The sequence below is a fragment of the Enterobacter sp. BNK-16 genome (assembly GCF_048684955.1).
Taxonomy (GTDB): Bacteria; Pseudomonadota; Gammaproteobacteria; order Enterobacterales; family Enterobacteriaceae; genus Enterobacter; species Enterobacter bugandensis.
Map to the genome: position 1 here is coordinate 458313 of NZ_JBLQTQ010000001.1, position 114208 is coordinate 572520.

Annotated in this window: 111 protein-coding genes, 2 tRNA genes, 1 other RNA gene and 1 pseudogene (1 of these 115 running past the window's edge); 55 read left to right on the plus strand and 60 right to left on the minus strand. The window is 55.5% G+C overall.

Going from position 1 to position 114208, the window contains the following annotated elements; translation table 11 throughout:
* Nucleotides 1-320 precede the first annotated feature (320 nt).
* From ACMGGH_RS02190 to ACMGGH_RS02220, 7 genes are all read left to right on the plus strand, one after another.
* Nucleotides 321-863 (plus strand): fimbrial protein BcfA, encoded by a 543-nt coding sequence (locus ACMGGH_RS02190; RefSeq protein ID WP_028014482.1) that lies wholly within the window; start codon nt 321-323, stop codon nt 861-863.
* 153 nt (nt 864-1016) lie between these two features.
* Entirely contained in the window at nt 1017-1724 is a 708-nt protein-coding gene (locus ACMGGH_RS02195) for a fimbria/pilus periplasmic chaperone (protein ID WP_028014483.1), read from the plus strand.
* Nucleotides 1725-1773: 49 nt separating this feature from the next.
* Nucleotides 1774-4392 carry a fimbrial biogenesis usher protein gene (locus tag ACMGGH_RS02200; protein WP_193066173.1) on the plus strand — a complete coding sequence of 873 codons (2619 nt, stop codon included), beginning with the start codon at nt 1774-1776 and terminating at the stop codon, nt 4390-4392.
* Complete coding sequence (locus tag ACMGGH_RS02205) at nt 4393-5409, plus strand: fimbrial protein (RefSeq protein WP_192971912.1); 1017 nt, start codon at nt 4393-4395, stop codon at nt 5407-5409.
* 9 nt (nt 5410-5418) lie between these two features.
* Complete coding sequence (locus ACMGGH_RS02210) at nt 5419-5961, plus strand: fimbrial protein (protein WP_049000026.1); 543 nt, start codon at nt 5419-5421, stop codon at nt 5959-5961.
* A gap of 9 nt (nt 5962-5970) precedes the next feature.
* Nucleotides 5971-6501, plus strand: a complete 531-nt coding sequence (locus ACMGGH_RS02215; protein ID WP_028014487.1) for a fimbrial protein — start codon at nt 5971-5973, stop codon at nt 6499-6501.
* Nucleotides 6467-7858: a fimbria/pilus periplasmic chaperone gene (locus ACMGGH_RS02220; RefSeq protein ID WP_420299058.1), complete on the plus strand. Its 1392-nt coding sequence runs from the start codon at nt 6467-6469 to the stop codon at nt 7856-7858. Before ACMGGH_RS02215 ends, ACMGGH_RS02220 begins: the two co-directional genes overlap by 35 nt.
* Nucleotides 7859-7904: 46 nt before the next feature.
* Here ACMGGH_RS02220 and lsrG read toward each other — a convergent pair whose 3' ends face one another.
* From lsrG to lsrA, 6 genes are read right to left on the minus strand one after another with little or no spacing between them, the layout of a single operon-like run.
* Entirely contained in the window at nt 7905-8198 is a 294-nt protein-coding gene (lsrG, locus tag ACMGGH_RS02225) for a (4S)-4-hydroxy-5-phosphonooxypentane-2,3-dione isomerase (protein ID WP_044597614.1), read from the minus strand.
* Nucleotides 8195-9082 (minus strand): 3-hydroxy-5-phosphonooxypentane-2,4-dione thiolase, encoded by an 888-nt coding sequence (lsrF, locus tag ACMGGH_RS02230; protein ID WP_028014491.1) that lies wholly within the window; start codon nt 9080-9082, stop codon nt 8195-8197. The genes lsrG and lsrF overlap by 4 nt, the downstream gene beginning before the upstream one ends.
* Before the next feature lie 11 nt (nt 9083-9093).
* Complete coding sequence (gene lsrB / locus ACMGGH_RS02235; RefSeq protein WP_420299059.1) at nt 9094-10095, minus strand: autoinducer 2 ABC transporter substrate-binding protein LsrB; 1002 nt, start codon at nt 10093-10095, stop codon at nt 9094-9096.
* 1 nt (nt 10096) lies between these two features.
* A complete protein-coding gene (lsrD, locus tag ACMGGH_RS02240) occupies nt 10097-11074 on the minus strand; it encodes an autoinducer 2 ABC transporter permease LsrD (RefSeq protein ID WP_047367088.1) in 978 nt (325 codons plus the stop codon).
* A complete protein-coding gene (lsrC, locus tag ACMGGH_RS02245) occupies nt 11075-12106 on the minus strand; it encodes an autoinducer 2 ABC transporter permease LsrC (protein WP_048958740.1) in 1032 nt (343 codons plus the stop codon).
* Nucleotides 12103-13590, minus strand: coding sequence for an autoinducer 2 ABC transporter ATP-binding protein LsrA (gene lsrA / locus ACMGGH_RS02250; protein WP_232948998.1), 1488 nt, complete (start codon nt 13588-13590; stop codon nt 12103-12105). Before lsrA ends, lsrC begins: the two co-directional genes overlap by 4 nt.
* Before the next feature lie 215 nt (nt 13591-13805).
* Here lsrA and lsrR point away from each other — a divergent pair, with 215 nt between their 5' ends.
* The 3 genes from lsrR to ACMGGH_RS02265 all read left to right on the plus strand — a co-directional run bounded on the left by lsrR (nt 13806) and on the right by ACMGGH_RS02265 (nt 18597).
* Nucleotides 13806-14777 carry a transcriptional regulator LsrR gene (lsrR, locus tag ACMGGH_RS02255; protein ID WP_045260116.1) on the plus strand — a complete coding sequence of 324 codons (972 nt, stop codon included), beginning with the start codon at nt 13806-13808 and terminating at the stop codon, nt 14775-14777.
* Nucleotides 14778-14809: 32 nt separating this feature from the next.
* Nucleotides 14810-16390: an autoinducer-2 kinase gene (gene lsrK, locus ACMGGH_RS02260; protein WP_420299060.1), complete on the plus strand. Its 1581-nt coding sequence runs from the start codon at nt 14810-14812 to the stop codon at nt 16388-16390.
* Nucleotides 16391-16575: 185 nt separating this feature from the next.
* Nucleotides 16576-18597, plus strand: a complete 2022-nt coding sequence (locus tag ACMGGH_RS02265; RefSeq protein ID WP_045260114.1) for an NADPH-dependent 2,4-dienoyl-CoA reductase — start codon at nt 16576-16578, stop codon at nt 18595-18597.
* On the opposite strand, the gene rlmG is transcribed toward ACMGGH_RS02265, so the two are convergent.
* On the minus strand, nt 18594-19730 hold the full coding sequence (gene rlmG / locus ACMGGH_RS02270) for a 23S rRNA (guanine(1835)-N(2))-methyltransferase RlmG (RefSeq protein WP_028014499.1): 1137 nt from the start codon (nt 19728-19730) through the stop codon (nt 18594-18596). The genes ACMGGH_RS02265 and rlmG overlap by 4 nt on opposite strands.
* Before the next feature lie 83 nt (nt 19731-19813).
* Here rlmG and ACMGGH_RS02275 point away from each other — a divergent pair, with 83 nt between their 5' ends.
* The 4 genes from ACMGGH_RS02275 to sstT all read left to right on the plus strand — a co-directional run bounded on the left by ACMGGH_RS02275 (nt 19814) and on the right by sstT (nt 24055).
* Nucleotides 19814-20317, plus strand: a complete 504-nt coding sequence (locus tag ACMGGH_RS02275) for a YgjP-like metallopeptidase domain-containing protein (RefSeq protein WP_023333531.1) — start codon at nt 19814-19816, stop codon at nt 20315-20317.
* A gap of 70 nt (nt 20318-20387) precedes the next feature.
* Nucleotides 20388-21386, plus strand: coding sequence for a Gfo/Idh/MocA family protein (locus tag ACMGGH_RS02280; RefSeq protein ID WP_028014500.1), 999 nt, complete (start codon nt 20388-20390; stop codon nt 21384-21386).
* Nucleotides 21387-21636: 250 nt separating this feature from the next.
* A complete protein-coding gene (locus ACMGGH_RS02285; RefSeq protein ID WP_126300141.1) occupies nt 21637-22602 on the plus strand; it encodes a TerC family protein in 966 nt (321 codons plus the stop codon).
* 211 nt (nt 22603-22813) lie between these two features.
* A complete protein-coding gene (gene sstT / locus ACMGGH_RS02290) occupies nt 22814-24055 on the plus strand; it encodes a serine/threonine transporter SstT (RefSeq protein WP_028014502.1) in 1242 nt (413 codons plus the stop codon).
* A gap of 140 nt (nt 24056-24195) precedes the next feature.
* Here the strand turns inward: sstT and ACMGGH_RS02295 are convergent, their stop codons facing one another.
* Together ACMGGH_RS02295 and uxaC are read right to left on the minus strand one after the other, a co-directional pair.
* Nucleotides 24196-25683 carry a UxaA family hydrolase gene (locus ACMGGH_RS02295; RefSeq protein WP_192987517.1) on the minus strand — a complete coding sequence of 496 codons (1488 nt, stop codon included), beginning with the start codon at nt 25681-25683 and terminating at the stop codon, nt 24196-24198.
* A 17-nt stretch (nt 25684-25700) separates the two neighbouring features.
* Entirely contained in the window at nt 25701-27113 is a 1413-nt protein-coding gene (gene uxaC, locus ACMGGH_RS02300) for a glucuronate isomerase (protein ID WP_048999508.1), read from the minus strand.
* A 476-nt stretch (nt 27114-27589) separates the two neighbouring features.
* Between uxaC and ACMGGH_RS02305 the strand changes: the two genes are divergently transcribed.
* The 11 genes from ACMGGH_RS02305 to ACMGGH_RS02355 all read left to right on the plus strand — a co-directional run bounded on the left by ACMGGH_RS02305 (nt 27590) and on the right by ACMGGH_RS02355 (nt 34874).
* Nucleotides 27590-28888 carry an MFS transporter gene (locus tag ACMGGH_RS02305; RefSeq protein ID WP_028014505.1) on the plus strand — a complete coding sequence of 433 codons (1299 nt, stop codon included), beginning with the start codon at nt 27590-27592 and terminating at the stop codon, nt 28886-28888.
* A gap of 115 nt (nt 28889-29003) precedes the next feature.
* Complete coding sequence (gene exuR / locus ACMGGH_RS02310) at nt 29004-29780, plus strand: transcriptional regulator ExuR (protein ID WP_028014506.1); 777 nt, start codon at nt 29004-29006, stop codon at nt 29778-29780.
* Between the two features lie 342 nt (nt 29781-30122).
* Nucleotides 30123-30785, plus strand: a complete 663-nt coding sequence (gene yqjA, locus ACMGGH_RS02315) for a DedA family general envelope maintenance protein YqjA (protein WP_008503144.1) — start codon at nt 30123-30125, stop codon at nt 30783-30785.
* Nucleotides 30786-30787: 2 nt separating this feature from the next.
* Complete coding sequence (mzrA, locus tag ACMGGH_RS02320; RefSeq protein WP_150145179.1) at nt 30788-31171, plus strand: EnvZ/OmpR regulon moderator MzrA; 384 nt, start codon at nt 30788-30790, stop codon at nt 31169-31171.
* A 143-nt stretch (nt 31172-31314) separates the two neighbouring features.
* Complete coding sequence (locus ACMGGH_RS02325; RefSeq protein ID WP_028014508.1) at nt 31315-31683, plus strand: DUF1090 domain-containing protein; 369 nt, start codon at nt 31315-31317, stop codon at nt 31681-31683.
* A 29-nt stretch (nt 31684-31712) separates the two neighbouring features.
* The gene (locus tag ACMGGH_RS02330; RefSeq protein ID WP_008503141.1) at nt 31713-32018 is read left to right on the plus strand and encodes a DUF883 family protein; all 306 of its coding nucleotides are present in this window, start codon (nt 31713-31715) and stop codon (nt 32016-32018) included.
* A gap of 1 nt (nt 32019) precedes the next feature.
* Nucleotides 32020-32418: a phage holin family protein gene (locus tag ACMGGH_RS02335; RefSeq protein ID WP_041907961.1), complete on the plus strand. Its 399-nt coding sequence runs from the start codon at nt 32020-32022 to the stop codon at nt 32416-32418.
* On the plus strand, nt 32415-32711 hold the full coding sequence (locus tag ACMGGH_RS02340; RefSeq protein WP_014885330.1) for a YqjK-like family protein: 297 nt from the start codon (nt 32415-32417) through the stop codon (nt 32709-32711). The genes ACMGGH_RS02335 and ACMGGH_RS02340 overlap by 4 nt, the downstream gene beginning before the upstream one ends.
* A gap of 240 nt (nt 32712-32951) precedes the next feature.
* Complete coding sequence (locus tag ACMGGH_RS02345; protein WP_014833394.1) at nt 32952-33344, plus strand: DoxX family protein; 393 nt, start codon at nt 32952-32954, stop codon at nt 33342-33344.
* A gap of 72 nt (nt 33345-33416) precedes the next feature.
* Nucleotides 33417-34403, plus strand: coding sequence for a glutathione S-transferase family protein (locus ACMGGH_RS02350; RefSeq protein WP_193050533.1), 987 nt, complete (start codon nt 33417-33419; stop codon nt 34401-34403).
* A 105-nt stretch (nt 34404-34508) separates the two neighbouring features.
* Entirely contained in the window at nt 34509-34874 is a 366-nt protein-coding gene (locus ACMGGH_RS02355) for a DUF805 domain-containing protein (RefSeq protein WP_028014511.1), read from the plus strand.
* Between the two features lie 41 nt (nt 34875-34915).
* Here ACMGGH_RS02355 and yhaJ read toward each other — a convergent pair whose 3' ends face one another.
* Nucleotides 34916-35818, minus strand: coding sequence for a DNA-binding transcriptional regulator YhaJ (gene yhaJ, locus ACMGGH_RS02360; protein WP_003862655.1), 903 nt, complete (start codon nt 35816-35818; stop codon nt 34916-34918).
* A gap of 104 nt (nt 35819-35922) precedes the next feature.
* Between yhaJ and ACMGGH_RS02365 the strand changes: the two genes are divergently transcribed.
* Nucleotides 35923-36624 carry a pirin family protein gene (locus ACMGGH_RS02365; RefSeq protein ID WP_022649481.1) on the plus strand — a complete coding sequence of 234 codons (702 nt, stop codon included), beginning with the start codon at nt 35923-35925 and terminating at the stop codon, nt 36622-36624.
* A 47-nt stretch (nt 36625-36671) separates the two neighbouring features.
* On the opposite strand, the gene ACMGGH_RS02370 is transcribed toward ACMGGH_RS02365, so the two are convergent.
* From ACMGGH_RS02370 to ACMGGH_RS02415, 10 genes are all read right to left on the minus strand, one after another.
* Nucleotides 36672-37973 carry a serine dehydratase subunit alpha family protein gene (locus ACMGGH_RS02370; RefSeq protein ID WP_232948982.1) on the minus strand — a complete coding sequence of 434 codons (1302 nt, stop codon included), beginning with the start codon at nt 37971-37973 and terminating at the stop codon, nt 36672-36674.
* 20 nt (nt 37974-37993) lie between these two features.
* On the minus strand, nt 37994-39325 hold the full coding sequence (locus ACMGGH_RS02375) for an amino acid permease (protein WP_041907950.1): 1332 nt from the start codon (nt 39323-39325) through the stop codon (nt 37994-37996).
* Between the two features lie 273 nt (nt 39326-39598).
* Complete coding sequence (gene pflB, locus ACMGGH_RS02380) at nt 39599-41893, minus strand: formate C-acetyltransferase (protein ID WP_232948983.1); 2295 nt, start codon at nt 41891-41893, stop codon at nt 39599-39601.
* Nucleotides 41894-41908: 15 nt separating this feature from the next.
* A complete protein-coding gene (tdcD, locus tag ACMGGH_RS02385; RefSeq protein ID WP_232948984.1) occupies nt 41909-43117 on the minus strand; it encodes a propionate kinase in 1209 nt (402 codons plus the stop codon).
* 29 nt (nt 43118-43146) lie between these two features.
* Complete coding sequence (gene tdcC / locus ACMGGH_RS02390; protein ID WP_232948985.1) at nt 43147-44478, minus strand: threonine/serine transporter TdcC; 1332 nt, start codon at nt 44476-44478, stop codon at nt 43147-43149.
* Nucleotides 44479-44487: 9 nt separating this feature from the next.
* Entirely contained in the window at nt 44488-45477 is a 990-nt protein-coding gene (gene tdcB / locus ACMGGH_RS02395; protein WP_232948986.1) for a bifunctional threonine ammonia-lyase/L-serine ammonia-lyase TdcB, read from the minus strand.
* A gap of 96 nt (nt 45478-45573) precedes the next feature.
* Complete coding sequence (gene tdcA / locus ACMGGH_RS02400) at nt 45574-46494, minus strand: transcriptional regulator TdcA (protein WP_028014518.1); 921 nt, start codon at nt 46492-46494, stop codon at nt 45574-45576.
* An 868-nt stretch (nt 46495-47362) separates the two neighbouring features.
* Nucleotides 47363-47560 carry a CPCC family cysteine-rich protein gene (locus ACMGGH_RS02405; protein WP_232948987.1) on the minus strand — a complete coding sequence of 66 codons (198 nt, stop codon included), beginning with the start codon at nt 47558-47560 and terminating at the stop codon, nt 47363-47365.
* A 1-nt stretch (nt 47561) separates the two neighbouring features.
* Entirely contained in the window at nt 47562-47816 is a 255-nt protein-coding gene (locus tag ACMGGH_RS02410; RefSeq protein WP_232948988.1) for a DUF7683 domain-containing protein, read from the minus strand.
* A complete protein-coding gene (locus ACMGGH_RS02415; RefSeq protein WP_232948989.1) occupies nt 47813-49339 on the minus strand; it encodes an S-type pyocin domain-containing protein in 1527 nt (508 codons plus the stop codon). The genes ACMGGH_RS02410 and ACMGGH_RS02415 overlap by 4 nt, the downstream gene beginning before the upstream one ends.
* Nucleotides 49340-49479: 140 nt before the next feature.
* Between ACMGGH_RS02415 and ACMGGH_RS02420 the strand changes: the two are divergent.
* Nucleotides 49480-50625: pseudogene (locus ACMGGH_RS02420) on the plus strand (IS3 family transposase).
* Between the two features lie 647 nt (nt 50626-51272).
* Here ACMGGH_RS02420 and rnpB read toward each other — a convergent pair.
* The 3 genes from rnpB to garL all read right to left on the minus strand — a co-directional run bounded on the left by rnpB (nt 51273) and on the right by garL (nt 53391).
* An RNA gene (rnpB, locus tag ACMGGH_RS02425) (RNase P RNA component class A) lies at nt 51273-51649 on the minus strand.
* A 59-nt stretch (nt 51650-51708) separates the two neighbouring features.
* Nucleotides 51709-52599: a 2-hydroxy-3-oxopropionate reductase gene (gene garR / locus ACMGGH_RS02430; RefSeq protein WP_232948990.1), complete on the minus strand. Its 891-nt coding sequence runs from the start codon at nt 52597-52599 to the stop codon at nt 51709-51711.
* Between the two features lie 21 nt (nt 52600-52620).
* The gene (garL, locus tag ACMGGH_RS02435) at nt 52621-53391 is read right to left on the minus strand and encodes a 2-dehydro-3-deoxyglucarate aldolase (protein WP_192978559.1); all 771 of its coding nucleotides are present in this window, start codon (nt 53389-53391) and stop codon (nt 52621-52623) included.
* A 358-nt stretch (nt 53392-53749) separates the two neighbouring features.
* Here garL and garD point away from each other — a divergent pair, with 358 nt between their 5' ends.
* The gene (gene garD / locus ACMGGH_RS02440) at nt 53750-55321 is read left to right on the plus strand and encodes a galactarate dehydratase (RefSeq protein ID WP_232948991.1); all 1572 of its coding nucleotides are present in this window, start codon (nt 53750-53752) and stop codon (nt 55319-55321) included.
* 47 nt (nt 55322-55368) lie between these two features.
* Here the strand turns inward: garD and ACMGGH_RS02445 are convergent, their stop codons facing one another.
* Entirely contained in the window at nt 55369-56172 is an 804-nt protein-coding gene (locus ACMGGH_RS02445) for a DeoR family transcriptional regulator (RefSeq protein ID WP_126300132.1), read from the minus strand.
* A gap of 239 nt (nt 56173-56411) precedes the next feature.
* Here ACMGGH_RS02445 and kbaZ point away from each other — a divergent pair, with 239 nt between their 5' ends.
* The 8 genes from kbaZ (at nt 56412) to ACMGGH_RS02485 (ending at nt 64537) form a co-directional block, all read left to right on the plus strand.
* Nucleotides 56412-57719 carry a tagatose-bisphosphate aldolase subunit KbaZ gene (gene kbaZ / locus ACMGGH_RS02450; RefSeq protein WP_232948992.1) on the plus strand — a complete coding sequence of 436 codons (1308 nt, stop codon included), beginning with the start codon at nt 56412-56414 and terminating at the stop codon, nt 57717-57719.
* A 19-nt stretch (nt 57720-57738) separates the two neighbouring features.
* Complete coding sequence (gene agaV / locus ACMGGH_RS02455; RefSeq protein WP_061096976.1) at nt 57739-58212, plus strand: PTS N-acetylgalactosamine transporter subunit IIB; 474 nt, start codon at nt 57739-57741, stop codon at nt 58210-58212.
* 10 nt (nt 58213-58222) lie between these two features.
* Nucleotides 58223-59002, plus strand: coding sequence for a PTS N-acetylgalactosamine transporter subunit IIC (gene agaW, locus ACMGGH_RS02460; protein ID WP_028014525.1), 780 nt, complete (start codon nt 58223-58225; stop codon nt 59000-59002).
* On the plus strand, nt 58992-59870 hold the full coding sequence (gene agaE / locus ACMGGH_RS02465; RefSeq protein ID WP_047367066.1) for a PTS N-acetylgalactosamine transporter subunit IID: 879 nt from the start codon (nt 58992-58994) through the stop codon (nt 59868-59870). Before agaW ends, agaE begins: the two co-directional genes overlap by 11 nt.
* A gap of 16 nt (nt 59871-59886) precedes the next feature.
* Nucleotides 59887-60321: a PTS galactosamine/N-acetylgalactosamine transporter subunit IIA gene (agaF, locus tag ACMGGH_RS02470; protein WP_047367065.1), complete on the plus strand. Its 435-nt coding sequence runs from the start codon at nt 59887-59889 to the stop codon at nt 60319-60321.
* 276 nt (nt 60322-60597) lie between these two features.
* Nucleotides 60598-61743, plus strand: a complete 1146-nt coding sequence (locus ACMGGH_RS02475) for an SIS domain-containing protein (protein WP_232948993.1) — start codon at nt 60598-60600, stop codon at nt 61741-61743.
* A 12-nt stretch (nt 61744-61755) separates the two neighbouring features.
* Nucleotides 61756-62628, plus strand: a complete 873-nt coding sequence (gene kbaY / locus ACMGGH_RS02480) for a tagatose-bisphosphate aldolase subunit KbaY (protein ID WP_063155282.1) — start codon at nt 61756-61758, stop codon at nt 62626-62628.
* Nucleotides 62629-62647: 19 nt separating this feature from the next.
* A complete protein-coding gene (locus ACMGGH_RS02485) occupies nt 62648-64537 on the plus strand; it encodes an enterotoxin (RefSeq protein ID WP_232948994.1) in 1890 nt (629 codons plus the stop codon).
* 64 nt (nt 64538-64601) lie between these two features.
* On the opposite strand, the gene rsmI is transcribed toward ACMGGH_RS02485, so the two are convergent.
* A complete protein-coding gene (gene rsmI / locus ACMGGH_RS02490) occupies nt 64602-65465 on the minus strand; it encodes a 16S rRNA (cytidine(1402)-2'-O)-methyltransferase (protein WP_047364705.1) in 864 nt (287 codons plus the stop codon).
* A gap of 61 nt (nt 65466-65526) precedes the next feature.
* Here rsmI and ACMGGH_RS02495 point away from each other — a divergent pair, with 61 nt between their 5' ends.
* The 5 genes from ACMGGH_RS02495 to ACMGGH_RS02515 all read left to right on the plus strand — a co-directional run bounded on the left by ACMGGH_RS02495 (nt 65527) and on the right by ACMGGH_RS02515 (nt 70496).
* Nucleotides 65527-67674: a penicillin-binding protein activator gene (locus ACMGGH_RS02495; RefSeq protein ID WP_232948995.1), complete on the plus strand. Its 2148-nt coding sequence runs from the start codon at nt 65527-65529 to the stop codon at nt 67672-67674.
* Complete coding sequence (locus ACMGGH_RS02500; protein ID WP_028014533.1) at nt 67632-68027, plus strand: YraN family protein; 396 nt, start codon at nt 67632-67634, stop codon at nt 68025-68027. Before ACMGGH_RS02495 ends, ACMGGH_RS02500 begins: the two co-directional genes overlap by 43 nt.
* A gap of 20 nt (nt 68028-68047) precedes the next feature.
* Nucleotides 68048-68638 (plus strand): DnaA initiator-associating protein DiaA, encoded by a 591-nt coding sequence (gene diaA / locus ACMGGH_RS02505; RefSeq protein WP_003861754.1) that lies wholly within the window; start codon nt 68048-68050, stop codon nt 68636-68638.
* A 9-nt stretch (nt 68639-68647) separates the two neighbouring features.
* Entirely contained in the window at nt 68648-69223 is a 576-nt protein-coding gene (gene dolP, locus ACMGGH_RS02510) for a division/outer membrane stress-associated lipid-binding lipoprotein (protein ID WP_047367060.1), read from the plus strand.
* Between the two features lie 115 nt (nt 69224-69338).
* Entirely contained in the window at nt 69339-70496 is a 1158-nt protein-coding gene (locus tag ACMGGH_RS02515; RefSeq protein WP_420299061.1) for a DDE-type integrase/transposase/recombinase, read from the plus strand.
* A gap of 73 nt (nt 70497-70569) precedes the next feature.
* On the opposite strand, the gene ACMGGH_RS02520 is transcribed toward ACMGGH_RS02515, so the two are convergent.
* Together ACMGGH_RS02520 and ACMGGH_RS02525 are read right to left on the minus strand one after the other, a co-directional pair.
* Nucleotides 70570-71607: a permease gene (locus ACMGGH_RS02520; protein ID WP_232949063.1), complete on the minus strand. Its 1038-nt coding sequence runs from the start codon at nt 71605-71607 to the stop codon at nt 70570-70572.
* Between the two features lie 40 nt (nt 71608-71647).
* Nucleotides 71648-72292: an NAD(P)H-binding protein gene (locus tag ACMGGH_RS02525; protein ID WP_232949062.1), complete on the minus strand. Its 645-nt coding sequence runs from the start codon at nt 72290-72292 to the stop codon at nt 71648-71650.
* 128 nt (nt 72293-72420) lie between these two features.
* On the opposite strand from ACMGGH_RS02525, the gene ACMGGH_RS02530 reads away from it, so the two are divergent.
* Nucleotides 72421-72939, plus strand: coding sequence for a type 1 glutamine amidotransferase domain-containing protein (locus tag ACMGGH_RS02530; RefSeq protein ID WP_028014537.1), 519 nt, complete (start codon nt 72421-72423; stop codon nt 72937-72939).
* Here ACMGGH_RS02530 and ACMGGH_RS02535 read toward each other — a convergent pair.
* Nucleotides 72919-73353, minus strand: coding sequence for a YhbP family protein (locus ACMGGH_RS02535; RefSeq protein ID WP_063155276.1), 435 nt, complete (start codon nt 73351-73353; stop codon nt 72919-72921). The genes ACMGGH_RS02530 and ACMGGH_RS02535 overlap by 21 nt on opposite strands.
* 14 nt (nt 73354-73367) lie before the next feature.
* On the opposite strand from ACMGGH_RS02535, the gene ACMGGH_RS02540 reads away from it, so the two are divergent.
* Nucleotides 73368-73697, plus strand: a complete 330-nt coding sequence (locus ACMGGH_RS02540; protein ID WP_045260079.1) for a GIY-YIG nuclease family protein — start codon at nt 73368-73370, stop codon at nt 73695-73697.
* On the opposite strand, the gene ACMGGH_RS02545 is transcribed toward ACMGGH_RS02540, so the two are convergent.
* Both ACMGGH_RS02545 and ubiT read right to left on the minus strand, forming a co-directional pair.
* Nucleotides 73684-74187 carry a GNAT family N-acetyltransferase gene (locus tag ACMGGH_RS02545; protein WP_028014540.1) on the minus strand — a complete coding sequence of 168 codons (504 nt, stop codon included), beginning with the start codon at nt 74185-74187 and terminating at the stop codon, nt 73684-73686. The genes ACMGGH_RS02540 and ACMGGH_RS02545 overlap by 14 nt on opposite strands.
* Nucleotides 74181-74705, minus strand: coding sequence for a ubiquinone anaerobic biosynthesis accessory factor UbiT (ubiT, locus tag ACMGGH_RS02550; RefSeq protein ID WP_232949061.1), 525 nt, complete (start codon nt 74703-74705; stop codon nt 74181-74183). The genes ACMGGH_RS02545 and ubiT overlap by 7 nt, the downstream gene beginning before the upstream one ends.
* 211 nt (nt 74706-74916) lie before the next feature.
* Between ubiT and ubiU the strand changes: the two genes are divergently transcribed.
* The 3 genes from ubiU to ACMGGH_RS02565 all read left to right on the plus strand — a co-directional run bounded on the left by ubiU (nt 74917) and on the right by ACMGGH_RS02565 (nt 77884).
* The gene (gene ubiU, locus ACMGGH_RS02555; RefSeq protein ID WP_014885366.1) at nt 74917-75912 is read left to right on the plus strand and encodes a ubiquinone anaerobic biosynthesis protein UbiU; all 996 of its coding nucleotides are present in this window, start codon (nt 74917-74919) and stop codon (nt 75910-75912) included.
* 7 nt (nt 75913-75919) lie between these two features.
* The gene (locus ACMGGH_RS02560) at nt 75920-76798 is read left to right on the plus strand and encodes a U32 family peptidase (RefSeq protein WP_041907896.1); all 879 of its coding nucleotides are present in this window, start codon (nt 75920-75922) and stop codon (nt 76796-76798) included.
* 78 nt (nt 76799-76876) lie between these two features.
* Nucleotides 76877-77884 carry a luciferase-like monooxygenase gene (locus ACMGGH_RS02565; RefSeq protein ID WP_232949060.1) on the plus strand — a complete coding sequence of 336 codons (1008 nt, stop codon included), beginning with the start codon at nt 76877-76879 and terminating at the stop codon, nt 77882-77884.
* 84 nt (nt 77885-77968) lie between these two features.
* Here ACMGGH_RS02565 and mtr read toward each other — a convergent pair whose 3' ends face one another.
* From mtr to ACMGGH_RS02625, 12 genes are all read right to left on the minus strand, one after another.
* Complete coding sequence (mtr, locus tag ACMGGH_RS02570; RefSeq protein ID WP_047367119.1) at nt 77969-79213, minus strand: tryptophan permease; 1245 nt, start codon at nt 79211-79213, stop codon at nt 77969-77971.
* 142 nt (nt 79214-79355) lie between these two features.
* Complete coding sequence (locus ACMGGH_RS02575; RefSeq protein WP_041907893.1) at nt 79356-81251, minus strand: DEAD/DEAH family ATP-dependent RNA helicase; 1896 nt, start codon at nt 81249-81251, stop codon at nt 79356-79358.
* Nucleotides 81244-81324 carry a protein YrbN gene (gene yrbN, locus ACMGGH_RS02580; protein ID WP_100122156.1) on the minus strand — a complete coding sequence of 27 codons (81 nt, stop codon included), beginning with the start codon at nt 81322-81324 and terminating at the stop codon, nt 81244-81246. The genes ACMGGH_RS02575 and yrbN overlap by 8 nt, the downstream gene beginning before the upstream one ends.
* Before the next feature lie 107 nt (nt 81325-81431).
* A complete protein-coding gene (gene nlpI, locus ACMGGH_RS02585) occupies nt 81432-82316 on the minus strand; it encodes a lipoprotein NlpI (protein WP_028014546.1) in 885 nt (294 codons plus the stop codon).
* 108 nt (nt 82317-82424) lie between these two features.
* A complete protein-coding gene (pnp, locus tag ACMGGH_RS02590; protein ID WP_028014547.1) occupies nt 82425-84563 on the minus strand; it encodes a polyribonucleotide nucleotidyltransferase in 2139 nt (712 codons plus the stop codon).
* Between the two features lie 242 nt (nt 84564-84805).
* Nucleotides 84806-85075: a 30S ribosomal protein S15 gene (gene rpsO / locus ACMGGH_RS02595; protein ID WP_003861789.1), complete on the minus strand. Its 270-nt coding sequence runs from the start codon at nt 85073-85075 to the stop codon at nt 84806-84808.
* Between the two features lie 154 nt (nt 85076-85229).
* Entirely contained in the window at nt 85230-86180 is a 951-nt protein-coding gene (gene truB / locus ACMGGH_RS02600) for a tRNA pseudouridine(55) synthase TruB (RefSeq protein ID WP_045260076.1), read from the minus strand.
* The gene (gene rbfA / locus ACMGGH_RS02605; protein WP_232949059.1) at nt 86180-86584 is read right to left on the minus strand and encodes a 30S ribosome-binding factor RbfA; all 405 of its coding nucleotides are present in this window, start codon (nt 86582-86584) and stop codon (nt 86180-86182) included. The genes truB and rbfA overlap by 1 nt, the downstream gene beginning before the upstream one ends.
* A gap of 101 nt (nt 86585-86685) precedes the next feature.
* On the minus strand, nt 86686-89373 hold the full coding sequence (gene infB / locus ACMGGH_RS02610; protein ID WP_041907885.1) for a translation initiation factor IF-2: 2688 nt from the start codon (nt 89371-89373) through the stop codon (nt 86686-86688).
* Nucleotides 89374-89397: 24 nt separating this feature from the next.
* A complete protein-coding gene (nusA, locus tag ACMGGH_RS02615; RefSeq protein ID WP_014885374.1) occupies nt 89398-90900 on the minus strand; it encodes a transcription termination factor NusA in 1503 nt (500 codons plus the stop codon).
* Nucleotides 90901-90928: 28 nt separating this feature from the next.
* Entirely contained in the window at nt 90929-91381 is a 453-nt protein-coding gene (gene rimP / locus ACMGGH_RS02620) for a ribosome maturation factor RimP (protein WP_014833432.1), read from the minus strand.
* Nucleotides 91382-91588: 207 nt separating this feature from the next.
* A tRNA-Met gene (locus ACMGGH_RS02625) sits at nt 91589-91665 on the minus strand.
* Between the two features lie 287 nt (nt 91666-91952).
* Between ACMGGH_RS02625 and argG the strand changes: the two genes are divergently transcribed.
* Nucleotides 91953-93299 (plus strand): argininosuccinate synthase, encoded by a 1347-nt coding sequence (argG, locus tag ACMGGH_RS02630; protein ID WP_028014551.1) that lies wholly within the window; start codon nt 91953-91955, stop codon nt 93297-93299.
* A gap of 179 nt (nt 93300-93478) precedes the next feature.
* Here the strand turns inward: argG and ACMGGH_RS02635 are convergent.
* The 6 genes from ACMGGH_RS02635 to rlmE all read right to left on the minus strand — a co-directional run bounded on the left by ACMGGH_RS02635 (nt 93479) and on the right by rlmE (nt 99071).
* Nucleotides 93479-93565 (minus strand) — tRNA-Leu (locus ACMGGH_RS02635).
* Between the two features lie 9 nt (nt 93566-93574).
* Nucleotides 93575-93907 carry a preprotein translocase subunit SecG gene (gene secG, locus ACMGGH_RS02640; RefSeq protein WP_021242256.1) on the minus strand — a complete coding sequence of 111 codons (333 nt, stop codon included), beginning with the start codon at nt 93905-93907 and terminating at the stop codon, nt 93575-93577.
* Nucleotides 93908-94130: 223 nt separating this feature from the next.
* Nucleotides 94131-95468 (minus strand): phosphoglucosamine mutase, encoded by a 1338-nt coding sequence (gene glmM, locus ACMGGH_RS02645; protein WP_232949058.1) that lies wholly within the window; start codon nt 95466-95468, stop codon nt 94131-94133.
* A complete protein-coding gene (folP, locus tag ACMGGH_RS02650) occupies nt 95461-96309 on the minus strand; it encodes a dihydropteroate synthase (RefSeq protein WP_014885377.1) in 849 nt (282 codons plus the stop codon). Before folP ends, glmM begins: the two co-directional genes overlap by 8 nt.
* A gap of 98 nt (nt 96310-96407) precedes the next feature.
* Entirely contained in the window at nt 96408-98342 is a 1935-nt protein-coding gene (ftsH, locus tag ACMGGH_RS02655; protein WP_013098921.1) for an ATP-dependent zinc metalloprotease FtsH, read from the minus strand.
* Nucleotides 98343-98444: 102 nt separating this feature from the next.
* Nucleotides 98445-99071, minus strand: coding sequence for a 23S rRNA (uridine(2552)-2'-O)-methyltransferase RlmE (rlmE, locus tag ACMGGH_RS02660; protein ID WP_003861812.1), 627 nt, complete (start codon nt 99069-99071; stop codon nt 98445-98447).
* A gap of 127 nt (nt 99072-99198) precedes the next feature.
* Between rlmE and yhbY the strand changes: the two genes are divergently transcribed.
* The gene (gene yhbY, locus ACMGGH_RS02665) at nt 99199-99492 is read left to right on the plus strand and encodes a ribosome assembly RNA-binding protein YhbY (protein ID WP_003861814.1); all 294 of its coding nucleotides are present in this window, start codon (nt 99199-99201) and stop codon (nt 99490-99492) included.
* A gap of 152 nt (nt 99493-99644) precedes the next feature.
* On the opposite strand, the gene greA is transcribed toward yhbY, so the two are convergent.
* Nucleotides 99645-100121, minus strand: a complete 477-nt coding sequence (greA, locus tag ACMGGH_RS02670) for a transcription elongation factor GreA (RefSeq protein WP_006812122.1) — start codon at nt 100119-100121, stop codon at nt 99645-99647.
* 228 nt (nt 100122-100349) lie between these two features.
* Between greA and dacB the strand changes: the two genes are divergently transcribed.
* From dacB to pmrB, 3 genes are read left to right on the plus strand one after another with little or no spacing between them, the layout of a single operon-like run.
* The gene (gene dacB, locus ACMGGH_RS02675; protein ID WP_028014554.1) at nt 100350-101783 is read left to right on the plus strand and encodes a serine-type D-Ala-D-Ala carboxypeptidase; all 1434 of its coding nucleotides are present in this window, start codon (nt 100350-100352) and stop codon (nt 101781-101783) included.
* 2 nt (nt 101784-101785) lie between these two features.
* Nucleotides 101786-102448: a two-component system response regulator PmrA gene (pmrA, locus tag ACMGGH_RS02680; protein WP_028014555.1), complete on the plus strand. Its 663-nt coding sequence runs from the start codon at nt 101786-101788 to the stop codon at nt 102446-102448.
* The gene (gene pmrB / locus ACMGGH_RS02685; protein WP_041907874.1) at nt 102445-103488 is read left to right on the plus strand and encodes a two-component system sensor histidine kinase PmrB; all 1044 of its coding nucleotides are present in this window, start codon (nt 102445-102447) and stop codon (nt 103486-103488) included. The genes pmrA and pmrB overlap by 4 nt, the downstream gene beginning before the upstream one ends.
* 33 nt (nt 103489-103521) lie before the next feature.
* Here the strand turns inward: pmrB and cgtA are convergent, their stop codons facing one another.
* The 4 genes from cgtA to rplU all read right to left on the minus strand — a co-directional run bounded on the left by cgtA (nt 103522) and on the right by rplU (nt 106359).
* Nucleotides 103522-104694, minus strand: coding sequence for an Obg family GTPase CgtA (gene cgtA / locus ACMGGH_RS02690; protein ID WP_227441820.1), 1173 nt, complete (start codon nt 104692-104694; stop codon nt 103522-103524).
* A gap of 15 nt (nt 104695-104709) precedes the next feature.
* Nucleotides 104710-105675, minus strand: coding sequence for a DMT family transporter (locus ACMGGH_RS02695; RefSeq protein ID WP_192971984.1), 966 nt, complete (start codon nt 105673-105675; stop codon nt 104710-104712).
* Nucleotides 105676-105770: 95 nt separating this feature from the next.
* Nucleotides 105771-106028, minus strand: a complete 258-nt coding sequence (gene rpmA / locus ACMGGH_RS02700; RefSeq protein WP_004385076.1) for a 50S ribosomal protein L27 — start codon at nt 106026-106028, stop codon at nt 105771-105773.
* A 19-nt stretch (nt 106029-106047) separates the two neighbouring features.
* Nucleotides 106048-106359, minus strand: coding sequence for a 50S ribosomal protein L21 (gene rplU / locus ACMGGH_RS02705; RefSeq protein ID WP_003025032.1), 312 nt, complete (start codon nt 106357-106359; stop codon nt 106048-106050).
* 257 nt (nt 106360-106616) lie between these two features.
* Between rplU and ispB the strand changes: the two genes are divergently transcribed.
* Nucleotides 106617-107588 carry an octaprenyl diphosphate synthase gene (gene ispB / locus ACMGGH_RS02710; protein WP_045260467.1) on the plus strand — a complete coding sequence of 324 codons (972 nt, stop codon included), beginning with the start codon at nt 106617-106619 and terminating at the stop codon, nt 107586-107588.
* Between the two features lie 230 nt (nt 107589-107818).
* Complete coding sequence (gene sfsB, locus ACMGGH_RS02715; RefSeq protein ID WP_028014559.1) at nt 107819-108106, plus strand: DNA-binding transcriptional regulator SfsB; 288 nt, start codon at nt 107819-107821, stop codon at nt 108104-108106.
* 61 nt (nt 108107-108167) lie between these two features.
* Here the strand turns inward: sfsB and murA are convergent, their stop codons facing one another.
* The 7 genes from murA to mlaF form a co-directional block, all read right to left on the minus strand.
* Nucleotides 108168-109427: a UDP-N-acetylglucosamine 1-carboxyvinyltransferase gene (gene murA, locus ACMGGH_RS02720; protein WP_028014560.1), complete on the minus strand. Its 1260-nt coding sequence runs from the start codon at nt 109425-109427 to the stop codon at nt 108168-108170.
* A 50-nt stretch (nt 109428-109477) separates the two neighbouring features.
* Nucleotides 109478-109732 (minus strand): BolA family iron metabolism protein IbaG, encoded by a 255-nt coding sequence (gene ibaG, locus ACMGGH_RS02725; protein ID WP_008501458.1) that lies wholly within the window; start codon nt 109730-109732, stop codon nt 109478-109480.
* A 126-nt stretch (nt 109733-109858) separates the two neighbouring features.
* Nucleotides 109859-110152 (minus strand): lipid asymmetry maintenance protein MlaB, encoded by a 294-nt coding sequence (gene mlaB, locus ACMGGH_RS02730; protein WP_088204348.1) that lies wholly within the window; start codon nt 110150-110152, stop codon nt 109859-109861.
* Nucleotides 110152-110787: a phospholipid-binding protein MlaC gene (mlaC, locus tag ACMGGH_RS02735; RefSeq protein ID WP_047367051.1), complete on the minus strand. Its 636-nt coding sequence runs from the start codon at nt 110785-110787 to the stop codon at nt 110152-110154. The genes mlaB and mlaC overlap by 1 nt, the downstream gene beginning before the upstream one ends.
* A 17-nt stretch (nt 110788-110804) precedes the next feature.
* The gene (mlaD, locus tag ACMGGH_RS02740; RefSeq protein WP_028014563.1) at nt 110805-111353 is read right to left on the minus strand and encodes an outer membrane lipid asymmetry maintenance protein MlaD; all 549 of its coding nucleotides are present in this window, start codon (nt 111351-111353) and stop codon (nt 110805-110807) included.
* A gap of 4 nt (nt 111354-111357) precedes the next feature.
* A complete protein-coding gene (mlaE, locus tag ACMGGH_RS02745) occupies nt 111358-112140 on the minus strand; it encodes a lipid asymmetry maintenance ABC transporter permease subunit MlaE (RefSeq protein ID WP_028014564.1) in 783 nt (260 codons plus the stop codon).
* A 7-nt stretch (nt 112141-112147) separates the two neighbouring features.
* Complete coding sequence (gene mlaF / locus ACMGGH_RS02750) at nt 112148-112960, minus strand: phospholipid ABC transporter ATP-binding protein MlaF (protein WP_028014565.1); 813 nt, start codon at nt 112958-112960, stop codon at nt 112148-112150.
* Nucleotides 112961-113187: 227 nt separating this feature from the next.
* Here mlaF and ACMGGH_RS02755 point away from each other — a divergent pair, with 227 nt between their 5' ends.
* Complete coding sequence (locus tag ACMGGH_RS02755; RefSeq protein ID WP_028014566.1) at nt 113188-114165, plus strand: calcium/sodium antiporter; 978 nt, start codon at nt 113188-113190, stop codon at nt 114163-114165.
* Nucleotides 114166-114178: 13 nt separating this feature from the next.
* A protein-coding gene (gene kdsD, locus ACMGGH_RS02760) for an arabinose-5-phosphate isomerase KdsD (RefSeq protein WP_028014567.1) crosses the window boundary here: on the plus strand, nt 114179-114208 show its 5' portion. It continues 957 nt past the right edge of the window; the window shows 30 of its 987 coding nt (coding positions 1-30); the start codon lies at nt 114179-114181; its stop codon lies beyond the right edge, outside the window.

Below are 114208 nucleotides of genomic sequence, written 5' to 3' on the forward strand. Positions count from 1 at the left end.
TGCAGAAATATCACTCTCGGCGATTGCACCTTACTGAATCAGGCTAAATAGCGCATCAAACATACCCTCCCATTCTAAAAACTAATAAATTTTTAATTAAAACCCATTTAAGAATTTCTAAGCGAAAATCAACCAGCAATAGATTGATATAATATGTCTCGCCTCATAAAATACGCTTTCGGAACATCACGAGAATGTGCAAAACACAGCGTACTGTATGATTCTGTATATTCATGATTTTTAATCTGAATAGTCTTGTATTAAGTCACCTTTAATTTTGTTTCAACTTGACAGAAAACTGTTTATTTAAAAGGATTTGTATGAAAAAGCATGTTTTAGCAATGGTTGTTGCTGCATCTATGGCAAGCGGCGTGATGATGAACGCACAGGCAGACACCACCACAGTAAGCGGCGGTACCGTTAATTTCGTCGGTCAGGTTGTTAACGCTGCCTGTTCAGTTGCTGCCGATTCTGTTGACCAGACCGTTATCCTGAGCCAGGTTCGTACCGTGAAGCTGACTCAAAGCGGAATGCTGGCGAATCAGAAAGAAGATTTCAACATTAAACTGGAAGATTGCGACACCACTGTCAGCCAGAACGCAGCGGTTATTTTCAACGCGCAGCAGGATGCAACTCAGCCGGGCGCTATGGCGAATACCGCGGGTGCAGGTTCCGCACAGAACGTGGCTCTGCAGCTGTTTGGACCGGACGGTAAAAACCTGGATCTGGGTACCACCTCTTCTGCAATCGGCCTGATCAACGGTGAAAACATTATCCCACTGAGCGTTGACTACATCGCTACAGGCGCAGCAACACCAGGTAACGTAGCATCCACCGCTACCTTCCAGATGGTTTATTCCTAATCGAATTAGGATGCTGTCATCCCTCCTTCGTACGCCTGTACGAAGGAGGGATTTTTAATATAACCGACCGTTTTATATAGATTAAATACATAGGCTTAAACGGCATGTTTTATTCTATGTATTTGATTATGTATTCAATGAAGTGATATATAAATGAAACGAATTAATACTGTATCTTTGATAACGAAGCTGATTACGCATTCTTTTTTATTCGCAGCTACGGTGCTGACTACGGCTCACGCTGGGGGGATAGGCCTGGGCGCAACGCGTATTATTTACCCTCAGGGTGATAAACAGATTTCGTTACCTATTACGAACTCGTCTCAAAGCAATGCTTTCCTGGTGCAATCGTGGGTTGCGAACGCCGATCAATCGAAGTCCACAGACTTTATTGTCACGCCTCCACTTTTTGTTATGCATCCTAAAAAAGAAAACACCATCAGGATTATGTACGCTGGCCCAGATTTGCCGAAAGACAGAGAAAGCGTTTTTTATTTCAACAGCAAAGCTATCCCGGCCGTGGATAAAAGTAAGTTGCAGGGAAATACGTTGCAGATTGCGACGCAGAGCGTCATTAAGCTTTTTATTCGCCCAAAAAAATTGCCCACCCCGTCAATTGACGCGCCAAAGGCGCTGCGCTGCACGGTCAGTAACGGCAAGTTGACCATCAAAAACGCGTCGCCTTATTACGTGTCGCTGGTGCAATTCAAAGCGGGAAACGCAAAGTTAACCAATAACATGGTTCCGCCAATGAACAGCCTGGTCGTTGATCTACCTGCCGGTAGCGGGAGCCAGGTGACGTTCCAGACCGTTAACGATTTCGGTGCTACCACCCCTGTTCAGACATGCCCTGGAGCATAATTTTCCCGGAAAAATACCGAACATAGCGCGTTGAAGCAGGCAGAGAAAAATGAAGTTTCGCAAGTATCAGACAAGGATAGTCAATCATCGTTTGGCCCCTCTCACGCTGGCCATGCTCGGCGCATTCGCATCCGTTAATGCGGATGCGGGCTATTATTTCAACCCTGCCTTTCTTTCAAGCGATCCTGCGGCGGTTGCTGATTTATCACGTTTTAGTAATGCTGGTCAGGCGCCAGGGGTCTATCGCGTGGACGTATGGCTGAATGACAATTTTTTAGCCACGCGCGACGTGACGTTTAACGTGCGCAAAAATTCAACACCTACGGATGACGATACGGGGCTGACGCCCTGCCTCTCGCGTAAGTCACTTGATGCGATGGGGGTAAATGTCGATGTCTTACCCGGTCTTAAGGACGAAAAAGCGGGCAACTGTGTCGATTTGCCGGCAGCCATTCCCGCTGCCACCACATTTTTTGATTTTGAACACCAGCGCCTGAATATCAGTATTCCGCAAGCGGCGCTGCGTAATAACGCGCGCGGGTACATTCCCCCTGAGCAATGGGACGAAGGCATTAACGCCCTGATGCTGAATTATGACTTTTCGGGTTCGCATAGTCACAATAGCGGTGATTACGGTTCAACGACAGACAACTATTTTCTGGGACTTAACAGTGGATTAAACCTGGGGCCGTGGCGGCTGCGGGATTTCTCTACATGGAGCTACAACAGCAGCGGCTCAGAGACCTACACCAACTGGGAACACATTAAAACCTATGTTGAACGTGCCGTTATCCCGCTAAAAAGCAAGCTAACAATCGGCGAGAACTATACCACTTCGGATGTCTTCGACAGCCTGCCATTCCGCGGGGTGCAGATCAATTCTGATGACAACATGCTGCCTGATAGTATGAAAGGTTTTGCGCCAACCATTCATGGGATCGCTAAATCCAACGCCCAGGTCACCATCAAACAAAACGGTTACACCATTTATCAAAGCTATGTGCCGCCCGGGGCATTTGCCATTAACGATCTGTACCCCACCTCCTCAAGCGGTGACCTGAATGTAGAGGTCAAAGAATCTGACGGAACGATCAGCAGCTACTCTGTGCCCTATTCCGCGGTTCCGGTTTTGCAGCGTGAAGGCACCGTAAAATATGCCGCCACCGCGGCCCGCTATCGCAGTAACAGCGACCAGCAGGAGGACACAAACTTTGTCCAGGGAACGCTTATCTGGGGGTTACCAAAAGGATTTACCGTCTACGGTGGTACGCAGCTGACAGAAAAATACTCTGCCTTTGCGTTAGGTACTGGGGTGAACCTGGGGAATTTTGGCGCCGTATCGGCCGATCTCACCTCCGCACAAAGCGAACTGAGCGACGGTAGCTCACATAACGGGCAGTCAATACGTTTCTTATATGCAAAATCGTTGAATGGCATGGGCACCAATTTCCAGCTGTTAGGCTATCGCTATTCAACATCCGGTTTTTATACCCTGGATGAAACCACCTATAAGCAAATGAAGGGTTATGTCGGCCAGGACGATCCCAACGACCACACCGACGACAATCAGCCCGTGTGGACCGATTATTACAATCTGTACTACACCAAACGCGGCAAGCTGCAGGCCAATATTTCCCAACAGCTGGGCACTGCCGGGTCGATTTTCCTCAACGGCAGCCAGCAAACGTACTGGCATACCGATGAAAAAAATACGCTTATTCAGCTGGGTTATAGCGGAACGGTTGCGGGCGTAACCTATAACCTGACCTACAACTACAATAAATCCCCTGGCATGAGTGAAAGCGATCGTATTTATTCTTTAACGCTCTCCTTCCCGCTCAATCTGTGGCTTCATCCAGGTGGAGATGTGACCAAACGTTTAAACAGCATTTACGCCACATACGGCATGAGCACCGATAACGACGGCAGGGTCAATAATACTGCCGGCATCAACGGAACGCTGCTTGAAGACAATAACCTCAGCTACAGCGTTCAGCAGGGATACCAGAACCAACATACCGGTGCCAGTGGAAGCATCAGCACGGAATATGATAGCGCCTACGGTAATGCGAGCCTGGGTTACAACTACAGCAACAATGGCGATTATCAGCAGATCAACTACGGCCTCAGCGGCGGTATCGTCGCGCATCGCAACGGCATCACCTTAAGCCAGCCGTTGGGGGATACCAATGTCCTGATCGCCGCGCCGGGCGCAAGCAACGTTAAGGTCGAAGACGGACCCGGGATCCATACCGACTGGCGTGGTTATGCGGTTGTGCCGTATGCCAGCGCATACCACCGTAACCGCATGGCGCTGAACACCAACTCACTCAGCGACGATCTAGACATTGACGAGGCCGTAACCCACGTAGTTCCAACCCAGGGCGCCCTGGTTCGCGCCACCTTTAAGGCGCGCTCCGGAACGCGCGCGATGATTGCACTCATGCATAACGGGCGCCCTGTGCCCTTTGGCGCGGTTGTTACGCGCAGCGATGAAGGTGGGGACACCATCGTAGGCGATAACGGCGAAGCGTATCTGTCTGGGCTGGGCGAGACAGGGAGTCTGACAGCGCAATGGGGCGACACAGATGATAAAAAATGTGTTGCCGTTTACAAGCTAAGTGAAACAAAGCAGTCCCTCGTGCATTTAAAAGCGGAGTGCCGATAAGTGAAAGTACGCATTATTTTTTTATTACTCAGCCTTACGGCTTCTACGCAAAGTCTGGCAGCGGTCTGCCATAACTTTACACACAGCATTACTAATGTTAATTACGATCTGACGGCCTCGCTGACAAAAGAACAAAACCAGCTGGGGCAGGCAGTTGAACTGGTTAAATCACAGGATGTGGGCGTCAACGCCATATGTGACTATCATCCGGACGGCGATTCTCGTACCTATCGCTCATACAGGAATACCTACCCGGTGATTTTCACGGAAGACCAGTGGCAGTATATGAATCTTGACCCGATCTATATTGCAGGGGCGATGCGGATAACCGATTCCGAAATTGGTGAATATTTTCCGCCTGGAGACTATATCCATATGGGTAAAGATTACAGGGTGGATAAAGAGGATATGAACATACCTTTCCCGGTATATGACTCCAACCTGGTATTCCGGTTAAAAATTATCAAACCTTTTATCGGCACGGTCATTATCCCCAGTAAAGTGATGTTTAATGTTTATATCACCACCGAAAATACCGACCCGTTGAATGATATTGTTTATCAAATAACATACAGCGGCGCGGTCACGGTGCCGCAAAACTGCATCATTAATGCGGGGCAAATCATTACGGTTGACCTGGGAAAACTCAACAGTTCTTCATTCACGAAAGCGGGTGAGAAACCTTCTAATGCGCCGGTAAAAACCTTTAATGTTCCCATCGAGTGTAATGCGGACGTGATTTCGCCTGCGCATCTTACGCTTCGACTGGTCGCCAACGCAGACAGCAACGTCGGCCAGGCGATCGCTACGGATAATAAAGATGTCGGCGTGGTGGTAACCAACGAAAATGGCACCGTCATGATACCTAACGACGCCTCCAGCACCGCTGATTTTGTTACTGATAGTTCGGGCCATGCTGATGTCACGTTAAAAACCTACCCCATCAGCACGACAGGGAAGGCCCCGGCAGAAGGTCTGTTTACTGCGTTGGCCTGTTTACGTATCGATTTTGCGTAAGGGTGAAAAATGAGAGTCTTGTATTTTGTCGCCCTGGCGACGCTATTCTCTGGCATAGCAACAACGTACGCCGATGAGGGTTTTACAGTTAACCTCCAGATATACGGCACAATTATCGGCGAATCGTGTGAAGTTGAGGTGAACAGTAAAGAACAAACGGTTGATTTAGGCGCATTCGATATATCTGAATTTCCCGCAACCGGAACAACGACGCCGGAAAAAGCGTTCACGATCGATCTTAAAAATTGTTCACGCGCCATTCAGGGGACAAAAATCTGGTTCAGCGGTATGCCGGATACCAATAACTCGGACCTGCTGGCGCTCAGCGACACGGGTAAAGGAACGGCTGGCGAAATGGCGACGGGCATTGGCGTGGAGCTTCTCAATGCCGGAATGAATCCGATTAAAATAAATAATACGGAATCCGAAATTTATCCCTTAAAGCAGGGAGATAATAGCCTGACGTTTAATTTACGGTACAAATCGACCCTGCCCGAGGTTACGACAGGGAATGCTACGGCCATCATGTATTTTGATCTGCTCTATCAGTAGGATGCGGAAATGAAAAAGTTTTTCACAATAATATTCACCGCGCTTTTTCTGGTGCCATTTTTTTCAGCGCGTACACTGGCGCACGACGGTACAATTTATATCACTGGCGTGATCCATAAAAAGACGTGCAGTATCGCGCCTGATTCTCAGAACCTGACCGTCACAATGGACAGCGTGCAAAGTAAATATTTCACCCAGTCAGGTATGGGCGCTGATTATCATCCGTTTGCTATTAATGTGGAAAACTGTGCCGGAACAGAAGGCTCAGTCAGTATTACCTTTGACGGCACACCCGATACAGCAAACCCGGATTTACTGACGCTCATCGGCGGTGAAGGCTACGCAACCGGTATCGGCGTAGGAATTTACAACCAGGACAAGTCGCTCATCTCTATGGGAAGTAAAAGCCAGAAGACGATGATTATTCCTAATCAAAGCGACGCGACTCTCCAGTTTTACGCCCGCTATGTTGCCACCGCAAACAAGGTCACCACGGGAACGGCAAATGCGACGACAACCTTTATTCTCAATTATGCGTAAGTGTGTTTATCCGGCGAAGATCCTGCTTCTCTTTTTTCTCTCCACCATCATGCTTCAGGCGCAAGCTGGCGTGGTGATCGGCGGAACGCGGTTTGTCTATCCGGAACGTGAGAAATCGATCAGCTTTTCCGTGCGTAACCCTTCTGACGAATCGTATCTGATCTACACCAAAGTCGAGCCGGGTGGCCTGTGGACTGGGGCGGATGCCCCACTCGGGGTTCAATCCGCATTTGTGGCCACGCCGCAACTGTTCTCATTGCGTCCGCAACGCGAAAACACGATTAGGCTGATATTTACGGGAGGAAAGTTACCCGAGAACCGGGAAACGCTGTTCACGTTAAACGTTGCGGCGATCCCTTCCGCTAACCCGCACACCACGGGTGTGCAAACGGCGGTACGTTCACGCTTTAAACTTTTTTATCGGCCCACCGGGCTCACCGGCAATCCTGATGATGCTTATCAGGCCTTACGCTGGTCACGAAACAAAAAAAACGTCGTTGTGAATAATCCGACGCCTTACTACATCACGCTTTATCAGCTCAGCCTCGGCGGTAAGCACATCGCTGATAGCGGCCTTGTCGCCCCTTTTAGCGAGCGCTCGAGGGTTGTCCAGACCCAGGGGTATGCCAGGTACGCTGGCAAGCGATTAATGACTATGGACGCATTATGCCTGTTCGTACACAGGCACTGGCGTCCTAGTCCCGTCTCTCTCTTTTACGGAATAACATCAATGGAATTTTCAACCTCTCTTCGTCGCCTTTCGCTTCTGCTGGCCGCGACCCTGACTTTCTCAGCCGCAGCGCAGGCAGAGCAAGCAACGCCACAGCAGATTGAACAAACAGGAAAAGCCGCCGAAGCGTATTTCGCCGCCCATCCTGAAAAAATGGGTGAAATTGTCTCTACCTATCTCGCTGAACATCCTGAATTTTTAGTTGCGGCAGGGGAAAGCCTTCGCCAGCGTCAGGAGATAGCGCAGCAACAGGCCATGGTGCAAAATGTCATCCTCCATCGCGAGCAGCTGCTTGCTGGCGGCGATCCTATTGTCGGGCCCGCCAACGCAAAAGTCGCCGTGGTGTCTTTTGTGGATGAGCAATGCGTGAATTGCAACGTCACAGAAACGCTTATCCATGCCAACCCGGATATCCGTTTTATCTTTAAAAAATTGCCTTCGGCCGGGTCGGCAAACAAAGTGTTACAGGACAATGTGAAGCTCGTGAAGCAGATCGGTTTTGCCAACGCGCCGGCGTTTGTGGTTTTACCTCAGGAAAAAGATCCGGTCATTCAGCGCATTAGCGTGATGTCAGGAAACGTCTCTTCCGATGCATTAATCATGGCGATCCAGAAAGCCAAAGGATAAGCCAGGATGCCCGATGACGCGCATGAGTGCGTCATCGGGCATCGAATTACTCCGGCAACAGCCCCACAAAACTGCGTTTTTTGCGCGGCTCTGACATCAGCTCCTCAAGCTTATCCACGCACGCCAGATAGTGCGGCGTTTGCTTATGCGCCAGCACCGCCTCTTCGTCTTTGTAGGCCTCGTAGATAAAGAACCGGGTTTTCACCCTCGGGTCCTGCAACACGTCAAAGCGCAGGTTTCCCGGCTCCCTGATGGCCCCCTCATGGTTGGCGCGAAACACCTCAAGAAACTCGTCCACCCGCTCGGGCTTGATGTTAATCTCAACCAGCGTCACGTTCATTTTGCTTCTCCCTGTTTCTCTTCCTGCCAGAACTGGAACGCCTCCCGGGCGCTCACGTTCTCGTGAACCACTTTTTTCACCGCTTTCAGCATGGCGAGCGGCGCGCTGGACTGGAAGATATTGCGCCCCATGTCCACGCCGGACGCCCCCTGATCAATCGCCCGCCAGCACATCTCCAGCGCCTCGAGCTCCGGCAGCTTTTTGCCCCCGGCGATCACAATCGGCACCGGGCAGCTGGCGGTCACTTTTTCAAAGCCCTCGTCCACGTAGTAGGTTTTGACGAACTGCGCCCCCATCTCGGCGGCGATGCGGCTGGCGAGCGAGAAGTAGCGCGCGTCACGCGCCATCTCCTTGCCGACGCCCGTTACCGCCAGCGTTGGCATGCCGTAGCGCGCCCCTGCATCGACAAGCTTGATGATGTTGTTGATAGACTGATGCTCAAACTCGCTTCCGATGTACACCTGCGCCGCCACCGCGCAGACGTTCAGGCGCAGGGCATCCTCCATCGCCACCGCCACGCACTCGTTCGACAGCTCGCCTAGAATCGAGTTACCGCCGGAAGCGCGCAGCACCACCGGTTTGTTTGTCGCGGCGGGCACCTGGCTTCGCAGAATGCCACGGGTACACATCAGCACGTCGGTTTCGCCAAACAGCGGGGCGATGGAGAGATCAATACGCTCAAGGCCGGTGGTCGGCCCCTGAAAGTAGCCGTGGTCAAAGGCCAGCATCACCGTGCGGTTGCTCTGCGGGTTAAAGATGCGCGCCAGGCGGGACTGCATGCCCCAGTCCAGCGAGCCGCAGCCCTTCAGCGTGAACGGCACATTCTGCTGCGGCGTGCCGATGCCAAAATCCTTGCCGTCTTTGATGTCGTCTAAATCAGCCATTTGCTCCCCCGTCAGAAATCGTATTTGCTGATGTTCTCTTTGGTGAACACCACCCGCTCCGGCAGCAGCACGATGCCGTTGCCCTTCGCCTCATACTGATAGCCCTGCACGCTGTTCGGCTCCACCTTCAGCGCGCCGATACCTTTTACGTCCACGCTGTCGCCAGGGTTAAGATCGCCTTTTTTCAGCAGACGATCGGCGACATTGACCGCAATTTTGCCCTGTTGTACGACATCCCACAGGCCGAAGGCTTTCACCGTCCCGCGCTCAACGTACGGACGCATGACATTCGGCGTGCTGAAGCCGACAATCGCCACCCCTTCCCGCTTCAGGTTTTCCGCCGCCTGCGCCGCCGCCGGCAGGGCGTTGGCGTCCGGCGCGATGATCGCGTCCAGATCCGGATACGCTTTTAAGATCCCCTCGGCGGTCTGCAGAGATTTGGTGGCGTCGTTATAGCCAAACTGGGTGGTCACGATCTGCCACTGGGGGTGATGTTTCTCGATTTTGGCCTTCGCCTCTTTCACCCACTGGTTTTGGTCGGTAACGGTTGGGCTGGAGTAGAAGAACGCCACTTTGGCATTCGGCTTGGTGACCTGTTTGCCCGCCATCTCCACCAGCAGGCCGCCGAGCTGTTCCGGCGTCCCCTGGTTGATATAAATGCTGCGGCACTCCGGTTTGGTGTCGGAATCCCAGGTCAGCACCTTCACGCCGCGCTGCATCGCGCGCTTCAGCGCCGGGCAGAGGCCGTCCGGCGACACGGCGGAGACGATAATGGCGTTATAGCCCTGGTTGACGAAGTTGTTGATGAGCTGCACCTGGCCGGAAACGCTCGGCTCTGTCGGGCCGTCGTAGGTCACGTCCACGCCAAGATCTTTCCCCGCCTCTTTCGCGCCGTTGCCGCCGCTGGTGAAGAAACCCACGCCCACCAGCTTGGGGATAAAGGCAATGCGGTCCGCCGCTTGCGCCGAAGCGAAGCTGAGGGCCATTGCCAGGACGAGCAGTTTTGTTTTCATCTTACGCTCCGGATAGTTTTCTGAAGAGAGATCGCACCCATTCGCGGTGCAGACTTAGCGAACGTCCCATCACCACCACAACCAGCAGCGCCCCCGACAGCGCGCTCGACACCTGGTTGGGGATGCCGACCATCTGTAATCCCTGCTGGAGATAACCCACCAGCAGCGCCGCCAGCGCCGTACCCAGCACCGACCCTGAACCGCCGTAAATATTTGCCCCGCCGAGTACGGCGGCGGTGAGCGCGGGCATCAGCAAATCGCGCCCCAGATCCGAACGCGCAGAGCCGAAATAGGAGACCATCACCAGCGCGGCCACCGCCGACGCCACGCCCACCAGACCGTACAGCGCGTAGGGCATGCCGTTCACCGACAGCGCCGCATAGCGCGCCGCGCGCGGATTCTGGCCGATTAAAAACAGATGGCGGCCAAAGCGCCCGCGATGGGTAATCAGCCAGAAAAAGGCGGTAATCACCGCGAACAGCACCAGCGGGATCGGCAGCCCCAGCACCGTGAGGTTAGCGAACGCGGTAAAACCGTCCGGGAAGCCGCCGATGCCCTCGTAGCCCGTCGCCCCCGCCATGCCGGAGAGCAGTAACGCGCCGCCGCCGTAGAGGTAGAGCGTGCCGAGGGTAATGACTAAAGGGCTGATGCCGGTGTAGTGGATCAGCGCCGCATTCACCAGCCCACACAGCAGGCCAAGAAGCAGCGTCAGCGGAACGGCGATCGTCATGGGCCACCCCGCCTGCATCATCACCCCCAGCGCGATGGCGCACAGGCCGATGGTGGAGCCCAGCGAAATGTCGATCCCGCCGCTGATAATCACCAGCGTCAGCGGCAGCGCCACGATGCCGATGCAGATGAAATCGCTGGTGCTGAACAGCAGCATGTTAACGTCGAGCATGCGCGGGTTAATGGCGCCGAAGAGCAGGATCTCCAGCACCAGCAATATCAGCAGCGCGCTTTCCCAGTTGAGCCTCATTTACGCCACCTCTTTGTTGCGTTTGGGAAAGGGGGTGACGTGCTTTCCCCCTCTGTTGCCAGGCTGGAACCGGCCGTACTTCAGCGCCCGCTGATGGCGTGACAGCGCCTGGCGCAGCCGCCCGTCGAGCACCAACACGCCCAGCAGCACCAGCCCAGCGATGAAGTCGTTCCACCACGCCGGTAGCCTGAACAGCACCAGCACGGTGTCGATTTGAGTAAGGAAAAACGCGCCGAGGAACGCACCGACCAGCGTGCCGGTGCCGCCCAGCAGCGAAATGCCGCCGAGCACGCAGGCGGCAATGGCTTTCATTTCCAGCCCGCTGCCGGTCTGGTTGGGCACAAAGCCGATCTGGGCGGCAAAAACAATCCCGGCGCAGGCTGCCAGCATGCCGTTGAGGGTGAAGGCGATCATGCGCGTGCGGTTCACCGCCACGCCCAGCTGGCGCGCGGCGGCGAGGTTATCCCCCACCGCGTAAAAATCACGCCCGAACGCGGTGCGCGATAGCCCCCACGCGCCAACGACCACGAGAATCAACACTCCCACGCCGAGCGGTGAAATGCCGATGGCGGCAGGCTCGGAGAGAGATTTCAGCCCCGGCGGCAGCCCTTCAATCCACTTTCCGCCCGTCCAGAGCAGCATCGCTCCGCGGTACAGCCCCAGCGTGCCGAGGGTGGCGACAATCGCCGGAATGCGCAGCCCCACCACCAGAAAACCGTTGAACGCCCCCGCCAGCGCGCCAATCGACAGCGCAAAAAGTATCGATACCGGCAGGCTGTAGCCACCGTTGAGCGCCACGCCGACGGCAATGGCGGACAGCCCGACGGTCGAGCCCACGGAGACGTCGATATTGCGGGTCAGCATCACCAGCGCCGCACCGATGGCCAGCAGGATCAGGATCTGCGCGCTGGCGAAGATCATCCCCAGCGTTTGCAGGCTGAAGTAGGACGGATTCAGCGCCACCAGCACGGCGAACAGCGCCAGAATGGCAAGAAACGCGCTCAGCTCGCGGTTTTTGAGTAAGATCTTCATGATTGTCCTCCAAACGCCAGCGCCATCATCCGATCGAGACTGACGGCGTGGCGCGGCAGCTCGCCGCTGAGTACGCCCTGATGCATCACCAGCACGCGGTCCGCGAGGCCGGGAAATTCATCGAGATCGCTTGAGATCATCAGCACCGCAACATTCTGCGCCGCCACGCTTTTAATGAGCTGGTAGATATCGGCGCGCGCCGACACGTCCACGCCGCGCGTCGGCTCATCGACGATCAGCAATAAAGGATTGGCCTCCAGACAGCGCGCCAGCAGCACCTTCTGCTGGTTGCCGCCGGAGAGCGTGCGCACGGTTTGATCCGCATGATTGAGCTTGATCCCCAGCGCCCGGTGATAGCGCTCCACCACCGCAGACTCCCGCTTTCGCTGCTGCCAGAGCGACGGCTCGTTCAGCGCCACCGTGTTCCAGCGGACAGGCGCGTCGAGAAACAGGCCGGACACCTGCCTGTCTTCCGGCAGATAAACCAGCCCTTTTTCCAGACGTGAACCCACCGGATCGGAGGTGATCTCCCGGCTCTCCAGCCACACCCGCCCGCCGCGTACGGGACGCAGGCCGTAGAGCGTTTCGGCAAACTCGGTGCGCCCGGATCCGACCAGTCCGGCAAGGCCGACGATCTCCCCGGCGTAAATCTCCAGGCTGAGATCGATAAAGCCCTCTCCGGTGAGATCTTCCACGCGCAGCACCGGAAAATCCTGCGGCTGGGTGCGGCGATTGCCCGGCAGCGCCAGCCACAGCTTTTGCGCATCGCTTAAGCCTTTCTCGCGGCTGACCGGCGTCATGGCGGCGATCAGGGCGCTGTCGTCAAACTGGGCGGTTTCGCCGCTGAGCACCACCGCGCCGTCGCGCATCACCGAAACGCGGCTCGACAGCGTGCGGATTTCCGGCAGCTTATGCGAGATAAAGACAATCCCGACGCCGAGCGCCTGTAAGGCGCGGATCTGGCGAAACAGCCGTTCGGTTTCACCGGGCGTCAGCGAGGCCGTGGGCTCGTCGAGGATCAGAATTCTGGCGTTGCGCATCAGCCCGCGAAGGATCTCAACCATCTGCTGGTCCGCCACTTCCAGGGTGCTGGCCGTTGCGTCGAGATTAAGCTGACATTGCAGCTGCTGGAGTTTCTCCGCCAGCCGCTTTTCCCGATCGCGCTCTCGCGGCAGGCGGAACAGGATGTTTTCCCGCACGGTCAGGTTGGGGAAAAGCAGAGGCTCCTGTGGCACCAGATAAATGCCTAACCGGTGCGCCTGCGCCGGGGTAAGCCGTGCAAAAGACTCGCCCGCAACCGAAAGTTCACCGCTATCCGGCGTTTCCACCCCAGCGATGATCTTCATTAGCGTCGATTTTCCCGCGCCGTTACCGCCCATCAGCGCGTGCACCTGCCCCGCAAGCAGCGTGAAATCAATGCCTTTTAAGACCGGCACGCCTGAGAACTGCTTGCTGATATTTCGCGCGTTGAGAAGTGGTGTCATCATCGCTCCGCTATTGAACAAATGATTTTTAGATTTAATAATGTTCAAAAGCGTAGACGGTGAACTATATTTACAACCGTGCAGGGATCACAGTTTTATCGATTGAGATTCAGATTAACCAGAAACGATCTAAAAGATCCGTTTTGCCGCGTGGCTCACATTTTCACGCCGCGCCATTACGAACATATGATCTAAATTTTTATAAGAGTTCAATTATGAGCGATAAACGCACTGCGGAAGAAGGACGGTTTGCCGGGCTGGCGCTGGCGGAAGAGGAGCTGGTGGCGCGCGTCGCCTGGTGCTACTACCACGACGGGCTGACCCAGAATGATATCGGCGAACGGCTCGGTCTGCCGCGCCTGAAGATCTCCCGCCTGCTGGAGAAAGGCCGCCAGTCGGGGGTGATCCGCGTGCAGATCAACTCCCGCTACGAGGGCTGCCTGTCGCTGGAAACCGAGCTACAGCAGCGCTTTGGCCTGAAGCTGGTGCGCGTGATGCCTGCCCTAAATACCCCGCCGATGAACGTGCGGCTGGGCATTGGCGCGGCGCAGTCGCTGATGGGCGTGCTGGAGCCCGGCCAACTGCTGGCGGTGGGGTTCGGTGAAACCACCATGAGCAGCCTGCAACACTTAAGCGGCTTTATCAGCTCGCAGCAGATCCGCCTGGTGACGCTTTCCGGCGGCGTGGGGCCGTACATGACCGGTATCGGCCAGCTGGATGCGGCCTGCAGCGTCAGCATGATCCCCGCCCCGCTTCGCGTCTCATCTGCGGAAGTCGCCGGGATCTTAAAGCGCGAAACCAGCGTGCGGGACGTGATCCTCGCTGCGACCGCCGCTGACGTGGCGGTGGTCGGCATTGGTTCCGTGAACCAGCGCCGTGACGCGACGATACTGCGCTCCGGCTATATCAGCGAAGGTGAACAGCTGATGTACGCCCGTAAAGGGGCGGTGGGCGACATTCTCGGCTATTTCCTTAACGCCGAAGGGGAATGCGTCGAGGAGCTGGAGATCCACAAAGAATTACTGGGCGTCACGCTCGATGAACTGGCGCAACTGCCCACCATCGTCGGCGTGGCCGGTGGGGAAGAGAAAGCCGATGCGATTTATGCCGCACTGAAAGGTCGCCGTATTAATGGCCTGGTGACGGAAGAGACGACAGCCCGCGCGGTGCTGGCTCTGGCCGAATAAGAGTCGCCCTGCGCTAACAGCGAGGCAAGCTCATGAGTTACCTTTTAGCGTTAGATGCAGGGACAGGCAGCGTTCGCGCCGTGATTTTCGATTTACAGGGCAACCAGATTGCCGTCGGCCAGGCCGAGTGGAAGCACCTGAGCGTGGAGAACGTGCCGGGGTCGATGGAGTTCGATCTCGACACCAACTGGCAGCTGGCCTGCCGGTGCATTCAGCAGGCGCTGGAGCGTGCGCACCTGAGCGCGGCGGATATTCAGTCCGTCGCCTGCTGTTCGATGCGCGAAGGGATCGTGCTGTACGACCGCAGCGGCGAGGCCATCTGGGCCTGCGCCAACGTTGACGCCCGCGCCAGCCGCGAGGTGGCTGAACTCAAAGAGATCCACGACTACCGTTTTGAATCCGAAGTGTATGACGTTTCCGGCCAGACGCTTGCCCTTAGCGCCATGCCGCGCCTGCTCTGGCTGGCGCATCATCGCCCGGATATTTATCGTAAGGCCGCCACTATCACCATGATCAGCGACTGGCTGGCGGCAAAGCTCTCCGGCGAGCTGGCGGTCGATCCGTCTAACGCGGGCACCACCGGCATGCTGGATCTCTTTTCACGCGACTGGCGTCCGGCGTTGCTCGACATGGCCGGGCTGCGCGCCGATATTCTCTCGCCGGTAAAAGAGACCGGCACCGTGCTGGGGGCCATCACGAAAGAAGCCGCACAGCAGAGCGGTTTACGCGAGGGCACGCCGGTAGTGATGGGCGGCGGCGACGTGCAGCTGGGCTGCCTGGGGCTGGGCGTGGTCCGCGCCGGACAAACGGCGGTGCTGGGCGGCACCTTCTGGCAGCAGGTGGTTAACCTGCCGCAGGTGCGCACCGACCCTGAGATGAACATCCGCGTGAACCCGCACGTTATCCCCGGCATGGCGCAGGCGGAGTCGATCAGCTTCTTTACCGGGCTGACCATGCGCTGGTTCCGCGACGCCTTTTGCGCCGAGGAAAAGCTGATTGCCGAGCGGATGGGGATGGACACCTATTCCCTGCTGGAAGAGATGGCGAACCGCGTGCCCGCTGGCTCCCACGGCGTAATGCCAATCTTTTCCGACGCGATGCATTTTAAGCAGTGGTACCACGCTGCGCCGTCGTTTATTAACCTCTCCATCGACCCGGAAAAGTGCAACAAAGCGACGCTGTTCCGCGCCCTGGAGGAGAACGCGGCAATCGTCTCGGCCTGTAACCTGACGCAGATTTCGCGCTTCTCCGGCGTGACGTTTGATAGCCTGGTGTTTGCGGGCGGCGGCGCAAAGGGCGCCCTGTGGAGCCAGATTTTAAGCGACGTCACCGGCCTGCCGGTGCGCGTGCCGGAAGTCAAAGAGGCAACGGCGCTCGGCTGCGCCATTGCCGCCGGAACGGGTGCGGGGCTGTTTGCGGATATGGCCTCGACGGGCGAGCGGCTGGTGAAGTGGAGCCGCGAGTTTACGCCAAACCCGCAGCACCGGGAGCTGTACGACGGCATGATGGAGAAGTGGCAGGCGGTGTACGCGGATCAGCTCGGGCTGGTGGACAGCGGGCTGACCACGTCGATGTGGCAGGCGCCGGGGTTAGCGCGGGCAGCGACGCCGTAAATAACGCCGGATGGCGCTGCGCTTATCCGTCCTGGAGTTTTGTAGCCCCGGTAAGCGTAGCGCCACCGGGGAAGTTCTTTGAGATCTATCACAATCATTCGATCCCGCTTTTACCTTTCTGCTGCCGCTGGCTAAATTAGTAACTCATCCGACCACATAACAATAATTTTACACTGGAAGAGACTATGAGCCGCTACCCGTCGCTATTCGCCCCCCTCGAGCTGGGGTTTACCACCCTCAAAAACCGCGTGCTGATGGGCTCGATGCACACCGGGCTGGAAGAGCGTCCGGACGGAGCCGAGCGCCTGGCAGCCTTCTATGCCGAACGCGCCCGCCACGGGGTGGCGCTGATTGTCACCGGCGGCGTAGCCCCTGCCCCTTCAGGCGTGACGATGGAGGGCGGCGCAGTTCTGAATGATGCGACACAGCTGCCGCATCACCGCATTGTCACGGACGCGGTGCATAACGAAGGCGGCAAAATCGCCCTGCAAATTCTGCATACCGGGCGCTACAGCTATCAGCCAAAGCTGGTTGCGCCATCGGCTATTCAGGCGCCGATTAACCGCTTTACCCCTCACGCCCTCAGCCACGACGAGATCCTGGCGCTGATCGACGATTTTGCCCGCTGCGCCGCGCTGGCGCGTGAGGCGGGCTACGACGGCGTGGAGGTGATGGGCTCTGAAGGCTATCTGATTAACGAATTCCTCGCCGCACGCACCAACCAGCGCGACGACGAATGGGGCGGTGACTATGCCCGCCGGATGCGCTTTGCCGTGGAGGTGGTGCGCGCAGTGCGCGAACGTGCGGGCGCGGACTTTATTATTATCTTCCGCCTGTCGATGCTCGACCTGGTGGAGGGCGGCGGCACCTTCGACGAAACCGTGCAGCTGGCGCAGGCGATTGAAGCCGCAGGTGCCACGATTATCAACACCGGGATTGGCTGGCACGAAGCGCGCATCCCGACCATCGCCACGCCGGTGCCGCGCGCGGCGTTCAGTTGGGTAACGCGCAAGCTGAAAGGCAAAGTCTCCGTTCCGCTGGTCACCACTAACCGCATTAACGACCCGCAGGTGGCGGACGATGTGATCTCACGCGGCGACGCCGATATGGTATCGATGGCGCGTCCGTTCCTCGCGGATGCCGAACTGCTCTCTAAAGCGCAAAGCGGCCGTGCGGATGAGATCAACACCTGCATCGGCTGTAACCAGGCCTGTCTGGATCAGATCTTCGCCGGCAAAGTCACCTCATGCCTGGTGAACCCCCGCGCCTGCCATGAAACCAAAATGCCGGTGGTTGCGACGGTCAATAAAAAACGCCTGGCCGTGGTGGGCGCTGGCCCCGCTGGGCTGGCGTTTGCGGTGAATGCCGCCTCGCGCGGGCACAGCGTGACGCTGTTTGATGCCGCCGGTGAAATTGGCGGGCAGTTTAATATCGCCAAACAGATCCCCGGCAAAGAGGAGTTCTATGAAACCCTGCGCTACTACCGCCGGATGATCGATCTGACGGGTGTTGATCTGCGGCTTAACCAGCTTGTCAGCGCGGCGGATCTGATCGGTTTCGACGAGGTGATCCTCGCGAGCGGGATCGCACCGCGCACGCCTGCAATCGAGGGTATCGATCATCCGAAGGTGTTGAGCTATCTGGACGTATTGCGTGACAAAGCGCCCGTTGGCGAGAAGGTGGCGATTATCGGCTGCGGCGGGATCGGCTTTGATACCGCGATGTATTTAAGCCAGCCGGGCGAGGCCACCAGCCAGAACATCGCCGAGTTTTGCGTAGAATGGGGCATTGATACCAGCCTGAGCCAGTCCGGCGGATTACGGCCGGAAGGGCCGCAGCTGCCGAAAAGCCCGCGCCAGATCGTGATGCTCCAGCGTAAGGCCAGCAAGCCGGGTGAAGGGCTGGGCAAAACCACGGGCTGGATCCACCGCGCCACCCTGCTCTCGCGCGGGGTGAAGATGATCCCGGGGGTGAGCTACCAGAAGATCGACGACGACGGGCTGCATGTGCTGATCGGTGGTGAACCGCAGCTGCTGCGCGTGGATCATGTGATTTTGTGCGCCGGACAGGAGCCAAAGCGCGATCTGGCCGATCCGCTGCGCGAAGCGGGTAAAACGGTGCATTTGATCGGCGGGTGCGACGTGGCGATGGAGCTGGATGCGCGGCGGGCGATTGCGCAGGGCACCCAGCTTGCACTGGTTATTTAGCGACGACGCCCCAGCTTCACCGCTTTCAGCACCACAAACTTGTTATTGGTCGCAATGGTGACGCAGTTGCCGAAAATCTTCTTCAGCTTGTGGAAGTAGTCCAGGTGACGGTTCGCCACGATATACAGCTCGCCGTTGATTTTCAGGCAGCGGCGCGCGTGGTGGAACATCTCCCACGCGACGTTATCCGTCAGGGCGTGCTTCTGGTGGAACGGCGGGTTGCAGAACACGGCGTTGAAGCGGAAAGGCTCAACGCCGGAGAGCGCGTTGTTGATCATAAATTCGCAGCGATCCACAGCTTCCGGCATGTTGGTTTCCACGTTCAGACGGCTGGAGGCCACCGCCATCGGCGACTCGTCGCTGAACACCACGCTGGCTTCCGGATTCTTCGCCAGCAGCGTCAGGCCAATCACGCCGTTGCCGCAGCCCAGATCGACAATCTCCCCTTCCAGGTTTTCCGGCAGATGCTCCATAAAGAAACGCGCCCCAATATCCAGCCCGGTGCGGGAGAAAACGTTCGCATGGTTATGGATGGTCCAGTCGGTGCCTTCCAGTTTCCAGCTCAGCGTCTCCGGCGCGTCGGCCAGCTCCGGTGCGCTGAAGGTGCAGTTGATCAGGCGCGCTTTTTTCCAGGCCAGCGTGGTTGTGGTCGGGCCGAGCACTTTCTCGAACAGCTCCAGCGTTGAGGTGTGAATATCGCGCGCTTTGGCACCCGCAATGATGCGGGTTTCCGGCGTGACGACTTTGCGCAGCGCGCGCAGCTGCTGCTCCAGCAGCGCCATGGTTTTGGGCACTTTGATCAATACAACGCCCGGCGCCTGCGGGTAGTCCGCGGTGCTGTCGAGGAACTTCACGCTGGACTCGTCGATGTCGTTATGGCGCAGGTTTTCACGCGTCGCCAGTTCGCTCAGGTAGGAATCGCCAATGCTGTACGGCGTGTGCTCTGCCAGGGCGCAGCCCAGGGCACCAAACGCGTCATTCAGGATCAGAACCGGGCCGCGGATTTCAGTCTCATCCAACTGCTGCAGCAGATATTCATCCGCCGCTTCCCACGCCTGAAGCGGGTTTACGTCGTCCGTTTCCGGGAAACGTTTAAGGTTGAGTGAACGGAAACCGTTGTCTAAGTGGCTCATCGGCCCTCCTGAATGGTAAAATTTGGCGTATCCCTGAAAAGGGTGCGTGAGTATACCCGTTTTCGCATTAATTTGGGCTTTTGATGAACCAACTTACTTATCTCCAGGGCTACCCGGAGCATTTACTGACTCAGGTTCGCAGCCTGATTGCCGAGCAGAAGCTCGGCGCGGTGCTGGAAAAGCGCTATCCCGGCACGCACGATTTCGCGACCGATAAGGCCCTCTGGCAGTATACGCAGGATCTGAAAAGCCGATATCTGAAGAGCGCGCCGCCGATCAACAAGGTGATGTACGACAACAAGATCCACGTGCTGAAAAACGCGCTCGGCCTGCACACCGCCATCTCCCGCGTGCAGGGCGGCAAGCTGAAGGCTAAGGCGGAAATCCGCGTGGCGACGGTTTTCCGTAACGCGCCGGAAGCCTTTCTGCGGATGATCGTGGTGCATGAGCTGGCGCACCTGAAAGAGAAAGAGCACGACAAAGCGTTCTATTCCCTGTGCTGCCACATGGAGCCGCAGTATCACCAGCTGGAGTTTGATACCCGCCTGTGGCTTACGCATTTATCGTTAAATGGTAATGCGGAATAGCGCACTGGTTTTGCAATAATCCCGTGCTACAGTGGCTAAAGGTTCCCCGCTACGGAGTACGTAAACGTTTATGATACGTTTCGCAGTCATTGGAACGAACTGGATCACGCGCCAGTTCGTCGACGCCGCCCACGAAACCGGCAAACTTAAACTCACCGCAGTCTATTCCCGCAGCCTTGAGCAGGCGCAGAGTTTTGCTAACGACTACCTCGTCGAGCATCTCTTCACCTCCCTGGATGAAATGGCGCAAAGCGACGCCATTGACGCGGTTTATATCGCCAGCCCGAACTCCCTGCACTTCCCGCAAACGGCGCTGTTTCTCGGCCATAAAAAGCACGTGATTTGCGAGAAGCCGCTGGCGTCGAATATCGAAGAAGTGGAAGCGGCCATTGCGCTTGCCCGCGAAAACCAGGTGGTGCTGTTCGAAGCGTTCAAAACCGCCAGCCTGCCGAATTTCCTTCTGCTGCAGCAGTCCCTGCCGAAAATTGGCAAAGTGCGCAAAGCCTTTATCAACTACTGCCAGTATTCGTCGCGCTATCAGCGCTATCTGGACGGCGAGAATCCGAATACCTTTAATCCGGCCTTCTCAAACGGTTCGATTATGGATATCGGTTTTTACTGCCTGGCCTCTGCCGTAGCGCTGTGGGGCGAGCCGCACGGCGTTACGGCCACCGCCAGCCTGCTGGAGAGCGGCGTGGATGCACACGGTTTGGTGGTGCTGGACTACGGTGATTTTAGCGTCACGCTGCAGCACTCCAAGGTGAGCGATTCCGTGTTGCCGAGCGAAATTCAGGGCGAAGCCGGGTCGCTGGTCATCGAGAAGATCTCCGAATGCCAGAAGGTGAGCTTCGTGCCGCGCGGCGGCAAAGCGCAGGAACTGACGCAGCCTCAGCATATTAACACTATGCTCTATGAGGCAGAGGTCTTCGCCCGTCTGGTGGAAGACAACGAAGTGAATCACCCAGGCCTTGCGGTAAGCCGCACCACGGCGAAGCTGCAAACCGAGATCCGCCGCCAGACCGGCGTGGTGTTCCCGGCAGACGGCATAGGCGCGGAAGCGATCGCGTAAAGCTGTGTAATGAAACGGCGCAGGCCATTGACGAAACCGATGGTCTGACATATTTTGTTACCTGCAAAGGGGAGTAACTTCTTCGCCGGTGGATCGTCATTACGATGCGTAAAATATGCATCCGGTCGCCGGGCAACCTTCGTGGTTGTAAGTGAGACCTTGCCGGAAGGCGAGGTCTATGCATAAAAAGCTAACGGCTATCGTCTTCTGACCATGGCCGTTTTTGTTTTTTATGTGTAAGGAAAATAGTATGCATTCTGTCGGCACTCCAATGCTGTGGGGCGGATTCGCGGTTGTCGTGCTCATCATGCTGGCGATCGACCTCTTTTTGCAGGGTCGTCGCGGCGAGCACGGCATGAGCGTTAAGCAGGCCGCCGTCTGGTCGCTGGTCTGGGTTACCCTCTCGCTCCTCTTTTGCGCCGCCTTCTGGTGGTATCTGGCCTCGACTGAAGGCCGTGCGGTGGCCGATCCTCAGGCGCTCGCCTTCCTCACCGGTTATCTGATTGAAAAAGCCCTGGCGGTTGATAACGTCTTCGTCTGGCTGATGCTGTTCAGCTACTTTGCTGTGCCTGCAGCATTGCAGCGCCGCGTGCTGGTCTACGGCGTGCTGGGTGCCATTGTCCTGCGTACCATCATGATCTTCGCCGGCAGCTGGCTAATTACCCAGTTCGAATGGCTGCTGTACGTGTTCGGCGCGTTCCTGCTGTTTACCGGGGTCAAAATGGCGCTGGCGAAAGAAGACGATACCGGTATCGGTGATAAGCCGCTGGTGAAGTGGATCCGTGGTCATCTGCGCATGACGGACAAGATCGAGAGCGAGCACTTCTTCGTGCGTAAGAACGGCCTGCTGTTTGCTACCCCGCTGCTGCTGGTGCTGATTCTTGTCGAGCTGAGCGATGTGATTTTCGCGGTAGACAGCATCCCGGCAATCTTCGCGGTGACGACTGATCCGTTCATCGTGCTGACCTCTAACCTGTTTGCGATCCTCGGTCTGCGCGCCATGTATTTCCTGCTGGCAGGCGCGGCAGAGCGCTTCTCGATGCTGAAGTACGGTCTGTCGGTGATCCTGGTGTTTATCGGTATCAAGATGCTGATCGTGGATTTCTACCACATCCCGATCGCCATTTCGCTTGGCGTGGTGTTCGGCATTCTGCTGGTGACGCTGGTTATCAATACCTGGGTTAACCGCCAGCACGATAAGAAGCAGCAGGCTTAGTGCTTTTTGCCCGGTGGCGTTGCGCTTACCGGGCATTTTTCGTTAATCAATAGTTAAAAAACATGACGCAACACGTAAAATCCAGCATTTTACGCTTCCCTCCGCAGACACTTTCCCTATACTCGACCAGGCAAACATTTACTTACATCCGGACATAAATGTGACTAAGAGCACAGCCGGGATGGAACGCAATTTCACTTAAGGAACACTCATGACGATATCCTCATCGGGCCTGCTTGCGCGCCTGTCGCGCGGCAGCCTTGTTAAGCAAATACTGATTGGACTGGTGTTCGGCGTCGCGCTGGCACTGATCTCAAAACCTGCCGCCGAAGCCACTGGCCTGCTGGGCACGCTGTTCGTCGGCGCGCTGAAAGCGGTCGCGCCGGTTCTGGTTTTAACGCTGGTGATGGCCTCAATCGCCAACCACCAGCAGGGGCAGAAAACCAATATTCGCCCGATTCTGTGGATGTATCTGCTGGGTACGTTCTCAGCCGCGCTGACGGCGGTTGTCGTTAGCTTTATCTTCCCGTCTACGCTGCAGTTGACCACCGGCGCCACCGACATCACGCCGCCCGCGGGTATTGTTGAGGTGATGCACGGCCTGCTGATGAGTATTGTCGCCAACCCGATCCATGCCCTGATTAACGCGAACTACATCGGGATCCTGGTATGGGCCGTCGGCCTCGGCTTCGCTCTGCGCCACAGCAACGACACGACCAAAAACCTGGTTAACGATCTTTCTCACGCCGTCACGTTTATCGTGACGGTGGTCATCCGCTTTGCGCCGATTGGTATTTTCGGTCTGGTAGCATCCACGCTGGCAACCACCGGTTTCGGCGCGCTGTGGGGCTATGCGCAGCTGCTGCTGGTGCTGATTGGCTGTATGGCCGTCGTGGCACTGGTGATTAACCCGCTGCTGGTGTTCCTGCAGACCCGACGTAATCCTTACCCGCTGGTGCTGATGTGCCTGCGCGAAAGCGGCGTGACCGCTTTCTTCACCCGCAGCTCGGCGGCAAACATTCCGGTCAACATGTCCCTGTGTGAGAAGCTGAATCTGGACCGCGATACTTACTCCGTATCCATTCCGCTGGGCGCGACCGTCAACATGGCGGGAGCGGCCATCACCATCACGGTGCTGACGCTGGCCGCGGTGAATACGCTGGGTATTCCGGTGGATCTGCCCACCGCGCTGCTGCTGAGCGTGGTGGCCTCGCTGTGTGCCTGCGGCGCATCCGGCGTGGCGGGCGGTTCCCTGCTGCTTATCCCGCTGGCGTGTAATATGTTCGGCATCCCGAACGAGATCGCCATGCAGGTGGTTGCGGTGGGCTTTATCATCGGCGTATTGCAGGACTCCTGCGAAACCGCGATCAACTCCTCCACCGACGTGATGTTTACCGCCGCCGTGTGCCAGGCGGAAGACGCGCGTTTAGCGAAGAACGCGCTGCGAGGTTAACAGCAAAACGGCAACCCTGAGGTTGCCGTTTTTAGTGTTTGTACCCTCTCCCCGTGGGAGAGGGTCAGGGTGAGGGCATCAGGCCGCACCGATTAAAGTTCAGTAGGTCGGGTAAGCGCTAGCGCCACCCGACAAAACACTTAAAGCGTCACACCACTCTTAAAGATCGCCAGCTCGCGGAAGTCGTTCTTCTCGTTACAGGTCTGCCTGCCGTTAGCAAACTCCACGATAGTATCCACGAACTCCGTCAGCAGCTGCGGCATCGCTTTGCCGTGGATCAGCTGGCCTGCGTCGAAATCGATCCAGTGCTTTTTCTTCGCCGCCAGCTCGCTGTTGGTGGCGATTTTGACCGTCGGCACAAAACCGCCGTACGGCGTACCGCGACCGGTGCTGAACAACACCATGTGACAACCCGCCCCCGCCAGCGCGCTGGTGGCGACCGCATCGTTGCCCGGTGCGCTCAGCAGGTTCAGGCCGTGGGTTTTCAGGCGTTCACCGTAGCGCAGAACGTCCACCACCTGGCTGGCCCCCGCTTTCTGGGTGCAGCCGAGGGATTTCTCCTCCAGCGTGGTGATTCCGCCCGCCTTGTTCCCCGGCGACGGGTTCTCGTAAATCGGCTGATTGTGGGCAATGAAGTACTGTTTGAAGTCGTTCACCATGGTGACGGTCTTCTCAAACGTCTCTTCGTCGCGGCAGTGGCTCATCAGAATGCGCTCCGCGCCAAACATCTCCGGCACTTCGGTCAGCACCGTCGTGCCGCCGTTGGCAATCACGTAATCCGAGAAGCGGCCCAGCATTGGGTTAGCGGTAATGCCGGAAAGACCGTCAGACCCGCCGCACTCCAGGCCAAACTTCAGCTCGCTCAGCCTGCCCGGCTCGCGCCTGTCGTGGCGCATCACCTCATAAAGCTGATGCAGCTGCTCAACGCCCGCTTCCACTTCGTCGTCCTGATGCTGGCACACCATGAAGTGAACGCGCTCAGGGTCGAATTCTCCCAGCGTCTCGCGGAAGGCGTCGACCTGGTTGTTCTCGCAGCCGAGGCCGATCACCAGCACCGCGCCCGCATTCGGGTGGCGCACCATGTTTTGCAGCATGGTGCGGGTGTTGATGTGGTCGTCACCCAGTTGGGAGCAGCCGTAGGTGTGGCTGAACAGATGTACCCCGTCGATACCCTCGGCATCGTGGGTCTCCTTCAGAAAGCGGGTCTGGATCTGACGCGCAATGCCGTTCACGCAGCCGACGGTCGGCAGGATCCACAGCTCGTTGCGGATCCCCACATCGCCGTTTGCGCGACGGTAGATTTGCACCTCACGATCCCCCGCCTGCACGCCTGCCTTCGGTAGTTCAGGCTGATAGCTGTACTCGTCCAGATCGCTGAGATTGGTGCGGGTATTGTGGGAATGAATATATTCACCCGGCGCAATATCCGCCAGCGCATGGCCGATGGGCAAACCGTACTTCACCACGTTCTCCCCTTTTGCAATGGGGATCAGGGCAAACTTGTGTCCACGTCCAATGGCCTGGCGCAACGTGACCGACTGGTTATCGAAGGCTACTTCCGTGCCTTCGGTTAAATCTGCCAGCGCGACGGCCAAGTTATCCAGCGAATGGATTTTGATGTATTGCATATCAACCTCAGACGGCCTTAGTTCAGTTCAATGGCGAAGTAGTCACGCGCATTGTTAAAGCAGATGTTTTTCACCATTTCGCCCAGCAGCTGGATATCCGCTGGCGCTTCACCCGCGTGCACCCAGCGGCCAATCATCTGGCACAGGATGCGGCGGAAATATTCATGACGGGTATAGGACAGGAAGCTGCGGCTGTCGGTCAGCATACCCACGAAACGGCTTAACAGACCGAGCTGCGCCAACTGCGTCATCTGACGCTCCATGCCGTCTTTCTGATCGTTGAACCACCAGCCGGATCCGAACTGCATCTTGCCCGGCATACCTTCGCCCTGGAAGTTGCCCACCATGGTGCCCAGCACTTCGTTATCGCGCGGGTTCAGGCAGTAGAGAATGGTTTTCGGCAGCAGGTTTTGCTCGTTCTGTTTGCTCAGCAGTTTTGACAGCTCTTCCGCCAGCGGGCGGTCGTTGATGGAGTCAAAGCCCACGTCCGCGCCCAGCAGTTTGAACTGGCGCTGGTTGTTATTGCGCAGCGCGCCGATGTGGTACTGCTGTACCCAGCCGCGACGGGCGTATTCCGCACCGAGGAACACCAGCACCGCCGTTTTGAACTGCGCTACTTCATGCTGGCTAAGCGATTCACCGGAGAGGCGACGCGCCAGGATGCTGTCCAGTTCAGCTTCGTTGGATTCCGCGAACAGCACCACGTCCAGCGCGTGGTCAGAGACTTTACAGCCGTGCGCCGCGAAGTGGTCCAGGCGTTTGGTCAGCGCGGTTTGCAGGTCAGCGAAACGACGGATGTCGGTATCGGACACTTCCGCCAGCTTCGCCATGTAGTCGGTGAAGGTGGCCTGTTCGATGTTGAAGGCTTTGTCCGGGCGCCAGCTTGGCAGCACTTTAATGTCAAAAGAGGCGTCTTTGGCGACAACGGCATGATGCTCCAGGGAGTCAATCGGATCGTCGGTGGTGCCCACCATCTTCACGTTCATCTGCTTCATGATGCCGCGCGCGGAGAAGTTATCCTGCGCCAGCAGCGCATTGCACTGGTCCCAGATCTCATCCGCCGTAGCGGGAGAAAGCAGCTTGCCGGTGATGCCAAACGGACGGCGTAGTTCGAGGTGCGTCCAGTGGTATAGCGGGTTACCGATGGTGTGCGGCACGGTAGCGGCCCAGGCGTCGAACTTCTCGCGATCGGTCGCGTCGCCGGTACACAGGCGCTCGGCCACGCCGTTGGTGCGCATTGCGCGCCATTTATAGTGGTCACCCTTCAGCCAGATATCATACAGGTTTTTGAAACGGTAATTTTCGGCAACCTGCTGCGGCGGTAAGTGGCAGTGGTAGTCGAAAATCGGCTGGTCTTTAGCGTAGTCGTGGTACAGGCGGCGGGCAAATTCGGTATCTAACAGAAAATCGTCGGTCATAAACGGCGTCATTATCGTCTTCCTCATTACGGGAGCGTCAGAAAGCGTATGTTCATATGCTGCAAAGTTATCACACCAATTTCCACCCACCGAAGCTTTTTTCGTGAGTGAGATCAATAAACGCTAACAAATAAATTACCCTCAATGGGGTAAACCCTTCTACAGGCCGCGCCATTGCTGGCTTTGCGCGCAGCGATTAATGTCCCTACAAAGAATCATACATTTGTGATGTCACTCACCTTTTAAAGTTGTATGACAAGTTATCGTTTCGCCGTCGCAAACACTAAGCCGACGGAATGCGTTACCGGTGTGAGACACATCGGATTTAACGGTACGGATACCGACTTATGCACGCTTACTTATGGCAAGGTTCGGGCCGTTCCGGGACATTCTCCCGGCTACGCCCCTCCCGTTACACAACTGCTCCCGGCAACGGTTGAGAGGTTGCCGTGCTCTGGCGCGGAAATAACATAACGATGAGGTTTTAGATGCGTAAAATTAAAGGGTTACGTTGGTATATGATCGCGCTGGTGACGCTGGGCACCGTGCTGGGCTACCTGACACGTAACACCGTGGCAGCCGCGGCGCCGACGTTGATGGAAGAGCTGCATATCTCCACGCAGCAATACTCTTACATCATCGCGGCCTATTCTGCCGCTTACACCGTCATGCAGCCTGTTGCTGGGTATGTTCTCGATATTCTGGGTACCAAAATCGGCTATGCCTTCTTCGCCATCGCCTGGGCGGTATTCTGCGGTGCAACCGCACTGGCAGGCAGCTGGGGCGGTCTGGCGCTGGCCCGTGGCGCGGTCGGTGCGGCAGAAGCCGCAATGATCCCGGCGGGGCTGAAAGCCAGCTCTGAGTGGTTCCCGGCAAAAGAACGTTCCATCGCGGTGGGCTACTTCAACGTGGGCTCGTCCATCGGCGCAATGATTGCGCCACCGCTGGTGGTGTGGGCCATCGTGATGCACAGCTGGCAGATGGCATTCATTATCTCTGGCGTGTTGAGCTTTGCCTGGGCAATGGCGTGGCTGGTTTTCTATAAACACCCACGCGATCAGAAAAAACTCTCCGAGGAAGAACGCGAATACATTATTGGTGGTCAGGAAGCGCAGCATCAGACCAACAATGGCAAGAAGATGTCCGTCTGGCAGATCCTGGGCACCCGTCAGTTCTGGGGTATCGCCCTGCCGCGCTTCCTGGCTGAACCGGCCTGGGGCACCTTCAACGCGTGGATCCCACTGTTTATGTTTAAAGTCTACGGCTTTAACCTGAAAGAGATCGCGATGTTCGCCTGGATGCCGATGCTGTTCGCTGACCTGGGCTGTATCGTGGGCGGCTACCTGCCACCGCTGTTCCAGCGCTGGTTTGGGGTGAACCTGATTGTTTCCCGTAAGATGGTGGTGACCATGGGCGCCCTGCTGATGATTGGCCCGGGCATGATCGGCCTGTTCACCAGTCCGTATGTGGCTATCGCCCTGCTGTGCATCGGTGGATTTGCGCACCAGTCCCTGTCCGGCGCGCTGATTACGCTCTCCTCTGACGTCTTCGGTCGCAACGAAGTGGCCACCGCCAACGGCCTGACCGGGATGGCCGCCTGGACCGCAAGTACGATGTTTGCGCTGGTCGTCGGCGCACTGGCGGATACCATCGGCTTCAGCCCGCTGTTCGCGGTACTGGCTATCTTCGACCTGATGGGCGCGGTGGTTATCTGGACGGTGCTGAAAAGCAAATCCGCAGAGGAGCTGGCGAAAGAGTCTCTCGGGCGACCGGCTACGCAGAGTTAGCGAAAATGCGTTTTACCGAAGCCGCCCCCGGGCGGCTTTTTTAATGGCAAAATCTGGAGAGTATCCCGTGAAAGTGGTATAACAAATCATCTGCCGTACCCTGCCTGGAGCGCATATGGAAATCACCGAACCACGTCGTTTATATCAACAACTTGCTGCCGAGCTGAAAGATCGCATCGAGCAAGGGGTCTATCTTGTCGGTGATAAACTTCCCGCCGAGCGCTTTATCGCGGATGAAAAAAGCGTAAGCCGAACCGTGGTGCGCGAAGCGATTATCATGCTGGAAGTGGAAGGCTACGTTGAGGTACGCAAAGGTTCCGGCATTCACGTTATTTCTAATCAGCCTAAACACTCTCCGGTGGCGGATGAAAGTCTAGAATTCGCCAGCTACGGTCCGTTTGAGCTGCTCCAGGCTCGCCAGCTGATCGAAAGCAATATTGCCGAATTTGCCGCCACGCAGGTGACCAAGCAGGACATCATGAAGCTGATGGAGATCCAGGAGAACGCTCGCAAGGAAAAATGTTTCCGTGATTCCGAGTGGGACCTGCAGTTTCACGTTCAGGTCGCCCTGGCAACCCAGAATACAGCGCTGGCGGCAATCGTTGAGAAAATGTGGACTCAGCGCGTTCACAACCCGTACTGGAAAAAACTTCACGATCATATTGATTCCCGTACCGTGGACAACTGGTGTGACGACCACGATCAAATTCTTAAGGCGCTGATTCGTAAAGACCCCCACGCCGCGAAGCTCGCCATGTGGCAGCACCTGGAAAACACCAAGCAGATGCTCTTCAATGAAACCAGCGACGACTTCGAATTTAACGCTGACCGTTATCTTTTTGCCGATAATCCTGTCGTTCATCTCGATACGGCCCCGAGCGGCGCAAAATAGGCGACCTTTCTACCGGCAGGCGCTTCGCTGCGCCTCCCCGCCTGAATGGGTAAGCAAAACATATATAGTGTCAGCCTTTGTAAAATCCCTCGCTCACTTTCAGGGCTTACGCCAAAATCACCTCACCCTGCAAATTCTGTGACGCAGAACGTTGGGCTTTGTTACAATTGGATTCACTTCGTTATTTTGAAGTTAGTGCTTGCTAACCAGCCAATTAACAGGGAACAGTGTTGGCCACACCGCAATGTGTCCGCGAGCGACCATAATGAAATCACAACAATGTCGCCGTGCTGTTTGTCCCGGATAACAGGCGAGACGTTAACCGATTTCCAGGAACACTGAATGGAACTTTTGACCCAACTGCTGCATGCCCTTTGGGCGCAGGATTTTGAAACGCTGGCCAACCCTTCCATGATTGGCATGCTCTATTTTGTCTTGTTTATGATTCTGTTCCTTGAGAATGGTTTGCTGCCTGCAGCCTTCTTGCCGGGTGACAGTTTGCTGGTGCTTGTCGGCGTGCTGTGTGCTAAAGGCGCAATGGCGTTCCCGCAAACCATTTTATTACTGACCGTCGCGGCCAGCCTTGGCTGCTGGGTGAGCTATATCCAGGGAAGATGGCTGGGCAATACCCGAATAGTACAGAACTGGCTTTCCCATCTGCCTGCGCACTATCACCAGCGGGCACACCACCTGTTCCATAAGCATGGGCTTTCCGCGCTGCTGATTGGCCGCTTTATCGCTTTTGTGCGCACCCTGCTGCCCACCATTGCCGGGCTGTCCGGGTTGAGCAGCGCACGCTTCCAGTTCTTCAACTGGATGAGCGGCCTGTTATGGGTTCTGATCCTGACGACGCTGGGCTATGCGCTGGGTAAGACGCCGGTCTTCATGAAATATGAAGATCAGCTGATGTCCTGCCTGATGCTGCTGCCTGTTGTTCTGCTGGTCTTCGGCCTGATCGGCTCGCTGGTTGTCCTGTGGAAGAAAAAATACGGAGCGCGAGGTTAACGATGGTTATCTCACCGCTCGCCATGCGCCGCTTTGCCTGTGCCTTTATTGCACTGGTGATGCTCAGCGCCGTACTGCTGGCCTGGAACACACTTTCACATCAGGACGCTACGCTGGCCATTCGCCCGGTAAACCAGGGGGGCGGTGTGCCTGACGGTTTTTCTGTCTGGCATCATCTGGATGCAAACGGCATCCACTTTAAAAGCATCACCCCGCAGGACGATGTTTTACTGATTAAGTTTGATTCCCGTGCGCAGAGCGCTGCCGCGAAAGCGGTTCTTGACCGTACGCTGCCGCACGGCTATATCATTGCCCAGCAGGAAGATGACAACCCGCCAGCCGCGTGGTTATCATTGATTCGCGATACGTCGCATCGGTTTGGATAACTTCCTGGATTCCGAATCTTTTCACTCACTTTGGTGAATCCCCCGTTTACTTACTATGCTTAAGTACGCGGAGCACCCCTCGAATGTACTCCGCATCATTTTGGATAGCGGCTAACCCCGCAGCACAATGGAAGGTTTCGATAATGAAATTCCGCATGACCCTGGCTCTGGCCCTTTTTTCTTTAAGCACAACGACCTTCGCAAACTCTCTCTGTCAGGAGAAAGAACAGGATATTCAGCGTGAGATCGGTTATGCCGAAAAGCATAACAATCAGCACCGTGTTGATGGTCTCAAAAAAGCGCTGAGCGAAGTGAAAGCGAACTGTTCAGACAGCAAGCTGCGTGCCGATCACCAAAAGAAAATCGCTGAACAGAAGGACGAGATAGCCGAGCGCCGTCAAGACCTGCAGGAAGCGAAAGAGAAAGGGGATGCGGAAAAAATTGCTAAGCGCGAGAAGAAGTTGAAAGAGGCGCAGGACGACCTGAAAGCGCTGGAAGCTCGCGATTATTGAGTTAACGGAAATCTCAACAGGAGAGAATCATGTCAAAAGATACGACGTCTGAACATCTGCGCGCTGAACTGAAATCCCTGGCCGATACCCTTGAAGAGGTGCTGAACTCCTCTGCCGATAAGTCGAAAGAAGAAGTAAGCAAGCTGCGCAGCAAAGCGGAGCAGGCGCTGAAAGAGAGCCGCTACCGCCTGGGTGAAACCGGTGATGCACTGGCGAAACAGACCCGTGAAGCGGCTGCGCGTGCAGATGAATATGTGCGCGACAATCCATGGACGGGAGTTGGTATTGGTGCCGCAGTGGGTGTGGTACTGGGTGTCCTGCTGACGCGTCGTTGATATGGAAGATCCTCGTCACGCACAAGGGCCTGCTAATAACGTCCTCGGCATCGGCCAGCGTATTTTAACGACGCTGGTTGGGATTGCCGAAACGCGCGTCCGGCTGGCAGTGGTCGAACTGGAAGAGGAGAAAGCGAACCTCTTCCAGATGCTGCTGATGCTCGGGCTGACCATGCTCTTCGCCGCGTTTGGTCTGATGAGCCTGATGGTGTTAATCATCTGGGCCATTGACCCGCAGTATCGACTTAACGCGATGATTGCCACGACCGTCGTTCTGCTGGTCGCGGCGCTGATTGGCGGCATATGGACGATGCGTAAAGCGCGCAGGTCCACTTTCCTGCGCCACACGCGCCAGGAACTGGCTAACGATCGCGCCCTGCTGGAGGATGACAAGCCGTGAGCGATAAAGCGGAACGTCAGAAGCGAAAAGCGTACCTGTTAAGTCAGATCCAGCAGCAGCGGCTGGATCTGTCTGCCAGCCGCCGTGACTGGATCGACGCGACGCGACGGTTTGACCGTGGCTGGAATACCTTCCTGAGCCTGCGTTCGTGGGCGCTGGTCGGCAGCAGCGTGATGGCTATCTGGACGGTTCGTCATCCGAATATGCTCATCCGCTGGGCCCGACGCGGTTTTGGTGCCTGGAGCGCCTGGCGTCTGGTCAAAGCAACGTTGCGGCAACAACAGCTGCGGTGATAAACGCAAAACGGTAACTCAGGTTACCGTTTTTGTTTTTGCCCTTCTCCCCGTGGGCTGAGGGCACAAGCGCGCACCTGCCCTTACTCAATATCTTTGAAGAAGATTGACAGTTTTCCTTGCTAACAATTGCTACCCGCCCCGTTTACACTCCTCTCCATCGACAGCAGAGCCGCGGTATCTACCCGGAATTGCAGACAAATAATGTTCAGCCGCTTATGTGGTTTCCTGGAGAGTAAAATGAAAAAATTAGAAGATGTTGGTGTACTGGTCGCGCGTATTCTGATGCCAATTCTGTTTATCGTGGCAGGCTGGGGCAAAATCACCGGATATGCGGGTACCCAGCAGTATATGGAAGCCATGGGCGTTCCGGGGTTCCTGCTGCCGCTGACCATTCTGCTTGAGTTCGGCGGCGGTCTTGCAGTCCTGTTCGGCTTCCTGACCCGCACCACCGCGCTGTTTACCGCAGGCTTCACCCTGCTGACCGCGTTCATCTTCCACAGCAACTTTGCGGAAGGCGTGAACTCACTGATGTTTATGAAAAACCTGACCATCGCGGGTGGCTTCCTGCTGCTGGCGATCACCGGCCCAGGCGCATACAGCATCGACCGCGTTCTGAATAAGAAATGGTAAGCACGCTATACTGAATAAACACAAAGCGAGGAGACATCTCCTCGCTTTTGCTATCTGACGGAGGAGTAAAAAATGGGACAACTCGTAGACGGCGTCTGGCAGGATGTCTGGTATGACACCAAATCCACCGGTGGACGCTTTAAGCGCTCTGTTTCGGCCTTCCGTAACTGGCTGACCGCCGACGGCGCCCCCGGCCCGAGTGGCGAAGGGGGCTTCGCGGCGGAGAAAGATCGTTATCATCTGTACGTTTCCCTCGCCTGCCCGTGGGCGCACCGCACGCTGATCGTGCGCAAGCTAAAAGGCCTCGAATCCTTCATTCCGGTTTCAGTCGTCAACCCGTTGATGCTGGAAAACGGCTGGACGTTTGACAGTGATTTCCCTGCGGCAACCGGCGACGATCTTTATCACCACGATTTCCTGTACCAGCTCTATCTGCGCGCCGATCCGCACTACACCGGACGCGTGACCGTGCCGGTGCTGTGGGACAAGAAAAACCAGACGATCGTCAGCAATGAGTCCGCGGAAATCATCCGCATGTTCAATACCGCGTTTGATGCGCACGGCGCCCGCGCCGGGGATTACTACCCGGTCGAGCTACGCGAGAAAATTGACGAGCTGAACAGCTGGATTTACGACAACGTCAACAACGGCGTCTATAAGGCCGGTTTCGCCACCAGCCAGGAAGCCTATGACGAAGCGGTCGGAAAGGTGTTTGAATCGCTGGAGCGCCTGGAGCAGATCCTGGGCCAGCATCGCTACCTGACGGGCGATCGCCTGACGGAAGCGGACATTCGCCTGTGGACCACGCTGGTTCGCTTTGACCCGGTCTATGTCACCCACTTTAAGTGCGATAAACACCGCATCAGCGACTACCTGAACCTGTATGGTTTCCTGCGAGACATCTACCAGATGCCGGGGATCGCGGAGACGGTCAACTTCGACCATATTCGCACTCACTATTTCCGCAGCCACAAGACCATCAACCCGACGGGCATCATCTCCATTGGCCCGTGGCAGGATCTGGATGAACCGCACGGGCGCGACGTGCGTTTCGGATAATTATTTAGGGAATCAATTGATTCCCTTTTTTAATTCACAGCATACATCTATCCTTACCTCGATCGCTTAGAAAACAAGTGATTGACTGATTAAGAGGCAAGGAAAATGGACTGGTATTTAAAAGTACTGCGCAACTACGTTGGATTTGGTGGCCGCGCCCGCCGCAAAGAGTACTGGATGTTCGTTCTGGTGAACTTCGTCCTGATTATGGTGCTGGGCATCGTGGATAAAATCCTCGGCTGGGAGCGCGCCGGCGGTGAAGGCGTACTCACTACGATTTATGGCTTGCTGGTTTTGCTGCCTTCATGGGCCGTGCTGTTTCGTCGTCTCCACGACACCGATCGTTCGGCGTGGTGGCTGCTGTTGCTGTTAATCCCGCTTGTCGGCTGGATCGTGATTTTAATTTTCAACTGTCAGAGCGGGACGCCGGGCGAAAACCGCTTTGGTCCGGATCCTAAGATCGGCGCGTAAATTACTGCCCGGTGGCGCTTACGCTTACCGGGCCTGCTCGCTTATTTGTTGTGATGCGCAAAGAGCTTTGGAATTTCGCGCAGGCACCACGATTTGGCTTCGCCCATGCTGTCGCGGCGCCACGCCATAATAATGTCCACTTCGCTGGTGTACTCCGGGCTCACCACCCTTAGTCGCCCTTCCGCAATATCTTTTTCCACAAACGGGTAAGGCATCGTCGCCACGCCCAAACCGGCCAGCAGCGCCTGCCGCTTGTCTTCCAGTGACGTGACCGTCAGACGCGGCTGTTTATCCAGCAGCTGGACCGTCAGCACCGGACGCTCACGCGCGGTATCCGCCACCGCCACGCCGCGGTACTTCACGCGCGTCACTTCAGAGAGCGGCTCCGGCTCCTGGTGAATCGGGTGATCCGGCGCGGCGACGTAGACGTTCATGACGCTGTAGAGCTTGCGCGAGTTGATTTCTGACGATGAGCGGAAATGCATGTCAGGCGCAATGACGATATCCGCCCTGCCCGTCTCCAGACGCTCCCACGCCCCGGCCAGCACCTCGGTGATGATCGACAGCTGCGTATTGGCCTTCGCCGCCAGGCGGTCTACCAGAGGGAACAGCGCTTCGGTCGGCACCAGCGCTTCGGTGACTAACGTCAGGTGGGTTTCCCAGCCTCGCGCCAGCGCTTCGGCGTCCGTGGTGAGCTTGTCCGCCGCTTCCAGCAGCACGCGACCTCGCTCCAGCAGCATCCGCCCCACGTTGGTGAATTTTGTTCGATGACCGGAGCGATCGAAGAGCACGACGTCCAGCTCTTCCTCCAGTTTTTGCATGGTGTAGCTTAGCGCAGACGGAACGCGCCCCAGTTCATCTGCCGCCGCGGCAAAGCTGCCGCGCCGGTCAATCGCGTCCATGACGCGAAGCGCCTCAAGCGTCAATGCTCTCTCTTTAGCCATCTCGTTCTCATTCAGGAAATTTGAACATACCAGGCAGAATATCTGGCTAACAATGCAGCGTCCATACCTTTACCATTGTTTTAGTGTAAAGAGAGGTCAAGTTTATGATTACGACAAGAACAGCGAAACAGTGCGGACAAGCCGATTTCGGTTGGCTGCAGGCCCGCTACACCTTTTCCTTTGGACACTACTTTGACCCTAAACTCCTCGGTTACGCTTCACTGCGCGTGTTGAACCAGGAAGTGCTCGCCCCGGGCGCCTCCTTCCAGCCGCGTACGTATCCGAAAGTCGATATCCTGAACCTGATCCTGGAAGGCGAGGCAGAATACCGCGATAGCGAGGGCAATCATGTCCAGGCAAAGGCTGGCGAAGCGTTGTTAATTTCCACGCAGCCGGGCATCAGCTACAGCGAGCATAACCTCAGCAAAGACAAAACGCTGACGCGCATGCAGCTGTGGCTCGACGCGTGCCCTGAGCGAGAAAACCCGCTGGTGCAGAAAATAGATCTGAAGGGCGATAAACAGCAGCTGATTGCCTCGCCTGACGGCAGCAAGGGCAGCTTGCAGCTGCGACAGCAGGTATGGCTGCACCATATCGAACTGAAAAAAGGTGAACAGGCAAGCTTCCAGCTGCACGGCCCGCGCGCCTATTTGCAGTCCATTCACGGTACGGTGCATGCGGTAACGCACGCGGAAGAGAAAGAAGCGCTCACCTGCGGCGACGGGGCGTTTATTCGTGACGAAGCGAATATCACCCTGGTGGCGGATACGCCGCTGCGCGCGCTGCTGATTGATTTGCCGGTTTAAAGCCCCTCTCACCCTGGCCCTCTCCCCAATGGGGAGAGGGGAAATTTTTACACCTTACTCGCCATAATCTCAATAATCTGCCGGTCCGTTGCCTGCATTGAGCGGCACGCCAGGGCGCACAGGTTAGAGATAGACTGTTCCACGTCGTGCGCTACAATCCCCTCGTTGCCCGTCACGCCCGACTCATCCAGCGCCATCATCACGGCTTTCCAGGCGCTGGTGACGCTGGTCGAGACTTTCATGGCGCAGCTGTTAGACGCCCCGTCGCAGATCATCCCGCTGACGTCACCGATCATACTGCCGATGGCCATTGCAATCGTCTGATAGCTTCCGCCCATCAGCCACGCCATCCCTGCGGCGGCCCCCATACCGGCCGTTGTCGCCGCACACAGCGCGGACAAACGCGGAAGCTGGTAATGGATGTAGATAGCCGACAGATGCGAGAGCATCAGCGCCCGCGCCAGCCGTTCGTCATCGGCCTGAACATGTTCAGCGATCACGACAACCGGCATGGTGGCTGTAATTCCCTGATTCCCGGAGCCCGAGTTGCTCATCGCCGGCAGCGTCGCGCCGCCCATGCGGGCATCCGAGGCCGCACTGGTGCGGATAACGATGTCTGAACCCAGATCCTGCGCCATCCATCCGCGTGCGCGCTGCTTATTGAGGGTGGCGCCAATGTGTAGCCCCCACTTCCCGCTAAGCCCTTCACGAGAGAGCGCGTCGTTCAGTTGCCCTGCATCCAGGATAAAGCGGATCGCCTCGAACGGAACCTGTTCGACAAACTCCAGGATCTGCGAGAGCGTGGTGTTTGACAGTACCGCCAGCGGATCGTTACTTACCTCGGCCTGCCGCTCGTCAAGACTGAAGCGCGTTTCGCCCTGACAAACCACCTCCACCACGCGGGTATGTCCGCCCGCAATGGTCACCATGGCCGAGGCCTCACCGGCGTAGACGCAGGCACGTGAATAGAGGATCTCATCGCACGGCTCCTGCAATTTCACCTGCACCAGACCGGCGTTAAGCATTGCTTTGGCCCGCGCCAGCGCATCGGCGGTGACATCTTTCAGCACCTCCAGCCCCGCCTGCGCATTGCCACCGATGGCACCCAGCGCCGCCGCAATGGGCAGCCCGACCATGCCGGTGCCCGGCACCGTTACGCCAAGCCCGTTCTTCATCAGATTCGGCGATACCCACGCCTCAATCTTCGTGACGTCGCCGGGCAGTTGCTCTGCGGCAATCGCACAGGCAAGGGCCAGAGAAACGGGCTCGGTGCACCCCAGCGCAGGCTTAACTTCTTCCTGCACTACGCGAATAAATTGATTCCATAAAGGATGAGTTTGCTCAGACATCGTTACGACCTTATTTGCCCTCAGGAAAATGCGAGGAAAGGAGAAACACAAAGCAGCAGCCCGGTGATGACAATAATCACCAGCGATACGCCCTTATATTTATGCAGTGCCGGTACCTTGTAGACCAGCCACGCAGGGATCAGGCAGCCCACCATGCCGAAGATGGGGCTACAGATAGAGGTGAAGCTCAGTACCGGCGCGTTTAACACGATCGCGCTCCAGGCCAGCAGGATAGCGAACAGCATGATCCCGCGCTGGACGATGCTTTCATTAATACGTTCAGCCGGCATTTTACGGCGCAGGATATTCATCACGATCCCCTGCGTGGCTTCGCGGAAGCCGAGATAGACACCGAAGAAGGCGGTCATAACGGCAAAAATATTGAGGATCACGCTGACGATTTTGACCCAGCCCGCGCCGTCGCCGCTGATAAACTGCGCCGCAATCGCCAGGGCGGAAATGTTCTGCTCGTAGGCTTTCACCGCTTCGTCGTGTCCCATCGCCAGGGTGAAAGAGACGGCGTAGAAGAAGACCGTGACAAACAGTATGCCAAAGGCGATATTCATCGCCCGCAGCGCCTTATGACGCGCCACCTCAACGGATTTTTCCCGTGAACGATAGGAAATCACCATCGGGCTTAAGGTCTGAATAAACAGAATGGAGGTTAAGGTAAAGGGCAGCGTAATAATGGCATTTTTTATCAGCAACCCCATTGGCGGCAGCATGCCCACGTTGGCTAAATGCCAGAGACCAATCATCGAAAGCCCCAGCGCCGCCACCACAAATAATTTGGTCAGCACCATCAGACTGGAGACTTTAAACAGCAGCTTTTCACCACGCGAAGAGATGGCGACCAGAATACAGATCAGGAATAAGCCGTAGAAGGGATTTTCCGACAGCAACCCCTCGGTGACCCCGAAGGTGTGCAAATAAGATGCGCTGTCGTTGGTGATAGCCGTGGAATAGACAAACATCCAGATGACCAGCATCACGAAATAGAGCGCACCTAATAAGATGCCCCAGTTTTTACCTAAATAACCGCTAATCACGCTCGGGTAGTCTTTACATTCCGGGGATTCCGCCAGCGTATTAATAAATAATCGCTGGAAGAGGTACATGGCCGGATAGCCAATAATCGAGGAGAGCAAAAAGACCCACAGCCCCATTAATCCAACCTGCACCGGAAGAAAAACGATTCCCGCGCCGATGGCCATCCCGATACTCATGATGACCCAGCCCGTGTCGGTGCTGTCGAATTTGATCGCCTCTCGCCATTCGCTTTCGCTCATTCCCGCCCGCCTTGCCGCAGGGGAATCACTCACAATCACACTGCTATTAGTTGCCATATTCATTGGGCACTCGCTTATTTTGTAGGGTAAACAATTGTTTTTATTAGGTTCCGATCGCCAGCGATTGCGAGTCAGAGAGCAGCAGGTGTTTGTTATTGGTGTGAGGAAATCATAGCCGGAGCAAGGGAGAAAAAAGTCACAAGTTTTATAGGGATTTCCTGACACTGGAGGAAAAATTGCTACTGGAGGTGGAAACGAGGAGGGTATTTTCTAAATGTGACAATATTCACGAAATTAAAAGCCTCCTCTAAGGAGGAGGCACAATGGCAATTGGAATTACATCGCTTGCGTAAACGTCCGCGAAATCACGTCCTGCTGCTGCTCGCGCGTCAGAGCGTTAAACCGTACTGCATAGCCGGATACGCGGATGGTCAGGTTCGGGTAGTTCTCCGGATGGGCAATGGCATCCAGCAGCATCTCCCGGTTCATGACGTTGACGTTCAGGTGCTGCCCGCCCTCAATAGACGCTTCGTGATGGAAGTACCCATCCAGCAACCCCACCAGGTTGGTTTTGCGCACCAGTTCATCCTTGCCCAGCGCCTGCGGCACAATGGAGAAGGTATAGGAGATCCCGTCTTTCGCGTAGGTAAACGGCAGCTTGGCGACCGACGTTAGCGAAGCCACCGCCCCTTTTCTGTCGCGACCGTGCATCGGGTTGGCGCCAGGCGCAAACGGCGTGCCGCCGCGGCGTCCGTCCGGCGTGTTGCCCGTTTTCTGGCCGTAGACCACGTTGGAGGTGATAGTCAGGATCGACTGAGTCGGCACCGCGTTGCGATACGTCGGCAGCGCCTGGATCTTCTTCATAAAACGTTCCACCAGGTCGCAGGCGATGCTGTCCACGCGATCGTCATTATTGCCGTACTGCGGATAGTCCCCTTCGATGACGAAGTCCACCGCCAGGCCGGTATGGTCGCGCACTGGTTTCACCGTGGCGTATTTAATCGCCGACAGGGAATCCGCCGCCACCGACAGCCCGGCAATGCCGCAGGCCATGGTGCGATAGACGTCACGATCGTGCAGCGCCATCAGCGAGGCTTCGTAACTGTACTTATCATGCATGTAGTGAATGAGATTCAGCGCGCTGATGTACTGCACCGCCAGCCAGTCCATAAAGTGATCCAGGCTCGCCATCACGGTGTCGTAACCCAGCACCTCATCCAGCAGCGGCTCGGTTTTCGGGCCGACCTGGATCTTCAGCTTCTCGTCCACCCCGCCGTTAATCGCGTACAGCAGCGTTTTGGCGAGGTTGGCGCGAGCGCCAAAGAACTGCATCTGCTTGCCGATCACCATCGGGCTGACGCAGCAGGCAATGGCGTAGTCGTCGCTGTTGAAGTCGGCGCGCATAAGATCGTCGTTCTCATACTGCAGCGACGAGGTAACGATCGACACCTGTGCGGCGTATTTCTTAAACGCGATCGGCAGCTGTTCAGACCAGAGGATCGTCAGGTTCGGCTCCGGCGCGGGCCCCATGGTATGAAGGGTATGCAGGTAGCGGAAGCTATTTTTGGTCACCAGCGTACGGCCATCCAGCCCCATGCCGCCGATCACTTCCGTGGCCCAGATCGGATCGCCGGAGAAGAGCGTGTCGAACTCCGGCGTGCGCAGGAAGCGCACCATGCGGATCTTCATGATGAAGTGGTCGATCAGCTCCTGGGCCTGCACCTCGTTCAGTCGCCCCGCCTGCATGTCGCGTTCAATGTAGATATCAAGGAACGAGGCCGTGCGCCCCAGCGACATCGCCCCGCCGTTCTGGGATTTCACTGCGGCAAGGTAGGCAAAATAGACCCACTGCACCGCTTCCTGCGCGTTCATCGCCGGACGTGAAATATCAAAGCCATAGTTCGCCGCCATCTGCTGGATCTGCAGCAACGCACGCTTATGCTCCGCCAGCTCCTCGCGCAGGCGGATCGTCGCCTCCAGATCTTCACCGCGCTCCAGCCTGCCCTGCAGATCGGCGAACTGGAGTTCACGCTCGCGCACCAGATAGCTGATGCCGTACAGCGCCACGCGGCGGTAATCGCCGATGATGCGCCCGCGCCCGTAGCCGTCCGGCAGACCGGTCAGCACGCCAGATTTACGGCAGCGCATCATCTCCGGGGAGTAAACATCAAACACGCCCTGGTTGTGGGTTTTACGCAAGTCGGTAAACAGATATTCGAACTGCGGATCCATTTCCCGCCCGTAGGCTTCGAACGAGCTGCGGATCATGTTGATCCCGCCGTACGGATGCAGGGCGCGCTTGAGCGGTTTGTCGGTTTGCAGGCCGACGATCGTCTCAAGATCCTGGTCGATATAGCCCGGTCCGTGGGCGGTAATGGTGGTGGCAATGTTGGTGTCGAAATCCACCGGGGCGTGGGTGGCATTCTCCTGGCGAATGCCGACCATCACCTTCTGCCACAGCGCCGTCGTTGCTGGCGTCGCCTGCGCGAGGAAAGTTTCATCGCCTTCATAAGGGGTGTAGTTATGCTGAATAAAATCGCGGACGTTAACGGCATTTTTCCATTCTTCACCGCGAAACCCGGCCCATGCGTCGCTGTAAGGCGCGACGCCCGTATCGATTGTTACTTTCATGTGATTCTCGCTTTATCAGGCGTAAGCCGCAGCCGGGGTGACCTTCCCAAGACGGAGGGCGTCCAGCGCGATCATTTTTTCTTCGTTGGTAGGGATAACCGCGCAGGTCACGCGGGACGACTCGGTGGAGATGACGCGCGCACCCGCGCTGCCCGGCAGAGCGTTTTTCGCCTCGTCGAGCGCGATGCCAAACACCTTCAGATGTTCCGCCACCAGCGCGCGGATCAGCGTGGAGTTTTCACCGATGCCGCCAGTGAAGATCACGCCATCCAGACGGTGCAGAGACGCGGCGTGACCGGCGATATGCCGCGCTATGCGGTGGACAAAGGTTTTTATCGCCAGCTGCGCCCGGTCATTGCCGTCATGCCAGGCTTTCTCCAGCGCGCGTAAATCGGAGGAGATACCGGAGATGCCAAGCAACCCGGACTCTTTGTTGACCACGCGCTTCAGATCCTCGAACGACTGGCCGGTCTGCTGGGCAATCCACGCCATTGCGCCGAAGTCCACGTCGCCGCAGCGCGTGCCCATCACCAACCCTTCCAGCGGCGTCATCCCCATTGAGGTATCGACGCTTTCACCGTTGCGCACCGCGCAGATGGACGCCCCGTTGCCGAGATGGGCAATCACCAGGCCGCTGTCATCGGGGGACAGCCCGAGGAGCGCGTGCGCCTGCGCGGACACGTAGCGGTGAGAGGTGCCGTGGAAGCCGTAGCGGCGCACGCCCAGCTCTTCAAAATAGCGGTACGGCAGACCGTACAGATACACCTGCGGCGCCATGGTCTGATGGAAGCTGGTGTCAAATACCGCCACCTGCTGCACGCCGGGGAACAGGCGCTCTGCAGCTTCCACGCCGCTCAGGTTGGCGTAGTTATGCAGTGGCGCCAGCGGGGAAACCAGGCGGATCTGCTCAATGACCTCTTCCGTGATGAGGGTCGACTCGCTGAAGAGATCGCCGCCGTGAGCGATGCGGTGGCCAATCAGGGCCACGCTGCTCATCAGGTCGCGCTTCTCCAGCTCGAGGGCGATGGCGACCAGCGCCCCTTCGTAGTCCTGGTGAGCCAGTCTGACCGGTTCACCCCCGTTCACGGAAATAAAGGCTTTTTCAGTGTTGATGCCGTCCGCAATGCCCGTCAGCAGGGCATCGCAGCCTGCTGCGTCCAGCACCGAAAACTTAACGGAGGACGATCCGCAGTTAATAACCAGTACTACCGGAAATTCAGTCATGTGTTACTCCGCTCTTCCTGAGCTTTGGGTTAGAACAGTTTGTAAGCGATATTCAGAATGGTCAGCAGGCCGACCACGGTCACGAAGATGTTCTCGGTCCGGCCTTTGTATTTCGCCAGCGCGGGCGCTTTACGAATGGCGTACATCGGCAGCAGACACAGCAGAGAAGCGATAATTGGCGCCCCCATGGCTTCAATAAGGTCGAGAATGTTCGGGTTGGCGTAGGCCACAATCCAGGTGGAGCCCATGATGAAAATCATGCTGATGGTGTTCAACTTGCCGACGGAGACGTTCTTCTTATCGCCCTTGTAGCCGAACTTGAGGATCAGACCGTTCAGCCCCTCCAGCGTGCCCAGGTAGTGGCCGAAGAAGGATTTAAAGATAGCGACCAGCGCGATGATGGAGGCGCCGTATTCCAGCACCGTGGCGAACGTGGATTTACTGCCCGACATCGAGGCAAAGTGGTTCGCCAGGTAAGAGAGCACCGGAATGTTTTGCGCTTTGGCATCCGCCATGTTCTGCGGAGAGAGCGTAAACAGGCAGCTAAAGGCGAAGAACATCACCACCGCCACCATCAGCAGGCTGGCGCGACCGATGATTTTGGAGCATTTCTGCTCGGTGAATGCTTTCCCGAACTCCGGCTCGTACTCTTCGCGCTTGGAGACCACGAACGAGGAGACGATGGGCGAGAAGTTAAAGGAGAAGACCATGATGGAGATCCCCAGCCACACCGTGACCAGAATGCCGTCATGACCGGTAAAAGCGATATCGCTCAGGTTGACCTGGTCGATCACCGCCGAGTTCCAGTACGGGATCAGCGACAGGGAAATCAGCACCAGGCTGGCAATGAACGGGAACACCAGGTAGCTCATCACCTTCACCATCAGGTCTTTCCCGAACCAGATCACAAAGGCCATCAGCAGCAGCAGGAACAGCGCTACCACGCCGCGGTTCAGCGCAGGCATCTGGAGCTGGTTTTCCCAGAAGGTCATAAAGGTGTTAGTAATGGTGACGCCGTAAATCCACAGCAGCGGGCAAATGGCGAAGAAGTAGAGGAAGGTGATCACCACCCCACCGGTTTTCCCGAAGTGCTCTTCCACCGTCTCGGTGATGTTGCCGGAGACGTTGCTGCCGGACAAACAGAGGCGCGCCAGCGCGCGGTGGCAGTAAAACGCAATCGGGAAGGCGAGTACCAGCATCAGCAGGATGGGGATCAGTCCGCCAAAGCCTGCGCGAATGGGGAAGAACAGCACGCCTGCGCCAATGGCGGTACCAAACAGGCCGAGCGTCCATGTGGTGTCAGACTTACGCCAGGAGGACGTTTTTGTCTGGCCAACGATAATGCTTTCTGTGTTGCTCATAGGTCACCTTTATGCGTCAACGAAGCCGGTAATTTGGGAAACACGGGAGAGATCGATATTGCCGCCGGAAATAATGCAGACGGTTTTACGGCCCTGAATATAGTGGTCAAGCTTGCCGCTTAATAACGCCGCGCAGGCCAGCGCGCCCGCGCCTTCCGTCACCACTTTATTTCGCTGAATAAGGGCAATCATGCTGTTGCGAATATCGTCTTCGCTCACCAGCACAATGTCATCGACCAGTTCACGAACAATTTCGAAGGTTAATTTACCCGGACGAGACACGTCGCAGCCGTCGGCTAATGTGCCGGTAACGCGATGGTTGGTTATTTCTCCGGCCTGCCAGGAAGCGGCCATGCCGTGAACGTTTTCAGACTGTACGCCGATAATATTGATTGTCGGGTTGATGGATTTAATTGCTGTCGCAATACCGGCAATTAACCCGCCGCCGCCGATAGGGACAATCACATTATCCACGTCGTAAAGATCTTCAAGAATTTCGAGGCCGATGGTGCCCTGGCCAGCAATGACTTTCGGATCGTCATAAGGCGGGATAAAGATGCGCCCTTCCATCTCGACGATTTCGCTCACTTTAGCGATGGTGTCGTTAAAGTTCTCGCCGTGCAGCACCACTTCCGCCGAGTAGTCGCGGGTAGCGGCGACCTTGGATTTTGGCGCGCCCATCGGCATCACCACTTTGCCGTCGATACCGAGCATGGCACAGGAGAGCGATACCCCCTGAGCGTGGTTTCCTGCGGAGCAGGCCACTATCCCTTTGCGTTTTTCTGCGTCCGTCAACGAACTTAACTTATTAAACGCCCCGCGTATTTTAAACGAACCGGTACGCTGCATATTTTCAAATTTCAGGAATATCTCACCCTTACAGCGTTCGCTGAGATAATTTGAGCGCGGCATGCCGGTTTTATAAATTTTCCCCGCCAGGCGTTTTCTGGCGTCCTGAATATCTTCAATGGTCACCGGGAGATCGTAGGTAATGTGCATAATATCCTCGTTATAATAATTCATTCTTTTCAGGCAAAGTCAGGGTATCAGAGCGTTAAAAAGCGTCGCTCCGGGTGTTTTAAAACTTAATTATTTCTATCGTCGTTTATCGATATCCATCGACGAATATTGTTTTGCCAGTTCAACTAATACTGACGCCGATTTTTTAATACTGTAATTTTTCGACCACACGGCGGCATAGCGCGCCACGGGTAATTCATCTTCCACGGGCAGCACAATAAACTGGTCTGAGCCGAACGGCGCAATCATGTCGCGGGGGATCACCGTCAGGTAATCGGCATTCAGGACAAGGTTATAAATGGTGACGACGGAATCGGTCTGGACGATATTTTCAATGCTGATGTGGTTGTCTTGCAGGGTGGTCAGGAGTTCGTTGTAGTAGCCCATATCGGTTTGCGGCATCACCCACTGCTCATGCGTAAGTGATGCCAGTCTGGTCGGGCCGGTGCACGTTCGTGATTTACTCGCCACCAGCACAAACTCGGATTCAAACAGTGGCTCAACGTGAAGATCCTGAAGCAACATTCCGTCGCTCAGGGTACCGATGGCAAAATCCAGCCGACCGTCGCGAATGGCGGGCAGGAATGAAGAGAGCTGCGCTTCATACATGGAGACGCGCGCTTTCGGGAACACTTCCCTGAATTTTTTGATCATCTCAGACAGGAAGGTGAAGCCAATCAGCGACGGATAGCCAAAGGAGACGTCCATGACGGTACTAAAACTGAGGCTGTTGATTTCGCTCACCATGTTTTTCATTTCGCGGGTGATCGACTCAGCGTATGACAGCAGCACCTGACCAGCGGCAGTGAGTTTTACGCCGGTGTTTTTACGCACCATCACTTCCACCCCGAAGTAGGATTCGATGTCGCTGATGATTTTGCTGACGGCGGGTTGCGTCAGGCCTAGTTGTCTTGCGGCAGAACCTATGGAGCCACTTTTAATGACTTCCTGAAATACCACGAGGTGCTGAGTTTTCGGTAGAATAATAGTATTCATAATATTCTGCGCTTATTTCCCTATGACGCAGCGGATTCTACCCAATAATGTTTCAGGGGGTATGTGCTGTTACTCACAATTTGCTTCCCCGCGCATTTTACGGGCACAACAAGAACCCAAAAAATACTTTATAATCAATGCTATATAAAATCAAAAGCACACCATTACGCTGATATCGATCAATAAAATCAGCAGTAATAAATTTATTTTATGGCGATAACCTTGATAAATTTCTCTGCGTTAAATAAATCAATAAAGACGAACTTTCAGACAATTAAAGGCCAATAAATAACCGTTATTCCTTTTAAACATTCTTTCAAATTATCAAATTTTGCAGAGGATTTTTGGACAGCTTTTTATAAACAGTGGAATACGTCACACATTCATAGCCTGAATGTTTTTAATTTCAATATGTTTATATCAAATAAGAAAATATTTGCGATCGTTCAATTAACATTCGCAACAAATTAACAATACTGTAAATTCACCATTTTTTAGGGTGAAATTTTGTGATAACGATCGTTTGCGGTAGGCATAGCGATGCCAGAAAGGGTCATGCAGTGAAATGTGCTTAATGTCGCAAATATGAGAATTGATGTCGTTTGTGCGAGTTGCCGGGTGGCGATGCGCATACCTGGGCTACGAAACCCTAAAAGCAAAAACCCCGCCGAAGCGGGGTTCTGGAAGAAGTTGAAGCTGACCGATAAGCCGGCTTCGTTCAACCATACGTCAGGCATCTGCGGCGCTGGGATTGTCATGTGTCGCAGACTGTATCTCACTTTTGTGACAGATAAAGCTGGTTAACAGACAAAAGAAAGGCCGGGACAAAACCAGCCACTTCATTCACAGATTAAATCCCTGAAAGCGGTTAACTAACAATTCGACTTTGTCGAAATGCTTCGCGTGCTTCGTTCAAACTCATGACATTAGCCCCGCCTCGGTAGTCAGGGTCCTCAGCTTGAACGGGATCATCTTCCCAGTTACAAACTGGACAAATCTCGTAACTACCTTCTTCGGGAAACTCATATTGACCGCAGCAAGGGCAGGGGTGTACGAGATCAATCATTTCAAACTTCGCCACCTGAAATCTGGTAGTCGAGATTTTCCTGATAGAATTCTTTACCTAAAATCCCTTCAATGGCCTTAACTTTTTGTTCGGTAAGATTCCACCCCCCAAGCCCAGAAACAAAATCGTTATAGTCCTCTTCGCTCCACCCCATAACGCCACTAACTTCAGGAAGTTTTTCTTTAGGTACTTCAACCTCAAAAACAAGTAGTTCATCTACACGATCAAACGCATCGACAGTATAAATAATTGTCATTTTTCTACCCTTCTGGTTGGATCCGCTGGCTTGGTCTGCTCTCCTGATACAGGATCAAACTCCCCGAGATGGTTTCGACCTGATCGATCATACATTTCAACTGTACCATGCTGTGAATCCCACTCGTAAATACGCCCTTTAGAATCCTTCCATCTTGAACGTAATGTTCCCCCACCTTTTACTGGGGTTCTTTTCTTAGCCGTTTTAGCATCCGGAAATGCGGGTAATGGCGGTGTGCCTCGTGGAGCCACATGATACTTATGATCCGCATTCAGATAGACATAAATCGGCTCAAACGCCCCCAACGGATGCACCAGAATATAATCCCGGAAAGGGCGCTCTCCCGGTGCAGGAGTGACTGTTGACCACGGACTGTTGATTTCACTTTCCGGGTAAACCAGCACGTTCGGAGGAATGTAGACGTTATCCTGATTGCCAGTATTGGAAGGAGAAGAAAATCCCGGATCGTCAGGCGTCCAGACGATTGTCGGCTTGTCTGCGCCATCCTCCCAGAACTCATAATTCCCGGTGGTGCTGTTCTTCAGAAGCATACGTACAGGCACTTTGTCCTGTCCGCCTCTGGCGCTGACGTGGAAGCCTTTCGGTCTCATGGTGCCGAACTGGTCAGCTTCCCAGCGAAAACGAACACGGGTCGGAACATCTTCTTTATTCCGTGCGGCCTGCTCAAGGCGCATTTTATCGATGTAGTCCTGTTCGCCACTGTTGAGTTTTGGCGAGTAGAACATACCGAAGAGGAGCACTGTTGGGGGGCTGGGAGCAATCCAGCGACCAGCAGTAGAAAGAGTGCCGCCGATTTGCTGCAATGCTGCGTACCCGGCTTCAGTCGCTGCACCAGTGGAGATCCCGGTAGTTGTCGCTGCCCTTGCTGTTGCCATGCCTGCGGTCGCTGCCACTTTGGGGGCATCCGAGGAACTGAAAAGGCGTTTATACCACGGGCGGTTATCTTCTGGTGGTGGAGTCGGTTCGGCTGGTTTGTGTTTCTTTGCAGCTTGCGCGTGTTGGACGGGTTCCGATTCTGTTTGTTCCGTTTGAGGAAGTGTCCGGTAGTAGCCAGCATGACCGAAATTATCAACAGACTCCTGGTCTGTCCCTGCGTCGGTGCAACCTTCTCCCCTTAGACAAGATTTTGCAAAGACAGGTAAAGCACTTAGTGCCGCCGCAGCGCCAATCGCTTTGTTAATGGGCCATTCTGCCGCCCGTTTTTGATGTTCTTCGAAAGGATTTTCTGGCGCATCTTCCACCCATAATGTTGTACTACCCAGCACCTGGTTCATTTTGCAGTTACAAAGAACCTGGTCCCCCGTAGCAACGCACGCTTTGTCTTCCAGGAAGTGGTGAGCCGTACCATTGATTTCGAAAAAGTCTTTGCAGGTATCCTGCGGGCAATACGCAGTGTCCCCAAGCAGGGCAATTTTGCGTTCTTCGATAATTGTCGCTGTTGCGGTAGCAATGTATCCGCCACTCGTCGTTTCATCCCCAAGCCTTGCCAGGCGTCTTGTCATAAGTCCATCTACTTGTTATGGAAAACATCCAGTGGCTATTTTACAAACAATGACCACTTGAGCAACAAGTATCAGAGTGAATCGCCACGGGTTTAACAGACACCTAAGAGTCATTTAAGATGACTTAAAGAGAGGTGCCCATGAGCGGTAAGCGTTATCCTAAGAGTTTAAAATTGAAGCAGTCAAACAGGTTATTGATCGTGGTCATTCAGTTTCCAGCGTTGCAACACGTCTCGATATCACCACCCACAACCTTTACGCCTGGATAAAAAAGTACGGTCCGGATTCTTCCACTAATAATGAACAGTCAGATGCTCAGGCCGAGATCCGCCGACTCCTGAAGGAGTTAAAGCGGGTTACTGACGAACAAGACATATTAAAAAAGCCGCGGTGTACTTCACAAAGCTGTCCGACTGCGGTACGCCTTTCTCCGTAACAACAATCGTTGCTGGACTGTCCGCCTGCTCTGCTAGGTGCTGGATGTTCATCCGAGTGGGTTTTACGCCTGGCTTAAGCAGCCACATTCACGATGGTATCATGCCGACCTGAAGCTGACGGGGCATATCAAGCAGTTCTGGCTGAAGTCGGGCTGTGTTTATGGCTATCGCAAGATCTATCTCGATCTGCGGGATTCCGGGCAACAATGCGGTGTAAACAAAGTCTGGCGGTTGATGCAACGCGTGGGGATAAAGGCTCAGGTCGGATACCGGAGCCAACGGACGCGTAAAGGTTAAGCCAGTATTGTGACGCCCAACAAGCTCCAGCGGCAGTTCAACCCGGAAGCACCGGTTGAAAGTTGGGTAACGGACATAACCTACATCCGAACCCACGAAGGCTGGTTCTATCTGGCCGTGGTGGTTGACCTGTTCTTCCGAAAAGTTATCGGCTGGTCAATGCAACCCCGAATGACAAAAGAGATTGTCCTGAACGCATTACTTATGGCGATGTGGAGGCGTAATCCTCAAAAGCAGGTACTGGTTCACTCTGATCAGGGCAGTCAGTACACGAGCCATGAGTGGCAGTCGTTCCTGAAATCACACGGTCTGGAAGGCAGCATGAGTCGTCGAGGCAACTGCCACGACAACGCGGTTGCGGAAAGCTTTTTCCAGCTACTGAAGCGCGAACGAATTAAGAAAAAGATCTACGGAACGAGAGACGAAGCCAGAAGCGATATTTTTGATTATATCGAAATGTTTTATAACAGTAAGCGTCGGCATGGTTCGAGCGAGCAGATGCCACCAGTTGAATATGAAAACCTATATTATCAACTGCTCAGAAGTGTCTAGATTATCCGTGGCGATTCATGTCGTTAATCCAGAAAGGCTATATGTGCATCGCAGTAATGTCTCCAGCGGAGATCGTACTCTGAAGCAAAATAATCAACTTCATCCTCCATGCCCGTAAGATCAAACTGGCTACCAAGTTGTTCGATAACCGAATCCAATGTCAACGGGTCATAGTCTTGTATGAAGGTAAAATCAAGCAATTGCCCGAAATCTCTCGCATTCCGTTTTTCATCAACCAGAGAACCTGACTTTCGCAATATACTACGCACTTTTGAGGGAATTTTTTTGCCGCGGCGTAAAAAACCGCCTGAATTTTGAGCATATAACTATCAATATCGTCTTGTTCTAACTTCTTCATTTTCTGCACTATGTCCAATAATTGGGCTGGCTCCATTTTGGACAATTTTACAAAAGAAATGAATATAGAGAGACGGGAAGATATAAATCTTGCTCTGCTGGCTGAATCGCAGCCCAGAGACACGCGGAACAAACCGCCTGAAGGTAGTCTGAAATGAAAGCAGTAGCGGTTGCCACGCTTTAGGATATTCGGGATGGAACAGCCGTTGGTGTGCCTCGTCTGTATCACAGTCTGTGTCACAGTTTTGCCTTAGAAAGCCTGAGACACACCAACGTATTGTTTTAAAAGAAGTTGAAGCTGACCGATAAGCCGGGTTCTGTCGTGGACAGTCATTCATCTAGGCCAGCAATCGCTCACTGGCTCAAGCAGCCTACCCGGGTTCAGTACGGGCCGTACCATGTGAACCCCTATTTGGCCTTGCTCCGGGTGGAGTTTACCGTGCCACGGACTGTTACCAGCCGCGCGGTGCGCTCTTACCGCACCCTTTCACCCTTACCTGATCCCGCTTGCGCGGGCCATCGGCGGTTTGCTCTCTGTTGCACTGGTCGTGGGTTTCCCCCCCAGGCGTTACCTGGCACCCTGCCCTATGGAGCCCGGACTTTCCTCCCCTCCGCCCGTCTCCCCCGAAAGGGACGACGACGAAGCGGCGACTGTCTGGTCAGCTTCGGCGCGCAGTATAGAGGGTTTGCGCGCCGCTGTCACCCTCAGGTGCGGGCAAGATGCTATTAACGCGCCACTTCCACCTTCGCCAGTTTTTCGTAGTAGCACGCAATCGCGCTGTGATCGGCCGTTCCCAGGCCATCCGCCCGCAGCGCCTGCATCATCTCCATAACCGCAGCGGTCAGCGGCAGCTGTGCACCCACGCCGTGAGACGTATCCAGCGCGTTCGCCAGATCTTTGATGTGCAGATCAATGCGGAAACCGGGTTTGAAATTACGATCCATCACCATCGGCGCTTTGGCATCCAGCACCGTACTGCCCGCCAGACCGCCACGGATTGCCTGATAAACCAGGTCCGGATTGACGCCCGCCTTGGTTGCCAGCGTCAGCGCCTCAGACATGGCGGCAATGTTCAGCGCCACAATCACCTGGTTCGCGAGCTTGGTAACGTTGCCCGCGCCAATGTCTCCGGTATGCACTACGGAGCCCGCCATCGCCTTCATCAGGTCATAGTATTTGTCGAACACGGCCTTATCGCCGCCCACCATCACCGACAGGGTACCGTCGATGGCTTTCGGCTCGCCGCCGCTGACGGGCGCATCCAGCATCTCTACGCCCTTCGCTTTTAACGCCTCGCTGATTTCACGGCTTGCGAGCGGGGCGATAGAGCTCATGTCAATCAGCACCAGGCCCGGCTTCGCACCCTCGATGATGCCGTTCTCCCCAAGCGCGGCCTCTTTGACGTGAGGGGAATTTGGCAGCATGGTGATGATGACATCGCACTGCTCAGCAATGGCTTTAGGGGTAGCAGCTGTTTCCGCGCCCGCCGCCATCACCTCAGCCACAGACTGTGGATTGTGATCGGATACCACCAGTGAGTAACCCGCTTTAATCAGGTTCTTACTCATTGGTTTACCCATGATCCCAAGACCAATAAAACCCACTTTCAGCGTCATAATCTGTTTCCTCAATGATGGTTATTTTTTAAAAGCGTCCGCTAATTTCTGCGTCGCTGAGCGGAACACGCCGAGGTCGCTGCCGACGGCAACGAACGTGGCTCCCCACTCCAGGTAGCGGCGGGCATCGGCTTCAACCGGCGCCAGAATGCCGCACGGTTTGCCGTGCGCTTTGGCGCGGGCAAAGATGTGCTGGATTGCGCGCTGTACGTCCGGGTGGCTGGCGTTGCCCAGATGCCCAAACGCCGCAGCCAGATCGCTTGGACCGACGAAGATACCGTCCACGCCGTCTGTGGCTGCAATCGCATCGACGTTATCAACACCCTGCTGGCTTTCAATCTGAACCAGAATAGTGATGTTGCTATTGGACTGGGCGAAATAGTCCGGCACGGTGCCAAACATGTTGGCGCGGTGCGATACCGAGACGCCGCGGATCCCTTCCGGCGGATAGCGCGTTGAGGCCACGGCCAGCGCCGCCTGTTCTTCCGTTTCCACAAACGGGATCAGGAAATTGTAGAAACCGATATCCAGCAGACGCTTGATAATCACCGGCTCGTTAGTTGGCACGCGCACCACCGGAGTGCTGGGGCTACCTTTCAGCGCCATCAGCTGCGGAATAAAGGTGCTGATATCGTTCGGCGCGTGTTCGCCGTCCAGCACCAGCCAGTCGAATCCGACCAGGCCTAACACTTCGGTGCTGATAGGGTTTGCCAGCGCGGACCAACAGCCAATCTGAATCTGGTGCGCCGCGAGGGCAGCTTTAAACTTATTCGGGAAGATATCGTTATTCATCACTTAACCCTTTTTTAATTCCGCTGTTTTAGCCAGTAATATTTATTCCAGAACAGATTCTTTATATTTATTTCTCTGACTGAATGGTGGCGTTATAAAATCGTCATTCAGTATAATCGGCTCTACACGTCAGCACATTGTTTTGATGCTCAAGTATTGCGCTACATCTCAACGCTATTTTGAGCATATGCACAAAGCAGTGGGCGCTAATGCACAGAATCAAGGATTAGTCCGCCTGAAACGATCGCGATCACATTTTCACTTTTCTTCTCCTGACATGCTTTATTTTTACGTTAAGAAAACGATTATCCAACGAGTTATTTTTCATAGCTGAAACTTTGCCGGAGAAGAGTGAATAATGACCGATATTGCAATTAGAGAGGCACCCCCGACGGCGTTTTATATTAAGGTTCACGATACGGATAACGTGGCGATTATTGTCAACGACAATGGCTTAAAAGCAGGCACCCGCTTCCCGGACGGGCTGGAGCTGGTTGAGCATATTCCGCAGGGGCACAAGGTCGCGTTGGTCGATATTCCTGCCCACGGTGAAATCGTACGCTACGGCGAAGTCATCGGCTATGCGGTAAGCGCTATCCCGCAGGGTAGCTGGATTGAGGAGTCGCTGGTGGCGCTGCCAGAAGCACCGCCGCTGAATACGCTTCCGTTGGCGACCCGCGTTCCTGAAGCTTTGCCGCCGCTGGAGGGCTATACCTTTGAAGGCTACCGCAATGCGGACGGTAGCGTCGGCACCAAAAACCTGCTCGGCATTACCACCAGCGTGCACTGCGTGGCGGGCGTGGTGGATTACGTGGTGAAAATCATAGAACGCGATCTGCTGCCAAAGTACCCGAACGTCGACGGCGTGGTGGGTCTTAACCATCTGTACGGCTGCGGCGTAGCGATCAACGCGCCCGCGGCGGTCGTGCCGATCCGTACTATCCACAATATCGCCCTGAATCCGAACTTTGGCGGCGAGGTGATGGTCATTGGCCTCGGCTGTGAAAAATTGCAGCCAGAGCGCCTGCTTCAGGGCACCGAGGATGTCAAAGCCATCCCGGCAGACGGGGCCAGCATCGTGCGCCTGCAGGACGAGCGCCACGTTGGTTTTCGTTCAATGGTCGACGATATTCTTCAGGTGGCAGAGCGACATCTGGACAAGCTCAACCGCCGCCAGCGCGAAACGTGCCCGGCATCGGAGCTGGTGGTCGGAACCCAGTGCGGCGGCAGCGATGCCTTCTCCGGCGTAACGGCCAACCCGGCGGTGGGCTATGCGTCCGATCTGCTCGTTCGCTGCGGCGCCACGGTGATGTTCTCCGAGGTGACCGAAGTCCGTGACGCCATCCACCTGCTGACGCCGCGCGCCGTTAATGAAGAGGTCGGCAGGCGCCTGCTGGAGGAAATGGCCTGGTACGATAGCTATCTCGATATGGGCAAAACCGACCGCAGCGCCAACCCTTCGCCGGGCAACAAGAAAGGCGGCCTGGCGAACGTGGTGGAAAAAGCCCTCGGTTCGATTGCCAAATCCGGCCAGAGCGCGATTGTGGAAGTGCTCTCTCCGGGCCAACGGCCAACCAGGCGCGGCCTTATTTATGCGGCGACACCTGCCAGCGATTTTGTGTGCGGCACCCAGCAGGTGGCCTCCGGTATTACAGTGCAGGTCTTTACCACCGGGCGCGGCACGCCGTACGGGCTGATGGCGGTCCCGGTGATCAAGATGGCGACGCGCACCGAGCTGGCAAACCGTTGGTATGACTTAATGGATATCAACGCGGGCACCATCGCCACCGGGGAAGAGAGTATTGAGGACGTGGGCTGGAAACTGTTCCATTTTATTCTGGACGTAGCGAGCGGGAGGAAGAAAACTTTCTCGGACCAGTGGGGATTGCATAACCAGCTGGCGGTGTTTAACCCGGCACCGGTGACGTGATGGCCCCTCAGCCTTCCCTCTCCCCATAGGGGAGAGGGTAAAAAATCTTAAACCAACACCACCTCAATCCCGCTTTTCCGTAATCCTTCCAGACTCTCCGCCGGAATATCTTCATCAACGATAATCATATCAATCCTTTGCGTATCAATGATTTTATGCAGGCTTGAGCGGTTAAACTTGCTGGAGTCGGTCACGACAATAATACGCTCTGCCACCTCGCACATTTTGCGGTTCAGGCGTGCTTCATCCTCGTTGTGCGTGCTCACACCGCGATCGAGATCGATAGCGTCGACGCCCAGGAACAGCAGATCAAAGTGATAATTCTGTAAGGACTGTTCCGCCTGGTCGCCGTAGAAGGACTGCGACTGACGCCGCAAGTGCCCGCCGGTCATCAGCAGCTCTACCCCTTCAGCTTCCAGCAACGCATTCGCCACGTTCATCCCGTTAGTCATCGCAATGACATCCGTGTGCTGGCGCAGCATACGAGCGATCTCAAAAGTCGTGGTGCCGGAATCCAGAATAATGCGGTGCCCCGGCTTCACCAGCGCGGCGGCGGCCTGAGCGATGCTGCGCTTCACCGCCGTATTGAGCGAGCTTTTATCCTCAACGGAAGGCTCGATGCCAGGCGCATTCCCTTCGCAGATCAGCGCCCCGCCGTAGGCACGAACGGCGATGCCCTGCTTTTCCAGAAACGCCAGATCGTTACGGATCGTCACCGTCGATACGCCGTACAGATGAGACAGATCGTTAACCTGCACGCTTCCCTGCGCCCGCAACCGCTGAATGATCTGCTCCCGCCTTTCACTGGTGCCGGTGATGCGCTTCTCTGCGGATGAATCGCTGCTGCTCATACGAGATCCTTAATCAATAAACTTTCATTTCATTTCGTTTTGTCTATTAACGCCTTTCTTTTTAGCGAATGCAAGCGCTGTCTGGAGGACATACGCAAGCCTGTGAACAGCTGAAACCTTTCATTGTGTTTCTTTTGTGAAACAGATCGGAAAACCATTATCTTTCGTTTTATTTTTACACCGCCATAATGCAGGATTAAATGAAACAAAACGAAAGATAAAAATCATTACCATCCGAAATGGAGAGGAAAGTGAAACATCTGACAGAAATGGTGGAACAACATAAACGGGGGAATGCAAACGGGATTTATGCCGTCTGTTCCGCACATCCACTGGTACTTGAAGCTGCCATTCGTTACGCCCATTCACGCCAAACGCCACTGCTGATTGAAGCCACCTCAAACCAGGTGGATCAGTTTGGCGGCTATACCGGCATGACGCCCGCCGACTTTCACGGGTTTGTCTGCCAGTTGGCGGACTCGCTTGGTTTCCCGACGTCACAGCTGATCCTCGGCGGCGATCATTTAGGACCCAACCGCTGGCAAAACCTGCCGGCTTTGCAGGCGATGGCGAACGCCGAGGATCTGATCAGGCACTACGTGGCAGCCGGATTTAAAAAAATTCACCTCGATTGCAGCATGTCCTGTGAAGACGATCCGGTTCCTTTAACCGATGCGATCGTTGCCGGGCGCGCCGCGCGTCTGGCAAAAATTGCCGAAACAACCTGTCTTGAGCAATTTGGTGTAGCCGATCTGGTCTACGTTATCGGCACGGAAGTTCCGGTTCCCGGCGGCGCGCATGAAACGCTGACCGAGCTTGAGGTCACGACGCCAGAGGCGGCGCGCGCCACGCTTGAGGCACACCGCCACGCATTCGAGAAGGAAGGGTTAAGCGACATCTGGCCGCGCATTATTGGCCTGGTGGTACAGCCCGGCGTTGAGTTCGACCATGCGCACGTTTGTGACTATCAGCCACATAAAGCCGTCGCGCTGAGCAAAATGGTTGAAGCCTACGACACGCTGGTATTTGAAGCACACTCTACCGATTACCAGACGCAACAGGCGCTGCGCCAGCTGGTGAACGATCACTTCGCTATTTTAAAAGTCGGCCCTGCCCTGACCTTTGCCCTGCGTGAAGCGCTGTTCTCACTGGCCGCCATTGAAGAAGAACTGCTGCCGGCGAAAGCCAGCTCGGGCCTGCGTCACGTTCTGGAAAACGTGATGCTCGATCGCCCGGAATACTGGCAAAGCCACTATCACGGTGACGGCAACGCCCGACGCCTGGCCCGCGGCTACAGCTACTCCGACCGCGTGCGCTATTACTGGCCGGACAGCCGGATTGACGATGCCTTTGAACGACTGGTGCGCAATCTGGCAGACGAACCTATTCCGCTGCCGCTTATCAGCCAGTATTTGCCGTTGCAGTACAGCAAAGTTCGCGAGGGCGCTCTCAAGTCAACGCCGCGGGAACTCATCATTGACCACATTCAGGACATACTCCAGCAGTACCATGCCGCCTGCGAAGGCGTAACGACTCCACACGCATAATTAAAAAGAGGAAAACGCTATGCCAAACATTGTCTTATGCCGCATTGATGAACGCCTGATCCACGGACAGGTGGGCGTGCAGTGGGTGGGGTTTGCGGGGGCAAACCTGGTGCTGGTGGCAAATGACGAGGTTGCAGACGATCCGGTTCAACAAAACCTGATGGAAATGGTGCTCGCGGAAGGGATCGCCGTGCGTTTCTGGTCGCTGCAAAAAACGATCGACAATATTCACCGCGCCGCTGACCGCCAGAAAATCCTGCTGGTCTGCAAATCACCCGCCGATTTTCTGAAGCTGGTTGAAGGCGGCGTGCCCATCACCCGTATCAATGTCGGAAACATGCACTACGCCAGTGGCAAACAGCAAATTGCCAAAACGGTCTCTGTCGACGCGAACGATATCGCTGCGTTCAACGGCCTGAAAGCGGCCGGGGTGGAATGCTTTGTTCAGGGCGTCCCAACAGAGACCGCTTTGGATCTCTTTAAACTGCTTTGAGGGATTCACAATGGAAATCAGTCTGTTGCAGGCATTCGCGCTGGGGCTTCTTGCCTTTATCGCGGGCCTGGATATGTTTAACGGCTTAACACACATGCACCGCCCGGTGGTGCTTGGTCCTCTGGTCGGCCTGATACTGGGCGATCTGCATACCGGGATCCTGACCGGCGGTACCTTAGAGCTGGTCTGGATGGGTCTGGCGCCGCTGGCGGGCGCGCAGCCGCCAAACGTGATTATCGGCACCATCGTCGGCACCACGTTTGCCATCACCACGGGCGTGAAGCCGGATGTCGCCGTTGGGGTCGCGGTGCCGTTTGCCGTGGCGGTGCAGATGGGTATCACCTTCCTCTTCTCCGTGATGTCCGGCGTGATGTCACGCTGCGATCGCATGGCGGCCAACGCGGACACCGACGGCATAGAGCGAGTCAACTATCTGGCGCTGCTGGCGCTCGGCATTTTTTATTTCCTGTGCGCGTTTCTGCCCATCTACTTTGGCGCTGAACACGCGAAAACCGCCATTGCTATCCTGCCGGAACGTCTGATTGACGGTCTCGGCGTCGCGGGCGGCATCATGCCAGCGATCGGCTTCGCCGTGCTGCTGAAGATCATGATGAAAAACGTTTACATCCCTTATTTCATTATCGGTTTTGTCGCCGCGGCCTGGCTGAAGCTTCCGGTACTGGCGATTGCCGCAGCGGCGCTGGCGATGGCGCTGATCGACCTGCTGCGTAAATCGCCTGAACCGACGGCGCCCGCGGCCCAGAAAGAGGAATTTGAAGATGGCATCTAATCAAACCACCCTGCCAGGCGCGTCTGTCAGTGAAGAGACGCTGCTGAGCGGCGTGAATGAAAACGTCTATGAAGACCAGACCATTGGCGCGGAGCTGACCAAAAAAGACATTAACCGCGTGGCCTGGCGCTCCATGCTGCTGCAGGCCTCGTTTAACTATGAACGTATGCAGGCCTCCGGCTGGCTGTACGGGCTGCTGCCCGCGCTGAAAAAGATCCACACTAATAAGCGGGACCTGGCGCGGGCGATGAAAGGTCATATGGGCTTCTTTAACACCCACCCGTTTCTGGTGACCTTCGTTATCGGCATTATTCTGGCAATGGAGCGTTCCAAGCAGGATGTAAACAGCATTCAGAGCACCAAAATTGCGGTCGGAGCCCCGCTCGGAGGCATTGGTGACGCCATGTTCTGGCTGACCCTGTTACCCATCTGCGGCGGTATTGGTGCCAGCCTGGCGCTGCAAGGCTCCATTCTTGGCGCGGTAGTTTTTATCGTGCTGTTCAACGTGGTGCATCTCGGCCTGCGCTTTGGCCTGGCGCACTACGCATACCGAATGGGCGTTGCCGCCATTCCGCTGATCAAAGCCAACACCAAAAAGGTCGGCCACGCGGCCTCAATTGTCGGGATGACGGTGATCGGCGCGCTGGTGGCGACCTACGTCCGACTCAATACGACGCTTGAAATCAAGGCGGGTGATGCGGTCGTTAAACTGCAAACCGACGTGATCGACAAGCTGATGCCCGCGTTCCTGCCGCTGGTCTACACCTTGACCATGTTCTGGCTGGTGCGCCGCGGCTGGAGCCCGCTGCGGCTGATCGGTATCACCGTGGTGCTGGGCGTTGTCGGTAAATTCTGTCACTTCCTGTAAAAGCAAAGAGGTTGCGATGTTAGGCATAATTTTGACGGGTCACGGCGGCTTTGCCAGCGGGCTTGAACAGGCGATGAGGCAGATCCTTGGCGAGCAGCCGCAGTTTATCGCCATCGATTTTCCGGAAAATTCCACCACTGCCAGGCTGACCGCTCAGCTTGAGCAGGCGGTGAGTGAGCTGGACCCAGAGCAGGATATTATTTTCCTCACCGACCTTCTCGGCGGCACGCCGTTTCGCGTGGCCTCGACGCTCGCGATGCAAAGACCGGGTAGCGAAGTGATTACCGGCACCAACCTGCAGCTTTTGCTGGAAATGGTGCTGGAACGTGACGGATTAAGTAGCGAAGCGTTTCGTCTGCAGGCGCTTGAGTGCGGCCACCGCGGACTGACCAGCCTGGTGGATGAGCTTGGTCGCTGTCGCGAGGAAGCCCCCGTAGAGGAAGGAATATGATCCGGTTACTTTCACAGCGTTCACCTTCGTAGTTTACATTGCGTGTCCCGGCGGCCTTACGGCATCAGATCGTAAGGCCTTTCTTTTCCTTTCCTTGGTTTTACCCTTTCCTTTCACGATCACACTTTTCGTTTTATTCCCTTTCCATTATTGAACTTTCGATTTCTTTCCTATAGATTTTCTTTAACTGCTAATGTGAATAAGTGAAACGAAACGAAAGATAGCGACACGTTTGCCAGCGTCTGATGTGGAATTCACAAGACTAAGGACTGAGTTATGCAACAAACCACCGCCGCCACAACCGGCACCTGGACCGAAAAAGAGATCCGCCAGCAGCCTGCCTGCTGGATCCGCTCACTCAACAACATCGATAATCTGCGCACCTCGATTGACGGTTTCCTGACGCCGCTGCTGCGTAAGCGAGACCTGCGGATCGTCCTCACCGGCGCGGGCACCTCCGCGTTTATTGGCGAGATAATTGCCCCCTGGCTTGCGAGCCACACCGGTAAAAACGTCTCCGCCATACCGACAACCGATCTGGTCACCAACCCGATGGATTACTTCACCCCGGCACACCCTCTGCTGCTGGTCTCTTTTGCCCGCTCCGGCAACAGTCCAGAGAGCGTCGCCGCCGTTGAGCTGGCGAACCGGTTCGTGCCCGAGTGCTACCACCTGTCGATCACCTGCAACGAGGCGGGAAGCCTGTACCAGAACGCCGTCGAGAGCGATAACGCCTTTGCCCTGCTGATGCCAGCCGAAACGCACGATCGCGGGTTCGCGATGACCAGCAGCATTACCACCATGATGGCGAGCTGTCTGGCCGTATTCGCACCAGAGACGATCGGCAGCCAAAGCTTCCGGGACGTAGCCGATCGCTGCCAGGCGATCCTCACCTTGCTCGGGGATTTCAGCCAGGGCGTCTTTGGCAACGAACCGTGGAAACGCGTTGTGTATCTGGGAAGCGGCGGTCTGCAGGGCGCGGCGCGCGAGTCTGCGCTGAAGGTGCTGGAGCTGACCGCGGGCAAGCTGGCGGCGTTCTACGATTCACCAACGGGCTTTCGTCATGGGCCTAAGTCACTGGTGGATAACGAAACGCTGGTGGTGGTGTTTATCTCAAGCCATCCGTATACACGTCAGTACGATCTGGATCTGCTGGCCGAGCTGCGCCGCGATCGTCAGGCCATGCGCGTGGTCGCCATCGCCGCCGAAAACGATCCAGCCATTGAAGCGGGGCCGCATATCCTGCTGCCGCCTTCCCGTCCATTCAACGATATGGAGCAGGCGTTCTGCTTCCTGATATACGCCCAGGTCTTTGCGCTAACCCAGTCTCTGCATGTTGGCAACACGCCGGACACACCATCCGCCAGCGGAACGGTCAACCGTGTGGTACAGGGCGTGGTTATTCATCCGTGGCAGGCTTAAGAGGATCGTATTATGAGTATTATTTCGACCAAATATCTTTTGCAGGACGCGCAGACAAAGGGCTATGCCGTTCCGGCCTTTAACATCCATAACGCCGAGACGATCCAGGCGATCCTCGAAGTGTGCAGCGAAATGCGATCGCCGGTGATCCTCGCCGGGACGCCGGGTACTTTTAAACACATTGCGCTGGAGGAGATCTACGCTCTGTGCAGCGCGTACTCCCTCAGCTACGACATGCCGCTGGCGCTGCATCTCGATCATCACGAATCGCTGGATGACATTCGTCGCAAGGTACATGCCGGCGTACGCAGCGCAATGATCGACGGTAGCCACTATCCCTTTGAAGAAAACGTGAAGCTGGTGAAATCGGTGGTCGATTTTTGCCACCTCAACGACTGTAGCGTTGAGGCGGAACTGGGCCGTCTGGGGGGTGTTGAAGATGACATGAGCGTCGACGCCGAAAGCGCATTCCTGACCGACCCGCAGGAGGCGAAACGCTTCGTTGAGCTGACCGGCGTGGACAGCCTCGCCGTTGCCATCGGCACTGCGCACGGCCTCTATACCAAACGCCCCAAAATTGACTTCCAGCGCCTGGCTGAGATCCGCGAGGTGGTAGCGGTTCCGCTGGTGCTGCACGGTGCGAGCGATGTTCCGGATGATGATGTGCGCCGCACTATTGAACTGGGCGTGTGCAAAGTTAATGTCGCAACCGAGTTGAAAATCGCCTTCTCTGATGCGGTCAAAGCCTGGTTTGCCGAGAACCCGCAGGGCAACGATCCGCGCTTCTACATGCGCGTTGGGATGGACGCCATGAAAGAGGTGGTCCGAAGCAAAATCGCCGTTTGCGGTTCGGCTAACCGTCTGCGTCTTCCGGCAGAAGCATAACTAAGAGGATCTTACTTTAATGAAAAAAGTGCTCACCCTCTCAATGCTTGCCCTGTGCGTTTCCCATGGCGCGATGGCAGCGAACTACACGCTCACTAACGACAAGATTGCCCTGTCCTTTGATGACGCCAATTCAACGGTGGTGGTAACTGACAAAAAGGCCGACCACCCCATCACCCCGCAGGAATTGTTCTTTCTGACGCTGCCGGACGAAACCAAAATCCACACCGCTGATTTCAAAATCAAGCACGTCGAAAAGCAGGACAGCGCCATTGTCATCGACTTTTCGCGTCCGGATTTTAACGTGACGGTAAAGCTCAACCTGGTGAAAGATAAATACGCCAGCATCGATTACACCCTCGCGGCGGTAGGCCAGCCGCGTAACGTGGCAAAAATCACCTTCTTCCCGACGAAAAAACAGACGCAGGCACCTTATGTTGACGGGGCGATCAACAGCTCGCCGATTGTCGCGGACTCGTTCTTTATTCTCCCGGACAAGCCCATCGTTAACACCTACGCCTATGAAGCGACGACCAACCTCAACGTAGAGTTAAAAACGCCGATTCAGCCCGCAACGCCGGTCAGCTATACCACCTACTTCGGCACTTTCCCGGAAACCAGCCAGCTGCGCCGCAGCGTAAACCAGTTTATTAATGCCGTGCGTCCGCGTCCGTATAAGCCCTACCTGCACTACAACAGCTGGATGGATATTGGCTTCTTTACCCCCTATTCCGAACAGGACGTGCTGGGGCGGATGGATGAATGGAATAAGGAATTTATCGCCGGACGTGGCGTGGCGCTGGACGCCTTCCTGCTGGACGATGGCTGGGACGACCTGACCGGGCGCTGGCTGTTTGGCCCGGCATTCGGCAACGGTTTTGGCAAGGTACGTGAAAAAGCCGACAGCCTGCACAGCTCGGTCGGACTGTGGCTCTCACCGTGGGGAGGCTACAACAAACCGCGCGACGTTCGCGTCTCGCATGCAAAAGAGTATGGGTTCGAAACCGTCGACGGGAAGCTGGCCCTGTCAGGGCCTAACTACTTTAAAAACTTCAATGAGCAGATCGTTAAGCTTATCAAAAACGAGCACATTACCTCGTTCAAGCTGGACGGGATGGGTAATGCCAACGCGCATATCCCGGGCAGCCCGTTCGCCTCGGATTTTGACGCCTCCATTGCTCTGCTGCATAACATGCGCAGCGCCAACCCGAATCTGTTTATCAACCTGACGACCGGCACCAACGCCAGTCCGTCCTGGCTGTTCTATGCGGATTCCATCTGGCGTCAGGGTGATGACATCAACCTGTACGGTCCGGGCACGCCGGTGCAGCAGTGGATGACCTACCGCGATGCCGAAACGTACCGCTCCATTGTGCGCAAAGGCCCGCTGTTTCCGCTGAACTCGCTGATGTATCACGGCATTGTCAGCGCTGAGAATGCCTATTACGGGCTGGAGAAGGTGCAAACGGACAGTGATTTTGCCGATCAGGTCTGGAGCTACTTCGCCACCGGCACCCAGTTGCAGGAACTGTATATCACCCCTTCAATGCTGAACAAGGCGAAGTGGGATACGCTGGCGCAGGCCGCAAAATGGTCGCGTGACAATGCCAGCGTGCTGGTGGATACGCACTGGATTGGCGGAGACCCGACGGCGCTGCAGGTTTACGGCTGGGCTTCGTGGAGTAAAGAGAAAGCCATACTCGGCTTGCGTAACCCCTTGGACAAGCCGCAAAGCTACTATCTTGATTTAGCGAAAGAGTTCGAAATCCCGACGGGAGACGCGGCGAAGTTTAGTCTCAAAGCGGTGTACGGCAGTAATTCAACCGTACCTGAGGAGTACAAAAATGCGGTGGTGATTACGCTGCAGCCACTGGAAACGCTGGTATTTGAGGCGATGCCTGGGAAATAGAAGAGTAAATAAATCTGTAGGCCGGGTAAGGCGCAGCCGCCACCCGGCAAAACAGTATCAGAAATTACTCCCCCTGCTGCTCCAGCGCATACTTATACAGCGCATTTTTCTTCACGCCGTGAATCTCTGCTGCTAATGCCGCCGCTTTCTTCAGCGGCAGTTCGGCCTGCAGCAAGGCCAGCGTGCGCAGCGCATCAGCAGGCAGGGCATCCTCTTCCGCCCTATGCCCTTCGACAATCAGCACCATTTCGCCTTTGCGGCGGTTTTCGTCTTCCTTCACCCACGCCAGCAGTTCACCGACTGGCGCGCCGTGAATGGTTTCCCAGGTTTTGGTCAGCTCACGCGCCAGCACCACGTAGCGGGATTCGCCCCAGACGGTGACCATATCTTCCAGGCTTTCCAGCAGGCGGTGCGTGGATTCGTAGAAAATCAGGGTGCGCGGTTCCGCTTCCAGCTCTTTTAAGACGTCGCGGCGGCCTTTAGATTTGGCAGGGAGGAAGCCTTCATAGCAGAAGCGGTCAGACGGCAAACCTGCGGCGCTCAATGCAGCAATAGCGGCGCAAGGCCCCGGCAGTGGCACAACGCGAATCCCGGCTTCGCGACAGGTGCGCACCAGATGGTAGCCAGGATCGTTAATCAGCGGCGTACCGGCATCGGAGACCAGGGCTATGTTCTGCCCCTCTTTGAGCTTCGCCACCAGCGTTTCGGCTTTTTGTTGCTCATTGTGATCGTGCAGGGCAAACAAACGGGCGTTAATCGCGAAATGTTGCAGCAGTAAACCGGTGTGGCGGGTGTCTTCAGCGGCAATTAAATCAACAGCTTGCAATACGTTCAGCGCACGTTGGGTAATATCAGACAAATTCCCGATAGGAGTAGGTACAATATAAAGCTGGCCTTGAGAATTATCTGCCGTTTCGTGTTGTTTCATTGTTTCGTCCGTATTGCCGATTTAATATTGAGCATTGCGTAAAAAAATCACTGGATACAGTATGGTACCGTTAACGTTTCTTCGAAAAAAAGCCACGCGCAGCGTGCCGCTGCTGCTCGCAGCCCTGATTTTTGCAGGCTGTGGCACCCAGGCACCTGACCAGAGCACCGCCCATCTTCAGGGCTCCGCTCAGGCTGATTCTGGCTTTTATCTGCAACAAATGTCGCAGAGTACAAATGATACCAGGATCAACTGGCAATTACTCGCCATTCGTGCACTGCTGAAAGAGGGCAAAACCCAGCAGGCTGCCGAGCTGTTCGGCCAACTGCCGAAAGAGCTTAACGATACTCAGCAACTTGAGCAGAGCCTGCTCTCTGCCGAGCTGAAGGTCGCGCAGAAAGATTATGATGGCGCGAAAAAGATCATGGGGAGCATCGACCTGAGCGCGCTGGATAAAAACCAGCAGGCGCGCTTCTGGCAGGCGGGCATTACCGCTGAGCAGGGGCGCCCTTCCCTGACGCTCCTGCGTGCCTTGATTGCCCAGGAGCCGCTGCTCGCCGGTGCCGACAAGCAGAAAAACATTGATGCCACCTGGCAGGCGCTTGCCTCGATGACCCAGGATCAGGCAAAGGCGCTGGTCATTAACGCGGACGAAAACGTGCTTCAGGGCTGGCTTGATCTGCAGCAGATGTGGTTTAACAACCGCAGCGATCCAAAAATGCTGAAAGCCGGTATTACCGACTGGCAGACCCGTTACCCGCAGAACCCGGGCGCAAAAATGCTGCCAACCCAACTGGTGAATGTGCAGAACTTTAAACCTGCGTCGACAAGCAAAATTGCGCTGCTTCTGCCGCTGAATGGCCAGGCGGCAGTGTTTGGCCGTACGATTCAACAGGGCTTTGAAGCAGCGAAAAACGGCACCACGCCGGTAACGGGCAGTGCGGTTCCGGTGCAGGCAGCGCAGGCGGCCAACGTGAACGACGTTGTCAGCCCCTCAGCCGCCGAGACCAGTGACCTGACCACCGCACAAACCCCGCCGCAGGGTACAATGCAAAACCCGGTTACCGCACCGACTACCCCACCAGCGACTGCCGCACCGGCAGCACAGGCTCCGGCTGAGGCACAAGCGACGCCTGCACCAGAGGCAACGACAGAACAGCCTCAACAGCAGCCGGCACAACCAGCATCACAACCTGCCGCTCAGCCGCAGGCCGTGGCGACCGCCAGCGCGAATCCTGGCGCTGAGCTGAAAATCTACGACACCAGTTCGAAGCCGCTTGACCAGGTGCTGGCGCAGGTTCAGCAGGACGGGGCAAGCATCGTTGTCGGCCCGCTGCTGAAAAACAACGTGGAAGAGCTGATGAAGAGCAATACCACGCTGAACGTACTGGCGCTCAACCAGCCGGAACAGGTTCAGAACCGGGCCAATATTTGCTACTTCGCACTCTCTCCGGAAGATGAAGCCCGCGATGCGGCACGTCATATCCACGAGCAGGGTAAACAGGCCCCGCTGCTGCTGATCCCACGTAGTACGCTGGGCGATCGCGTGGCTAATGCTTTTGCCGACGAGTGGCAGAAGCTGGGCGGCGGCATCGTGCTGCAGCAGAAATTTGGTTCCGTCTCTGAACTGCGTGCGGGCGTTAACGGTGGAGCGGGTATCGCGCTTAACGGCAGTCCGGTTTCCGCCAGCCTGCCGCAGCAGCAGAGCGTGACCATTGGCGGCCTGACCATCCCTGCCCCGCCAACCGACGCGCAGATAAGCGGTGGTGGTAAAGTGGATGCGGCCTATATCGTTGCCACGCCGCAGGAGATCGCCTTTATCAAGCCGATGATCGCGATGCGTAACGGCAGCCAGAGCGGCGCAACGCTCTACGCCAGCTCCCGCAGCGCACAGGGCACCGCAGGCCCGGATTTCCGTCTGGAAATGGACGGCCTGCAGTACAGCGAAATCCCGATGCTGGCGGGCAGCAACCCGGCGCTGATGCAGCAGGCGCTAAGCTCCGTACGTAACGACTACTCTCTGGCGCGTCTGTATGCGATGGGTGTTGATGCGTGGGCGCTGGCAAACCACTTTACCCAGATGCGTCAGGTGCCGGGCTTTGAGCTTAACGGCAACACCGGCGATCTGACCGCCACTCAGGACTGTGTGATTAACAGGAAGTTATCATGGCTCAAATACCAGCAGGGGCAAATCGTCCCGGCCAGTTAAGCCGTAAAGAGACCGGCGATGCGTGGGAGTTAAAAGCGCGTCGCTGGCTCGAAGGCAAAGGACTGCGCTTTATCGCCGCCAACGTCCGCGGGCGCGGCGGCGAAATTGATCTGATCATGAAAGACGGTCAGGTGATTGTGTTTGTAGAAGTCCGCTTTCGACAGTCTTCCCGTTTTGGCGGTGCTGCCGCCAGCGTGACGCTCGCCAAACAACATAAATTATTACAGACTGCCCACTTGTGGCTTGCCCGCCATAATGGGAGCTTTGATACTGTGGATTGCCGTTTCGATGTGATAGCCTTCACCGGAAATGAGATCGAATGGCTTAAAAACGCTTTTGGCGAAGACGCATAATTAAGATTTAAAGGGATAACGTGCTCGAAAGAATTAAAGTGTGCTTCACAGAAAGCATCCAGACTCAGATTGCCGCGGCGGAAGCCCTTCCGGACGCGATCTCTCGCGCTGCAATGACGCTGGTGCAATCCCTGCTTAACGGCAACAAAATCCTCTGTTGTGGCAACGGAACCTCAGCCGCCAACGCACAGCATTTTGCTGCCAGCATGATTAACCGTTTTGAAACCGAACGCCCGAGTTTACCTGCCATTGCACTTAATACCGATAATGTGGTCTTAACAGCGATTGCTAACGATCGTCTGCATGACGAAATTTACGCAAAGCAGGTGCGCGCCCTGGGGCATGCCGGCGATGTGCTGCTGGCGATCTCCACGCGCGGCAACAGCCGGGACATCGTCAAAGCCGTTGAAGCCGCCGTTACCCGCGACATGACCATCGTCGCCTTAACCGGCTATGACGGCGGTGAGCTGGCGGGTCTGCTCGGGCCGCAGGATGTGGAAATCCGCATTCCGTCTCACCGTAGCGCACGTATCCAGGAGATGCATATGCTCACGGTGAACTGCTTATGCGATTTGATCGATAACACGCTTTTCCCTCACCAGGATGATTAAGGAGTTTTTATGAAGGCTTTATCGACCCTCGCAGTCCTTATGTCTGCATTACTGCTTCAGGGATGTATTGCTGCGGCCGTTGTGGGTACTGCCGCAGTAGGCACCAAAGCGGCGACCGATCCGCGCTCAGTGGGAACGCAGGTGGATGACGGTACGCTGGAGCTACGGGTCAACAGTGCGCTGTCGAAAGACGAACAAATCAAGAAAGAAGCGCGTATCAACGTGACGGCCTATCAGGGCAAAGTCCTGCTGACGGGTCAGGCACCGAATACCGACCTCTCCAGCCGCGCGAAGCAGATCGCAATGGGCGTTGAGGGCACCACGGAAGTCTTCAATGAAATCCGCCAGGGTCAGCCAATCAGCCTGGGCACCGCGTCGTCTGACACCTGGATCACCACCAAAGTCCGCTCCCAGCTGCTGGGTTCAGACCAGGTGAAATCCTCAAACGTAAAAGTAACGACCGAAAACGGTGAAGTGTTCCTGCTGGGTCTGGTGACCGATCGTGAAGGGAAAGCGGCGGCGGATATCGCCAGCCGGGTGAGCGGCGTGAAGCACGTCACCACCGCGTTTACCTACATTAAGTAATCCACGTCTGACTAAAGGCCCGGTAGGCGCGAGGGTATGAACCGGAAACATGGGTAACACTTTAGACCGGATACATGGGTAACAGTTATAACTGGCATAGAAGAGGAGACTCGCTATGCCCTGGACTGAGACCCGACCTATGCAACGCCTTGATTTTATCCGTGCCTGCCATGCAGGTACGGACTCCTTCTCCGCTCTTTGCCGTCTTTTTGGCATCAGCCGCAAAACCGGCTACAAATGGCTTCAGCGTTTTGACCCTTCTGACCTGTCCTCTCTCTCTGACCGGTCGCGCGCACCACGCTCCCACTCCCGGACGGTTCCTGATGAGGTCGTCGGACACCTGACTGCCCTGCGTCAGAAACACCCTGACTGGGGCCCGAAAAAACTGCGGATGTGGCTCCTCAATCATCACGTCGATTTTACCGTTCCTGCTGCCAGCACTGTCGGCGATATCCTCAAGCGTGAAGGCCTGGTACCTGACAGAAAGAGAAAGCGCAGAACGCCGGGGAATCGCCGGCCCCTGACCAGCATCAGTGAGAACAATCAGGTCTGGAGCGCTGATTTTAAAGGCAAGTTCAGGCTGCTGAGCAGGGAGTACTGTCATCCCTTCACCCTGACCGACAACCACAGCCGGTATCTGCTGAGCTGCCGTGGAACGGACCGTGAGAGCGAGCCCTTCGTCAGGCACTGTCTGACGGAGGCGTTCCTGGAGTACGGTCTGCCGGACGTTCTGAGAACCGATAATGGTCAGCCCTTCGCAGGGACGGGTATCGCCGGGTTAAGTCGTCTTGCAGTCTGGCTGATAAAGCTGGGCGTCAGACCGGAACGAATCCGCCGGGGCCATCCCGAAGAGAACGGGCGGCACGAACGCATGCACCGTTCCCTGAAAAGTGCGCTGGCGCAGGGGAACACCTTCATGACGATGGAAGAACAACAGCGGTGGTTCAGTGACTACCGGAAAGAATTTAACTATGAAAGACCGCATGAAGCCCTGGCGGGTGCAACGCCCGGAACGGTGTGGCAACCCTCGAAGCGACAGTGGGATGGCCGTGTTCCTGACTATGCCTATCCGTCAGGAGGAACGGTCTACAGAGTGAAATCGAGGGGGACACTCTATATGGGGAAAAAGGGGACGGTGTTCCTGAGTGAAGCGCTGACTGATGAGTACATCATGCTGGAAGAACAAGATGATGGCCTTGAGGCCATCATCTTTAACGGAATAACGCTTGCGTACTATGACCGAAAAACCCAGTGTGTGCTCCGGATAGACTAAAAGTGTTACCTATGTTCCCGGTCTGATCTGTCACCTATGTATCCGGTCATACACGAGCGCCACCGGGCTTTTTTTACATCAACGCAATACTCCCCACCATCACTCCGCTCAACGCCACCAGTCCCGCCGTCAGCCACAGCGCTTTCGCCGGGAAAGACTTACGCAGCATGATGAGCGACGGCAGGCTGATTGCCGGCAAGGTGATAAGCAGCGCCAGCGCCGGTGCGGTACCCATACCGGCCAGCATCATGGTCTGGACAATCGGAATTTCTGCCGCCGTGGGGATCACAAACAGGCAGCCTGCAACGGCCATCGCAATCACCCACATCAGCGTGTTGTCGATTGCCCCATCCGCATGCGGGAAGAGCCAGACGCGCGCCGCGCCCAGAATCAGTACCGCCAGGATATAGACCGGAATGGTGCTCCAGAAAAGCTGCCACAACGCCTTACCCCAGCGAGTAAAGAAACCGCCCTGCGGTTCGCTGACGTCCAGTTCAACGGCTGCGGGTTCGACGGCAGTATCCTTCACCAGTTTTTGTACCAGCGTCGCCACCACCAGCACCGTCAGCAGCCCGGCAACCAGACGGATAGCGGCAAAATGCCAGCCGAGCACAAAGCCCATAAACACCAGCGTCGCCGGGTTGAGCAGCGGGTTCCCCATCCAGAATGCCAGCGCACCGCCCATGGATACGCGCTGGCGGCGCATACCCGCCGCTACCGGTGCGGCACAGCAGGAGCACATCATGCCCGGCAGAGAGAAAATCGTCCCCAGCAGCGTGCCCTGAAAGCGCGGCTGCCCGAGTGTTTTCACCAGCCAGTTTCGCGGAATAAGTACCTGAATCAGCGATCCCAGGATTACCCCTAAGACGGCAGCTTTCCACACCGCCAGGAAGTAGACCATGGCGTAATCCCATGCCGCCTTCAGCGGGCTGGCATCAGCCTGAGCGAGTATAGATTTACCGATGCTGTGCGTTTCGGCGGCGGTGAAGGCTTTGCCGTAGTACGGCTGCCATTTCACATACCAGAGGCCAATGATGACCACGAGAAAGAAGAGTGCGGGCTTCCACCATTGGACAGGTGTTGCCGCCTGAGATGAAGACTGACCAGTCATACCATTCCCCGGAGAGTGTTATTTAATAAGCCGGAGAAGTTTACGCCTCGCCCTGCGCGATTTCACGCAGTTTTGCCGAAGGGATGATATTGACGCCCTCCTGCGACGGTGCCAGCGCCTCTTTCAGCATCGCCTGCGCGACGTCCCGCGCCTCGATGGACTTCCAGTTACCCGGCAGGATACGAAACAGCGGGGCGAAGAAGGATTCGTTAAAACGCCGTTCGTCGCGGTGGCCCATTAGCATGGAAGGCCGCACGATTGTCAGGTGCTCCCACTTCTGCGCAATCAGCGCCTCTTCCATTTTGCCCTTCACCTGATTGTAAAAAAACGGTGAGCCGGTGCTGGCGCCGTGCGAGCTCACCACCAGGAAATGTTTTGCCCCCAGCTTTTTCGCCGTCAGGGCGGTATCCACCACCAGCGTGTAGTCCGCATGGATGAACGCTTCTTTACTGCCCGCCTCACGCCGCGTCGTGCCCAGGCAGCAAAAGGCGATATCTATAGGATCCTGCACCTGCGCCAGCGCGTCGGTGAGCTGGGGATCGTGCGGGTTATAGACGCCGGTGATATCCAACAGCGGGCGGCGCGTCGGGGCGGCAATATAGTTGATATGCCGGTCCTGGATCAGCAGCCGCAGCAGATGTCCCCCCACCAGCCCGGTTGCGCCGGTAATCAGTACCTGACTCATCTTATCCCCTTTACAGAATTGTCCGTTTGCGATCTGGACCTGCTCTACCACACTTAAAAGTCTGTTACCGGTAAGTATTTACCACAAACGGGAAAAAAACAGTCTGAAGCGAAAACAACGGAGGAAGCATGGGTAAAAAAATCGCAGTCTTGATTACCGACGAGTTTGAAGATTCAGAATTTACGTCGCCAGCTGAGGCATTCCGCAAGGCAGGCCACGAGGTCATCACCATTGAGAAAGAAGCGGGTAAAACCGTGAAGGGCCACAAGGGCGAAGCCAGCGTGACCATCGACGAGTCCATCGATAACGTCAGCCCGTCAGATTTCGACGCCCTGCTGTTACCGGGCGGCCATTCACCGGATTCCCTGCGCGGGGACGAGCGTTTCGTCACCTTTACCCGTGACTTTGTCGGCACCGGCAAGCCGGTCTTTGCCATCTGCCACGGCCCGCAGCTGCTGATCAGCGCTGAAGTGGTCCGCGGGCGTAAGCTTACGGCGGTGAAACCGATCGTTATCGATCTGAAAAACGCAGGGGCCGAGTTTTACGATCAGGAGGTGGTCAACGATAACGACCAGCTGATCACCAGCCGGACCCCGGACGATCTCCCGGCGTTTAACCGCGAAGCGCTACGCCTGCTCGGCGCGTAGCCAGTGAAGCTTTTTGCCAAAGCCCAGGGTGTTGTCGGTAAATTTCAGCTCATCGAGGCGGATTTCCCACACCGGGGCTTTTAGCGCAGCAGCAACCGGGAAGCGGCGCGTGTAGCGTTTACGCTGTGCGTCGCTTTCTTCACCTTCCAGACGACGAATTTCGCCTTTGAACTGCACGCCGCGGATCAGCGCGACGGTTTTGGGCTGGCCGTTGACCGTGCCCGCCACTTTTGCCTGCTGGCCGGTCATCTGGGCATGCCGCGTTTTGTCCTCACTCATGACGTAAAAAGCGACGCGTTCAGGATCGTAGTAGTAAAAGGCGTTGGCGCACCACATTTCGCCCTCGCTATATACGCACCAGGTCACGACGTGCTGCTTTGCCAGCCAGCGGTTAATGGCGGCCAGTGTTTCCATTTTCGTTCTCTCTCATGCTATGGTGCGTTCACCTTAACATACTGAATCTGTTTACCGTGTGCTGGTTTCTCTATCTTGTCCGAACCGCTGATAACGCACTCTACACCGGGATCACCACCGATGTGGCGCGGCGTTTTTTACAACATCAAACGGGGAAAGGGGCAAAAGCGCTGCGGGGGAAAGGCGAACTGCAGCTGGCTTTTTCTGCCGCCGTGGGGGACAGATCGCTGGCACTCAGGCTGGAGTACCGTATTAAGCAGCTAACGAAGCGCCAGAAGGAGCGCCTCGTGACCGGAGACGGCTCCTTTGAGGCGCTACGCGAGAGCCTGATTAAAAGCGATTAAAATGGTCGTGGTAGTCCACCAGACCATTTACGCCGTTCAGGGCATCATCCGCCAGGCGATGCACCTGGAAGGCGGATTCGGTACCCGGCCAACGGCAGCGAAGATCGTAATGCGCGGCCTGCTCGAAGCCTAAACGGCCATAGAACGCCGGATCGCCCAGCGTGACCACGGCGGCATAACCAAACTCATTCAGCGAGTCCAGCCCTTCATAGACCAGCTGGCGCGCCAGGCCCTGCCCGCGGTAGTTTTCATCTACCGCCAGCGGTGCCATGCCCACCCACTGAAGATCTTCACCCTGAACGATCACCGGGCTGAAGGCAACATAGCCGACAACCTGACCTTCGTCATCGGTGGCAACCAGCCCCAGCGTGATCAGGCCGTCTTCACGGAGATCGTGGACCAGTTGGGCTTCCGCATCGCTCTCAAAAGCGCGGCGTAATAACGCATCGATACCCGGTGCATCAATCCCTATTTCGACTCGAATCAGCATGGCTCACCTACTGAAGTGTGTTTACTGTCCGGCGGGGATTTCAACCCCGCCTCAACGAAATCTGCCATTTGCATCAACATCACGCGCAGCGCTTTCGGCATCTGCTCCAGCTCAATGGCATCCATTAAATTCTTAACGTACAGGCCAAGCTCCGTGTCGCCCTCAATCACCAGACGGCGCTGGAAGAAGAGTGTGTCCGGGTCCTGCTTACGCGCGGCAATCATCAGCAGGTCGCTGGCGTTGGCGCTAAAGCTCACGTCCGCCTCGGCAGACTCACGAACGATCAGCTGGTCGTTCTCTACGGAGGTAAACCAGCGCAGCCCGATGTCACGCACCTCAATGCTTAACCAGCGCTCTTCCAGAAACTCCAGCTCGCCATCCTGCAGCGCCTGACGGAACTGCCAGCTCAGGACCTGCTCCAGCACCTGGCGTTTAAGCGCGAACGGCGCCAGCCTGACCGGCACGCTCAGCATTGATGGACCGAATTGTACGAGACGTGAACGCAGTTTATCCAGCACGAGCTTTACTCCCTGATAGCTATAGTCCCGCTATTTTGCCACATCCGTTCCAGAACATAGCGGCGTAAATCAACAAACCATCGTCGGACGTACCCCATTATTGGTGCCATCAATACGCCATTAGCTGCCTTAAATCAAAAATTGTCGCGTATGGGTTAATTAAAATCCCAGCTCGTTAACAATTTTGCTATCGACTACATCAGGATAATTTATGGAGCTGCTCTGCCCTGCCGGAAACCTTCCGGCGCTTAAGGCGGCCATCGAGAATGGGGCCGATGCGGTCTATATCGGGCTGAAAGATGACACCAACGCCCGCCATTTTGCTGGCCTTAACTTTACGGAGAAAAAGCTTCAGGAAGCCGTTAACTTCGTTCATCAGCACCGCCGCAAGCTGCATATTGCCATCAACACGTTTGCCCATCCTGACGGTTACGCCCGCTGGCAGCGCGCGGTGGACATGGCAGCACAGCTGGGCGCCGATGCGTTAATCCTGGCCGACCTCGCCATGCTTGAGTATGCGGCAGAACGCTATCCGCATATTGAGCGCCACGTCTCTGTTCAGGCATCTGCCACCAACGAAGAGGCGGTGCGTTTTTACCATCAACACTTTGACGTCGCTCGCGTGGTGCTGCCGCGCGTGCTCTCTATTCATCAGGTTAAGCAACTCGCGCGCGTCACGCCAGTGCCGCTGGAGGTTTTTGCCTTTGGTAGTCTGTGCATCATGGCCGAAGGCCGTTGCTATCTTTCTTCTTACTTAACCGGTGAATCGCCGAATACCGTCGGGGCCTGCTCCCCTGCCCGCTTCGTCCGCTGGCAGCAGACCCCGCAGGGGCTGGAGTCGCGTCTGAATGAAGTTCTGATCGACCGCTATCAGGACGGTGAAAACGCGGGTTATCCGACGCTGTGCAAAGGCCGCTACCTGGTCGACGGTGAGCGCTACCACGCGCTGGAAGAGCCCACCAGCCTTAACACGCTGGAGCTGCTGCCGGAGCTGCTGGCCGCCAATATTGCCTCGGTGAAAATTGAAGGTCGCCAGCGCAGTCCGGCCTATGTGAGCCAGGTGGCGAAAGTGTGGCGTCAGGCCATCGACCGCTGCATGGCGGACCCGCAGAACTACGCCCCACAGGCGGCGTGGATGGAGACGCTCGGATCGATGTCCGAAGGCACGCAAACCACGCTGGGCGCGTATCACCGTAAATGGCAGTGAGATAACCATGAAATATTCATTAGGGCCGGTGCTCTACTACTGGCCAAAAGAGACGCTGGAAGATTTTTACCAACAGGCCGCCACCAGCAGCGCCGATGTGATTTACCTCGGTGAAGCAGTATGCAGCAAACGCCGCGCAACCAAAGTGGGCGACTGGCTGGAGATGGCGAAAAGCCTGGCCGGGAGCGGCAAACAGGTGGTGCTGTCAACGCTCGCGCTGGTGCAGGCTTCGTCCGAACTGGGCGAGCTGAAGCGCTACGTCGAAAACGGTGAGTTTCTGCTGGAAGCGAGCGACCTGGGGGTAGTGAACATGTGCGCCGAACGCAGGCTGCCGTTTGTCGCAGGCCATGCGCTGAACTGCTATAACGCCGTCACCCTGCGCCTGCTGCTCAAACAGGGAATGACCCGCTGGTGCATGCCGGTGGAGCTTTCCCGTGACTGGCTGGCAAACCTGCTGAATCAGTGCGACGAGCTGGGCATTCGCCATCAGTTCGAAGTGGAAGTGCTGAGCTACGGTCATCTGCCGCTGGCCTACTCTGCCCGCTGCTTCACCGCGCGATCGGAAGACCGCCCGAAAGATGAATGTGAAACCTGCTGCATCAAGTACCCGAACGGGCGCAGCATGCTGTCGCAGGAGAACCAGCAGGTGTTTGTCCTGAACGGCATTCAGACCATGAGCGGTTACGTCTATAACCTCGGCAACGAACTGGCGTCGATGGACGGGCTGGTGGACATGGTGCGCCTGTCGCCGCTGGATACCAGCGTTTTCGCGATGCTGGACGCCTTCCGCGCTAACGAAAACGGCGCGTCGCCGCTGCCGCTGGCGGCAAACAGCGACTGCAACGGTTACTGGAAACGTCTGGCCGGGCTGGAACTTCAGGCCTAAAAAAGGCTCACTTTGTTAACAACGGTTATCATTTTTTAATGCAGTATTAAAGATTGACCGTCGACAAAGTGAGCTGTTATGACTGACAAAACCATTCCGTTTTCGGTGCTGGATCTGGCACCGATCCCACAAGGCTCCTCGGCAAGAGAAGCCTTCACGCACTCTCTCGATCTGGCTCAGCTGGCCGAAAAGCGTGGCTATCACCGCTACTGGCTGGCAGAACATCACAACATGGTCGGCATTGCCAGCGCCGCTACATCGGTGCTGATTGGCTACCTGGCAGCGAATACCACCACTTTACACCTTGGCTCCGGTGGCGTGATGCTGCCGAACCACGCCCCGCTGGTGATAGCCGAGCAGTTCGGGACGCTGAACACCCTCTATCCGGGCCGTATTGACCTGGGGCTTGGCCGCGCGCCGGGCAGCGACCAGCCGACCATGCGCGCCCTGCGCCGCCATATGAGCGGCGATATCGATAACTTCCCGCGCGACGTGGCGGAACTGGTGGACTGGTTCGACGCGCGCGATCCGAACCCGCACGTGCGCCCGGTGCCGGGCTATGGCGAGAAGATCCCGGTATGGCTGTTAGGCTCGAGCCTGTATAGCGCGCAGCTCGCCGCGCAGCTGGGGCTGCCGTTCGCGTTCGCCTCCCACTTCGCGCCGGATATGCTGCATCAGGCGCTGCACCTCTACCGTACGAACTTCAAACCGTCCGAGCGTCTGGAGAAGCCGTACGCGATGGTGTGTATTAACATCATTGCCGCTGACAGCAATCGCGACGCGGAATTTCTGTTTACCTCTATGCAGCAGGCGTTTGTGAAGCTGCGCCGCGGCGAGACGGGCCAGTTGCCGCCTCCGGTGGAAAATATGCATCAGCTGTGGTCGGCCTCCGAGCAGTATGGCGTGCAGCAGGCGTTGAGCATGTCGCTGGTGGGTGATAAGGCAAAAGTGCGTCACGGGCTGGAAGCAGTGCTGCGTGAAACGCAGGCGGATGAAATTATGGTCAACGGCCAGATTTTCGATCACCAGGTGCGTTTGCATTCGTTTGACCTGGCGATGCAGGTGAAAGAAGAATTGGTGGGGTAGTTTTTTGCCGGATGGCGGCTTCGCCTTATCCGGCCTACGCGGTCCCTGTAGGCCCGGTGAGCGTAGCGCCACCGGGCAATGTGTTTACTGGTACACAGGCAACAGGTTAAAGCTCGACAGCACGTGAACCAGCGCGTTACCCACCCCAAATACCAGGATCAGCGCAATCATCGGTTTACCGCCCCAGACGCGGAATTTCGGGCTGCCGAAGCGTTTACGTGATTTACGTGCCAGCAGCGCCGGCACAATCGCCGCCCAGATGGTGGCCGCCAGCCCTGCATAGCCGATGGCGTACAGGAAACCGTTCGGCCACAGCAGACCGCCGACAATCGGCGGCAGGAAGGTCAGCAGCGCCGTCTTGAAACGCCCCATCGCAGAATCGTCAAAGCCAAACAGATCCGCCAGGTAGTCAAACAGGCCCAGCGTTACGCCGAGGAAAGAACTCGCCACCGCAAAGTTAGAGAAAATCACCAGCAGCAGATCCAGACTGCGGCTGTTCAGTACGCCGCTCAGCGCCTGCACCAGCACGTCAATGTTACCGCCCTTCTGCGCAATACCGATAAACTCCGGGCGCGGGATGTTGCCCATTGTCCCCAGCAGCCAAATCACATACAGCCCAAGCGCCAGCAGCGTGCCGTAGACCAGGCACTTCACGATGGTGCGCGGATCCTTGCCGTAGTACTTCATCAGGCTCGGCACGTTGCCGTGGTAGCCGAACGACGCCAGACAGAACGGCAGAGTCATTAGCAGATACGGCGTGTAGGAGGTATTAACTTCCGCAACGTTAAACAGCGTGGCGGGCGTAACGTGCCCCAGCAGGCTGCCGAAGGTCAGGAAGAAGGTGATGACCTTCGCGCCCAGCACAATCGCCGTCATGCGGCTCACCGCTTTGGTGCTCATCCAGACGATAAACGCCACGCCCAGCGCAAAGCAAAGCCCGGCCAGACGCGCCGGAACGTTCAGCGACATCTCCGAAAAGGTGTGATGCAGAATCGAGCCGCTTGCTGAGATGTACGCGTAGGTCAGGATGTAGAGCACAAATGCGATGGAAAGGCCGTTCACCAGGTTCCAGCCTTTGCCCAGCAGATCTTTGGTGATGGTGTCGAAGCTGGAGCCAATTCGGTAGTTCAGGTTCGCTTCAAGGATCATCAGGCCGGAATGCAGCATGCAGAACCAGGTGAACACCAGCGCGGCCAGCGACCAGAAGAACCACGCACCGGACATGACCACGGGCAGGGAAAACATCCCGGCACCTATAATGGTTCCGCCGATGATCACCACGCCGCCAAGCAGCGAAGGTGACGTTTGGGTGGTGGTTAGTGTCGCCATACAGCCTTTTCTCCAGTTAATCATGCGGTTCTGCATTTTAGTGTGATGCACTGTACCAGTACAGGAGTACAAAGGGAATAAAAAAAGCCCCGATAGCGTGTATCGGGGCTGTATATTTTACTTTACGTCAGAAGCTAAAGGCTTACGCGTCACCGAAACGACGACGGCTGGTGCCTTCTTCACGACGTGGGCCACGGCTTTCGCGGCGCTCGCCGGAGAAACGACGACCTTCACCACCGCGACCTTCACTGCGACCGCCTTCACGACGCTCGCCGCCGAAACCGCGACCACCGCCACGACGTTCGCCACCGCGGTCAGGACGTGGCTGTGCATCGCCCAGCAGCTGCATGTTCATCGGCTTGTTCAGGATGCGGGTGCGAGTAAAGTGCTGCAGTACTTCGCCCGGCATGCCTTTTGGCAGTTCGATGGTAGAGTGGGATGCAAACAGCTTGATGTTACCAATGTAACGGCTGCTGATGTCGCCTTCGTTAGCAATCGCGCCAACGATGTGACGAACTTCAACACCATCATCACGGCCCACTTCAATGCGGTACAGTTCCATGTCGCCAGCGTCACGACGTTCACGACGTGGACGGTCTTCACCACCACGCTCTGGACGATCGCCGCGTGGACCACGGTCGTTACGGTCGCCACGACGTTCGAAACGATCGTCACGGTCACGGAACTCACGCTTAGGACGCATCGGTGCATCTGGTGGCACGATCAGGCTACGTTCGCCCTGAGCCATTTTCAGCAGTGCTGCAGCCAGAGTTTCCATGTCCAGCTCTTCGCCTTCAGCGACAGGCTGGATCTGCGACAGCAGTGCGCGGTACTGATCCAGATCGCTGCTTTCCAGCTGCTGCTGTACTTTCGCGGCGAATTTTTCCAGACGGCGTTTGCCCAGCAGATCTGCGTTTGGCAGGTCGGCTTCTGGAATGGTCAGCTTCATGGTGCGTTCAATGTTGCGCAGCAGACGACGCTCGCGGTTCTCAACGAACAGCAGCGCACGGCCAGCACGACCCGCACGACCGGTACGACCGATACGGTGAACGTAAGACTCGGAGTCCATCGGGATGTCGTAGTTGACAACCAGGCTGATACGCTCAACGTCCAGACCACGTGCTGCCACGTCGGTTGCAATCAGGATATCCAGACGACCGTCTTTCAGACGCTCCAGCGTCTGCTCACGCAGGGCCTGGTTCATGTCGCCGTTCAGCGCTGCGCTGTTGTAGCCATTACGCTCCAGCGCTTCAGCCACTTCCAGGGTCGCATTTTTGGTACGCACGAAGATAATCGCCGCATCAAAATCTTCCGCTTCCAGGAAACGGACCAGCGCTTCGTTTTTGCGCATGCCGTACACGGACCAGTAGCTCTGGCTGATGTCCGGGCGAGTGGTCACGCTGGACTGAATACGCACTTCCTGCGGCTCTTTCATGAAGCGGCGGGTAATGCGACGGATCGCTTCTGGCATGGTTGCAGAGAACAGAGCGGTCTGGTGACCTTCCGGGATCTGCGCCATGATGGTTTCTACGTCTTCGATGAAGCCCATACGCAGCATTTCATCTGCTTCATCCAGTACCAGGCCGCTCAGTTTAGAGAGGTCCAGAGTACCGCGCTTCAGGTGATCCAGCAGACGGCCCGGCGTACCGACGACAATCTGTGGGCCCTGGCGCAGGGCGCGTAACTGCACGTCATAACGCTGGCCGCCGTACAGGGCTACCACGTTTACGCCGCGCATATGTTTAGAGAATTCCGTCATTGCTTCAGCAACCTGAACAGCCAGTTCACGAGTTGGAGCCAGGACGAGGATCTGCGGTGCACGCAGGTCCGGATCGATGTTGTTCAGCAGCGGCAGCGAGAACGCTGCAGTTTTACCGCTACCAGTCTGGGCCATGCCCAGCACGTCACGACCAGAAAGCAGATGCGGGATACATTCTGCCTGGATCGGAGATGGTTTTTCGTAACCCAGATCGTTAAGGGCTTCAAGGATAGGAGCCTTCAGGCCCAGATCTGCAAAAGTGGTTTCGAATTCAGCCATGTAGTACGAGTGCCTCAATGTCAATGGCGGCCAGTCTACTTAGCTCATCGTGAAAATGATTAGCAATTTTCATTGAAAAGTGTGAACCGGCTCAAAGTAGGTGTATTGACGAACAACAACGCCCTCACCAGTGAAGGTGATGGCAATCAAAAGATTACGGGCTGATGTTTATGTCGTCAGCTATTGCTGGTCCGATTCTGCCAGGTCGTCTTGCTCCTGGCCCAAGAGCGATAATTCCAACAATGCATAACGGTGCTCAACGAAGTTATGTACGTTGTTAGCAACCGCTAATTTGAACAGTGCCGTAGCGCTGTCCATATCCCCCAGACTTAGGTAGTACTTACCTAAATAGAAGTTGGTTTCACTGAGATGCTCAGCGAGCGAGGTGTTATCCGTTGCGTCCGCCTTGAGGCGTTCCATCAGCGTTGCTTCGCTAATGTTGCCCAGGTAGAACTCGACAATGTTCCATCCCCACTGTTCCTTATCCGATTTCTCGAAGCGCTGTTGTAGTGCTTCTTTTGCCTGCTTCTCATCGAGCTTCCGCTCAACGATGTAAAGCCACAGGCTACGGAAAGGATCATTAGGATCGTCTTGATAAAACGCCAGCAGATCATCTTGCGCTAACTTATCACGACCGCCGTAATACAATGCGATACCGCGATTCAAGTGCGCGTAGTTGTAAGTTGGATCAAGCTCAAGTACAGAATCAAACGCTTCATAGGCAGCATCAAAATTGCCTGCCTGCGTTAAATAAATGCCTAAGTAATTGAATACTTCAGGCATATCAGGTCGGATAGCCAGCGCTTGTGAAAAATCATTTCGCGCTAATGCCCTCAGACCGAGACTATCATACAACACTCCGCGCTCATATAAAAGCTGTGCGCGTTCGTCATCGGTTAAAGCCCGACTGGCAAGTATTTGTTCCATGCGTGCCAGGATCACTTCCTGCTGCAAAGTCGGTTGCAATGGCACTGCGAGGACTTCGCTCTTACGCCAGGCAGAGTTGCTGCATCCTGCCAGCGTTAAAGCTGTCGCAACGAAACACCAGCGCAAAAAAGGCTTCATTTCCCACTCCCGAAGACAACTATTGGATGAACGTCCTGTCCCCCGGCGGCTTAACAAGGCGTCCTGCCTGATAACAGGCCCTCCGCAAAGCGGAGGGCAAATGGCAACTTACTCGCCTTGCTGTTCAGCAGCCGGAGCTTCCGGTGCCGCAGCAGGTTGAGACTGCTCGGTTGCTTCTTTAATGCTCAGACGGATACGGCCCTGACGGTCAACTTCCAGAACCTTAACCGGCACTTCCTGACCCATCTGCAGGTAATCGGTCACTTTCTCAACGCGCTTGTCAGCGATCTGAGAGATGTGAACCAGACCTTCTTTACCGCCACCGATGGCAACGAACGCACCAAAGTCAACGATACGGGTCACTTTACCCGCGTAGACGCGGCCCACTTCGATTTCAGCAGTGATTTCTTCGATGCGACGGATAGCGAATTTCGCTTTCTCGCCGTCGGTTGCTGCGATCTTCACAGTACCGTCATCTTCGATTTCGATGGTGGTGCCAGTCTCTTCGGTCAGCGCGCGGATAACGGAACCGCCCTTACCGATAACATCTTTGATCTTGTCTGGATTGATCTTGATGGTGTGAATACGCGGAGCGAATTCAGAGATGTCACCGCGTGGCGCGTTGATAGCCTGTTCCATCACGCCCAGGATGTGCAGACGTGCACCTTTAGCCTGGTTCAGAGCAACCTGCATGATCTCCTTGGTGATACCTTCAATTTTGATATCCATCTGCAGGGCAGAGATACCGTCGCGGGAACCCGCTACTTTGAAGTCCATATCACCCAGGTGGTCTTCGTCACCCAGAATGTCAGACAGAACAACGAAGTTGTCGCCTTCTTTCACCAGACCCATTGCGATACCCGCAACGGCGGCTTTGATCGGCACGCCCGCATCCATCAGCGCCAGAGAGGCACCACATACGGAAGCCATGGAAGAAGAACCGTTGGATTCGGTGATTTCAGAAACCACGCGAACGGTGTACGGGAATTTGTCAGCTTCCGGCATCACTGCCAGCACGCCGCGCTTCGCCAGACGACCGTGACCAATTTCACGACGCTTCGGTGAGCCAACCATACCGGTTTCGCCCACAGAGTACGGAGGGAAGTTGTAGTGGAACAGGAAGTTGTCAGTACGCTCGCCCATCAGTTCATCGATGATCTGTGCGTCACGTGCGGTACCCAGGGTTGCGGTAACCAGCGCCTGCGTTTCACCACGGGTGAACAGCGCAGAACCGTGAGTACGCGGCAGTACGCCAGTGCGTACGTCCAGACCACGAATCATGTCTTTTTCACGGCCATCGATACGCGGCTCGCCTGCCAGTACGCGGCTACGAACAACGTTTTTCTCGATAGCGTGCAGAATTTCGCCAATTTCGTTAGCGTCCAGCGTTTCGTCTTCGGCAACCAGGGTCGCGGTTACTTCAGATTTGATCGCGTCAACCTGAGCGTAACGCTCCTGTTTGTCGGTGATGCGGTAAGCGTCGCTCAGACGAGATTCTGCCAGTGCCGCAACGCGTGCGTTCAGCGCATCGTTTGCTGCTTCTGGCTGCCAGTCCCAACGTGGCTTACCGGCTTCTTTCACCAGGTCGTTGATGTTCTGGATAACAATCTGCTGCTGCTCATGACCGAACACCACAGCGCCCAGCATCTGGTCTTCGCTCAGCAGTTCAGCTTCGGATTCAACCATCAGCACAGCCGCTTCAGTACCGGCAACAACCAGGTCCAGCTTACTTTCTTTCAGCTCTTCCTGAGTTGGGTTCAGCACGTACTGGTCATTGATGTAACCGACGCGCGCGGCACCGATTGGGCCATTGAATGGAATACCAGACAGTGACAGGGCAGCGGAGGCACCGATCATCGCAACGATGTCCGGGTTAACCTGTGGGTTAACGGAAACAACGGTCGCAATAACCTGCACTTCGTTAACGAAGCCTTCCGGGAACAGCGGACGAACCGGGCGGTCAATCAGACGCGCGATCAGGGTTTCGCCTTCGCTTGGACGGCCTTCACGACGGAAGAAGCCACCCGGGATTTTGCCGGCAGCGTAGGTACGCTCCTGGTAGTTAACGGTCAGCGGGAAGAAGTCCTGACCTGGTTTAGCTTTTTTCTGGCCCACAACGGTCACGAATACCGCGGTGTCATCCATGCTTACCATAACGGCAGCAGTCGCCTGGCGTGCCATCATGCCGGTTTCCAGCGTGACGGTATGTTGACCATACTGGAATTTACGAACGATCGGATTCAGCAAAATTCTATCCTTTCTTAAATGTATGACAGCACACCGCCGGCGTGCTGTCGATTTAACCCGACCTTCTTCGCATCCTCGCGACTAATGACAACCGACACCCCCATGGGTGAAGCCTCTCATTAGCCGCGCGAACCTCTGCAATGAAGATCATTTATAGCAACAATACAATAGTTTCCATTGAATTGCTGCCGTCTGGTTGAAAAAAGGGGCCATCAGGCCCCCTTTTCTGAAACTCGCAAGACTTAGCGACGCAGACCCAGACGCTCGATCAGCGCGGTGTAGCGTGCAACATCTTTACGCTTCAGGTAGTCGAGCAGTTTACGACGCTGAGAAACCATGCGCAGCAGACCACGACGGCTGTGGTGATCTTTTTTGTGCTCTGCAAAGTGACCCTGCAGGTGGTTAATCTGTGCAGTCAGCAGTGCAACCTGAACTTCGGTAGAACCGCTGTCGTTAGTACCACGACCAAACTCAGAAACGATTTTAGCTTTAGCTTCAACGCTTAGAGACATTTTCAAACTCCAAAGTATAAAAAATGTAAGGGTGCCGATCTCTAATTCAGCGACCCCATGTACGCCCCGCAGATTGTTAAACAATTTACCGGGCGTTAAGCGGCGATATTCTACTCGTCTCCCCTGCTTATCGCAAGGTGAGGCGTAATCACCGTCACGCGTCGACCGGATATTCGACGACCAGACGACGCGGCGCAACGCGCCCTTCACCGTCCATTTCGCCCATACCGATGAATTTCCCTTCGTCACCTTCCGTCACGCGTACCAGTCCATCCAGCGGCGCATCCGCCGTACGAACCGGGTTTCCGTTTTTAAAGTAAACGGACGATGTTAAAGGAAGATTAACGATCGGGAAGTCCGCTGCCGGACTGTCCATTGGCATCAGCAGTGGATCCAGCAAATCTGCTGGTTCCACTCCCTGCGCTTGTGCCTGTTCAGCCAGCGCGCGCAGCTGCTCAAGCGTCACCATGCGTTCCACCGGATATTTACTGACCGCCAGACGACGCAGATAAATCACATGCGCACCGCAGCCCAGCTTTTCACCCAGGTCGTCGATGATGGTGCGAATATAGGTCCCTTTCGAACAGTGGACTTCCAGCTCCAGCTCGTCACCTTCGTGGCGAATGAACAGCAGCTCATACACGGTTATCGGACGCGCTTCGCGCGGGACGTCAATTCCCTGGCGCGCATATTCGTAGAGCTTCTTGCCCTGATATTTCAGCGCCGAATACATCGACGGCACCTGCATCGTGTCTCCGCGGAAGCTCTCCAGGGCCGCATCAAGCTGTTCGGCGCTGAAGGTCACCGGGCGCTCTTCCACCACCTGACCATCCGCGTCGGAGGTATCCGTACGCTGGCCCAGTTTAGCGATAACGCGGTAGCGTTTATCGGAATCGAGCAGGTACTGGGAAAATTTTGTTGCTTCACCCAGGCAAATCGGCAGCATGCCGGTCGCCAGCGGATCCAGCGCGCCGGTGTGGCCCGCTCGGTTAGCGTTATAAATACGCTTCACTTTTTGCAGCACGTCGTTGCTGGATGCACCCTGTGGTTTATCCAGCAGCAGCACGCCATGCACGTCGCGACCGCGACGACGAGGACGACTCATCAGTCCTCCTTGCTGTCGTCCGTCGGGTTAACACGACGTTCGTCGTCATGTTTCACCACGCTGGTCACCAGGTTGGACATGCGCATACCTTCGACCAGCGAGTTGTCGTAGAAGAAGGTCAGCTCGGGAACAATACGCAGGCGCATCGCTTTGCCGAGCAGAGAGCGGATGAAACCAGAGGCTTCCTGCAGTGCTTTAATGCCGTTCTTCACCGCCGCTTCGTCCTGATCGTTCAGGAAGGTCACGAACACTTTGGCATAGGCCAGGTCACGAGACATTTCCACGCCAGAGACGGTGGTCATGATACCGATACGCGGATCTTTGATTTCGCGTTGCAGGATGAGTGCGATCTCTTTCTGCATCTCCTGCGCCACGCGCTGTGGGCGACCAAATTCTTTCGCCATAATAAATTCTCCAGACAAAAAAGGGGCTAAAAGCCCCTTTTAAAATTATTGCCGGGTGGCACGAGGCGATCCCGGCCTACATATGGACTTATCCCTAAGGATTAGTCGATGCTGCGTTGGATCTCGATGATTTCGAACACTTCGATCATATCGCCAACGCGAACGTCGTTGTAGTTCTTAACGCCGATACCACATTCCATGCCGTTACGGACTTCGTTAACGTCATCTTTGAAGCGGCGCAGGGATTCCAGCTCGCCTTCGTAGATAACCACGTTGTCACGCAGTACGCGGATTGGGTTGTGACGCTTGATGGTACCTTCGGTAACCATACAGCCCGCGATCGCACCGAATTTCGGTGATTTGAACACGTCACGCACTTCAGCCAGACCGATGATCTGCTGTTTCAGCTCAGGAGACAGCATACCGCTCATCGCGGCTTTCACTTCGTCGATCAGGTTATAGATGACGGAGTAGTAGCGCAGATCCAGGCTTTCCGCTTCGATCACGCGGCGAGCAGATGCATCAGCACGCACGTTGAAGCCAACCAGGATAGCGTTGGATGCCGCAGCCAGGGTTGCGTCGGTTTCGGTGATACCACCTACGCCAGAACCGATGATCTTCACTTTCACTTCGTCGGTAGACAGTTTCAGCAAGGAGTCGGAGATCGCTTCCACAGAACCCTGAACGTCTGCTTTCAGAACGACGTTCACTTCGTGAACTTCGCCTTCAGCCATGTTCGCAAACATGTTCTCAAGTTTAGATTTCTGCTGACGCGCCAGCTTAACTTCACGGAATTTGCCCTGACGATACAGTGCCACTTCACGCGCTTTCTTCTCGTCACGCACAACGGTCACTTCATCACCGGCAGCCGGAACACCGGACAGCCCCAGGATTTCCACTGGAATGGACGGACCTGCTTCCAGCACTTCCTGACCCAGTTCGTTACGCATCGCACGAACACGACCGTATTCGAAGCCACAAAGAACGATGTCGCCCTTGTTCAGCGTACCTTCGCGAACCAGAACCGTTGCAACCGGACCACGACCTTTATCCAGGAAGGATTCGATGACCGCACCGCTCGCCATACCTTTACGAACGGCTTTCAGCTCCAGAACTTCGGCCTGAAGCAGGATAGCGTTCAGCAGGTCGTCGATACCAGTACCCGCTTTTGCAGATACAGGGATGAACTGCGCTTCGCCGCCCCACTCTTCCGGCATAACGCCGTACTGAGACAGTTCGTTCTTCACGCGGTCCAGATCGGCTTCTGGCTTATCGATTTTGTTGACCGCAACAACCAGAGGCACCTGCGCCGCTTTCGCGTGCTGGATAGCTTCAATGGTCTGTGGCATAACGCCATCGTCTGCTGCAACAACCAGTACAACGATATCCGTAGCCTGAGCACCACGAGCACGCATTGAGGTGAACGCTGCGTGGCCTGGGGTATCCAGGAAGGTGATCATGCCGTTTTCAGTTTCTACGTGGTAAGCACCGATGTGCTGGGTAATACCACCCGCTTCGCCGGAGGCAACTTTCGTAGAACGAATGTAGTCGAGCAGAGAGGTTTTACCGTGGTCAACGTGACCCATGATGGTCACAACCGGTGCACGCGGTTCAGCCGCAGCGCCAGTGTCACGGTCGCTCATTACTGCTTCTTCCAGCTCGTTTTCACGACGCAGGATAACTTTGTGGCCCATCTCTTCGGCAACCAGCTGTGCGGTTTCCTGGTCGATAACCTGGTTGATGGTCGCCATTGCGCCCAGCTTCATCATCGCTTTGATGACCTGAGAGCCTTTAACCGCCATCTTGTTCGCCAGATCGCCAACGGTGATGGTTTCGCCAATCACGACGTCACGGTTAACCGCCTGAGCTGGCTTCTGGAAGCCCTGCTGCAGAGAAGAACCTTTACGCTTACCGCCTTTACCACCGCGAACCGCTGCACGAGCTTCTTCGCGGTCAGCTTTAGATTCAGCGTGTTTGTTACCTTTCTTAGCCGGACGCGCGGCTTTTGCATTACGACCACGGCCACGGCCGCCTTCTACTTCACGGTCGTTATCATCTTCAGCCTGACGCGCATGCTGAGAAGTGGTCACGTGATAGTCGCTGGTGTCTTCAGTCGGTTCAGCGGTATTCACGCCATTCTTCTCGTTTTCTTCTGCCATACGGCGCGCTTCTTCAGCGACGCGGCGAGCTTCTTCTTCCAGCTTACGGCGGGCTTCTTCTTCCGCTTTACGCTTCAGCTCGGCAGCTTCATTTTCACGGCGGGCTTTTTCAGCCTGGGCGGTTTTGGTCATTTCGTCTGTCTGTTGATTGCTCACTTTGTCTTTTTCCGCAGCGTCACGCTTCACTTTATCACTGGCGTCGCGTTTCGCTTTTTCTGCGGCCTCACGTTCAGCTTTTAATTCTGCTTCACGTTTGGCGGCTGCTTCCGCCTCACGCTGAGCTTGTTCTTCCGCTTCACGCTGTGCCTGCTCTTCCGCGGCAAGGCGTTCTGCCTCTTGCGGATCACGTTTTACAAAGGTGCGCGTCTTGCGGACTTCAATTTGTACCGATTTGCTTTTGCCACCGGTACCAGGAATGTTTAACGTGCTGCGCGTTTTGCGCTGCAGCGTTAACTTGTCAGGCGTAGAACCGTGTTCGCGGTTCAGGTGCGTTAACAAGGTTTGTTTTTCTTGCGCGGTCACCGAGTCATCAGCGGACTTCGGGATCCCTGCATCAGCAAATTGCTGTACCAGGCGGTCCACGGAGGTCTGAATCTCAGCAGCCAGCGATTTTACAGTTACATCAGTCATGCTGTTCCTTCCTGCTACAGTTTATTACGCTTCGTCGCCGAACCAGCAAATATTACGTGCGGCCATGATGAGTTCGCCGGCTTTCTCGTCGGTTAAACCTTCGATATCGGCCAGGTCATCAACGCCTTGCTCAGCGAGATCTTCCAGCGTACAAACACCACGGGCAGCCAGCTTGAACGCAATCGCACGATCAAGACCTTCCAGATTCAGCAGGTCATCAGCCGGCTTCTTATCGCCAAGGCTTTCTTCCTGAGCCAGTGCCAGGGTGGTCAGTGCGTTTTTAGCGCGTTCACGCAGGGCTTCAACGGTTGGCTCATCCAGACCGTCAATTTCCAGCAGCTCTTTCATTGGCACATAGGCCAGTTCTTCCAGCGTAGAGAAACCTTCTTCTACCAGAACAGTGGCGAAGTCTTCGTCAATGTCGAGGTATTTGGTGAAGGTATCGATCGCCGCATGGGCTTCAGCCTGATGCTTAGCCTGCAGGTCATCAACGGTCATGACGTTGAGTTCCCAGCCGCTCAGCTGTGACGCCAGGCGTACGTTCTGACCGTTACGGCCAATCGCCTGTGCCAGGTTGCCCGCTTCAACAGCGATATCCATGGTGTGTTTGTCTTCGTCAACAACGATAGACGCGACATCAGCCGGAGCCATTGCGTTGATCACGAACTGCGCCGGGTTGTCGTCCCACAGAACGATATCAATACGCTCGCCGCCCAGTTCGGTAGAAACCGCCTGAACGCGCGCACCGCGCATACCGACGCAAGCACCGACCGGGTCGATACGCTTGTCGTTGGTTTTCACCGCAATTTTCGCACGAGAGCCTGGATCGCGAGCTGCTGCTTTGATCTCAATAACTTCTTCGCCGATTTCCGGCACTTCGATGCGGAACAGTTCAACCAGCATTTCTGGTTTAGAACGGGTCACGAACAGCTGTGCACCACGCGCTTCAGGGCGCACGGCGTACAGAACACCACGAATACGGTCGCCCGGGCGGAAGTTTTCACGCGGCAGCATGTCTTCACGCAGGATCACGGCTTCAGCGTTGCCCGGCATCCCTTCGGATTTAATTTCCAGAGAGATGTTGTCACGGTTCACTTTCTTCACCACGCCGGTGATGATTTCGCCTTCCTGATCGCGGAACTGATCGACAACCAGCGCGCGCTCGGCTTCGCGCACTTTCTGCACGATAACCTGCTTAGCGGTCTGGGTGGTGATACGGTCGAAGGTCACAGATTCAATCTGATCTTCAACGTAGTCACCCACGTTCAGACTTTCGTCTTCAAAACGTGCCGCTTCCAGGGTGATCTCTTTGGTCGGCTGGGTCACTTCTTCAACGATTACCCAACGACGGAATGTATCGAAGTCACCGCTTTTACGATCGATTTCTACGCGAACATCGATCTCTTGTTCGTATTTTTTCTTGGTTGCTGTAGCCAGTGCACTTTCCAGCGCTTCGAAAATTTTCTCACGCGGCAGTGATTTCTCGTTGGAGACGGCTTCAACAACAGCCAAAATTTCTTTGTTCATCGCGGGCTTTTCACCTCAATCCAGACTGTTAAAAGTGGGGAACCAGGTTCGCCTTCTGGATATTACTCAGCGCGAACACTTCATCTTTGCCTTCGACTGTTACCGTGATCATTTCACCATCAACGGCTTTGATAATTCCCTGCCATTTACGGCGGTTCTGTACGGCCATACGCAGAACGAGAGCCACTTCTTCACCGGTAAAGCGCACATAGTGCTCGGCCGTGAACATCGGGCGATCCAGGCCAGGTGAGGAAACTTCCAGGTTGTACGCAACGGTAATCGGGTCTTCAACATCAAGAACCGCACTCACCTGGTGGCTGACATCAGCACAATCATCAACATTGATGCCATCTTCACTATCAATATAGATGCGCAGCGTCGATGTACGGCCGCGAACGAATTCGATGCCGACCAGTTCGTAGCCCAGTGCTTCGACCGGTGCAGTAATCATCTCTGTTAATTTTTGCTCTAATGTGGACAAGCCCACCCCCAAGACATAAAAAAAGGGCGTAAAGCCCAGTTATTCTGTAGTCAGATAACAAAAAACCCCGATAAATCGGGGCTTTAGATAACTGAACCCTATAGCCACAACTGTGGCCTGGAGCACTCTCCGAAAGAATTTTTTCAAATCCAGCTACGAAGGCTCTAAGTCTTCACAGTATATTTGAAAAAGAACTTTATGGGAAAGTGGTTGCGGGGGCCGGATTTGAACCGACGACCTTCGGGTTATGAGCCCGACGAGCTACCAGGCTGCTCCACCCCGCGCCTGAAACGTGGCAAATTCTACGCGTTTTGGACAGAATTTGCAAATAATGCTGGGATTTGGTACCGAAGACGGGACGTAAAATCGGCGTTTAGTATATTGATAGTTGACCCCACCTGTCAACCCAGCTTCCGCCAGAGAGAACAGACCAAATTTTTTACAAAAAACGCATGAGTCTCTTCCGGTATTCGATAAAAGATGATTAAATGAATACTCACTTATTTTGCATAAAAATGCACAAGAGAACGAAAGCGGTCTCTAATCAGTCAATCAAGCAGGGTTTTATTCTATGACGACGATTCTCAAGCATCTTCCGGTAGGACAACGTATTGGCATCGCTTTCTCAGGCGGCCTGGATACCAGCGCTGCACTGCTGTGGATGCGCCAGAAGGGAGCGGTTCCGTATGCATATACTGCGAACCTGGGTCAGCCGGATGAGGACGATTACGATGCTATTCCTCGTCGCGCTAAAGAGTATGGCGCAGAAAACGCGCGACTGATTGACTGCCGTAAGCAACTGGTTGCTGAAGGTATCGCCGCTATTCAGTGCGGTGCGTTCCATAACACTACGGGCGGCCTGACCTATTTCAACACCACCCCGCTGGGTCGTGCCGTCACCGGCACCATGCTGGTTGCCGCCATGAAAGAAGATGGCGTAAACATCTGGGGTGACGGCAGCACCTATAAAGGCAACGATATCGAACGTTTCTATCGTTATGGCCTGCTGACCAACGCGGAGCTGCAGATCTACAAGCCGTGGCTGGACACCGACTTCATCGACGAGCTGGGTGGTCGTCATGAGATGTCTGAGTTTATGATTGCCTGCGGCTTTGACTACAAAATGTCCGTTGAGAAAGCCTACTCTACCGACTCCAACATGCTGGGCGCGACGCACGAAGCGAAGGACCTGGAATTCCTGAACTCCAGCGTGAAGATCGTTAACCCGATCATGGGCGTGAAGTTCTGGGACGAGAGCGTGAAGATCCCGGCAGAAGAAGTGACCGTGCGTTTCGAACGTGGTCATCCGGTTGCCCTGAACGGTAAGACCTTCTCTGACGACGTTGAACTGATGCTGGAAGCAAACCGCATCGGCGGTCGTCACGGTCTGGGCATGAGCGATCAGATTGAAAACCGTATCATCGAAGCGAAAAGCCGCGGTATCTATGAAGCTCCGGGGATGGCGCTGCTGCACATCGCTTACGAGCGTCTGCTGACCGGTATTCACAACGAAGACACCATCGAGCAGTATCACTCTCATGGTCGTCAACTGGGCAAACTGCTGTATCAGGGTCGCTGGTTCGATCCGCAGGCGCTGATGCTGCGTGACGCGCTGCAGCGTTGGGTAGCGAGCGCGATCACCGGTGAAGTGACGCTGGAACTGCGTCGTGGTAACGACTACTCCATTCTTAACACCGTGTCGGACAACCTGACCTATAAAGCCGAGCGTCTGACCATGGAAAAAGGTGAGTCTGTGTTTTCTCCGGACGACCGTATTGGTCAGTTGACCATGCGTAACCTGGATATCACCGATACCCGTGAGAAGCTTTTCAACTACGTTGAGAATGGTCTGCTCTCCGCGAATTCCGGTAACGGCCTGCCGCAGGTTGAAAACCTGGAGAATAGCGATAAGAAGTAATCGCTGATGTAACATGCAAAAGGCGCCCAATGGGCGCCTTTTTGTTTGGCTTTTGTAGGGCGGGTAAGCGCAGCGCCACCCGCCATTTTGCCCGGTGGCGCTGCGCTTACCGGGCCTACGAAAGGCAAAAGCTACAGACGAAAAAAAAGACGTCTTTCGACGTCTTTCTTCTGGAATATTGGTACCGAGGATGGGACTCGAACCCACAAGCCCGTTAGGGCACTACCACCTCAAGGTAGCGTGTCTACCAATTCCACCACCTCGGTACGGAATACTTACTGCGGGATATCGCTGGTTGGCTTAGCCGGTGCAGCTGGCTGAGTCTGCTCAGTTTTGGCTGGCGCGCTCAGATTTTCCCACTCGCTTCCTTTGCTGGTCTTGTTGCTGTTGATATTGCCCAGCACCAGACTGATGATGAAGAACAGCGTAGCCAGAATCGCCGTCGTGCGGGTCATGAAGTTCGCAGAACCACTTGAACCGAACAGCGTACCGGAAGCGCCTGCTCCGAAGGAGGCTCCCATATCAGCGCCTTTACCTTGCTGCAGCATGATCAACGCTACGAGAGCGATGGCTACAATAAGGAAAACAACTAAAAGAGCTTCGTACATAATCAACCTGTTCCTTGCGGATTTGCCGCATACCAATGCTTCGACCAATTAGCAGGATTTTTGTTTCCCACTGAAGCGGGTGTGAATACTAACCAAAGCGAATCACCTTCGCAAGGGCATTTTCGACGCATTGTATCAACTGCGGAAAAAAACAGCAAAAAGCCATTAATTGCTTAAAACAAAGGCGGCAAACGCCGCCTTTTTAAACATTTAGCATGCAAGATTATGCAGCTTTTACGGCATCCGCAATACGGTGCGCAAATTCGGTGACCTGCGCTTCGTCTTCGCCTTCCACCATCACGCGGATCAGCGGTTCGGTACCAGACTTACGCAGCAGCACGCGCCCACGGCTGCCCAGGGCCGCTTCAACGTCAGCCATTACCGCTTTCACGTTGTCATTTTCCAGCGGATCGCCTTTACCCGCAGTGAAACGCACGTTCACCAGGATCTGCGGGAACATTTTCATCCCGCTGCACAGATCGTGCAGGCTCATATGGTTGCGCGCCATCGCGGCAACCACCTGAAGCGCGGCAACAATGCCGTCACCGGTAGTGGTTTTGTCGAGCAGGATCACGTGGCCGGAGTTCTCAGCACCAATGCGCCAGCCTTTCTCCTGCAGCTTTTCCAGCACGTAGCGGTCGCCCACTTTCGCGCGAACAAACGGAATACCGAGCTGTTTCAGCGCCAGCTCCAGACCCATGTTGCTCATCAGCGTCCCAACCGCGCCGCCGCGCAGCTGACCCTGGCGCAGGCCTTCACGGGCAATGATGTAGAGGATCTGATCGCCGTCGACTTTATTACCTTCGTGGTCAACCATGATCACGCGGTCACCGTCGCCGTCCAGAGCAATACCCAGATCGGCTTTTTCCGCCAGCACGCGCGCCTGCAGGGCGCGCACGTCCGTCGCCCCGACTTCTTCGTTAATATTCAGACCATCCGGCTCGCAGCCGATGGCGATCACTTTCGCACCCAGCTCGCGGAAGACATTCGGCGCAATGTGATAGGTCGCACCGTTCGCACAGTCCACCACAATTTTAAGATTCGCCAGGCTCAGCTCGTTCGGGAAGGTGCCTTTGCAGAATTCGATATAACGGCCCGCCGCATCGACGATACGGTTCGCTTTACCCAGCTCGGCGGAATCAACACAGGTGATCTCTTTTTCCATTTCGGCTTCAATGGCCTCTTCCACTTCGTCCGGCAGTTTGGTGCCGTCAATGGAGAAGAACTTAATGCCATTGTCATAGAACGGGTTATGAGACGCCGAGATCACAATTCCCGCTTCCGCGCGGAAGGTGCGCGTAAGGTAGGCAACAGCAGGCGTTGGCATTGGGCCAGTAAAAGAGGCTGAAAGCCCTGCCGCTGCCAGACCCGCTTCCAACGCAGATTCCAGCATATAGCCCGAAATACGGGTATCTTTACCAATAATGATCTTACGTGAGCCATGACGCGCCAGCACCTTGCCGGCAGCCCAGCCGAGCTTCAGAACAAAATCAGGGGTAATTGGAGCATCGCCTACGCGCCCACGGATACCATCGGTACCAAAATACTTACGATTACTCATAGCGTTTGTTTTCCTTCGCTGCCAGTGTGGCTTCCACCACACGCATGGCTTCTACTGTTTCTTTGACGTCATGGACACGGATAATGTGCGCGCCTTGCATCGCCGCAATTACCGCGCAGGCCAGGCTGCCACTCAGGCGCTCGCTCGGTCCTACATTCAGCAATTGGCCAATCATCGACTTTCTCGACATACCCACCAGCAGTGGCAGACCAAAGTGATGAAATTCCGATAAGCGCGCAAGCAACGCATAATTGTGTGAGAGATTTTTACCGAAACCGAACCCCGGGTCGAGCAGCAATTTCTCTTTTGGGATGCCTGCACGCTCACAGCGTTCAATATGCTCAATAAAGAAGCGATTCACGTCGGCAAAGACATCATCATACTTCGGCGCTTCCTGCATGGTTTTCGGTTGCCCCTGCATGTGCATCAGGCATACCGGCAGGCCGGTTTCTGCAGCGGCCTCGATCGCACCCGGTTCGGTCAGCGAGCGGATATCATTGATAATGTGAGCACCCACTCTCGCCACTTCACGGATCACTTCTGGTTTGGACGTGTCGACGGAGATCCACACCTCGAAACGTTGCGCGATTGCCTCAACCACCGGCACCACGCGCGCCAGCTCTTCTTCCACCGAAACATCTGCCGCGCCGGGACGCGTCGATTCACCGCCCACGTCAATGATGGTGGCACCCGCGTTGATCATTAGATTTGCGTGCTTAACCGCGTCGATAAGCGTGTTATGCGTGCCGCCGTCAGAGAAGGAGTCAGGGGTAACATTCAGGATCCCCATCACGTGCGGATGTGAAAGATCGAGATGCGAGTCCTGGGCGAAGAGTTTCATGGTCAAATCCCTGGTTTTAGTATGGTTTAACGGAAAAGAAAAACCCCGGAGCAAGCTCCAGGGTTTGGGGTACAGACAAACGCTTCAACAGCAGTGACTTACTTGTCGCCCAACTGCTCTGACATGGTGTTGCCCGGGTTTGGCGTACGCGGTTCATCGACCGGACGCGGCGCGCGCGGGGTACCATTGTTGTCAGAATTGTTGGAAGCGCCTGGGTCTTCCCAGCCTGCTGGCGGACGCACTTCGCGGCGAGCCATCAGGTCGTCAATCTGCGGTGCATCGATGGTCTCATATTTCATGAGTGCATCTTTCATCGAATGCAGAATGTCCATATTGTCGTTCAGGATCTGACGCGCACGACCGTAGTTACGTTCAATCAGCGCTTTCACTTCCTGGTCGATGATACGTGCCGTCTCATCGGACATATGTTTTGCTTTCGCCACGGAGCGGCCCAGGAATACTTCACCCTCTTCCTCTGCATACAGCAGCGGACCGAGTTTGTCGGAGAAGCCCCACTGAGTCACCATGTTACGCGCCAGGTTTGTCGCCACTTTAATGTCGTTCGACGCACCGGTAGAAACATGTTCTGGCCCGTAGATGATCTCTTCCGCCAGACGACCGCCGTACAGGGTCGAAATCTGGCTTTCCAGCTTCTGACGGCTGGCGCTGATCGCGTCGCCCTCAGGCAGGAAGAAGGTCACACCCAGCGCACGGCCGCGCGGAATAATCGTTACCTTGTGTACCGGATCGTGTTCCGGCACCAGGCGACCGATAATCGCGTGACCCGCTTCGTGGTAAGCCGTGGACTCTTTCTGCGCTTCCGTCATCACCATGGAGCGACGTTCCGCACCCATCATGATTTTGTCTTTCGCTTTCTCGAACTCTACCATGGAGACCACGCGCTTGTTACCGCGAGCGGCAAACAGTGCAGCTTCGTTGACCAGGTTAGCCAGGTCCGCACCGGAGAAGCCCGGGGTACCGCGCGCAATGATGGCCGCGTCGATATCTGGCGCCAGCGGTACGCGACGCATGTGCACTTTCAGAATCTGTTCACGACCACGAACATCCGGCAGACCGACAACAACCTGACGGTCGAAACGGCCTGGACGCAGCAGCGCAGGGTCAAGTACGTCCGGACGGTTAGTCGCCGCGATAACGATAATACCTTCGTTACCTTCGAAGCCGTCCATCTCAACCAGCATCTGGTTCAGGGTCTGCTCACGCTCATCGTGACCACCGCCCAGGCCCGCGCCACGCTGGCGGCCTACGGCGTCGATTTCATCGATAAAGATGATGCACGGTGCTGCCTTCTTGGCCTGCTCGAACATGTCACGCACACGAGATGCACCGACACCCACGAACATTTCAACGAAGTCAGAACCTGAAATAGTAAAGAACGGCACCTTCGCTTCACCCGCGATGGCTTTCGCCAGCAGGGTTTTACCGGTACCCGGAGGGCCTACCATCAGGACGCCTTTCGGGATCTTACCGCCCAGTTTCTGGAAACGGCTCGGCTCGCGCAGGTATTCAACCAGTTCACCCACTTCTTCTTTTGCTTCGTCACAACCGGCGACGTCAGCAAACGTGGTCTTGATCTGGTCTTCCGTCAGCATACGCGCCTTGCTCTTACCGAACGACATGGCACCTTTGCCACCGCCGCCCTGCATCTGGCGCATAAAGAAGATCCAGACGCCGATAAGAAGCAGCATCGGGAACCAGGAAATGAAGATAGAAGCCAGCAGGCTTGGTTCTTCTGGCGGCTCGCCTACCACTTTGACGTTTTTGGTCAGAAGGTTATCAAGCAGCTTAGGATCGTTCACCGGGATGTAAGTCGTGTAACGGTTACTATCTTTCTTGGTAACGTTGATCTCACGTCCGTTGATACGCGCTTCGCGAACCTGGTCCTGATTGACCTCTTGCAGGAAGGTAGAATAATCCACCTTGCGGCCATTCGACTCGCTGGGCCCAAAGCTCTGGAATACTGACATCAGCACAACGGCAATGACCAGCCAGAGTATTAGGTTTTTCGCCATGTCACTCAAGGGATTAACCTCATATTACAACTGTGTTAAAAACAGCGTCAGGATACTCTATATCCAGTTTCATTCAAACTTTCGTCTGAAATCTCCCGGTTATCATTTTCGCCCGGTCGCTACAATATACACTTCACGGGAACGGGCCCGGGAAGAGTCCGGCTTACGAACTTTGACCTTCGCAAACAGGGAGCGAATTTCCTTAAGATACTCCTCGAAACCTTCGCCCTGAAACACCTTCACAACAAAACTACCACCAGGCGCTAGTACATCACGACACATTTCTAACGCTAGCTCCACCAGATACATGGCGCGGGGGATATCCACCGCCGGTGTTCCGCACATATTTGGTGCCATATCCGACATGACAACCTGAACCTTACTGTCACCAACACGATCAAGTAACGCTTTCAGCACTAATTCATCACGAAAGTCGCCCTGAAGGAAGTCGACACCAACGATGGGATCCATTGGTAAAAGATCGCACGCGATGATTCGGCCCGTTCCGCCGATCTGCGTTACCGCATACTGGGACCATCCGCCAGGTGCCGCACCGAGGTCGACAACCGTCATCCCCGGCTTAAAAAGTTTGTCACTTTGCTGTATTTCATCAAGTTTAAACCAGGCACGGGAACGTAACCCCTTTTTCTGTGCCTGTTGAACATATTTATCGCTAAAGTGTTCCTGAAGCCAGCGGCTGGAACTGGCAGAACGCTTTTTACCTGTCATTTAACATTTCCGTCCTGGTTCATCGTTGCTTGCCTGTGACGTAAATTTCTACGCAGCTATTTGGCGATATAAGGGAGATGGCGGTAGAATGAACCGTTTTCAATCCCAACGTAAGCAAAAATATACGATGAATCTGAGTACTAAACAAAAACAGCACCTTAAAGGTCTGGCACATCCGCTCAAGCCTGTAGTCATGCTTGGCAACAATGGTTTGACCGAAGGGGTGCTTGCCGAGATTGAACAAGCGCTGGAACACCACGAGCTGATCAAGGTGAAAATCGCCTCTGAAGACAGAGACACTAAAAACCTGATCGTGGAAGCCATCGTGCGCGAAACCGGCGCCTGTAATGTACAGGTCATCGGTAAAACGCTGGTGCTCTATCGCCCATCTAAAGAGCGTAAAATCTCGCTGCCACGCTAAGGATATCCTGAATCAATCACATTTTCTGTGTGAAACGAGGGATTTCTTTCAGCAGGCTCAGCAAAATGCCATGCTCCTTGAGTTGATAAAAGGCCGCTATGCGGCCTTTTTCTTTTCTTTACAATGTATCAACATCTTAGTAGAGAAGCGAATTACAGGTATTCAACCTTGATAATTTCGTATTCCACTTCACCGCCAGGGGTGCGGATGGTGACAACATCGTCCTGCTCTTTGCCAATCAGGCCGCGAGCAATGGGTGAGTTCACCGAAATCAGGTTCTGTTTGAAGTCTGCTTCATCATCGCCCACGATGCGATAGGTTTGCTCTTCATCGTTGTCGAGGTTCAGAACGCTGACGGTAGAACCAAAGATCACGCGACCGTTGTTAGGCATTTTGGTGATATCAATAACCTGTGCATTAGACAGTTTCGCTTCGATATCTTTAATGCGCCCTTCACAGAAACCCTGCTGCTCGCGCGCCGCATGGTATTCAGCATTCTCTTTCAGGTCGCCATGCTCACGGGCTTCCGCGATAGCGGCGATGATTTCAGGGCGACGCACGGATTTCAGGAAATCCAGCTCTTCGCGCAGTTTTTCGGCACCACGTAAGGTCATCGGAATAGCTTGCATTTGTTATACCTCTTAAACATTCCTGTTGGGAGCAGTGTTCCCTGCTCCTGCCCCCCGAAGCGGGCAAGAAGCAAAAAGAAAACCGACCCGGGAGCGACGCCCCAGGTCAGCAGCAATTTTTCAATTTGATACGCATTTTACCGCGAAGTTCACTATGGGTCATCGTTTACTTTGCAGTGCCATGCACCGTAGTATGACGGTTTGTTTTCGGGTTGTTAGCGCGAGATTATGCGATTTTCCAGTTTTATCATCGGATTGACTACCAGTATAACGTTCACCGCCCAGGCCGCGAATGTTGATGAGTACATTAATCAGCTCCCCGCAGGCGCGAACCTCGCCCTGATGGTGCAGAAGGTTGGCGCACAGGCTCCCGAGATTGACTATCACAGTCAACAGATGGCGCTGCCTGCCAGTACCCAGAAGGTGATCACTGCCCTCGCCGCCCTGCTCCAACTCGGGCCTGACTTCCGTTTTACCACCACGCTTGAAACCAAAGGTAACGTCGACGGTGGCGAACTGAAAGGCGATCTTATCGCCCGTTTCGGTGGCGATCCCACCTTTAAGCGCCAGGATATCCGCAACATGGTAGCGGTGTTGAAAAAATCCGGCGTGACAAAAATCGATGGCAACGTGCTGATCGATACCTCCATTTTTGCCAGCCACGATAAAGCACCAGGCTGGCCGTGGAACGACATGACGCAGTGCTTTAGCGCCCCGCCAGCCGCCGCGATTGTTGACCGCAACTGCTTCTCGATCTCCCTTTACAGCGCGCCCAAGCCAGATGATTTAGCGTTCATTCGCGTGGCATCTTACTATCCGGTGACCATGTTTAGCCAGGTGCGAACGCTGGCTAAAGGCTCCCCTGATGCCCAGTACTGCGAACTGGACGTGGTGCCTGGCGATCTTAACCGCTACACCCTCACCGGCTGCCTGACGCAGCGCGCCGATCCCCTGCCGCTGGCCTTCGCGATTCAGGATGGCGCAAGCTATGCGGGTGCGATTCTCAAGGATGAGCTGAAGCAGGCGGGAATAACCTACTCCGGCACGCTGCTACGCCAGACGCAGGTCAACCAGCCCGGAACGGTCATTGCCAGCAAACAGTCGCCACCGCTGCACGATTTGCTGCGAATTATGCTGAAAAAGTCTGACAACATGATTGCCGACACCGTGTTCCGCATGATTGGCCACGCGCGTTTCGGCGTGCCGGGAACCTGGCGCGCGGGCTCAGACGCTGTTCGTCAGATCCTGCGCCAGCAGGCGGGAATCGATCTGGGTAACACTATCGCCGTTGATGGTTCAGGATTATCGCGTCATAACCTGATTGCCCCGGCCACCATGATGCAGGTGCTTCAGTACATTGCACAACATGACACTGAGCTAAACTTTATCTCAATGCTGCCGCTTGCCGGACACGACGGTTCGCTGCAGTACCGCGCCGGGCTTCACGCGGCAGGTGTGGATGGCAAAGTCTCCGCGAAAACAGGTTCACTGCAGGGGGTGTATAACCTGGCAGGGTTCATCACGACCGCCAGCGGACAGCGCATGGCATTCGTGCAGTATCTTTCCGGCTATGCCGTCGAACCGACCGACCAGCGCAACCGCCGTATTCCACTGGTTCGCTTCGAAAGCAGGCTTTATAAAGACATCTACCAGAATAACTAGCGATGAAACTACTTATAGTTGAAGACGATCTGTTATTACAGGAAGGACTGGCTCTGGGACTCGCCAATGAAGGCTATGCCCTGGACTGTGCCGGCACCGCGGCAGAAGCAGATGCCCTGATCCAGAGCGGCGAATATAGCCTGGTGATCCTTGACCTGGGCTTGCCGGACAAAGACGGCGCGACGCTGCTTACCCAGTGGCGTCGCCGGGGCATCGCCAATCCGGTGTTAATCCTGACGGCACGCGACGCCATTGAAGATCGTATTACCGGCCTTGATGCTGGCGCCGATGATTACCTGGTGAAGCCCTTTGCGCTTGCAGAACTTCAGGCTCGGGTGCGAGCGTTAATACGCCGTTATCAGGGCCATAGTGATAACTTACTAACCGACGGGGACATTACCCTGAATCTGCAAACCCAGCAGGTATTGCGCCAGTCCCAGCCCGTTGAAGTCACACCAAAAGAGTTCGCCTTGTTGACGCGTCTGATCATGCGCAGCGGACAAACGGTACACAGAGAAACCCTTCAGCAGGATATCTATTCCTGGCAGGACGATCCGGGGTCAAATACCCTGGAAGTCCACATCCACAACCTGCGTCGTAAGCTCGGCAAAGACCGGATTAAAACCGTCCGCGGCGTTGGCTACCGCCTGGAGAGCCAGAAATGAACAGCATGCGTCGGCGATTAATGGTGTTGCTGGCGGTCATTCTGTTATTTTTCCAGCTGATAAGCGTCATTTGGTTGTGGCACGAAAGCCGCGAGCAGATTGGCTTTCTGGTGAACGAAACGCTGTCGGCAAAATCGCGTAACAACCACGTCGAGAAAGAGATCCGTGAAGCGATTGCCTCGCTGCTGGTTCCTTCTCTGGTGATGGTTGGGTTTACGTTGTTTTTCTCGTTCTGGGCGGTCACCTGGATAACCCGACCGCTGAATAAACTGCGCGTGAGCCTGGCTAACCGTTCGGCGGATAACCTAACCCCACTTCCTATGTATTCCGACATGGAAGAAATCGGCGCCGTTACCACCTCGCTCAATCAGCTACTCGCCAGGCTGGACAGTACCATTCAGCAGGAGCGTCTCTTTACGGCTGACGCCGCCCATGAACTGCGAACGCCTCTTGCCGGAATCAGGCTCCATCTGGAGCTCATGGCCCAGTCAGGCTCTACGCAGGCCACGACGCTCATCAGCCGTATTGACCAGCTAATGCACACCGTTGAGCAACTGCTGATGCTGGCCCGTGCAGGACAGGCAATGGCGAGCGGCCACTATGAAACCATCAACTGGACGGACACCATTATCACGCCTCTTGGTCTTGAGCATGAAGCCAAAGAGCATACGGTGATTTGGCCTGCTAAAAGCGCGCTCACGGTTCAGGGAGACGCGGTACTGCTGCGGCTGATGCTGCGCAACCTGCTGGAGAATGCCGGGCGCTACAGCCCGACAGGCACCACGATTACCGTGACGCTTACCGAGGTCGAAGGCGGTACGCAGCTCAGCGTTATCGATCAGGGGCCTGGTATTGACGAAGCGCATCGACAGTCGATCACGGAGCCGTTCCGTCGCCTCGATCAGCGTTACGGCGGCAGCGGCCTGGGCCTGAGTATCGTACAGCGCATCCTGCAGCTTCATCACGGTAAGCTGATGCTGGAGAATGGTGCTGAAGGCGGCCTGATAGCAAGCTGCTGGCTGCCCTCAACGCTGGAATGAAAAAAGCCCCCGGATGGGGGCTTTGGACAGATATCAGTGCTTGTAGATGAACTCGACGCCTTCTTCGTCGTCTTCATCCCAGTCATCGTCCCAGTCTTCTTCCTCTTCCGCTTCCAGCTCTTCGAGCTGCTGGCGGTGGTAGTCATCCCACATGAATTCGACTTTTTCTGGCTGTTTCGCTTCTTCAGCCTGAACGACAGGGTTCTCGATGATGAAGGTCATCACATCCCAGCAGAGATCTTTCACGCCAACCTGGCTTGCCGCGGAGATAAGGTAGTATTTATCTTCCCAGCCCATCGCTTCAGCAATCGCTTTGGCTTTCGCTTCGGCTTCCGCTTTATCCATCAGGTCGATCTTGTTGAAGACCAGCCAGCGTGGCTTACTCGCCAGTTTTTCGCTGTATTTTTCCAGCTCACCGATAATGATACGGGCGTTTTCAACCGGATCGGAACCGTCGATCGGATCGATGTCGATGAGGTGCAACAGTACGCGGCAACGCTCAAGGTGCTTCAGGAAGCGAATACCCAGGCCAGCCCCTTCCGCAGCGCCTTCAATCAGGCCTGGGATATCAGCCACGACGAAGCTCTTCTCGTTATCCATACGGACAACGCCGAGGCTTGGTACCAGCGTGGTAAACGGATAGTCCGCTACTTTTGGTTTCGCAGCAGAAACAGCGCGGATAAAGGTCGATTTACCGGCGTTTGGCATACCCAGCATGCCCACGTCTGCCAGCAGCATCAGCTCAAGCTGCAGGTCACGCTTATCACCCGGGGTACCCATCGTTTTCTGACGCGGGGTACGGTTAACGGAAGATTTGAAACGGCTGTTACCCAGACCGTGCCAGCCGCCTTTCGCCACCATCAGGCGCTGACCGTGTTTAGTCATATCGCCCATGGTTTCACCGGTGCCCTGATCGATAACGCGCGTACCGACCGGAACCTTAATGGTCACGTCTTTACCGCGTTTACCGGTACAGTCACGGCTCTGGCCGTTCTGTCCGCGTTCTGCGCGGAAGGATTTTTCAAAGCGGTAGTCGATCAGCGTGTTGAGGTTTTCATCCGCCTCCAGCCACACGTCACCACCATCGCCACCGTCACCGCCGTCAGGGCCGCCACGAGGAATATATTTTTCACGGCGGAAGCTTACACAACCGTTACCGCCATCACCTGCCACGACCAGAATCGTCGCTTCATCAACAAACTTCATTTTACTCTCCGTAACTCATTCGCCTGAGCGGGGGACTACTACGACCGCTTCATTTTTGCGCCAACGTCCCCAAAGACGATGACCAATGGCGGAATACATCGCGCCCGCAACCACGACAAACGCACCGAGATAGCCCAACAGGTTGAGCATCGGTCTGACGAAGACATCGGGCCAGGCCATTGATAACAAATCTGAAAATAACAGCGTAAACAGCGGGGTAAGCGTGATCAATGCGCTCACCTGTGCTGCCTGCCAGCGCGCCATCGCTTCCGCCAGCGCGCCATAACCGACCAGCGTGTTAAGCCCACAAAAAATGAGGCACGCCAGTTGCCAGTCGCTCAGCTGGCTAATGACGCCCGGCTTCGCTAACGGCAATAATGCCACTGTACACAAAGTGTACAGCAAAAAAAGGATCTGCTGTGAGGCCAGGCGACGCAATAACACCTTTTGCGCGACGCCATAGCTCACCCAGACCGTTGCTGCACCCACGCCGAAGATCACGCCCCAGGTGTAGTCCGTAAGCCGGGTAAAAATCTCGATCAGGCTGGTGTTGAAGAACATCACCAGGCCGCATAGCAGCATGCTTGCCCCGATAATCTGCGTCCCGCGCATCTTCTCTTTGAGGATGAACACGCTCGCGACCATCATGCCGACAGGCGAAAGCTGACCAATCACCTGAGACGCCGTAGGGCTCAAATACTGCAGGGAAGAGCTGAACAGGATAAAGTTACCGAACAGACCGCCCGTCGCAATGGCCAGTAACACCAGCCATCGAGGTTTGCGGAAGAGCCGTAGCGGTGGAAGCTTGCCTTTAACTGCAAGGATGGTCCCGAGACCAATGCTTGCCATCAGGAAGCGATAAAAGACCACCGTAGGCGGCTCCATCACTTCCAGTACCTGCTTCATTGCAATTGGCAGCGCACCCCAGCACATTGCGGTCGTGAGCGCCAAAAGAATACCAATGCCGGCCTGCTGCTTCATGCCCGTTTTCCCTACAGAAAATTTTCCGGGTTTCCAATGTAAAAAGCCCCGCAACACGTTGCGGGGCTTTAATCCGTTACCGGACCGAGAAAACCTTACTCAGCAACGATGCTGATGTATTTACGGTTGTTCGGGCCTTTAACTTCAAATTTCACTTTACCGTCTGCTTTAGCAAACAGAGTGTGGTCACGACCGCAACCTACGTTGTTGCCAGCGTGGAATTTGGTACCACGTTGACGAACGATGATGCTACCCGCCAGAACGGATTCGCCACCGAAACGCTTAACGCCCAGGCGTTTAGCTTCTGAATCGCGACCGTTACGTGTGGAGCCGCCAGCCTTTTTATGTGCCATTTAAATCTCTCCTCAGGTCTTAGGCGCTGATGCCAGTAATTTTCACATCAGTGAACCACTGACGGTGGCCCTGCTGCTTACGGTAGTGTTTACGACGACGAAACTTAACGATTTTAACTTTCTCGCCACGACCGTGTGCAACAACTTCAGCTTTGATAACGCCGCCATCAACGAAAGGAACGCCGATTTTGACTTCTTCACCGTTTGCGATCATCAGAACTTCTGCGAACTCAACAGATTCGCCAGTTGCGATGTCCAGCTTTTCCAGGCGAACGGTCTGACCTTCGCTTACTCGGTGTTGTTTACCACCACTTTGGAAAACCGCGTACATATAAACTCCGCTTCCGCGCACGTCCTCGTATGAATCAGAGTGCGCTATAAATATTCACAATAGGGCGCGAATATTACGCAAAACGCGAGCCTTTGACAAGTGCTACCGTCAATACATGAAGAAAAAAAACACAACACGTACGGTAACGTTTATCTGAGCCGTTTTTTCAGTACAATCAGCACTACTATTGATAAACCGAAACCCTTCGTTACCCCATTGAAGATGGGATCAACAGGATAAAAAGCCCGGCTTTTGCGATGAATTTAGAAAAAATCAACGAGTTAACCGCGCAAGATATGGCGGGTGTAAATGCAGCAATCCTGGAGCAACTCAACTCTGACGTTCAGCTGATCAATCAGTTGGGCTATTACATTGTCAGCGGCGGCGGTAAACGCATTCGCCCGATGATTGCCATTCTGGCTGCCAGAGCCGTTGGCTATCAGGGAAATGCCCACGTGACGATCGCCGCGCTGATCGAATTTATTCACACGGCGACGCTTCTGCATGACGATGTTGTGGATGAATCCGATATGCGTCGTGGCAAAGCCACGGCAAACGCTGCCTTCGGGAACGCCGCCAGCGTTCTGGTCGGGGACTTTATCTATACCCGCGCCTTCCAGATGATGACCAGCCTGGGCTCTCTGAAAGTGCTCGAGGTGATGTCCGAAGCCGTCAACGTCATCGCTGAAGGCGAAGTGCTGCAGCTGATGAACGTCAATGACCCCGATATCACCGAAGAAAACTACATGCGCGTTATCTACAGCAAAACAGCGCGCCTGTTTGAAGCGGCCGCCCAGTGTTCCGGCATCCTGGCTGGCTGTTCCGAGGCGCAGGAAAAAGGACTGCAGGATTATGGACGCTACCTGGGTACTGCCTTCCAGCTGATTGATGATTTGCTGGACTACAGCGCGGACGGCGAAACGCTCGGCAAAAACGTTGGCGATGACCTGAACGAAGGCAAACCGACCCTGCCGCTGCTTCACGCGATGCGTCACGGAACGGCCGACCAGGCGAAAATGATCCGTGAGGCGATCGAACAGGGAAATGGTCGCCATCTTCTGGAACCTGTACTGGAAACGATGGCCATCTGCGGCTCGCTGGAATGGACCCGCCAGCGTGCTGAAGAAGAGGCTGACAAAGCCATCGAAGCTCTCCAGGTTATTCCAGACAGCCCATGGCGCGATGCCCTGATTGGTCTTGCCCACATCGCTGTTCAACGCGACCGTTAATCTTGCCCCCACCTCCCCGTATCCATCGCGGGGAGGTTCAAAAACGCATCAGTAAATTCCTCATTCATGTAAATGAATCGGGTTAAAGCCCGCATGAATAAAGCCATGTCTTATTCTGAATATCCCTTCAAGTAACTCGAACTTTTTAGAACAAGAAGTCGAAATGGGTATAGTAAGCTAGTCGTTTCAGAAGAAACGGCGTAGGTGAATCCGAACTTAAGGACAGCGTTATGGATACGAAATTTATCGACTGGCATACGGCAGATATCATTGCGGCACTGCGCAAAAGAGGAACGTCACTTGCAGCAGAGTCCCGCCGCCATGGTCTGAGTTCTTCCACCCTGGCCAACGCCCTGACCCGCCCCTGGCCAAAGGGAGAATTGATTATCGCGACGGCGCTGGAAACGCACCCGTGGGTGATCTGGCCTTCACGTTATCACGATCCTGTTACTCATGAATTTATCGACAGAACGCGCATGATGCGCCAGAGAAAAGCAAAAACAGAACCGCAGGGATAACGGTTTTTTTGACAGGAATAGCAACCCCCCGGTCATTTCTGGCAGGGGGCTGCCGGAACGATTACTCGCCCTTCACACGCTCGATATTGGCACCCAGCGCGCGCAGTTTGTCTTCAATACGTTCATAGCCACGATCGATGTGATAAATACGATCCACCACCGTTGTGCCTTCCGCGATACAGCCCGCCAGCACCAGGCTTGCAGACGCACGCAGATCCGTTGCCATTACCTGAGCACCGGACAGTTTCTCAACGCCATGGCAAATCACGGTATTACTTTCGATCTCAGCATGTGCACCCATACGGATCAGTTCCGGTACGTGCATAAAACGGTTTTCGAAAATCGTCTCGGTAATCACACCGGTTCCTTCGGCAACCAGGTTCAGCAGAGTGAACTGTGCCTGCATATCGGTCGGGAATGCCGGATGCGGAGCCGTACGCACGGTCACCGCTTTAGGACGCTTGCCGTGCATGTCGAGGCTGATCCAGTCTTCACCGGTTTCAACATCGGCACCCGCTTCACGCAGCTTCGCCAGAACGGCATCCAGAGTGTCTGGCTGTGCATTACGGCAGACAATCTTACCGCCGGAAATGGCCGCAGCCACCAGGAAGGTGCCGGTTTCGATACGGTCCGGCAGAACACGATACACACCACCGCCCAGACGCTCAACGCCTTCAATGGTGATGCGGTCAGTACCCTGGCCGGAAATCTTCGCGCCCAGCGCCACGAGGAAATTGGCGGTATCCACGATCTCCGGTTCGCGCGCGGCGTTTTCGATGATGGTGGTACCTTCTGCCAGCGTTGCCGCAGACATGATGGTAACGGTAGCGCCTACGCTCACTTTGTCCATGACAATGTGTGCGCCTTTCAGACGACCGTTGACGGAGGCCTTAACGTAACCCTCTTCCAGCTTGATCTCTGCGCCCAGTTTCTCCAGGCCAAAGATATGCAGGTCAACCGGACGCGCGCCGATGGCGCAACCGCCCGGCAGCGAAACCTGACCCTGACCGAAACGTGCCACCAGCGGGCCAAGCGCCCAGATAGATGCACGCATGGTTTTAACCAGATCGTAAGGCGCAGAGAAGTTGTTCACGTTGCTGGCGTCGATCCAGACGGAACCGTTGCGCTCAACTTTAGTGCCCAACTGGGTGAGCAACTTCATGGTCGTGTCGATATCTTTCAGCTTCGGTACGTTCTGAATTTCTACCGGCTCTTCCGCGAGCAGCGCAGCAAAGAGGATTGGTAGCGCGGCGTTCTTCGCGCCAGAAATTGTGACTTCGCCCTGGAGACGCGTTGGCCCCTGTACACGAAATTTATCCATTGTGTGCTCTCTTATAAATTCAACCGTGCTGCGGGCCTGTCGCCCTCAGCTCAAAAACCGTTTAGTTTGCGATCGCGTGCCCACTCTTGCGGGGTGAACGCTTTAATCGACAGGGCGTGGATGCGGTTATCCGCAATATATTCCATCAGCGGCGCGTACACAGCCTGCTGCTTCTTCACACGGCTCATACCGTCGAACATCTCACCCACAGCAATAACCTGGAAGTGACTGCCATCGCCAGTGACGTGGGCTTCCTGAAGGGAGAGTGCATTCATCAGCACTGTCTGGATTTCATGATTTTCCATGGGCTCTTAATCATCTGATAGTGAAAACAAGCCCAACATCTTAGAGCAAAGTGGCGTCGTCTTAAACAAGCAAAAAGCCCCGACGATGAAACTGTCAGGGCTTTCGGAAGTAACGCACTGAAAATATTAACGAGGCAGTACGTCCTGAGGCAGATTGTAGAGTTGCGCAAGGGTAACGACATTGTCACTCGCGCCATGAAGCATGACGCTTATTCCCTGCTTTTTGCCCACGGCAACCAGATGGGCGAGCAGCGCAACGCCTGCCGTATCCACCCGCGTGACGTCGGTTAAGTCGATAAGCGTCACGCCCTGCATCGCTTCCTGGCGTTTATCCCACAGTGGGTTCAGCAGATCCTGGTCCAGCTCGCCGGACAGCCTTAACGTCTCACCTTCACGCGACCAGCGGAGTTGCTGCGACATTACTTCTTCTCGTCCAGGGTAATTTTCTGACGAGCAATGGACTGCAGTTGCGCGGTCAGGCCATCAATGCCCTTGGTGCGCAGCAGGTCGCTCCACTCGTTCTGCTTGGTGGTGATCATGCTTACGCCTTCGGCGATCATGTCATACGCCTGCCAGTGGCCGGTCTGGCTGTTTTTACGCCACTGGAAATCCAGGCGCACCGGCGGACGGCCGTTAGGATCGATGATCGTTACACGAATAGGCACGATGGTCGCATCACCCAGCGGCTGCTCCGGGGCGATCTGATAGGTCTGACCGTGGTACATCGCCAGCGCCTGACCATACGCCTGCTTCAGGTATTCACGGAATGCGGCAAAATAGGCCTCACGCTGCGCCGGGGTGGCGTCTTTGTAATAGCGGCCCAGCACCAGCGCTCCCGCATATTTGATCTGCACATACGGCAGCAGTTCCTGGTCAACCACGTCACGCAGATAGTCAGGATTCGCGCGAATTTTTGGCTGTTCGTTTTTGAGACGGTCGAAGGTTTTCTTCGCAGCTTCGTCCATCAGTTTGTACGGGTTGCTCTGATCCGCAGCATGTACCGCAGTGAGAGGGGCAATGACCAGCATGGCAACCATTAACAGTCGTTTAAACATGAATGACTTCTCCTGAATTAATTCGCAGCACCAGGGGTCGGCGCAACGTTGGTATGGTCTTCACTCTGCGCAGGGGCATCGTCAGACTTTTTATCATCCCCTTTACTGTTGTAAAGGAACTGACCAATCATGTCCTCCAGCACCATCGCGGACTTCGTATCCTGGATAACGCTACCGTCTTTAAGGATAGTCGTTCCCAGCTCAGGATCTTCAAAGCCGACGTTAAGTGCCAGATATTGTTCACCCAGCAGGCCGGAAGTACGGATAGAAAGGGAGCTGGTGTCCGGAATGTGGTTGTAACGTTCTTCGATATCCATCGCGACGCGCGGCAGATAGGTCTTCTCATCCAGCGTAATGTCAGTTACGCGTCCGATCACCACACCGCCAATGCGGACCGGTGAACGCGCCTTCAGCCCGCCGATGTTATCGAACGTGGCATAGATGCGATACGTCGGCTCGGTGCGTACTGAGGTGATATCCGCCGCTCTCAGGCAGATAAACAGCGCCGCCAGCAGCGCCAGCAGCAGGAAAACGCCGACCCAAATTTCATTTTTTCTCGTTTGCATGAACTCAATTCCCAAACATCAGTGCGGTGAGCACAAAATCCAGGCCCAGTACGGCCAGCGACGAATGTACGACAGTACGTGTTGTTGCACGGCTAATGCCCGCCGAGGTCGGGATAGCATCGTAACCATTGAACAATGCAATCCAGGTGACCGTAATGGCAAACACCACGCTTTTAATCAGGCAGTTAACCAGATCCATTCGCAGGTCGATGGCGTCCTGCATCGCGGACCAGAAGAAGCCGGCATCGATGCCTTTCCAGTGGACCCCAACCAGCGAACCGCCCCAGATCCCCACGGCGACAAACAGAATAGTCAGTAGCGGGAGCGAGATCACCCCCGCCCAGAAACGCGGCGAGATCACGCGACGCAGCGGATCGACCGCCATCATTTCCATGCTGGATAGCTGCTCGGTCGCACGCATCAGGCCAATCTCAGCCGTTAATGCCGACCCAGCGCGTCCGGCAAACAGCAGTGCCGCCACAACCGGACCCAATTCGCGCAGCAGCGAAAGCGCCACCAGCATTCCGAGGCTGGTTTCCGCACTGTAGGTTGTCAGAACAAGGTAGCCCTGCAGCCCAAGCACCATACCGATAAACAGACCGGAAACAATAATGATGAGCATCGACAGCACGCCGACATTATAAAGCTGACGCACCAGCAGAGGGGCGTGCTTACTAAACTCCGGCTTGCCGACCAGCGCGTTGAATAACATCAATCCGGCACGCCCGAACGTCCTGATGGTTTTTATGCCACGGTGTCCGAGAGCGGCCAACGCATTTAACAGCATGAGTGGCTTAACTCCCTATTCCCAGTAAATCGTCACGATAATCGCCCGCCGGGTAGCGGAACGGTACGGGTCCGTCAGCAATACCGTCGAGGAACTGCCGCACGCGCGGATCGCAATTTTCCTGCAGCGCCTGGGCGCTGCCGTGTGCAACGATCTTTTTGTCCGCCACGATATAGGCGTAATCGGCAATGCTCAACACTTCCGGTACATCGTGAGACACCACGATACAGGTGACGCCGAGCGCGCTGTTCAGTTCAGAGATGAGCTTTACCAGCACGCCCATCGTGATGGGATCCTGCCCGACGAACGGTTCGTCGAACATGATTAAATCGGGCTCTAATGCAATAGCTCGCGCCAGCGCGGCGCGGCGCGCCATCCCGCCGGACAGCTCCGAAGGCATTAGCTTCGCGGCTCCCCGCAACCCCACAGCTTCAAGCTTCATCATCACCGTGCTTTTCAGCAGCTCAGGCGGCAGGCTGGTATGCTCGCGCAGCGGATAGGCCACGTTATCAAAGACGTTCATGTCGGTGAACAACGCCCCCGACTGAAAGAGCATACTCATACGTTTGCGGACAGTATACAGGCGCGAGCGCGACATCTCCGGGACGTTTTCGCCATCGAAGAGGATTTCACCGCTATCCGGTGGGATCTGACCACCAATAAGGCGCAGGAGGGTCGTTTTACCGATCCCAGACGGCCCCATGATGGCGGTGATTTTGCCACGCGGTACGGTCAACGAAATATCATCGAATATCAGTCGATTGCCGCGAGAAAAACTCACACCGCGGACATCGACGATATTCGCCATCGTTTGGCTCATTTATAGTTCCTTTCTTACCCTGCTCACGTTAAGACGTGCAGCCTGAATCAGCCCTTAACCCCGCATTTTTACAGAATATTAGCCGTTGAGGTTAGCGAAAGCTGGCATTTGTTTTACTTTTCCGGCGCATAAAGTCAAAATTAGGAATTCGTTACGCCTCAGACCGTATGCAGTCCAGCCATTCCCGCGCGATGGACCGACAAGTATACCTGAAGAAAGGACTTTTGATGCTTTTAGCAACAGCACTGTTAATCATTGGTTTACTGTTAGTGGTCTACAGTGCTGACCGTTTAGTCTTTGCTGCATCTATCCTGTGTCGCCTGACGGGTGTACCGCCTGTAGTCATCGGGATGACCGTGGTCAGCGTTGGCACGTCACTTCCTGAAATCATCGTCTCCGTCTCGGCGTCGCTGCATGGTCAGTTAGACCTGGCAATTGGCACCGCGATTGGCTCTAACATCGTCAATATATTACTGATTTTAGGCCTTGCGGCACTGCTCCATCCATTTCGCGTGCATTCTGATGTTCTGCGCCGTGAATTGCCGCTAATGTTAGTCGTAAGCCTGCTGGCAGGGTGCGTATTTTATGATGGCGTACTGAGCTATAGCGACGGCATTTTCCTGCTGGCGCTGGCCGTCATCTGGTTACTGTATAGTGTTAAGATTGCCCGCCAGGCGGAAAAACAGGGTCAGGATAGCCTGACGCGTGAACAGGTTGCCGAACTCCCGCGGGAAGGCACGCTGCCGGTCGCCCTCCTCTGGCTTGGCGTTGCGCTGATCATCATGCCGATGGCAACGCGCATGGTCGTGGATAACGCGACGGTACTGGCGAACTATTTCGCCATGAGCGAACTGACGATTGGCCTGACGGTTATTGCTATCGGCACCAGCCTGCCGGAGCTGGCCACCGCCATTGCGGGGGCACGTAAAGGGGAAGATGACATCGCCATTGGTAATATCATCGGCTCCAACATATTTAATATCGCGATTGTCATGGGCCTGCCGGCTCTGATTACGCCGGGTCCGTTTAATCCTCTGGCGTTTTCACGCGATTACGGGGTGATGTTGCTGGTCAGCGTGATATTTGCCCTGCTCTGCTGGCGGCGGCAACGCCAGATCGGCAAAGGCGCAGGCGCGCTGCTGACGGGTGGATTTATCGTATGGATGGCGATGCTGTACTGGCTCTCGCCTCTTCTCTCTGGGTAAACGGAAACGCATTATGTCGCAAATAGAATTGCAGCCGGGTTTT

Coding starts and splice junctions, on each gene's coding strand:
- ACMGGH_RS02190 (WP_028014482.1), top strand. CDS start 321: ATGAAAAAGCATGTTTTAGCAATGGTTGTTGCTGCATCTATGGCAAGC.
- ACMGGH_RS02195 (WP_028014483.1), top strand. CDS start 1,017: ATGAAACGAATTAATACTGTATCTTTGATAACGAAGCTGATTACGCAT.
- ACMGGH_RS02200 (WP_193066173.1), top strand. CDS start 1,774: ATGAAGTTTCGCAAGTATCAGACAAGGATAGTCAATCATCGTTTGGCC.
- ACMGGH_RS02210 (WP_049000026.1), top strand. CDS start 5,419: ATGAGAGTCTTGTATTTTGTCGCCCTGGCGACGCTATTCTCTGGCATA.
- ACMGGH_RS02215 (WP_028014487.1), top strand. CDS start 5,971: ATGAAAAAGTTTTTCACAATAATATTCACCGCGCTTTTTCTGGTGCCA.
- ACMGGH_RS02220 (WP_420299058.1), top strand. CDS start 6,467: ATGCGACGACAACCTTTATTCTCAATTATGCGTAAGTGTGTTTATCCG.
- lsrG (WP_044597614.1), bottom strand. CDS start 8,198: ATGAACGTGACGCTGGTTGAGATTAACATCAAGCCCGAGCGGGTGGAC.
- lsrF (WP_028014491.1), bottom strand. CDS start 9,082: ATGGCTGATTTAGACGACATCAAAGACGGCAAGGATTTTGGCATCGGC.
- lsrB (WP_420299059.1), bottom strand. CDS start 10,095: ATGAAAACAAAACTGCTCGTCCTGGCAATGGCCCTCAGCTTCGCTTCG.
- lsrD (WP_047367088.1), bottom strand. CDS start 11,074: ATGAGGCTCAACTGGGAAAGCGCGCTGCTGATATTGCTGGTGCTGGAG.
- lsrC (WP_048958740.1), bottom strand. CDS start 12,106: ATGAAGATCTTACTCAAAAACCGCGAGCTGAGCGCGTTTCTTGCCATT.
- lsrA (WP_232948998.1), bottom strand. CDS start 13,590: ATGACACCACTTCTCAACGCGCGAAATATCAGCAAGCAGTTCTCAGGC.
- lsrR (WP_045260116.1), top strand. CDS start 13,806: ATGAGCGATAAACGCACTGCGGAAGAAGGACGGTTTGCCGGGCTGGCG.
- lsrK (WP_420299060.1), top strand. CDS start 14,810: ATGAGTTACCTTTTAGCGTTAGATGCAGGGACAGGCAGCGTTCGCGCC.
- ACMGGH_RS02265 (WP_045260114.1), top strand. CDS start 16,576: ATGAGCCGCTACCCGTCGCTATTCGCCCCCCTCGAGCTGGGGTTTACC.
- rlmG (WP_028014499.1), bottom strand. CDS start 19,730: ATGAGCCACTTAGACAACGGTTTCCGTTCACTCAACCTTAAACGTTTC.
- ACMGGH_RS02275 (WP_023333531.1), top strand. CDS start 19,814: ATGAACCAACTTACTTATCTCCAGGGCTACCCGGAGCATTTACTGACT.
- ACMGGH_RS02280 (WP_028014500.1), top strand. CDS start 20,388: ATGATACGTTTCGCAGTCATTGGAACGAACTGGATCACGCGCCAGTTC.
- ACMGGH_RS02285 (WP_126300141.1), top strand. CDS start 21,637: ATGCATTCTGTCGGCACTCCAATGCTGTGGGGCGGATTCGCGGTTGTC.
- sstT (WP_028014502.1), top strand. CDS start 22,814: ATGACGATATCCTCATCGGGCCTGCTTGCGCGCCTGTCGCGCGGCAGC.
- ACMGGH_RS02295 (WP_192987517.1), bottom strand. CDS start 25,683: ATGCAATACATCAAAATCCATTCGCTGGATAACTTGGCCGTCGCGCTG.
- uxaC (WP_048999508.1), bottom strand. CDS start 27,113: ATGACGCCGTTTATGACCGACGATTTTCTGTTAGATACCGAATTTGCC.
- ACMGGH_RS02305 (WP_028014505.1), top strand. CDS start 27,590: ATGCGTAAAATTAAAGGGTTACGTTGGTATATGATCGCGCTGGTGACG.
- exuR (WP_028014506.1), top strand. CDS start 29,004: ATGGAAATCACCGAACCACGTCGTTTATATCAACAACTTGCTGCCGAG.
- yqjA (WP_008503144.1), top strand. CDS start 30,123: ATGGAACTTTTGACCCAACTGCTGCATGCCCTTTGGGCGCAGGATTTT.
- mzrA (WP_150145179.1), top strand. CDS start 30,788: ATGGTTATCTCACCGCTCGCCATGCGCCGCTTTGCCTGTGCCTTTATT.
- ACMGGH_RS02325 (WP_028014508.1), top strand. CDS start 31,315: ATGAAATTCCGCATGACCCTGGCTCTGGCCCTTTTTTCTTTAAGCACA.
- ACMGGH_RS02330 (WP_008503141.1), top strand. CDS start 31,713: ATGTCAAAAGATACGACGTCTGAACATCTGCGCGCTGAACTGAAATCC.
- ACMGGH_RS02335 (WP_041907961.1), top strand. CDS start 32,020: ATGGAAGATCCTCGTCACGCACAAGGGCCTGCTAATAACGTCCTCGGC.
- ACMGGH_RS02345 (WP_014833394.1), top strand. CDS start 32,952: ATGAAAAAATTAGAAGATGTTGGTGTACTGGTCGCGCGTATTCTGATG.
- ACMGGH_RS02350 (WP_193050533.1), top strand. CDS start 33,417: ATGGGACAACTCGTAGACGGCGTCTGGCAGGATGTCTGGTATGACACC.
- ACMGGH_RS02355 (WP_028014511.1), top strand. CDS start 34,509: ATGGACTGGTATTTAAAAGTACTGCGCAACTACGTTGGATTTGGTGGC.
- yhaJ (WP_003862655.1), bottom strand. CDS start 35,818: ATGGCTAAAGAGAGAGCATTGACGCTTGAGGCGCTTCGCGTCATGGAC.
- ACMGGH_RS02365 (WP_022649481.1), top strand. CDS start 35,923: ATGATTACGACAAGAACAGCGAAACAGTGCGGACAAGCCGATTTCGGT.
- ACMGGH_RS02370 (WP_232948982.1), bottom strand. CDS start 37,973: ATGTCTGAGCAAACTCATCCTTTATGGAATCAATTTATTCGCGTAGTG.
- ACMGGH_RS02375 (WP_041907950.1), bottom strand. CDS start 39,325: ATGAATATGGCAACTAATAGCAGTGTGATTGTGAGTGATTCCCCTGCG.
- pflB (WP_232948983.1), bottom strand. CDS start 41,893: ATGAAAGTAACAATCGATACGGGCGTCGCGCCTTACAGCGACGCATGG.
- tdcD (WP_232948984.1), bottom strand. CDS start 43,117: ATGACTGAATTTCCGGTAGTACTGGTTATTAACTGCGGATCGTCCTCC.
- tdcC (WP_232948985.1), bottom strand. CDS start 44,478: ATGAGCAACACAGAAAGCATTATCGTTGGCCAGACAAAAACGTCCTCC.
- tdcB (WP_232948986.1), bottom strand. CDS start 45,477: ATGCACATTACCTACGATCTCCCGGTGACCATTGAAGATATTCAGGAC.
- tdcA (WP_028014518.1), bottom strand. CDS start 46,494: ATGAATACTATTATTCTACCGAAAACTCAGCACCTCGTGGTATTTCAG.
- ACMGGH_RS02405 (WP_232948987.1), bottom strand. CDS start 47,560: ATGATTGATCTCGTACACCCCTGCCCTTGCTGCGGTCAATATGAGTTT.
- ACMGGH_RS02410 (WP_232948988.1), bottom strand. CDS start 47,816: ATGACAATTATTTATACTGTCGATGCGTTTGATCGTGTAGATGAACTA.
- ACMGGH_RS02415 (WP_232948989.1), bottom strand. CDS start 49,339: ATGACAAGACGCCTGGCAAGGCTTGGGGATGAAACGACGAGTGGCGGA.
- garR (WP_232948990.1), bottom strand. CDS start 52,599: ATGACGCTGAAAGTGGGTTTTATTGGTCTTGGGATCATGGGTAAACCA.
- garL (WP_192978559.1), bottom strand. CDS start 53,391: ATGAATAACGATATCTTCCCGAATAAGTTTAAAGCTGCCCTCGCGGCG.
- garD (WP_232948991.1), top strand. CDS start 53,750: ATGACCGATATTGCAATTAGAGAGGCACCCCCGACGGCGTTTTATATT.
- ACMGGH_RS02445 (WP_126300132.1), bottom strand. CDS start 56,172: ATGAGCAGCAGCGATTCATCCGCAGAGAAGCGCATCACCGGCACCAGT.
- kbaZ (WP_232948992.1), top strand. CDS start 56,412: ATGGAGAGGAAAGTGAAACATCTGACAGAAATGGTGGAACAACATAAA.
- agaV (WP_061096976.1), top strand. CDS start 57,739: ATGCCAAACATTGTCTTATGCCGCATTGATGAACGCCTGATCCACGGA.
- agaW (WP_028014525.1), top strand. CDS start 58,223: ATGGAAATCAGTCTGTTGCAGGCATTCGCGCTGGGGCTTCTTGCCTTT.
- agaE (WP_047367066.1), top strand. CDS start 58,992: ATGGCATCTAATCAAACCACCCTGCCAGGCGCGTCTGTCAGTGAAGAG.
- agaF (WP_047367065.1), top strand. CDS start 59,887: ATGTTAGGCATAATTTTGACGGGTCACGGCGGCTTTGCCAGCGGGCTT.
- ACMGGH_RS02475 (WP_232948993.1), top strand. CDS start 60,598: ATGCAACAAACCACCGCCGCCACAACCGGCACCTGGACCGAAAAAGAG.
- kbaY (WP_063155282.1), top strand. CDS start 61,756: ATGAGTATTATTTCGACCAAATATCTTTTGCAGGACGCGCAGACAAAG.
- ACMGGH_RS02485 (WP_232948994.1), top strand. CDS start 62,648: ATGAAAAAAGTGCTCACCCTCTCAATGCTTGCCCTGTGCGTTTCCCAT.
- rsmI (WP_047364705.1), bottom strand. CDS start 65,465: ATGAAACAACACGAAACGGCAGATAATTCTCAAGGCCAGCTTTATATT.
- ACMGGH_RS02495 (WP_232948995.1), top strand. CDS start 65,527: ATGGTACCGTTAACGTTTCTTCGAAAAAAAGCCACGCGCAGCGTGCCG.
- ACMGGH_RS02500 (WP_028014533.1), top strand. CDS start 67,632: ATGGCTCAAATACCAGCAGGGGCAAATCGTCCCGGCCAGTTAAGCCGT.
- dolP (WP_047367060.1), top strand. CDS start 68,648: ATGAAGGCTTTATCGACCCTCGCAGTCCTTATGTCTGCATTACTGCTT.
- ACMGGH_RS02515 (WP_420299061.1), top strand. CDS start 69,339: ATGCCCTGGACTGAGACCCGACCTATGCAACGCCTTGATTTTATCCGT.
- ACMGGH_RS02520 (WP_232949063.1), bottom strand. CDS start 71,607: ATGACTGGTCAGTCTTCATCTCAGGCGGCAACACCTGTCCAATGGTGG.
- ACMGGH_RS02525 (WP_232949062.1), bottom strand. CDS start 72,292: ATGAGTCAGGTACTGATTACCGGCGCAACCGGGCTGGTGGGGGGACAT.
- ACMGGH_RS02530 (WP_028014537.1), top strand. CDS start 72,421: ATGGGTAAAAAAATCGCAGTCTTGATTACCGACGAGTTTGAAGATTCA.
- ACMGGH_RS02535 (WP_063155276.1), bottom strand. CDS start 73,353: ATGGAAACACTGGCCGCCATTAACCGCTGGCTGGCAAAGCAGCACGTC.
- ACMGGH_RS02540 (WP_045260079.1), top strand. CDS start 73,368: ATGCTATGGTGCGTTCACCTTAACATACTGAATCTGTTTACCGTGTGC.
- ACMGGH_RS02545 (WP_028014540.1), bottom strand. CDS start 74,187: ATGCTGATTCGAGTCGAAATAGGGATTGATGCACCGGGTATCGATGCG.
- ubiU (WP_014885366.1), top strand. CDS start 74,917: ATGGAGCTGCTCTGCCCTGCCGGAAACCTTCCGGCGCTTAAGGCGGCC.
- ACMGGH_RS02560 (WP_041907896.1), top strand. CDS start 75,920: ATGAAATATTCATTAGGGCCGGTGCTCTACTACTGGCCAAAAGAGACG.
- ACMGGH_RS02565 (WP_232949060.1), top strand. CDS start 76,877: ATGACTGACAAAACCATTCCGTTTTCGGTGCTGGATCTGGCACCGATC.
- mtr (WP_047367119.1), bottom strand. CDS start 79,213: ATGGCGACACTAACCACCACCCAAACGTCACCTTCGCTGCTTGGCGGC.
- ACMGGH_RS02575 (WP_041907893.1), bottom strand. CDS start 81,251: ATGGCTGAATTCGAAACCACTTTTGCAGATCTGGGCCTGAAGGCTCCT.
- yrbN (WP_100122156.1), bottom strand. CDS start 81,324: ATGAAAATTGCTAATCATTTTCACGATGAGCTAAGTAGACTGGCCGCC.
- nlpI (WP_028014546.1), bottom strand. CDS start 82,316: ATGAAGCCTTTTTTGCGCTGGTGTTTCGTTGCGACAGCTTTAACGCTG.
- rpsO (WP_003861789.1), bottom strand. CDS start 85,075: ATGTCTCTAAGCGTTGAAGCTAAAGCTAAAATCGTTTCTGAGTTTGGT.
- truB (WP_045260076.1), bottom strand. CDS start 86,180: ATGAGTCGTCCTCGTCGTCGCGGTCGCGACGTGCATGGCGTGCTGCTG.
- rbfA (WP_232949059.1), bottom strand. CDS start 86,584: ATGGCGAAAGAATTTGGTCGCCCACAGCGCGTGGCGCAGGAGATGCAG.
- infB (WP_041907885.1), bottom strand. CDS start 89,373: ATGACTGATGTAACTGTAAAATCGCTGGCTGCTGAGATTCAGACCTCC.
- nusA (WP_014885374.1), bottom strand. CDS start 90,900: ATGAACAAAGAAATTTTGGCTGTTGTTGAAGCCGTCTCCAACGAGAAA.
- argG (WP_028014551.1), top strand. CDS start 91,953: ATGACGACGATTCTCAAGCATCTTCCGGTAGGACAACGTATTGGCATC.
- secG (WP_021242256.1), bottom strand. CDS start 93,907: ATGTACGAAGCTCTTTTAGTTGTTTTCCTTATTGTAGCCATCGCTCTC.
- glmM (WP_232949058.1), bottom strand. CDS start 95,468: ATGAGTAATCGTAAGTATTTTGGTACCGATGGTATCCGTGGGCGCGTA.
- folP (WP_014885377.1), bottom strand. CDS start 96,309: ATGAAACTCTTCGCCCAGGACTCGCATCTCGATCTTTCACATCCGCAC.
- ftsH (WP_013098921.1), bottom strand. CDS start 98,342: ATGGCGAAAAACCTAATACTCTGGCTGGTCATTGCCGTTGTGCTGATG.
- rlmE (WP_003861812.1), bottom strand. CDS start 99,071: ATGACAGGTAAAAAGCGTTCTGCCAGTTCCAGCCGCTGGCTTCAGGAA.
- yhbY (WP_003861814.1), top strand. CDS start 99,199: ATGAATCTGAGTACTAAACAAAAACAGCACCTTAAAGGTCTGGCACAT.
- greA (WP_006812122.1), bottom strand. CDS start 100,121: ATGCAAGCTATTCCGATGACCTTACGTGGTGCCGAAAAACTGCGCGAA.
- dacB (WP_028014554.1), top strand. CDS start 100,350: ATGCGATTTTCCAGTTTTATCATCGGATTGACTACCAGTATAACGTTC.
- pmrA (WP_028014555.1), top strand. CDS start 101,786: ATGAAACTACTTATAGTTGAAGACGATCTGTTATTACAGGAAGGACTG.
- pmrB (WP_041907874.1), top strand. CDS start 102,445: ATGAACAGCATGCGTCGGCGATTAATGGTGTTGCTGGCGGTCATTCTG.
- cgtA (WP_227441820.1), bottom strand. CDS start 104,694: ATGAAGTTTGTTGATGAAGCGACGATTCTGGTCGTGGCAGGTGATGGC.
- ACMGGH_RS02695 (WP_192971984.1), bottom strand. CDS start 105,675: ATGAAGCAGCAGGCCGGCATTGGTATTCTTTTGGCGCTCACGACCGCA.
- rpmA (WP_004385076.1), bottom strand. CDS start 106,028: ATGGCACATAAAAAGGCTGGCGGCTCCACACGTAACGGTCGCGATTCA.
- rplU (WP_003025032.1), bottom strand. CDS start 106,359: ATGTACGCGGTTTTCCAAAGTGGTGGTAAACAACACCGAGTAAGCGAA.
- ispB (WP_045260467.1), top strand. CDS start 106,617: ATGAATTTAGAAAAAATCAACGAGTTAACCGCGCAAGATATGGCGGGT.
- sfsB (WP_028014559.1), top strand. CDS start 107,819: ATGGATACGAAATTTATCGACTGGCATACGGCAGATATCATTGCGGCA.
- murA (WP_028014560.1), bottom strand. CDS start 109,427: ATGGATAAATTTCGTGTACAGGGGCCAACGCGTCTCCAGGGCGAAGTC.
- ibaG (WP_008501458.1), bottom strand. CDS start 109,732: ATGGAAAATCATGAAATCCAGACAGTGCTGATGAATGCACTCTCCCTT.
- mlaB (WP_088204348.1), bottom strand. CDS start 110,152: ATGTCGCAGCAACTCCGCTGGTCGCGTGAAGGTGAGACGTTAAGGCTG.
- mlaC (WP_047367051.1), bottom strand. CDS start 110,787: ATGTTTAAACGACTGTTAATGGTTGCCATGCTGGTCATTGCCCCTCTC.
- mlaD (WP_028014563.1), bottom strand. CDS start 111,353: ATGCAAACGAGAAAAAATGAAATTTGGGTCGGCGTTTTCCTGCTGCTG.
- mlaE (WP_028014564.1), bottom strand. CDS start 112,140: ATGCTGTTAAATGCGTTGGCCGCTCTCGGACACCGTGGCATAAAAACC.
- mlaF (WP_028014565.1), bottom strand. CDS start 112,960: ATGAGCCAAACGATGGCGAATATCGTCGATGTCCGCGGTGTGAGTTTT.
- ACMGGH_RS02755 (WP_028014566.1), top strand. CDS start 113,188: ATGCTTTTAGCAACAGCACTGTTAATCATTGGTTTACTGTTAGTGGTC.